General features: G+C 65.9%; 108 protein-coding genes, 1 tRNA gene, 3 rRNA genes and 1 pseudogene (2 of these 113 running past the window's edge). 76 read left to right on the top strand and 37 right to left on the bottom strand.

Annotated features, from left to right (window positions below; translation table 11 throughout):
* The 4 genes from ACQP2D_RS31005 to ACQP2D_RS30990 form a co-directional block, all read left to right on the top strand.
* A protein-coding gene (locus ACQP2D_RS31005; RefSeq protein WP_433679463.1) for an ABC transporter permease crosses the window boundary here: on the top strand, window positions 1-486 show its 3' portion. It extends 381 nt beyond the left edge of the window; the window shows 486 of its 867 coding nt (coding positions 382-867); its start codon lies beyond the left edge, outside the window; its stop codon occupies window positions 484-486.
* Window positions 462-1,208: an ABC transporter ATP-binding protein gene (locus ACQP2D_RS31000; protein ID WP_433679462.1), complete on the top strand. Its 747-nt coding sequence runs from the start codon at window positions 462-464 to the stop codon at window positions 1,206-1,208. Before ACQP2D_RS31005 ends, ACQP2D_RS31000 begins: the two co-directional genes overlap by 25 nt.
* On the top strand, window positions 1,205-2,548 hold the full coding sequence (locus tag ACQP2D_RS30995) for an LLM class flavin-dependent oxidoreductase (protein ID WP_433679461.1): 1,344 nt from the start codon (window positions 1,205-1,207) through the stop codon (window positions 2,546-2,548). The genes ACQP2D_RS31000 and ACQP2D_RS30995 overlap by 4 nt, the downstream gene beginning before the upstream one ends.
* Window positions 2,549-2,852: 304 nt before the next feature.
* Complete coding sequence (locus ACQP2D_RS30990) at window positions 2,853-4,040, top strand: MFS transporter (RefSeq protein ID WP_433685811.1); 1,188 nt, start codon at window positions 2,853-2,855, stop codon at window positions 4,038-4,040.
* Window positions 4,041-4,113: 73 nt separating this feature from the next.
* Here the strand turns inward: ACQP2D_RS30990 and ACQP2D_RS30985 are convergent, their stop codons facing one another.
* Complete coding sequence (locus tag ACQP2D_RS30985) at window positions 4,114-4,704, bottom strand: maleylpyruvate isomerase family mycothiol-dependent enzyme (RefSeq protein WP_433679460.1); 591 nt, start codon at window positions 4,702-4,704, stop codon at window positions 4,114-4,116.
* Window positions 4,701-5,678: a sigma-70 family RNA polymerase sigma factor gene (locus tag ACQP2D_RS30980; protein WP_433679459.1), complete on the bottom strand. Its 978-nt coding sequence runs from the start codon at window positions 5,676-5,678 to the stop codon at window positions 4,701-4,703. The genes ACQP2D_RS30985 and ACQP2D_RS30980 overlap by 4 nt, the downstream gene beginning before the upstream one ends.
* Before the next feature lie 177 nt (window positions 5,679-5,855).
* Here ACQP2D_RS30980 and ACQP2D_RS30975 point away from each other — a divergent pair, with 177 nt between their 5' ends.
* Window positions 5,856-7,277 carry a DHA2 family efflux MFS transporter permease subunit gene (locus tag ACQP2D_RS30975; protein ID WP_433679458.1) on the top strand — a complete coding sequence of 474 codons (1,422 nt, stop codon included), beginning with the start codon at window positions 5,856-5,858 and terminating at the stop codon, window positions 7,275-7,277.
* A 142-nt stretch (window positions 7,278-7,419) separates the two neighbouring features.
* Here the strand turns inward: ACQP2D_RS30975 and ACQP2D_RS30970 are convergent, their stop codons facing one another.
* A complete protein-coding gene (locus ACQP2D_RS30970; protein ID WP_433679457.1) occupies window positions 7,420-8,004 on the bottom strand; it encodes a TetR/AcrR family transcriptional regulator C-terminal domain-containing protein in 585 nt (194 codons plus the stop codon).
* Between the two features lie 155 nt (window positions 8,005-8,159).
* Between ACQP2D_RS30970 and bioB the strand changes: the two genes are divergently transcribed.
* From bioB to ACQP2D_RS30940, 6 genes are all read left to right on the top strand, one after another.
* Entirely contained in the window at window positions 8,160-9,173 is a 1,014-nt protein-coding gene (gene bioB, locus ACQP2D_RS30965) for a biotin synthase BioB (RefSeq protein ID WP_433679456.1), read from the top strand.
* A 62-nt stretch (window positions 9,174-9,235) separates the two neighbouring features.
* Window positions 9,236-9,451 carry a hypothetical protein gene (locus ACQP2D_RS30960; RefSeq protein ID WP_174415049.1) on the top strand — a complete coding sequence of 72 codons (216 nt, stop codon included), beginning with the start codon at window positions 9,236-9,238 and terminating at the stop codon, window positions 9,449-9,451.
* Between the two features lie 2 nt (window positions 9,452-9,453).
* Window positions 9,454-10,191 (top strand): DUF2567 domain-containing protein, encoded by a 738-nt coding sequence (locus ACQP2D_RS30955; RefSeq protein ID WP_433679455.1) that lies wholly within the window; start codon window positions 9,454-9,456, stop codon window positions 10,189-10,191.
* Window positions 10,192-10,285: 94 nt separating this feature from the next.
* Window positions 10,286-10,819 carry a DUF1353 domain-containing protein gene (locus ACQP2D_RS30950; RefSeq protein ID WP_433679453.1) on the top strand — a complete coding sequence of 178 codons (534 nt, stop codon included), beginning with the start codon at window positions 10,286-10,288 and terminating at the stop codon, window positions 10,817-10,819.
* A gap of 155 nt (window positions 10,820-10,974) precedes the next feature.
* Window positions 10,975-15,321: a WD40 repeat domain-containing protein gene (locus ACQP2D_RS30945; RefSeq protein ID WP_433679452.1), complete on the top strand. Its 4,347-nt coding sequence runs from the start codon at window positions 10,975-10,977 to the stop codon at window positions 15,319-15,321.
* Between the two features lie 109 nt (window positions 15,322-15,430).
* Window positions 15,431-15,616, top strand: coding sequence for a hypothetical protein (locus tag ACQP2D_RS30940; RefSeq protein ID WP_433679451.1), 186 nt, complete (start codon window positions 15,431-15,433; stop codon window positions 15,614-15,616).
* A 931-nt stretch (window positions 15,617-16,547) separates the two neighbouring features.
* Here the strand turns inward: ACQP2D_RS30940 and ACQP2D_RS30935 are convergent.
* Entirely contained in the window at window positions 16,548-17,306 is a 759-nt protein-coding gene (locus ACQP2D_RS30935) for an NUDIX hydrolase (RefSeq protein ID WP_433679450.1), read from the bottom strand.
* Window positions 17,307-17,399: 93 nt separating this feature from the next.
* On the opposite strand from ACQP2D_RS30935, the gene nadA reads away from it, so the two are divergent.
* From nadA to nadC, 3 genes are all read left to right on the top strand, one after another.
* On the top strand, window positions 17,400-18,443 hold the full coding sequence (gene nadA, locus ACQP2D_RS30930) for a quinolinate synthase NadA (RefSeq protein ID WP_433679449.1): 1,044 nt from the start codon (window positions 17,400-17,402) through the stop codon (window positions 18,441-18,443).
* 135 nt (window positions 18,444-18,578) lie between these two features.
* A complete protein-coding gene (locus tag ACQP2D_RS30925; protein ID WP_433679448.1) occupies window positions 18,579-20,330 on the top strand; it encodes an L-aspartate oxidase in 1,752 nt (583 codons plus the stop codon).
* 142 nt (window positions 20,331-20,472) lie between these two features.
* Entirely contained in the window at window positions 20,473-21,333 is an 861-nt protein-coding gene (nadC, locus tag ACQP2D_RS30920) for a carboxylating nicotinate-nucleotide diphosphorylase (RefSeq protein WP_433679447.1), read from the top strand.
* 65 nt (window positions 21,334-21,398) lie between these two features.
* Here the strand turns inward: nadC and ACQP2D_RS30915 are convergent, their stop codons facing one another.
* The 4 genes from ACQP2D_RS30915 to ACQP2D_RS30900 all read right to left on the bottom strand — a co-directional run bounded on the left by ACQP2D_RS30915 (window position 21,399) and on the right by ACQP2D_RS30900 (window position 23,539).
* Window positions 21,399-21,725: a hypothetical protein gene (locus ACQP2D_RS30915; RefSeq protein ID WP_433679446.1), complete on the bottom strand. Its 327-nt coding sequence runs from the start codon at window positions 21,723-21,725 to the stop codon at window positions 21,399-21,401.
* A 22-nt stretch (window positions 21,726-21,747) separates the two neighbouring features.
* Window positions 21,748-22,926 (bottom strand): winged helix DNA-binding domain-containing protein, encoded by a 1,179-nt coding sequence (locus ACQP2D_RS30910; RefSeq protein WP_433679445.1) that lies wholly within the window; start codon window positions 22,924-22,926, stop codon window positions 21,748-21,750.
* Complete coding sequence (locus ACQP2D_RS30905) at window positions 22,913-23,125, bottom strand: hypothetical protein (RefSeq protein WP_433679444.1); 213 nt, start codon at window positions 23,123-23,125, stop codon at window positions 22,913-22,915. The genes ACQP2D_RS30910 and ACQP2D_RS30905 overlap by 14 nt, the downstream gene beginning before the upstream one ends.
* 78 nt (window positions 23,126-23,203) lie before the next feature.
* Window positions 23,204-23,539, bottom strand: a complete 336-nt coding sequence (locus ACQP2D_RS30900; RefSeq protein WP_433679443.1) for an ArsR/SmtB family transcription factor — start codon at window positions 23,537-23,539, stop codon at window positions 23,204-23,206.
* A 111-nt stretch (window positions 23,540-23,650) separates the two neighbouring features.
* On the opposite strand from ACQP2D_RS30900, the gene ACQP2D_RS30895 reads away from it, so the two are divergent.
* The 5 genes from ACQP2D_RS30895 (at window position 23,651) to ACQP2D_RS30875 (ending at window position 30,508) form a co-directional block, all read left to right on the top strand.
* Entirely contained in the window at window positions 23,651-24,862 is a 1,212-nt protein-coding gene (locus ACQP2D_RS30895; RefSeq protein WP_433679442.1) for an MFS transporter, read from the top strand.
* Window positions 24,863-24,882: 20 nt separating this feature from the next.
* The gene (locus tag ACQP2D_RS30890; RefSeq protein WP_433679441.1) at window positions 24,883-25,884 is read left to right on the top strand and encodes an alpha/beta hydrolase family protein; all 1,002 of its coding nucleotides are present in this window, start codon (window positions 24,883-24,885) and stop codon (window positions 25,882-25,884) included.
* 123 nt (window positions 25,885-26,007) lie between these two features.
* Window positions 26,008-26,868 (top strand): arylamine N-acetyltransferase family protein, encoded by an 861-nt coding sequence (locus ACQP2D_RS30885; protein WP_433685810.1) that lies wholly within the window; start codon window positions 26,008-26,010, stop codon window positions 26,866-26,868.
* Between the two features lie 120 nt (window positions 26,869-26,988).
* The gene (locus ACQP2D_RS30880; protein WP_433679440.1) at window positions 26,989-28,740 is read left to right on the top strand and encodes a penicillin-binding transpeptidase domain-containing protein; all 1,752 of its coding nucleotides are present in this window, start codon (window positions 26,989-26,991) and stop codon (window positions 28,738-28,740) included.
* 103 nt (window positions 28,741-28,843) lie between these two features.
* Window positions 28,844-30,508, top strand: coding sequence for a serine/threonine-protein kinase (locus ACQP2D_RS30875; protein ID WP_433679439.1), 1,665 nt, complete (start codon window positions 28,844-28,846; stop codon window positions 30,506-30,508).
* Between the two features lie 7 nt (window positions 30,509-30,515).
* Here the strand turns inward: ACQP2D_RS30875 and ACQP2D_RS30870 are convergent, their stop codons facing one another.
* On the bottom strand, window positions 30,516-31,373 hold the full coding sequence (locus ACQP2D_RS30870) for a helix-turn-helix transcriptional regulator (protein ID WP_433679438.1): 858 nt from the start codon (window positions 31,371-31,373) through the stop codon (window positions 30,516-30,518).
* 140 nt (window positions 31,374-31,513) lie between these two features.
* Here ACQP2D_RS30870 and ACQP2D_RS30865 point away from each other — a divergent pair, with 140 nt between their 5' ends.
* A complete protein-coding gene (locus ACQP2D_RS30865; protein WP_433679437.1) occupies window positions 31,514-32,548 on the top strand; it encodes an aldo/keto reductase in 1,035 nt (344 codons plus the stop codon).
* 47 nt (window positions 32,549-32,595) lie between these two features.
* Entirely contained in the window at window positions 32,596-32,883 is a 288-nt protein-coding gene (locus tag ACQP2D_RS30860) for a putative quinol monooxygenase (protein ID WP_433679436.1), read from the top strand.
* Window positions 32,884-32,953: 70 nt separating this feature from the next.
* On the opposite strand, the gene ACQP2D_RS30855 is transcribed toward ACQP2D_RS30860, so the two are convergent.
* The gene (locus tag ACQP2D_RS30855) at window positions 32,954-33,607 is read right to left on the bottom strand and encodes a Uma2 family endonuclease (protein ID WP_433679435.1); all 654 of its coding nucleotides are present in this window, start codon (window positions 33,605-33,607) and stop codon (window positions 32,954-32,956) included.
* Window positions 33,608-33,793: 186 nt separating this feature from the next.
* Between ACQP2D_RS30855 and hisD the strand changes: the two genes are divergently transcribed.
* The 8 genes from hisD to ACQP2D_RS30815 all read left to right on the top strand — a co-directional run bounded on the left by hisD (window position 33,794) and on the right by ACQP2D_RS30815 (window position 43,881).
* Complete coding sequence (hisD, locus tag ACQP2D_RS30850) at window positions 33,794-35,131, top strand: histidinol dehydrogenase (RefSeq protein WP_433679434.1); 1,338 nt, start codon at window positions 33,794-33,796, stop codon at window positions 35,129-35,131.
* The gene (locus ACQP2D_RS30845) at window positions 35,128-36,261 is read left to right on the top strand and encodes a histidinol-phosphate transaminase (protein ID WP_433679433.1); all 1,134 of its coding nucleotides are present in this window, start codon (window positions 35,128-35,130) and stop codon (window positions 36,259-36,261) included. The genes hisD and ACQP2D_RS30845 overlap by 4 nt, the downstream gene beginning before the upstream one ends.
* Before the next feature lie 23 nt (window positions 36,262-36,284).
* Window positions 36,285-36,899, top strand: a complete 615-nt coding sequence (gene hisB / locus ACQP2D_RS30840; protein WP_433679432.1) for an imidazoleglycerol-phosphate dehydratase HisB — start codon at window positions 36,285-36,287, stop codon at window positions 36,897-36,899.
* Window positions 36,896-37,531, top strand: coding sequence for an imidazole glycerol phosphate synthase subunit HisH (gene hisH / locus ACQP2D_RS30835; RefSeq protein WP_433679431.1), 636 nt, complete (start codon window positions 36,896-36,898; stop codon window positions 37,529-37,531). The genes hisB and hisH overlap by 4 nt, the downstream gene beginning before the upstream one ends.
* Before the next feature lie 439 nt (window positions 37,532-37,970).
* A 16S ribosomal RNA gene (locus ACQP2D_RS30830) occupies window positions 37,971-39,487 on the top strand.
* Between the two features lie 332 nt (window positions 39,488-39,819).
* Window positions 39,820-42,952: ribosomal RNA gene (locus tag ACQP2D_RS30825) — 23S ribosomal RNA — on the top strand.
* A 119-nt stretch (window positions 42,953-43,071) separates the two neighbouring features.
* Window positions 43,072-43,188 (top strand): 5S ribosomal RNA (gene rrf, locus ACQP2D_RS30820).
* Together the 16S, 23S and 5S rRNA genes form the textbook arrangement of a ribosomal RNA operon.
* Window positions 43,189-43,353: 165 nt before the next feature.
* Complete coding sequence (locus ACQP2D_RS30815) at window positions 43,354-43,881, top strand: hypothetical protein (protein ID WP_433679430.1); 528 nt, start codon at window positions 43,354-43,356, stop codon at window positions 43,879-43,881.
* Here the strand turns inward: ACQP2D_RS30815 and ACQP2D_RS30810 are convergent.
* On the bottom strand, window positions 43,878-44,408 hold the full coding sequence (locus ACQP2D_RS30810; protein ID WP_433679429.1) for a nuclear transport factor 2 family protein: 531 nt from the start codon (window positions 44,406-44,408) through the stop codon (window positions 43,878-43,880). The genes ACQP2D_RS30815 and ACQP2D_RS30810 overlap by 4 nt on opposite strands.
* Before the next feature lie 99 nt (window positions 44,409-44,507).
* On the opposite strand from ACQP2D_RS30810, the gene ACQP2D_RS30805 reads away from it, so the two are divergent.
* The 6 genes from ACQP2D_RS30805 to hisI all read left to right on the top strand — a co-directional run bounded on the left by ACQP2D_RS30805 (window position 44,508) and on the right by hisI (window position 48,762).
* Entirely contained in the window at window positions 44,508-44,960 is a 453-nt protein-coding gene (locus ACQP2D_RS30805; protein WP_433679428.1) for a MarR family winged helix-turn-helix transcriptional regulator, read from the top strand.
* A gap of 62 nt (window positions 44,961-45,022) precedes the next feature.
* Window positions 45,023-45,754, top strand: coding sequence for a bifunctional 1-(5-phosphoribosyl)-5-((5-phosphoribosylamino)methylideneamino)imidazole-4-carboxamide isomerase/phosphoribosylanthranilate isomerase PriA (gene priA / locus ACQP2D_RS30800; protein WP_433679427.1), 732 nt, complete (start codon window positions 45,023-45,025; stop codon window positions 45,752-45,754).
* 8 nt (window positions 45,755-45,762) lie between these two features.
* Window positions 45,763-46,578, top strand: coding sequence for an inositol monophosphatase family protein (locus ACQP2D_RS30795; protein WP_433679426.1), 816 nt, complete (start codon window positions 45,763-45,765; stop codon window positions 46,576-46,578).
* A gap of 44 nt (window positions 46,579-46,622) precedes the next feature.
* Complete coding sequence (hisF, locus tag ACQP2D_RS30790; protein WP_433679425.1) at window positions 46,623-47,396, top strand: imidazole glycerol phosphate synthase subunit HisF; 774 nt, start codon at window positions 46,623-46,625, stop codon at window positions 47,394-47,396.
* A gap of 110 nt (window positions 47,397-47,506) precedes the next feature.
* The gene (locus tag ACQP2D_RS30785) at window positions 47,507-47,662 is read left to right on the top strand and encodes a hypothetical protein (protein WP_433679424.1); all 156 of its coding nucleotides are present in this window, start codon (window positions 47,507-47,509) and stop codon (window positions 47,660-47,662) included.
* A gap of 737 nt (window positions 47,663-48,399) precedes the next feature.
* A complete protein-coding gene (gene hisI, locus ACQP2D_RS30780; RefSeq protein ID WP_433679423.1) occupies window positions 48,400-48,762 on the top strand; it encodes a phosphoribosyl-AMP cyclohydrolase in 363 nt (120 codons plus the stop codon).
* A gap of 132 nt (window positions 48,763-48,894) precedes the next feature.
* Here the strand turns inward: hisI and ACQP2D_RS30775 are convergent, their stop codons facing one another.
* The 3 genes from ACQP2D_RS30775 to ACQP2D_RS30765 form a co-directional block, all read right to left on the bottom strand.
* Window positions 48,895-49,344, bottom strand: a complete 450-nt coding sequence (locus tag ACQP2D_RS30775; RefSeq protein ID WP_433685809.1) for a MarR family winged helix-turn-helix transcriptional regulator — start codon at window positions 49,342-49,344, stop codon at window positions 48,895-48,897.
* A 225-nt stretch (window positions 49,345-49,569) separates the two neighbouring features.
* Window positions 49,570-50,160, bottom strand: a complete 591-nt coding sequence (locus tag ACQP2D_RS30770; RefSeq protein WP_433679422.1) for a permease — start codon at window positions 50,158-50,160, stop codon at window positions 49,570-49,572.
* An 88-nt stretch (window positions 50,161-50,248) separates the two neighbouring features.
* Window positions 50,249-50,713, bottom strand: a complete 465-nt coding sequence (locus ACQP2D_RS30765) for a peroxiredoxin (RefSeq protein WP_433679421.1) — start codon at window positions 50,711-50,713, stop codon at window positions 50,249-50,251.
* 179 nt (window positions 50,714-50,892) lie between these two features.
* Between ACQP2D_RS30765 and ACQP2D_RS30760 the strand changes: the two genes are divergently transcribed.
* From ACQP2D_RS30760 to ACQP2D_RS30710, 11 genes are all read left to right on the top strand, one after another.
* Window positions 50,893-52,449, top strand: coding sequence for an anthranilate synthase component I (locus ACQP2D_RS30760; RefSeq protein ID WP_433685808.1), 1,557 nt, complete (start codon window positions 50,893-50,895; stop codon window positions 52,447-52,449).
* A complete protein-coding gene (locus tag ACQP2D_RS30755; protein ID WP_433679420.1) occupies window positions 52,446-53,198 on the top strand; it encodes a TIGR02234 family membrane protein in 753 nt (250 codons plus the stop codon). Before ACQP2D_RS30760 ends, ACQP2D_RS30755 begins: the two co-directional genes overlap by 4 nt.
* A 129-nt stretch (window positions 53,199-53,327) precedes the next feature.
* The gene (gene trpC / locus ACQP2D_RS30750) at window positions 53,328-54,146 is read left to right on the top strand and encodes an indole-3-glycerol phosphate synthase TrpC (protein ID WP_433679419.1); all 819 of its coding nucleotides are present in this window, start codon (window positions 53,328-53,330) and stop codon (window positions 54,144-54,146) included.
* On the top strand, window positions 54,143-55,417 hold the full coding sequence (gene trpB, locus ACQP2D_RS30745; RefSeq protein WP_433679418.1) for a tryptophan synthase subunit beta: 1,275 nt from the start codon (window positions 54,143-54,145) through the stop codon (window positions 55,415-55,417). The genes trpC and trpB overlap by 4 nt, the downstream gene beginning before the upstream one ends.
* Complete coding sequence (gene trpA, locus ACQP2D_RS30740; protein WP_433679417.1) at window positions 55,414-56,214, top strand: tryptophan synthase subunit alpha; 801 nt, start codon at window positions 55,414-55,416, stop codon at window positions 56,212-56,214. The genes trpB and trpA overlap by 4 nt, the downstream gene beginning before the upstream one ends.
* Before the next feature lie 75 nt (window positions 56,215-56,289).
* On the top strand, window positions 56,290-57,561 hold the full coding sequence (gene lgt, locus ACQP2D_RS30735; RefSeq protein ID WP_433679416.1) for a prolipoprotein diacylglyceryl transferase: 1,272 nt from the start codon (window positions 56,290-56,292) through the stop codon (window positions 57,559-57,561).
* Between the two features lie 150 nt (window positions 57,562-57,711).
* Entirely contained in the window at window positions 57,712-58,227 is a 516-nt protein-coding gene (locus ACQP2D_RS30730; RefSeq protein WP_433679415.1) for a TM2 domain-containing protein, read from the top strand.
* Between the two features lie 203 nt (window positions 58,228-58,430).
* Window positions 58,431-59,186: a transporter substrate-binding domain-containing protein gene (locus ACQP2D_RS30725; protein WP_433679414.1), complete on the top strand. Its 756-nt coding sequence runs from the start codon at window positions 58,431-58,433 to the stop codon at window positions 59,184-59,186.
* Window positions 59,187-59,192: 6 nt separating this feature from the next.
* Window positions 59,193-59,861, top strand: coding sequence for an amino acid ABC transporter permease (locus tag ACQP2D_RS30720; protein ID WP_433679413.1), 669 nt, complete (start codon window positions 59,193-59,195; stop codon window positions 59,859-59,861).
* Window positions 59,862-59,967: 106 nt separating this feature from the next.
* Window positions 59,968-61,386 carry a pyruvate kinase gene (pyk, locus tag ACQP2D_RS30715; protein WP_433679412.1) on the top strand — a complete coding sequence of 473 codons (1,419 nt, stop codon included), beginning with the start codon at window positions 59,968-59,970 and terminating at the stop codon, window positions 61,384-61,386.
* Window positions 61,387-61,388: 2 nt separating this feature from the next.
* A complete protein-coding gene (locus tag ACQP2D_RS30710; RefSeq protein WP_433679411.1) occupies window positions 61,389-62,297 on the top strand; it encodes an acyl-CoA thioesterase in 909 nt (302 codons plus the stop codon).
* Window positions 62,298-62,410: 113 nt separating this feature from the next.
* Here the strand turns inward: ACQP2D_RS30710 and ACQP2D_RS30705 are convergent, their stop codons facing one another.
* The 4 genes from ACQP2D_RS30705 to ACQP2D_RS30690 all read right to left on the bottom strand — a co-directional run bounded on the left by ACQP2D_RS30705 (window position 62,411) and on the right by ACQP2D_RS30690 (window position 64,584).
* Entirely contained in the window at window positions 62,411-62,836 is a 426-nt protein-coding gene (locus tag ACQP2D_RS30705) for a hypothetical protein (RefSeq protein WP_433679410.1), read from the bottom strand.
* A 118-nt stretch (window positions 62,837-62,954) separates the two neighbouring features.
* Entirely contained in the window at window positions 62,955-63,575 is a 621-nt protein-coding gene (locus ACQP2D_RS30700) for a low molecular weight phosphatase family protein (RefSeq protein ID WP_433679409.1), read from the bottom strand.
* 254 nt (window positions 63,576-63,829) lie between these two features.
* Window positions 63,830-64,342, bottom strand: coding sequence for a monooxygenase family protein (locus ACQP2D_RS30695; RefSeq protein WP_433679408.1), 513 nt, complete (start codon window positions 64,340-64,342; stop codon window positions 63,830-63,832).
* Between the two features lie 155 nt (window positions 64,343-64,497).
* Window positions 64,498-64,584, bottom strand: a tRNA-Leu gene (locus tag ACQP2D_RS30690).
* 220 nt (window positions 64,585-64,804) lie between these two features.
* Here ACQP2D_RS30690 and ACQP2D_RS30685 point away from each other — a divergent pair.
* The 8 genes and pseudogenes from ACQP2D_RS30685 (at window position 64,805) to ACQP2D_RS30650 (ending at window position 74,040) form a co-directional block, all read left to right on the top strand.
* The gene (locus ACQP2D_RS30685; RefSeq protein WP_354957663.1) at window positions 64,805-65,422 is read left to right on the top strand and encodes an ANTAR domain-containing response regulator; all 618 of its coding nucleotides are present in this window, start codon (window positions 64,805-64,807) and stop codon (window positions 65,420-65,422) included.
* 231 nt (window positions 65,423-65,653) lie between these two features.
* Window positions 65,654-66,868 (top strand): branched-chain amino acid ABC transporter substrate-binding protein, encoded by a 1,215-nt coding sequence (locus ACQP2D_RS30680; RefSeq protein ID WP_433679407.1) that lies wholly within the window; start codon window positions 65,654-65,656, stop codon window positions 66,866-66,868.
* Window positions 66,869-66,960: 92 nt separating this feature from the next.
* Window positions 66,961-67,998, top strand: a complete 1,038-nt coding sequence (locus tag ACQP2D_RS30675) for a branched-chain amino acid ABC transporter permease (RefSeq protein WP_433679406.1) — start codon at window positions 66,961-66,963, stop codon at window positions 67,996-67,998.
* Window positions 67,995-69,434 carry a branched-chain amino acid ABC transporter permease gene (locus ACQP2D_RS30670; protein ID WP_433679405.1) on the top strand — a complete coding sequence of 480 codons (1,440 nt, stop codon included), beginning with the start codon at window positions 67,995-67,997 and terminating at the stop codon, window positions 69,432-69,434. Before ACQP2D_RS30675 ends, ACQP2D_RS30670 begins: the two co-directional genes overlap by 4 nt.
* A pseudogene (locus tag ACQP2D_RS30665) lies at window positions 69,431-70,381 on the top strand (ABC transporter ATP-binding protein); the annotation flags it as partial. The gene ACQP2D_RS30670 and the pseudogene ACQP2D_RS30665, both read left to right, overlap by 4 nt.
* A 135-nt stretch (window positions 70,382-70,516) precedes the next feature.
* On the top strand, window positions 70,517-71,212 hold the full coding sequence (locus ACQP2D_RS30660; RefSeq protein WP_364391948.1) for an ABC transporter ATP-binding protein: 696 nt from the start codon (window positions 70,517-70,519) through the stop codon (window positions 71,210-71,212).
* 54 nt (window positions 71,213-71,266) lie between these two features.
* Window positions 71,267-72,943, top strand: a complete 1,677-nt coding sequence (locus ACQP2D_RS30655; RefSeq protein WP_433679404.1) for a DUF885 domain-containing protein — start codon at window positions 71,267-71,269, stop codon at window positions 72,941-72,943.
* Between the two features lie 83 nt (window positions 72,944-73,026).
* On the top strand, window positions 73,027-74,040 hold the full coding sequence (locus tag ACQP2D_RS30650) for a neutral zinc metallopeptidase (protein WP_433679403.1): 1,014 nt from the start codon (window positions 73,027-73,029) through the stop codon (window positions 74,038-74,040).
* A 24-nt stretch (window positions 74,041-74,064) separates the two neighbouring features.
* Here ACQP2D_RS30650 and ACQP2D_RS30645 read toward each other — a convergent pair whose 3' ends face one another.
* On the bottom strand, window positions 74,065-74,490 hold the full coding sequence (locus ACQP2D_RS30645; RefSeq protein WP_433679402.1) for a nuclear transport factor 2 family protein: 426 nt from the start codon (window positions 74,488-74,490) through the stop codon (window positions 74,065-74,067).
* Window positions 74,491-74,611: 121 nt separating this feature from the next.
* On the opposite strand from ACQP2D_RS30645, the gene polA reads away from it, so the two are divergent.
* Window positions 74,612-77,359: a DNA polymerase I gene (gene polA / locus ACQP2D_RS30640; RefSeq protein ID WP_433679401.1), complete on the top strand. Its 2,748-nt coding sequence runs from the start codon at window positions 74,612-74,614 to the stop codon at window positions 77,357-77,359.
* Between the two features lie 60 nt (window positions 77,360-77,419).
* Here polA and ACQP2D_RS30635 read toward each other — a convergent pair whose 3' ends face one another.
* The gene (locus ACQP2D_RS30635; RefSeq protein ID WP_433679400.1) at window positions 77,420-77,731 is read right to left on the bottom strand and encodes a DUF6191 domain-containing protein; all 312 of its coding nucleotides are present in this window, start codon (window positions 77,729-77,731) and stop codon (window positions 77,420-77,422) included.
* 370 nt (window positions 77,732-78,101) lie between these two features.
* Between ACQP2D_RS30635 and ACQP2D_RS30630 the strand changes: the two genes are divergently transcribed.
* Window positions 78,102-78,536, top strand: a complete 435-nt coding sequence (locus ACQP2D_RS30630) for a 2-keto-3-deoxygluconate kinase (RefSeq protein WP_433679399.1) — start codon at window positions 78,102-78,104, stop codon at window positions 78,534-78,536.
* An 88-nt stretch (window positions 78,537-78,624) separates the two neighbouring features.
* Here ACQP2D_RS30630 and trxA read toward each other — a convergent pair whose 3' ends face one another.
* Both trxA and ACQP2D_RS30620 read right to left on the bottom strand, forming a co-directional pair.
* A complete protein-coding gene (gene trxA, locus ACQP2D_RS30625) occupies window positions 78,625-78,993 on the bottom strand; it encodes a thioredoxin (RefSeq protein WP_433679398.1) in 369 nt (122 codons plus the stop codon).
* A gap of 49 nt (window positions 78,994-79,042) precedes the next feature.
* A complete protein-coding gene (locus ACQP2D_RS30620) occupies window positions 79,043-79,564 on the bottom strand; it encodes a 2'-5' RNA ligase family protein (protein ID WP_433679397.1) in 522 nt (173 codons plus the stop codon).
* 137 nt (window positions 79,565-79,701) lie between these two features.
* Between ACQP2D_RS30620 and ACQP2D_RS30615 the strand changes: the two genes are divergently transcribed.
* Window positions 79,702-80,760 (top strand): isocitrate/isopropylmalate dehydrogenase family protein, encoded by a 1,059-nt coding sequence (locus tag ACQP2D_RS30615; protein ID WP_433679395.1) that lies wholly within the window; start codon window positions 79,702-79,704, stop codon window positions 80,758-80,760.
* 216 nt (window positions 80,761-80,976) lie between these two features.
* Here the strand turns inward: ACQP2D_RS30615 and ACQP2D_RS30610 are convergent, their stop codons facing one another.
* Both ACQP2D_RS30610 and ACQP2D_RS30605 read right to left on the bottom strand, forming a co-directional pair.
* Window positions 80,977-81,465: a tautomerase family protein gene (locus ACQP2D_RS30610; RefSeq protein ID WP_433679394.1), complete on the bottom strand. Its 489-nt coding sequence runs from the start codon at window positions 81,463-81,465 to the stop codon at window positions 80,977-80,979.
* A 41-nt stretch (window positions 81,466-81,506) separates the two neighbouring features.
* Window positions 81,507-81,833: an IclR family transcriptional regulator domain-containing protein gene (locus ACQP2D_RS30605; protein WP_433679393.1), complete on the bottom strand. Its 327-nt coding sequence runs from the start codon at window positions 81,831-81,833 to the stop codon at window positions 81,507-81,509.
* Between the two features lie 423 nt (window positions 81,834-82,256).
* On the opposite strand from ACQP2D_RS30605, the gene ACQP2D_RS30600 reads away from it, so the two are divergent.
* The 3 genes from ACQP2D_RS30600 to ACQP2D_RS30590 are packed head-to-tail and all read left to right on the top strand — an operon-like array spanning window position 82,257 to window position 84,871.
* Window positions 82,257-83,120, top strand: coding sequence for an ABC transporter substrate-binding protein (locus ACQP2D_RS30600; protein WP_433685807.1), 864 nt, complete (start codon window positions 82,257-82,259; stop codon window positions 83,118-83,120).
* Window positions 83,121-83,123: 3 nt separating this feature from the next.
* A complete protein-coding gene (locus ACQP2D_RS30595) occupies window positions 83,124-84,086 on the top strand; it encodes an amino acid ABC transporter permease (RefSeq protein ID WP_433679392.1) in 963 nt (320 codons plus the stop codon).
* A 32-nt stretch (window positions 84,087-84,118) separates the two neighbouring features.
* Entirely contained in the window at window positions 84,119-84,871 is a 753-nt protein-coding gene (locus tag ACQP2D_RS30590; protein WP_433685806.1) for an amino acid ABC transporter ATP-binding protein, read from the top strand.
* A gap of 1 nt (window position 84,872) precedes the next feature.
* Here ACQP2D_RS30590 and ACQP2D_RS30585 read toward each other — a convergent pair whose 3' ends face one another.
* The gene (locus ACQP2D_RS30585; RefSeq protein WP_433679391.1) at window positions 84,873-85,778 is read right to left on the bottom strand and encodes a LysR family transcriptional regulator; all 906 of its coding nucleotides are present in this window, start codon (window positions 85,776-85,778) and stop codon (window positions 84,873-84,875) included.
* Between the two features lie 71 nt (window positions 85,779-85,849).
* Between ACQP2D_RS30585 and ACQP2D_RS30580 the strand changes: the two genes are divergently transcribed.
* From ACQP2D_RS30580 to ACQP2D_RS30570, 3 genes are all read left to right on the top strand, one after another.
* Window positions 85,850-87,223, top strand: coding sequence for an FAD-binding oxidoreductase (locus ACQP2D_RS30580; RefSeq protein ID WP_433679390.1), 1,374 nt, complete (start codon window positions 85,850-85,852; stop codon window positions 87,221-87,223).
* 156 nt (window positions 87,224-87,379) lie between these two features.
* Window positions 87,380-88,264 (top strand): SPFH domain-containing protein, encoded by an 885-nt coding sequence (locus ACQP2D_RS30575; RefSeq protein ID WP_433679389.1) that lies wholly within the window; start codon window positions 87,380-87,382, stop codon window positions 88,262-88,264.
* A 7-nt stretch (window positions 88,265-88,271) separates the two neighbouring features.
* Window positions 88,272-88,442, top strand: a complete 171-nt coding sequence (locus tag ACQP2D_RS30570) for a toxin-antitoxin system HicB family antitoxin (RefSeq protein WP_433679388.1) — start codon at window positions 88,272-88,274, stop codon at window positions 88,440-88,442.
* A gap of 83 nt (window positions 88,443-88,525) precedes the next feature.
* Here the strand turns inward: ACQP2D_RS30570 and ACQP2D_RS30565 are convergent, their stop codons facing one another.
* Window positions 88,526-89,422, bottom strand: a complete 897-nt coding sequence (locus ACQP2D_RS30565) for an SDR family NAD(P)-dependent oxidoreductase (protein ID WP_433679387.1) — start codon at window positions 89,420-89,422, stop codon at window positions 88,526-88,528.
* Between the two features lie 43 nt (window positions 89,423-89,465).
* On the opposite strand from ACQP2D_RS30565, the gene ACQP2D_RS30560 reads away from it, so the two are divergent.
* Both ACQP2D_RS30560 and ACQP2D_RS30555 read left to right on the top strand, forming a co-directional pair.
* Window positions 89,466-90,053, top strand: a complete 588-nt coding sequence (locus tag ACQP2D_RS30560) for a TetR/AcrR family transcriptional regulator (protein WP_433679386.1) — start codon at window positions 89,466-89,468, stop codon at window positions 90,051-90,053.
* 120 nt (window positions 90,054-90,173) lie between these two features.
* Window positions 90,174-90,761, top strand: a complete 588-nt coding sequence (locus ACQP2D_RS30555; RefSeq protein WP_433679384.1) for a hypothetical protein — start codon at window positions 90,174-90,176, stop codon at window positions 90,759-90,761.
* A 3-nt stretch (window positions 90,762-90,764) separates the two neighbouring features.
* Here the strand turns inward: ACQP2D_RS30555 and ACQP2D_RS30550 are convergent, their stop codons facing one another.
* The gene (locus tag ACQP2D_RS30550; RefSeq protein ID WP_433679383.1) at window positions 90,765-91,619 is read right to left on the bottom strand and encodes a class I SAM-dependent methyltransferase; all 855 of its coding nucleotides are present in this window, start codon (window positions 91,617-91,619) and stop codon (window positions 90,765-90,767) included.
* Between the two features lie 289 nt (window positions 91,620-91,908).
* On the opposite strand from ACQP2D_RS30550, the gene rpsA reads away from it, so the two are divergent.
* The 5 genes from rpsA to ACQP2D_RS30525 all read left to right on the top strand — a co-directional run bounded on the left by rpsA (window position 91,909) and on the right by ACQP2D_RS30525 (window position 97,446).
* Complete coding sequence (gene rpsA, locus ACQP2D_RS30545) at window positions 91,909-93,378, top strand: 30S ribosomal protein S1 (RefSeq protein ID WP_354957690.1); 1,470 nt, start codon at window positions 91,909-91,911, stop codon at window positions 93,376-93,378.
* A 178-nt stretch (window positions 93,379-93,556) separates the two neighbouring features.
* Window positions 93,557-94,867: an SPFH domain-containing protein gene (locus ACQP2D_RS30540; RefSeq protein ID WP_433679382.1), complete on the top strand. Its 1,311-nt coding sequence runs from the start codon at window positions 93,557-93,559 to the stop codon at window positions 94,865-94,867.
* Window positions 94,846-94,995: a hypothetical protein gene (locus ACQP2D_RS30535; RefSeq protein ID WP_433679381.1), complete on the top strand. Its 150-nt coding sequence runs from the start codon at window positions 94,846-94,848 to the stop codon at window positions 94,993-94,995. The genes ACQP2D_RS30540 and ACQP2D_RS30535 overlap by 22 nt, the downstream gene beginning before the upstream one ends.
* 252 nt (window positions 94,996-95,247) lie before the next feature.
* Complete coding sequence (locus ACQP2D_RS30530) at window positions 95,248-96,792, top strand: phospholipase C (RefSeq protein ID WP_433679380.1); 1,545 nt, start codon at window positions 95,248-95,250, stop codon at window positions 96,790-96,792.
* A 21-nt stretch (window positions 96,793-96,813) separates the two neighbouring features.
* A complete protein-coding gene (locus ACQP2D_RS30525) occupies window positions 96,814-97,446 on the top strand; it encodes a TetR/AcrR family transcriptional regulator (protein WP_433679379.1) in 633 nt (210 codons plus the stop codon).
* On the opposite strand, the gene ACQP2D_RS30520 is transcribed toward ACQP2D_RS30525, so the two are convergent.
* Window positions 97,443-99,596, bottom strand: coding sequence for an MMPL family transporter (locus ACQP2D_RS30520; protein ID WP_433679378.1), 2,154 nt, complete (start codon window positions 99,594-99,596; stop codon window positions 97,443-97,445). The genes ACQP2D_RS30525 and ACQP2D_RS30520 overlap by 4 nt on opposite strands.
* A 779-nt stretch (window positions 99,597-100,375) precedes the next feature.
* On the opposite strand from ACQP2D_RS30520, the gene coaE reads away from it, so the two are divergent.
* Complete coding sequence (gene coaE, locus ACQP2D_RS30515) at window positions 100,376-101,587, top strand: dephospho-CoA kinase (protein ID WP_433679377.1); 1,212 nt, start codon at window positions 100,376-100,378, stop codon at window positions 101,585-101,587.
* A 24-nt stretch (window positions 101,588-101,611) separates the two neighbouring features.
* Here the strand turns inward: coaE and ACQP2D_RS30510 are convergent, their stop codons facing one another.
* The 5 genes from ACQP2D_RS30510 to ACQP2D_RS30490 all read right to left on the bottom strand — a co-directional run bounded on the left by ACQP2D_RS30510 (window position 101,612) and on the right by ACQP2D_RS30490 (window position 104,327).
* Complete coding sequence (locus ACQP2D_RS30510; RefSeq protein WP_433679376.1) at window positions 101,612-102,076, bottom strand: SRPBCC family protein; 465 nt, start codon at window positions 102,074-102,076, stop codon at window positions 101,612-101,614.
* Complete coding sequence (locus tag ACQP2D_RS30505) at window positions 102,073-102,621, bottom strand: pyridoxamine 5'-phosphate oxidase family protein (RefSeq protein WP_433679375.1); 549 nt, start codon at window positions 102,619-102,621, stop codon at window positions 102,073-102,075. The genes ACQP2D_RS30510 and ACQP2D_RS30505 overlap by 4 nt, the downstream gene beginning before the upstream one ends.
* Entirely contained in the window at window positions 102,618-102,983 is a 366-nt protein-coding gene (locus ACQP2D_RS30500; RefSeq protein ID WP_433679374.1) for an ArsR/SmtB family transcription factor, read from the bottom strand. The genes ACQP2D_RS30505 and ACQP2D_RS30500 overlap by 4 nt, the downstream gene beginning before the upstream one ends.
* Before the next feature lie 113 nt (window positions 102,984-103,096).
* On the bottom strand, window positions 103,097-103,621 hold the full coding sequence (locus tag ACQP2D_RS30495; protein ID WP_433679373.1) for a DUF402 domain-containing protein: 525 nt from the start codon (window positions 103,619-103,621) through the stop codon (window positions 103,097-103,099).
* A 67-nt stretch (window positions 103,622-103,688) separates the two neighbouring features.
* Complete coding sequence (locus ACQP2D_RS30490) at window positions 103,689-104,327, bottom strand: DUF402 domain-containing protein (protein WP_433679372.1); 639 nt, start codon at window positions 104,325-104,327, stop codon at window positions 103,689-103,691.
* A gap of 360 nt (window positions 104,328-104,687) precedes the next feature.
* Between ACQP2D_RS30490 and ACQP2D_RS30485 the strand changes: the two genes are divergently transcribed.
* Together ACQP2D_RS30485 and uvrB are read left to right on the top strand one after the other, a co-directional pair.
* Window positions 104,688-105,098, top strand: a complete 411-nt coding sequence (locus tag ACQP2D_RS30485) for a hypothetical protein (protein ID WP_433679371.1) — start codon at window positions 104,688-104,690, stop codon at window positions 105,096-105,098.
* 86 nt (window positions 105,099-105,184) lie between these two features.
* Window positions 105,185-107,368 carry an excinuclease ABC subunit UvrB gene (uvrB, locus tag ACQP2D_RS30480; protein ID WP_433679370.1) on the top strand — a complete coding sequence of 728 codons (2,184 nt, stop codon included), beginning with the start codon at window positions 105,185-105,187 and terminating at the stop codon, window positions 107,366-107,368.
* 38 nt (window positions 107,369-107,406) lie between these two features.
* Here the strand turns inward: uvrB and ACQP2D_RS30475 are convergent, their stop codons facing one another.
* Window positions 107,407-107,892, bottom strand: a complete 486-nt coding sequence (locus ACQP2D_RS30475) for a VOC family protein (RefSeq protein ID WP_433679369.1) — start codon at window positions 107,890-107,892, stop codon at window positions 107,407-107,409.
* A gap of 53 nt (window positions 107,893-107,945) precedes the next feature.
* Between ACQP2D_RS30475 and ACQP2D_RS30470 the strand changes: the two genes are divergently transcribed.
* The 3 genes from ACQP2D_RS30470 to ACQP2D_RS30460 all read left to right on the top strand — a co-directional run bounded on the left by ACQP2D_RS30470 (window position 107,946) and on the right by ACQP2D_RS30460 (window position 110,245).
* Complete coding sequence (locus tag ACQP2D_RS30470) at window positions 107,946-108,827, top strand: helix-turn-helix domain-containing protein (RefSeq protein ID WP_433679368.1); 882 nt, start codon at window positions 107,946-107,948, stop codon at window positions 108,825-108,827.
* Window positions 108,828-108,905: 78 nt separating this feature from the next.
* The gene (locus tag ACQP2D_RS30465) at window positions 108,906-109,322 is read left to right on the top strand and encodes a DoxX family protein (RefSeq protein WP_433679367.1); all 417 of its coding nucleotides are present in this window, start codon (window positions 108,906-108,908) and stop codon (window positions 109,320-109,322) included.
* A gap of 470 nt (window positions 109,323-109,792) precedes the next feature.
* On the top strand, window positions 109,793-110,245 hold the full coding sequence (locus tag ACQP2D_RS30460) for a universal stress protein (RefSeq protein ID WP_354957706.1): 453 nt from the start codon (window positions 109,793-109,795) through the stop codon (window positions 110,243-110,245).
* A 74-nt stretch (window positions 110,246-110,319) separates the two neighbouring features.
* On the opposite strand, the gene ACQP2D_RS30455 is transcribed toward ACQP2D_RS30460, so the two are convergent.
* From ACQP2D_RS30455 to ACQP2D_RS30445, 3 genes are all read right to left on the bottom strand, one after another.
* Complete coding sequence (locus ACQP2D_RS30455) at window positions 110,320-112,623, bottom strand: HelD family protein (RefSeq protein WP_433679366.1); 2,304 nt, start codon at window positions 112,621-112,623, stop codon at window positions 110,320-110,322.
* A gap of 84 nt (window positions 112,624-112,707) precedes the next feature.
* Window positions 112,708-113,055, bottom strand: a complete 348-nt coding sequence (locus ACQP2D_RS30450) for an antibiotic biosynthesis monooxygenase family protein (protein ID WP_433679365.1) — start codon at window positions 113,053-113,055, stop codon at window positions 112,708-112,710.
* A 9-nt stretch (window positions 113,056-113,064) separates the two neighbouring features.
* Window positions 113,065-113,817: the 3' portion of a diguanylate cyclase domain-containing protein gene (locus ACQP2D_RS30445; protein ID WP_433679364.1), read on the bottom strand. The gene runs 591 nt beyond the window's last position; the window shows 753 of its 1,344 coding nt (coding positions 592-1,344); its start codon lies off the right edge, out of view; its stop codon occupies window positions 113,065-113,067.

Here is a 113,817-nt window from a genome sequence, read left to right as displayed (position 1 = left end):
GACGGCCCGATCCAGATCAAACGCTCGATTCCGACGCTGGCGCTGATTCCGCTGTTCATCGTGTGGTTCGGCATCGGCGAGGAGATGAAACTCATCGTCATCACGACCAGCGTCGCGATTCCGATCTACATCAATACCCACGCGCAACTGCGTGGCGTCGACAGCAGATATGTGGAACTGGCCGCGACGGTGGGGCTTTCGCGCTGGGGCTTCATCCGCCGGATCGCGCTGCCCGGTTCATTGCCCGGATTCTTCACCGGTCTGCGGCTGGCGGTCACCATTTCGTGGCTGGCGCTGGTGGTGGTCGAACAGGTCAATGCCACCAGCGGCATCGGCTATCTCATGACGCAGGCGCGCACCTACGGCCAGATCGACGTCATCGTCGTCGGCCTGGTGATCTACGGCCTGCTCGGACTGTTCGGCGATATCGCCGTGCGGGCGACGGAACGGAGGGCGCTGTCATGGCGGCAGACGATCGCGGACTGAGCGTGGTCCGGACCCGCGCACTGCGCAGGGGTTTCGGCGATCGGGTGGTGCTGCACGGTATCGACCTCGATATCGCGCGCGGTGAATTCGTCGCCCTGCTCGGGCGCAGCGGTTCGGGAAAGAGCACCCTGTTGCGCGCGCTGGCCGAACTGGATCGTGACGTGCCGGGCTCCGGTGAGCTGCGGGTGCCCGCGGAACGTGCGGTGGTGTTCCAGGATTCGCGGCTGCTGCCGTGGCACCGGGTGCTGGACAATGTGACTCTCGGGTTGAAGGGTGCCGACGCCGCCGAGCGCGGCCGCACCGCCCTGGCCGAGGTCGGCCTGGCCGGACGGGAAAAGGCCTGGCCCAAGGAACTTTCCGGTGGTGAGCAGCAGCGCGTCGCCTTGGCGCGCTCGCTGGTTCGGGAGCCGGAGCTGCTACTGGCCGACGAACCCTTCGGCGCGCTGGACGCACTGACCCGCATCAGAATGCATGTGCTGCTGCAGGATCTGTGCGCCCGACACAAGCCCGCCGTCCTGTTGGTGACCCATGATGTCGACGAGGCGGTGCTGCTCGCCGACCGCGTGCTCGTCCTCGACGAGGGGCGCATCGCCGTCGACCAGCGCATCGACCTGGAACGTCCGCGCAGCCACGTCGATCCGGATTTCCACCGCCTGCGCGAACTGCTGCTGGCCAGCCTCGGCGTCGATGTCGCGGCCCTGCACGCGAAGAAAGCCTCATGACCCGCCAACTCAGCCTCAATGCGTTCATCTACCCCTCCGGACACCATGAGGCGGCCTGGCGGCATCCGCAGAGCCGACCCGACCGGATCTACGATGTCGCCTACTACCAGGAGATCGGTCGCACCGCCGAGGCCGCCAAATTCGATGCGGTGTTCTTCGCCGACGGACCCGCGCTGCGCACCAACGTCGAGCACAACGCGGCATCCGGCTTGGAACCGATCACGCTGCTCACCGCGATCGCCACGGCCACAACGCATCTCGGGCTCATCGCTACTGCGTCCACCACCTACTACGAGCCCTACAACCTGGCCAGACTGTTCTCCACACTGGATCACATCTCCGGCGGCCGGGCGGGCTGGAATATCGTCACCACCGGAACCGACCTCGCCGCGGCCAATTTCGGGCTCGACAAACATCCCGATCACCCGACGCGGTACGCGCGGGCCAGGGAGTTCGTCGACGCGGTCGTCGCGCTGTGGGACAGCTGGGAAGACGATGCGATCGTGCTGGACCAGCAGGCGGGCGTCTACGCCGATCCGGATAAGATCCACCCGATCGACTTCGTCGGCGAATACCTCAGTGTGCGTGGGCCGTTCAACGCACCGCGCACTCCGCAGGGGCATCCGGTGCTCGTGCAGGCGGGGGCGTCCAATGACGGCCGGGCATTCGCGGGCAAGTACGCCGAGGCCATCTTCACCGCGCATCAGCGGCTCGAGGACGCACAGGCGTTCTACGCCGATATCAAGGCCAAGGCGGCCGCATTCGGCCGCGACGCCGATCAGGTCAAGATCCTGCCCGGTATCAGTCCGTTCATCGGCGATACCGAGGCGGCTGCCAAGCGACTCGAGCGGGAGTTCAACGAGCTCACCGTGCCCGAGTACGGCCTGAAGCAGTTGGAGGGCATCGCGGGTCAGCGTCTGGGGCACCTGCCGCTGGACGCACCCGTACCGCTCGAATTGTTCAGTGACGCGGGCGATGTCACCGATAACGACCGCAGCCGTCGGCAGGTGGTGGCCGGGATCGTGCAGCGGGAGCGGCCCACCGTGCGCGGGCTGCTGCACCGCCTTGCCGGTGCGCGTGGGCATCGGGTCTTCGCCGGTACTCCGGAACAGGTCGCCGACACGATCGAGGAGTGGTTCCGCAATGGCGCTGCCGACGGTTTCAACGTGATGCCGCCGTACTACCCGGGCGGGCTGGAGGTTTTCGCCGAAACCGTGGTGCCGATCCTGCAGGAGCGCGGATTGTTCCGCACCGAATACACCGGGACCACCCTGCGCGACCACTTCGGCCTCACACGCCCCGAGAGTCGGTTCGCCCGCCGACCGGCCCTCGCCCAGTGAGCGCGGCGGTCGCCGAGCCGGACTGTCATCGCGCTGCGAGCTGTCGGTCGGCACGGTATTCGATGGCCCCGCTGCCCGATCGTCCATCGCGGCGAACTGTGGTCGCCGAACGCGTTCGGGCAGATCGCGCAGCAACAGATCGTCGAGAATCCACGCCCCTACGCAGTGGAAGTTCGTGGCCGAAGCCGAAGGACGAACTGGCCGCCCGCCGCTCGGCGCTCGCGTTGTGAGTGAGCAGCTTTTCGACATCGACCGTGCCGCAACACCATCGGTTCGCCTGCGGGCGCTGGTGTGGACGGTGTTCATGCCGGTGGTGCTGTACGGCATCGGGTCCGGCGCTGCGGCACCGATGTATGCACTGCGGGCGCTGGATCTGGGGGCGTCCGCCGGGGTGGCGGGGATTGTCGTCGCGCTGAATGGATTGGGCATGGTGCTGGCCGATCTGCCTGCCGGGCGGATCATCGCGCGGATAGGGGAGCGCGGGGCGATCGCGCTGGGCTCGGGCATCGGGCTCGCCGGGGTGCTGTGCGCGATCTTCGCGCCGAATCCCGGGGTGCTGGCGGTGGGCATGCTGCTCAATGGAACCGCCAGTGCGGTATGGGGTTTGGCGCGGCAGTCCTACATCGTGGCGGTGGTGTCGCCGGCCGAGCGTGGGCGCGCGTTCTCGACGTTGGCGGGTGCATCGCGGCTCGGATCCTTTTGCGGGCCGTTCGTCGGTGCCGGATTGGTCTACGCGATGGGGCCGAGTGGCGCGTTGTGGCTGCAGTTCGCCACGACCGTGCTCGCGGGCGGGGCGATGCTCGCCATCCGATCGGCCGACGGCGATGACGCGGACGTCGGTGACCACACGCTGCGCTCGGTGATCGTCGAAAACCGCGGGGTGCTGGGCACACTCGGGCTGGCGGCACTGCTGATGGGCGGCGCGCGGGCATCGCGGACCGCACTGCTCCCGCTGTGGGCCGCGCATATCGGCGTGAGTGCCGCCACGACGAGCCTGATTTTCGGCATCACCGGTGCGGTGGACGTACTGCTGTCCTATCCGGGCGGCATCCTGCTCGATCGCTACGGCGGCCGCGCCACCGGCATCCCGTCGATGCTGCTGTTCGCCGTAGGTTTCGCGGCCCTGCCACTCACCACCTCGACAGTCGAACTCGCGGGTGTCGCAGTGCTGCTCGGCCTCGCCAATGGCGTCAGCAACGGCATTATCATGACCGTCGGTGCCGATATCGCACCCCCTGGCCAACGCGCCGAATTCCTGGGCGCGTGGCGCCTGACCCACGACGTGGGTATGTTCACCGGCCCCATCGCAATTGGCTTGATCAGCGCCGCAACCGTTCTCGGCGCCGCGGCGCTCATCCTGGCCGCAGCCGCTTCGGCGGGCGCGGCCGCTATGTACCGCTGGTTCCCCGGGGGCCAACCAGGCTCGGCGCGGAGACGACCACGCTCACGAGATGGCCTGAGCACCCGCACTCGGTCGCCCGATGTCAGCTGACATCGGTTCGTGATTTGCCTCTGCCGCATACCTAATGAGCGCGTCGCACAGGTTTGCCTCTTGTGTGAGGTGCTCACTGAGTGTGCGAGATTCCGTAGTGCTGGGGCTGGGAGTGCCGGTGGGACGGTTGGGTGCGGCCCAGGTAGGCGAGTAGGCGGTCGCTGGGTGCGGCGGTCGGTGGTTCGATGGGGGGAGCGAAGAGGGGCCAGCGGTCCGCGACCGGGACCAGTTTCGGTGCCACGTTGAGTAATTCGCGGGCGAGGCGATCCGGGATCGTCGGGGCGGCCGGGGCGGCGGCGGTGAGGTCCCATGCGTGGATGGTGAGTTCGAGAGCGCCGACCGTGCCGAGGACCCGGGCCGATACCGGTTTGCCGAAGACCACGACCGGTTCCGGATGCTCGTTCGCCCAGTCGCCGAGCAGGGCTTCGGCGCGACTGCGAATATGCAGGGTACCGGCACAATTCCGCATCGGCGCGCCAGGTGTCAGTCGAACCTGCCCGCCCGCGAGGCCTTCGCGCAATGCGGCTATCGACTCGTCCACGTGCGCGAGCAGCATGCGGGTATTCCACCCATGACAAGATGTCGGTGCCGACAGGTCCGGGACGATATCGGGCAGTACCGCGAGCAGATAGGCGACCGCCCGCTCGAGCAGGTCATCGGTCATGGCAGAACCGGCTCGCGCCGCGCGGTCTCGACCAGGGACGTGGGCAGGCCGAACACCTCGAACAGCGCGGCATCGTGGTAGGAGACGACGTGCGAGATCCCCTCCGGGGTGGCGGTGAGCACATGCAGCGATTGCGCGTGTCCACGCAGATAGAACGCGAATCCGGGCTGGCCGTTCGCCGCGATCGGCACCATGCGGACCTCGCCCGGCGCATACGGACACTTCGCTGCGATCAGTTCGACGATCGTGCGGTCGCCACGGAACCATTCGGCAATCGGCGGCATCTCCCAGACCGCATCCGACCGCAACAGTGTGATGAGCGTATCCATGTCGGCGGCCTCGAACGCCGCGGCGTATCGGTCCAACAGCGCACGAATTTCGGGATCGTCGGGCTCGGCCACCGGCTTGTCCGGACCCAGTTCATCGAGGGTGGTGTGGGCGCGTTGCAGCATGCTGTTGACCGCCGCCACGCTGGTCCCGATCAGGTCCGCGACCTCGGCGGCCTTCCAGTGCAGCACATCTCGCAGAATCAGCACCGCGCGCTGGCGCGGCGGCAAATACTGCCACGCGGCGATGAGCGCCAGCCGCATATCGTCACGGGCCGCGACAATGGCGGCCGGGTCCGCCGCCTCGGGTGCGATGCGCGCGTCCGGCATCGGTTGCAGCCAGGGGATTTCGGGTGCAAAGCGCACGTCCTGCGTCGGATCGGCCGTCGACCCGGACAATCCCGCGGGTAGCACACGTCGACTGCTGTGCTCGAGTGCGTTGAGGCAGGCATTCGTGGCGATCCGATAGAGCCAGGTCCGCATCGAGGCACGGCCTTCGAAGTCGCCGTAGGCGCGCCAGGCCCGCAACATCGTCTCCTGCACCAGATCCTCGGCGTCGTCGACCGAACCGAGCATCCGGTAGCAGTGGGCGAGCAATTCGCGCCGATACGGCGTCGTGCGGGCGGCGAATTCATCGCTATCGGTCATCTGCTGTCCTTCCGGGTGCCCCGAAACATGTCCCTGTGAATACCGACCGCCGTACCACCCGGAACTCATCGGCCCGCGGCGAATCAATGCCGTCGATGAGTTTCGGTCCTGGGCCGGTCGGTATCTGTGCGGGTCCGAAACCACCGGACCTGCCGAAATCCATAGGAAGGGACCATCGTGAGCACACCGATTGTTTCGGCGGTGACCCAGCGCTGGGTGCTCGCACTCGGCGCGGTCGCCTCGCTGATGGCGGCACTGGACACCCTGGTCGTCAGCACGGCGCTCAGCACCATTCACCACGACCTCGCAGCGTCGCTCGAGACGCTCGAATGGACCGTCAACGGATACAACCTCAGCTTCGCCGTCCTCTTGATGACCGCGGCCGTGCTCGGCGACCGCTTCGGACGCAAGCGGATGTTCACGGTCGGGCTCGGCATTTTCGTCGCCGCCTCGGCCGCGTGCGCGGTATCGACCTCCGTCACGACCCTGATCGCCGCGCGGGTGGCGCAGGGCGTCGGCGCGGCATTGATCATGAGTCTGGCGCTGGCGCTGGTCAGCGCGGCATTTCCGCCGGAGCGGCGGGGTATGGCGATGGGTCTGCTGCAGGGCATAACCGGCCTCGCGGTCGCATGCGGTCCGCTGGTCGGCGGTGCCGTCGCGGAGGGGTTGTCCTGGCAGTGGATCTTCTGGCTGAACGTGCCGATCGGACTGGTCGCGATTCCGCTGGTGGCGATCCGGGTCCCGGAGGGGTTCGGCCCCGACAACGCGGTGGACGGCATCGGATTGGCGCTGGTCACCGGTGGTGCGTTCGGTGTGGTGTGGGGCCTGGTGCGCGGCAATATCGTGAGCTGGTCCAGTTCGGAGGTGCTGGTCGCGCTGGTCGGCGGGATCGTCCTGCTGATCGCCTTCGCGGTGTGGGAGGCACGGGCGCGCGAGCCGATGTTTCCGATGCGGCTGTTCGTGAATCGCGGCTTCGCGGCGGGCAACACCGCGATCTTCCTGACCTTCGCCGCTCTGTTCGGCGAGGTGTTCTTCTACGCGCAGTTCCTGCAGGCGGTGCTGCACTACGGTCCGCTCGGCGCCGGATTGCGGCTGCTGCCGTGGACTCTCACGCTGTTCTTCTGCGCCCCGCTCGCCGGTGTGCTGGCCGACCGGATCGGGGAGCGGCCGCTCATGGTGACCGGGCTGGGATTGATGGCGGGCGGCATGTTCTGGATCGCGACGGTCGCCGATCCGGCAATGGCCTACGGCTCCTTGGTGATTCCGTTCATTGTCTCCGGCGTCGGCACCTCGATGGTGCTGCCGTCGGCGCAGAGTTCGGTTGTCGGCGCGGTGGAACACGCGATGCTCGGCAAGGCGGCCGGTGCCAACAGCATGATGCGCGAGCTGGGTGGAGTCTTCGGGATCGCCATCGCGGTAGCGGTCTTCGCCGGATCCGGCGGCTACGGCTCGGTGGACGAATTCAGCGCCGGATTCGGCCCGGCGATCGCAGTCGGTGCGGCACTTGCGCTCCTGGGCGCGGTGGTGGCACTCGCGCTGCCCGGGCGTCGGGCGAGCGTTGCGGCTTCTGATCTGGAGGCGACGGCGGTGTCCGTCTGAGTCCGGATCTGTCGCCTACCGACCGCGGCCGCGGACGTGACGCTGCGCACCCCTCATATCAGCTCAGCTGCACCTGATATGAGGGGCATAGGCCTGTCGGGCGAAGGGCTGTCGTTTCGGACTTGCGCGCCGAACGCCGGACTCAGCGCACGCGGGAGCCGAGCAGATGACGCACGCCGCCGACGAACAGCTGCAACCCGAAGTCGAAGCGTGCGGTCGCGTCCGGGGTGTCGTTGAGCGGTGACGCGTCGTCGGTCAGCGCCCCGGCCGAATCCATTTGCATCCTGGACTGCTCGTCCACCGTCTGCCCGAGCACGTAGTACAGCAGCGTGTACGCCGCGAGTTCGGCCTCCGGCCGCGGCATTCCGGCGCGGATCGCGGCCACCACGAGTCGTTCCCGCCCCTTGCTCGTGGTGAGCCGGGAGGCATATGTCGCCGAGACCAATTCGGCCCCGTCGCGATATGCGAGCAGGCAGCTGCGCAGCCGATGCGCCAATTCGGTGATCTGGCCGGACCAATCCTCGGCCTCGATGGGATCCTCCATCGGCGCGAGTATCCGGTCGGCAACCGCGCCGAGCAGTGCCTGTTTATTGGGAAAGTGCCAGTACAGTGCGCCCGGCTGGACCTGAAGTGACCCGGCGAGCCTGCGCATGGTCAGGTCGGCGAGACCATACTGGTCGAGAATGGCGATGGCGCCGTCGACCACGTCCGCCCGGTGCAGTTGCACGAGGTTCTCCTCTGCTGTATTCGATCGCGGCGTTCCCGCTGTCCTCCGGGCCCGTCGCTCATGCCGCGCGTGTTTTGACTCACTGTTACCGCTACCCTAGCCTGAACACCGTTCAAGTTGCACGGCCACCTCGGCCGGACGAAGGGATTCGTGCAGTGACCCAGGCACCCGTCCACACCGATATTCTGGCGACCGCCCGCGAGCAGGTGCTCGAGCGCGGCGAAGGCCTGACCCAGGAGCAGACCCTCGAGGTGCTGCGGCTCGGCGACGACCGGCTAGAGGAGCTGCTGGCCCTGGCGCACGAGGTGCGCATGAAGTGGTGCGGTCCCGAGGTCGAGGTCGAGGGCATCATCAGCCTCAAGACCGGCGGCTGCCCCGAGGACTGCCACTTCTGCTCGCAGTCGGGCCTGTTCCAGTCGCCCGTGCGCGCCGCCTGGCTCGATATCCCCAGCCTGGTCGAGGCCGCCAAGCAGACCGCCAAGACGGGTGCCACCGAATTCTGCATCGTCGCCGCCGTGCGCGGTCCGGACGAGCGGCTGATGGCGCAGGTCGCCGCCGGTGTCGAGGCCATCCGCAATGAGGTCGACATCCAGGTCGCGTGTTCGCTCGGCATGCTCACCCAGGAACAGGTCGACCAGCTCGCCGCGATGGGCGTGCACCGCTACAACCACAACCTGGAGACCTCCCGTTCGCACTTCCCGAATGTCGTCACCACGCACACCTGGGAAGAGCGCTGGGACACCCTGCGCATGGTCCGCGAAGCGGGCATGGAGGTCTGCTGCGGCGGCATCCTCGGCATGGGCGAAACCCTGGAGCAGCGCGCGGAATTCGCGGCGAATCTGGCCGAGCTCGAACCGGACGAGGTGCCGTTGAACTTCCTCAACCCACGTCCCGGTACCCCCTTCGGTGACCTCGAGGTGCTGCCCGCCGCCGACGCGCTGCGCGCCGTCGCCGCGTTCCGGCTCGCACTGCCGCGCACCATGCTGCGCTTCGCGGGCGGTCGCGAGATCACCCTCGGCGACCTCGGGGCCAAGCAGGGCATTCTCGGCGGCATCAATGCCGTCATCGTCGGCAACTACCTGACCACCCTCGGTCGGCCCGCCGAAGCCGATCTGGATCTGCTCGGCGAGCTGAAGATGCCGATCAAGGCCCTCAACGAAACGCTCTGATCCGCTGCCGAAATACTGAGTACGCAAGCATCACGAAAGAGGCTGGTGCCGTGAGTACTGTCATGGATATGGACGAGCGCTACAACCCGTTCACCGGCAAACGCATTGTGCCGGGGCTCGATGATCCGGTCCCCGCCGCTGCGGCGCTCGGACTGGAACCGCCGCGCTTCTGCGAGCAGTGCGGCCGCCGGATGATCGTGCAGGTCAGCCCCGATGGCTGGTGGGCGAAGTGCTCGCGGCACGGTGTGCTGGACTCGAAGAATCTGGAACACCGCTAGTGGTGGCCGAATACGGCGATATCCAGATCGCGCCGCCCAGATCGGCCCGGCGGCTCGGTGTGCGCCGCGAATTGCGGGCCGCGGCGCTGATCGCGGTCGGTGCGTTGCTGCTCAGCGCGCTCGGCGGTGTGGTGTGGGCCTTTGTGGCGCCCACCCAGCAGTATCTGGTGGTCAAGGCGCGCGCCGGTGCGGTACCGGCCAAGGGCGCGAGCCTGACCGGAGAGAGCGTGCACCAATTCGACGCACTAGCGATCTTCGTCTGCATCGGCGCGGTGCTCGGGGTGCTCACCGCGGTCGGCGCGTGGCGCTGGCGTCGCGCGCGCGGGCCGCTGCTGCAGATCGGTCTGCTGATCGGCGCGGTGGCGGGCGCCTATGTGATGTCGAAGGTCGGCGAGCAGATCATGCGGTGGCAGCATCCGATGCCGTACGACCCGCCGGTCGGACAGATCGTGCGGTTGCCGGTGGAGGTCGGCAGCTGGCTGGCATTGATCGTGCAGCCGCTGCTCGCCTCGCTGATCGTGCTGTTCCTCGCGGCCCTCAGCCCGTCGGAGGATCTCGGCACCGGCTCCAGCGGGCCGTTCGGCAATCGACGGCGATCCTCCTTCGCGGCAAGCACATTCGAGTCGGTCAACGGTGCCGATCCCTATCGCGGCGCTGCGAACGGCGGGCCGATGCCCTACGGTGTGCCCTACAACGGCTTCGGACCGCCCGGCGAGGCCGGTTCGGGTCGCGCTCGCTGAACTATTGTCCGAACCGTTGCCCGCGCGACGGCACAGTCGTATCGGAAAACCCTAGAATTATGGGATACGCTGTGCGTTCAGAGAGGAACGGATCGTGGCGTTCGTCGGTAGCGGGCCGGTCGTCGAGGAGCTCGACGCACAGTTCTGGCGGGTGGTCGAACCGCTCGTCTATCACGGTGCCGCAGAGGAATTCGTCATCCCCGCGGGCTTCCGCACCGACTTCGCATCGGTGCCGCGGGCTCTGGTCTGGCTGGTGCCCCGTTACGGCATCTACACCCGGGCCGCCATCCTGCACGACTACCTGCGCAGTTCGCATGCGGTGAGTACGGCCGACGCCGACGGCATCTTCCGGCGCTGTCTGCGCGAGTTCCGTGTCTCGATACCACGCCGCTACATGATGTGGGCCGCAGTGCGTTTGGGCAGTCAGCTGCGCGGCGCGAACCTCGGCGATATCGCACTGGTCGTGCTCATCGCCACCCCATCGCTGGTGTTCCTCGCGATCCCGGTGACCGTGGTGACGGTATTCCTACTGTTGTTCTGGTTGGTGGAATTGGTGTTCTGGGGGTTCGGGCGGCTGGCCCGCCGAACGGCCGCGCCGCCGCCCAAGCCGCAGATGAAGACGGCCTGAGCGCGGCGGCCCCTTCGAAAGTTCCGGTCCGGATGCTCTTTTCAGCTTGCTAGCTGCATGTTCGCATGCGGTCGGCACTCGGTGCCGCAGGCCCGTCCTAATCTCGTTGCACGCCGGGGGTGTCGCTCCCGCCATCGGAAAGTGCAGGAGGACAGATGGATTCGGGTCACCGGGAACCGCGGCTGCGACCGTCGCCGCGAACCATCTTCTCGCAACAGTTCGCCGCGCTCTTCGAGGCCGCGGGCAAGCCCACATTGCGCCGGGTGGCGGCCGCCGCAGAGGCGCGGATGCGGGCGGCGCGGTCGCCCGGGCAGAAGGGCGGTGCATCGGTTCAGCGCATCAGCGACTGGAAGTCCGGGCGCAATGTGCCGGCACGGTTCGAATCCTTGCTGCCCGTACTGCTCACGCTGGTCGAGGAGGCGCGCAAGTCGAGTGCGCCGGTGCCGCCCGCACTGCTGGATGTGCAAGAGTGGCAACGGTTGTGGGCCGCGTCCAATGCCTGGGATCCGGTCTCCGATTCGACCGAGTGCCCGTATCTCGGGCTGACCTCCTATGGCCGTGACGACGCCGAGTTGTTCTTCGGCAGGAGCAGGCCGACCGCTGAGCTGGCCGAATTGGTCCGCACCACAGTGGGTCCCGCGGGGCATGGCGGCATTGTGATGCTGGTCGGTGCCTCCGGTGCGGGCAAATCCTCGCTGCTGGCCGCGGGGTTGCTTCCGGCGCTGGCGGATCCGGTCGAGGAATGGGCGGTCGCGGCGATGACTCCGGGCAGCGCGCCCGTCGAGGCATTGCTGGCCACTGTCCGCGCGGAATCCGATACGAAGCCTGCTGAATCCGGATCGGTGGCGACGGATGTAGCCGGGCCTGTGGGCGAGGTATTGCTGGGCGCCGTCTGTGCCGGATCCGGTATGGAGCCTGCTGAATCCGGATCAGTGTCGACGGATGTAATCGAGCCTGCGGACGAAGCATCGCTGGCCGCCGTCCGAGCGGAATTCGATGCGAAGCCCGCTGGACCCGGATCGCTATCGACGGATGCAACGGGGCCTGCGAACGAGGCATTGCTGGCCGCCGTCTGTGCCGGATCCGATACGAGGCCCGCTGAATCCGGATCGCTATCGACGGAAGCTACGGACCGCAGCGGTGCGGCGCTGGGAGACAGCGCTGGATCCGGGGCAGGGCTCAGTCGCGAATCCAGATCCGAGAAGACCAGCGCCGCCGCGGAATCCATCGCCGCGGCGGTCGCGGCATGGGGTGCGGGCAAGCGTCGACTCCTGATCATCGACCAGCTCGAGGAGCTGTTCACGCTGTGCCGCAGCGAAGACGAGCGCGCGCTCTTCCTCGCCACCCTCGAACACCTCGCCATCCGCGGTGAGCGCGAACCGACCGCCGTCGTCATCGCTGTCCGCGCCGATTTCTACGCCCGCTGCCTCGACATCCCCGTCCTGGAGGACGCCCTCAAACACCGCAGCTACCTCCTGGGCCCGATGCGCCTGGACGAACTCGCCGAAGCCATGAACCGCCCCGCCGAATTGGCAGGCTACAAACTGGAATCCGGGCTCGAAGAGCTCGTCATCACTGAGCTGTGCGGACTCGGCGGCGACCGCCGCGCCTACGACCCCGGCGCACTGCCCCTGGTATCGCATGTGATGGCGGCCGTATGGCAACGCCGCGACGGCACCCGCCTGACCATCGATGGCTACCGAGCCGCGGGTGGCGTCATCGGCTCGGTAGCCGCGACCGCCGAAAAGGCCTGGGGCGAACTGACCGACTTCCAACAGAGCATCGGCAAACAGGTCCTGCTCGGCCTGGTAGCCGTCGGCGACGACTCCCGCGACACCCGCCGCAAAGTCACCCGCACCGAACTCATCCAACAAACCGTCGACGCCGCCGAGACCGCCCTGGAAGTCCTGGCCCGCACCCGATTGATCACCCTCGACGCCGAATCCGCCTACCTCACCCACGAAATCGTCCTCGACGCCTGGCCCCGCCTGCGCACCTGGATCGACGAGGACCGCGTCGGGTATTTGGAACGCCAACGGCTGCAAGCGGACGCGTCGGATTGGGCGACCCAGGGCCGCGACCCCGGTCTGCTCTACCGCGGCGCGCGATTGATCACCATGCAGGAGCATGCGGACAAAGGCGCGATCGGCGCGGTGGCCGAGGAATTCCTCGCCGCGTCGGCGGCAGGGCGGCGACGAACGCAGCGGCGATCGTCCGCGAGAATGGCGGCCTTGGCGCTGCTCGGGGTGATCGCGCTGGTGTTGGCAGGTGTCGCCTTCGTACAAAGCGGTACCGCGAAAACCGAACGGGACAACGCGGTCTTCGCGGCAGTCCTCGCCGAATCGGACCGGCTGGAGACAACCGACCCGTCGCTCTCGGCGCAACTGGTGCTGGCGGCGGACAAGCTGCGACCCGGTGATCCCGAAGTGCGTGCACGCCTGCTGAATACGCAGAACATGGCGTTGGCGAGTACGTTGCCGGGGCACGAAGGGTTCGTCCACGCGATGGCCGTCCGGCCGGACGGGCGGTTCATCGCCTCGGGCGGCTCCGACAAAACCGTTCGGCTATGGGACATTTCCGATCGTCGTCACCCGAGGGGAGTCGGTCGACCACTGACCGGGAGCACCGGCTTGGTCGACGCCGTGGCGTTCAGCCCGGATGGCTCGCTGCTCGCCTCGGCATCTGGCTACGAAACGGTGCAGCTGTGGGATGTGCGCGATCCGGACCATCCCACCATGATCGGAACGCCGCTGCCCAGCGGTTATCCCTACATGCTCGTCTTCGGCGCGGATGGCAAGACGTTGGTGACTGCGAGCAAGGACCTACCGATCATGTTCTGGGACATAGGTGATCCCACCCGCCCCACTCCGATCGGCACGCCGATCCCGAAACTTTCGTCGGATCCGCCGGCCTTTGTCACGGTCGGCCCGGATCTGCGAACCGCGGTCACGGTTGGTCTGAACGGGGAGACCCTTCTGTGGCGTATTTCGGATCCGCATTCCGCCGCCGTGTCCGTCAGACTGACAAGTGATGCCCTGTCGGCCGCGTCAAGTCGCGAGTCCGCGTTCACTCCGGATGCTGTGTCGGCCGCAATCAGTCCAGACGGAGCGGTGGTCGCGGTCGCGGGTCGAGAAGCCATCCATCTTTGGGATATTCGTGACCCGGTGGCACCACGGGCGATCGGGCAGCCTCTGAAAATCGGCCCGCCGCCCTCGGTGGGTACGCCGATCGCCTTCAGCCCGGATGGTCGGACGGTGGTTGCAGTATCCGATCGCGGAACGGCCACCGCATGGAATATCGCCGATCCGGATCACCCGGCAACGGTAGGAGGACGGCTGGCGGGCACCAAAGGGTCGGTGACCGCAATATGCTTCGCCCCCGACGGACAGACGGTGGTGACCGGCGGACAAGACGGTGCAGTTCGGGTGTGGTCGATGCCACGGATCGGTTCGGGCGATAGCCTGACCCGCGCATACGAACCGATCATCGATGCGAGCGGGACGAGGATGGTGGTCCGTTCGGGTGACGGCGCGGTCGAGGTGTGGCAGATCAGTGACCCGAAAACGCCGCGCCGTCTCGGCAGGCTCGAGCTGCCGCTCTCGAGTGCCACCAACATGGCGATGACTTCGGACGGCCGTCTGCTGGTAGTCGGTGGTGAGCGGTACCTTGGCGTGCTGATTGATATTTCCGATCCCGCCGCCATGCGCGTGCTAACCGAATTGCCAGCCGAGACAGGGCAACTCAGTGCTGTCGGGTTCAGTCCGGATTCACGGCTACTCGCGACGGCCGGGCTCACCGGGGCGTCTGGAACAACAAACGATGTCATTCGAGTCTGGGACGTGTCTGATCCGGCACGACCGAGGGCAGTGGGCGAGCCGATATCCACCGCCCACGACTATCCCTTCGATGTACGGTTCAGCCCGGACGGTCGTCGATTGGCCGTGGCGCGCATGGAGGAATCGGTCACCATGTGGGATATCGCGAACCCGGCCGCCCCGAAGAGGCTTGGGCACATTGCGGCCGGACAGGCACAGTCGGGGATTACCCTTGCATTCACTTCGGACGGACGCACTCTGGTGACCTCTGGTGATGATCTGCGAATACGCGTGTGGGACATCCAGAATCCGAGCGAACCGGTCGCGATCGACGCTCCACTGATCGGTCACACCTCCTTGATCGGCTCGATGTCCTTCAGCCCCGACGGCCGCCTGCTGGCATCGGGTGGACTCGACGGGATTCAACTGTGGGACTTTACGAACCCCCGCAAACCCGAGCCGATCAAGCACCCTGTCACGGCGGCCGCATCATCGACCTTCTGGATCGCCGCATTCCACCCAGGCGGGGCGTACCTGGTCGGTGCAGGCTCGGACGGAGTCCGGTTCTGGGATCTGGATCCACAGCACAGCATTGCGCGCATCTGCGGTGCCACGACGCCGAGGTTGAGTGCCGAGGTCTGGCAGGACCATCTGCCAGGGCTCCCGTATCGGCAGCCGTGCGAATAAATCCAGGCTTTGGAGGCGTTTCTTCTCGCGGAAAATTCAGTGGCCGCATAGGCGGTGGCGTGGCTACCGTTGACGCGCATATCGAGCCGCGAATGGGAAGGAGGTGGCGATGAGCGAGGATATGTTGACCAGGCATGGGCAGGCAGTGCTGGTGCCGGAAGCATCCGGGGAGCGGCCGGATCTGGTGGCGTGGCGGCGGCGGAATGCGCTGCGGCGGTCCAGTGCCGCGCAGCCGATTCCCAGTAAGCGGCGGTACCGGCGGAATGTGAAACATAAGGGTCGGGTGGGGGATTGAGGCCGATCCGGTAGGGCTGTGGGGTGACCCCGTTTTCGCATGTGGAGTATGCGGAGGCGGGGTTTTTCTATTGGTCCGGTCGGACAAGCACAGTGGCGCAGAGCCCAGAATCGCTCGGCGAACTATCATCACTCCCCTTGGGCAGCGCATCCGCGCCGCACGCTCGCATCACCGGCGCTCGGCCGCTCCTTCGGCCCGGATCATTCGGTCGGGCGGATCACAACCAGGTCCGTAAGACTCCAACTTCCGATGCCGCCATCGGAGCACCCGCCCTCCTCACTTGGTTGTCGGAACGGCACCCACACTCGTGGTGATTGCCCCGGCCTCCGCAGCCGTTGGGCAAACGACATGTAGCCGGCTTCCCAACGATGCCGGATAGCGTTCTGCCACAAAGTGATCGATAGCGCGCGCAGGCTGCATCTCTGTCCGGTCCGGAACGTCGGACAGGCGGTCGAGCGCATTGCCGCTTCCGGTCCGGATAACTCGTATCCGACTGTGACCAGCCATATTCGGCAACTCGGCGCACTCGGCCGTTCCGCCGCAGCGCACCGATCCCTAATGTCGAAGTCGTTCGAGCGATCGAACAGCGGAGGCGGACAGTCGATTCCGCCGATGCGCAACGCCGAGGGAGCGGCAGCCGAATAGGGAGGGACGGCAAATGTTCTGGAAATCGGTAATAGCGGGGGCGGCTCTGGTGGAGACGCGCTTCCCGTCCAACTGGGTCGTCTGGATCCTGTGCTCCGGGCATCTGGGTGTGCCCGGCGGGCTGTCCGAGTAAAAGGGGAGTGCCCCGGTCACCGACGATCGGGGCACGCTCGGATGCCGTGGTCCCTATGGCAGTGGCCGCGGCACAGTCCGTTTCGTACTGGGCGACCGGCTCGGGGTTCCGGTCGCCGGATGGGGGACGATCGCGGGGAGGCGATCGAGTGGGTCAGGTGGGTGGGCGGAATGCGGCGAATTCGTCGGTGACTCGGAGTTCGGAGTCGGTGAACCGATAGACCGCCGCAGGCCGTCCACCCGCCCGGCCGGGGGAAGCGGTCGCGCCGGTCGGTGTGATCACCTTGCGGCGCGTGAGGACTCGCTGCAGGTTTGTCGTATCGACCTCATACCCCAGTGCGGCGCAGTAGATTTCGCGCAGCGTCGACATGGTGAACCGCTCCGGTGCCAGGGCGAAGGCGATATTCGTGTAGGACAGCTTCGCCGCGAGTCGGGTGCGCGCGTGCTCGACAACGGTGCCGTGATCGAACGACATCAACGGCAACATCGACACCGGATGCCACGCGGTGTCGGTCGGTAGCCGCGGGTCGGCGGTCAGCGGCACCAGGCCGAGATAGGCCGAGGCGATTCGGCGCGGCGCGGGCACCCGGTCCGGATTGCTGAATACCGACAGCTGCTCAAGATGTGCCAACTCGCGCACGTCGACCTTCTCGGCGAGCTGACGGCGGGCCGAGACATTGAGGTCCTCGTCGTCGCGCAGGCGGCCACCGGGCAGTGACCAGGTGCCCGTCTGTGGGTCGAGGGCGCGCTCCCACAGCAGCACCGCGAGTTCGGTCCGCTGACCGGGCGGACAGGGGCGAATCAGCTCGTCGGTCACCCGCGCAGGGCTGCTACCTGCGCTGATGTCTTCGGGGAAGCGCCGAACCTGGAACACCGCGGTAAGCGATTCGTGGATGGTGTTACTATGGGGCACGTTTTCGATTATAAGTCGAAAACCTGGTTTGGGTGTGAATCGGCTGCCATGTGAACAGGCACAAGCTCCGATCGCACGAGGAGAGGAGCCATCATGGCGACGATGGGTGCGAAGCTGGCGCCCCCGCTGATGGGGCAGGTATTCGACGGTCCGACCGGATTCGCCGGTGTCGAGGCCACGCCGGAGTGGGCGGCCGAGATCAAGCGACTCGCCAGGGAGCGCAACGCGACGATTCTCGCGCACAACTATCAGTTGCCCGAGATCCAGGATGTCGCCGACCACGTCGGTGATTCGCTGGCGCTGTCCCGCATCGCGGCCGAGGCCCCCGAGGACACCATCGTGTTCTGTGGCGTGCACTTCATGGCCGAGACGGCCAAGATCCTCAGCCCCGAGAAGACGGTGCTCATCCCGGATCAGCGCGCCGGTTGTTCGCTGGCCGATTCCATTACCGCCGACGAATTGCGCGCCTGGAAGGCCGAGTTCCCGAATGCCGTCGTCGTCTCGTATGTGAACACCACGGCCGCGGTGAAGGCGCTCACCGATATCTGCTGCACCTCCTCGAACGCCGTCGATGTCGTCGCCTCCATCGACCCCGACCGTGAGGTGCTGTTCCTGCCGGACCAGTTCCTCGGCGCGCACGTCAAGCGCGTCACCGGCCGCGAGAACATGCACATCTGGGCGGGCGAATGCCACGTGCACGCCGGAATCAACGGCGATGAGCTGACCGAGCAGGCCCGCACCCATCCGGATGCCGAACTGTTCGTGCACCCCGAATGCGGTTGCGCCACTTCGGCGTTGTACCTCGCGGGCGAGGGCTCGTTCCCGGCCGACCGGGTGCACATTCTGTCCACCGGCGGCATGATCGATGCCGCGCGGGCCGCTAAATCGAATCAGGTTCTGGTCGCCACCGAGGTCGGCATGCTGCACCAGCTGCGAAAGGCCGCGCCCGGCATCGACTTCCAGGCCGTCAACGACCGCGCGTCCTGCAAGTACATGAAGATGATCACCCCGGCGGCGCTGCTCCGCTCGCTCGTCGAGAACACCGATGAGGTGCACGTCGACCTGGAAACGGCTGCGCTGGCCCGCAATTCGGTGCAGCGGATGATCGAAATCGGCAATCCGGGCGGTGGCGAATGAGCGCGCCCGGGTGTGAACGGAGTGCGGTATGCGCGCTCGTCCGGAGTGGCGGTGCGGAATGACCGCCGGGGCGCCCGGTAGCGCCGCCTTCGGTGTCGACCGGACGCCGTTGCTCGTTGAGAAGGGCAGGGGCGCATGAGCACCGCGCCGCGGATCGACTGGGAAGCCGAGGCCGATCTGGTGGTGGTCGGCGGCGGCGTCGCCGGGTTGACCGCGGCACGCACAGCGTCGCTGCGCGGGTTGCGGGTGCTGATCCTCAGCAAGGGCGGGCCGACCGATACCGCGACCCAGTACGCCCAGGGCGGTATCGCCGTCGTTGCGCCACACGAGGATTCGGTGGAATCGCATGTGCGCGACACCGTCGAGGCCGGTGCGGGGCTGTGCGATGAGCCGGCGGTGCGATCGATCGTGGCCGGCGGTCAAGCCGCCGTGGCCGCGCTGACCGATCTCGGCGCGGTCTTCGATCTCGGTCGGGACGGCCAGATTTCGCGCACCCGTGAGGGCGGACACAGCACACGGCGGATCATCCACGCCGGAGGTGATGCCACCGGCGCCGAGGTGCAGCGCGCGCTGAACGCGGCCGGACTGCCGGTCCTGTTCGGTGCCGCCGCATTGGAGATCGTCACCGGCCGGACCGGGGTGCAGGGCGTGATCGCGGTGTCGGAGAACGGATTCGGGGTTGTGCACGCACCGGCGGTGCTGCTGGCCTCCGGCGGGCTCGGCCAGTTGTACGCGCTGAGCACGAATCCGCCGGGTGCGACCGCCGATGGCATCGCGCTGGCGCTGTGGGCCGGGGCGACGGTGGCCGATCTGGAATTCGTGCAATTCCATCCCACCGTCCTCTACACCCCGGGTGGGCTCGGCCGCAGGCCGTTGATCAGCGAGGCGGTGCGCGGCGAGGGCGCGACGCTGGTGGATTCCGAAGGGAATTCGGTGACGGTGGGTGTGCACCCCCGTGGCGATCTGGCACCCCGCGACGTGGTGTCGCGCGCCATCGCCGCGCGGATGCGTGCACTCGGCACCGATCACGTCTACCTCGATGTCCGTGCGATCGACGGTTTTCCGCAACGTTTTCCGACGATCACCGCGTCCTGCCTGGCCGCGGGGATCGATCCGCGCACCGATCTCATCCCGGTCGCGCCCGCCGCGCACTATCAGTGCGGCGGGATCGTCACCGATACCCACGGCCGGACCGCGGTTCCCGGTCTGTACGCCGCGGGCGAGGTGGCGCGCACCGGCCTGCACGGCGCCAACCGGCTGGCCTCGAACAGTCTGCTCGAGGGTCTGGTGGTCGGCGAACGGGCCGGGGTGGCCGCGGCCGAACGGCTCGGCGAGGACGCGCATGTGACGGAGGTGTCCTTCCACACCGTACCGCGCGCCGCGCGCGCCCTGGTGCAGCAGTCGATGACATCGCACGCCTCGGTGGTTCGCGATGCCGCCGGGCTCGCGGAGGCGGCGGTGCGATTGCGAGACGCGGTTTCGCACAGTGCCGCGACCAGGCTGCGTGCCGAGTTGACCGGTGCCGCTCATCGAATCGCCGGAACGACGGGCACGGCGCCGAGCGATATCGCCGCGCTACACGGCGCTGAAGCACCGAATGGGATCGGAGCCGAGTACAGCGGGGATTTGAACAGTACGGCTGCGGCACAGCGCATCACCGCGTTCGAGGACGCCGCGCTCACCCTCACCGCACAGGTGCTCCTGCTCTCCGCCGCGGCCCGCACCGAAAGCCGCGGCTGCCATACCCGCTCCGATCACCCGACCTCCGACGAACACCAACGCCACAGCCGCGCAGTGCGGCTGGGCCCCGAAGGTCATCCCGTCCCGGCACCCGATGGCCTCGATCTCGGCGACTGGACCCAAGACGCCATCCCGAGCGCCTCATGACGCTCGAATTGGCGGGTGAGACATGGTTGCGGCACCGCAGGAGACGAGCTTTCGCCGGGCGGCGAGGCCCAGCCGACACGAAGGCCCGGCGATTTGAGATCTGCTCGCCAACGAAGCGGGCAGCAGGACGAGGAGTGCACTGATGGGTCTGGATACCGGCCTGGATCGTGACGAGGTGCTGGCGCTGATCCGCACCGCACTGGATGAAGATCTGCGCTACGGCCCCGATATCACCACGGCCGCAACGGTTCCCGCCGATGCGGCGGTCAAGGCATCGGTGGTCTCGCGCCAGCCGGGCACCGTCGCCGGACTCGACGTCGGACTGCTCGTTCTCGATGAGGTGATCGGCGCGGGCAACTACGAAATCACCGATCGAGTGGCCGACGGCACCCGGGTCGTGCCGGGACAGAGCGTGCTCGGGCTGGTCGCGCCGACCCGCGGCCTGCTCACCGCCGAACGCACCATGCTCAACCTGGTCTGCCACCTGTCCGGCATCGCCACCGCCACCGCGTCCTGGGTCGACGCGGTGGCGGGCACCAACTGCCGCATCCGCGACAGCCGCAAAACCCTGCCCGGCCTGCGCGCTCTGCAGAAGTACGCGGTCCGCGTCGGCGGCGGCGTCAACCACCGCATGGGCCTCGGCGACGCCGCCTTGATCAAGGACAACCACGTCGTCGCCGCCGGTTCGGTCGTCGCCGCACTGCGGGCCGTCCGCGACCTGGCTCCCGATATCGCGTGCGAGGTCGAGGTCGACAGTCTCGAACAACTCGACGCCGTCCTGGCCGAGAACGTCGAACTCGTCCTGCTGGACAACTTCCCCCTCTGGCAAACCCAGGCCGCCGTCCAACGCCGCGACGCCAAGGCGCCCAACACCAAACTGGAATCCTCCGGCGGCCTGACTCTCGACGCCGCCGCCGACTATGCCCGAACTGGCGTCGACTACCTGGCCGTCGGCGCCCTGACCCACTCCGTCCGCGTCCTCGACCTCGGCCTCGACATGTAGGACACAACATCAGCGCCCCCTCGGCGATCACCAGCATGGACCGCAACCCCGCCGGTCGGCATCTTCTAGCGGCGCGGCGCAGCGGCGAGAGTGTCGGTGACTGTGCTGTCTTCCGGCCGGAAGACATGCAGCTTCCGGCGGTCGTGGAGGTCGTCGAGGTACAGCCTGCCGCACTCGGCGCACTGCCAGATCGGCCGCTGCACGCGAAACAACTCGCGAGCCCGGTTATGGGCCTGCTCGCGGTCCATCGTCTGATCGGCCACCGCGTCGATCAGGGCATCCAACTGGTCCCACAGGTCGAACTTGTTCGCGTCTGGGATCAGGTGTGCTTTAGTCGGCAGGCCGTCGCCACCGTCGTGAATCGTTGCGCCGCATCGGCAGTGGATCTTCATCTCGTCAGCTGTCCTGCGCCGATCAGGCGGTGAGTTCGCGTTCCAGGGGCGTGCGGAAGCGGGGGATGGCGCGGACTTCGCCGAACCATTCGGAGGTGCGGGCGGCTTCGGCGGCGATCATGGTTTCGGCATCCGAACCGACGTCTTCCAGTAGCCGGTAGACGATTTCGCCGTCTTTGCGCTGGGCCCAGCCGCCGACGATGCGGCCGTTCCACCAGATGGTGGGGCCGACATTTCCGTTGCGGTCGAACAAGGTCGGCGCGTGCGGACCCAGGTACCAGTCGCGGGATTGCCAGCCCATCGGGGTGGGATCGAGCGCGGGGAGGAGGGCGGCCCAGGGATCGGGCTCGGGGGTCGGGTCCTGGTCATCGGCGAGCAGCAGGCCGGTGCCGCCGTCCAGATCGACCTCGACCACATCGAGTTGGGCGATGGCCTTGCGGACCTCGCCGAGGGTCCACCCCGTCCACCACTTGATATCGGCAATGGGGGCAGGGCCGAAGGCGTGGAGCCATTGCCGGACGAGTTCGGCGCGGGCTTCGTCGGTGGGAAAGGTCGGAACACCCTGCGGCAGCCACGATTCCATGGGCGCCCAGGTGTATTGGCTACTGGTCCAGCCGCCGTTGGGACGGCCGCGCACGATGCGACCCTCGACGCCGAGGATCACCAGCACCCATGTTGTGATGGAGGTCGGACGCGAATAGGCCTTATCCGGAGCGGGATTCACCTGGGTGCGCAGCAGCGGCACATCCTTGCTCAGCTGTGCGCCGGTGGCCGCACCCCTGGCCAGCAGCGCCTTATGCGTCGCGTCCTCGACCTCGGCGAGCCAGGCGCGCACATCGCCGTCCACCACACCCGCCTGCTCGATGAATCGGCCGTAGGTGCGACGTTGTTTGTGCGCCAACGCATCCGCGCACGATGCCTGCAATACCGGGACCAGTTCGACCGGCGCGACGAACATGGTGCGCCGCATCGCCAGCATGCGCAGCAGCGTCCGATCGTCGTACAGCGCCTTCTCGACATGCGCGGGCTCGGCGGCATGACTGCGGGCGCCGACGGAGAGGTACACCGTCGCCGGATCGGTCGCATGCAGCACTACCAGCGACCGCACGATCTCGGCCACATCATCGGTGCGACTCGATGACGCCAGCCGATGCCGCAACCCCAGTCGTGCTCGCCGCTCCGCCACATCAATCGAACGCATAGGCGAATACTAGCGTTCGCCCGGCGATCCGCCCGGAACGATGCAGAGCTCGAACTGCTGCGGATCCAGTCGCGGCACCTGGCGCGCCTTCCGCGCTCCGCGATCTCGGCCTGATCGAAATTCCCGTCCGCTTCCCGATCATGATGCCGATCTGGATGACCGCATTCGCCTCGGCCGCCTTGCCGATCTGCAGCAGCACATGCGCCCGCCCGAATGCGGGATCGCTGGCCAGCCGGTCGCGCTGGGACACGCGTGGCCCCCCGAAACGCTCGCAGAATTATGCCGGTTGCCAGGCGCGCACCAGATCGAGCAGGCCGGGGAAGCGCGCTTCCAGGTCTTCGATCCGGACCCGGCTGCGGCGCTCGAGTCCGTACTGCCGCTGGCGGGTGACACCGGCCTCGCGCAGCACCCGGAAGTGGTGCGTCAGTGTCGATTTCGGCCGATCGATCTCGAACCAGCCGCAGGAGCGATCGGTGTCGGGGGATTCGAGCAGCAGCTTCTGCACCATGCTCAGCCGCAGCGGATCACTGAGCACGCCGAGCACCGCTTCCAGCCGCAACTCCGCGCGCGTGGGCTCGGGCAGCGTGGTCGCGACGGTGTCGGTGGCGGGCATCGGGGTCTCCTGTGGGTCTCGAATTCTTTAGTTCGACTTCTATCGTACTGGGTGTTAAGTTCGACTCTCGTCGTACCAGTACGAGAAATTTCGAACTTCTGGAGGTTGGGAATGTCGACACTCGTGGCGTCCGAGGTCGAGATCGCCGAGCGCAATGGCACGGTATGGCTGGCGGCCTGGCCCGTGCTCGCGGTCTTCGTGCTCTCGAACGCGCCGACGCCGCTGTATGTGGTGTGGCAGCACCAGCTCGGCTTCTCCTCTGGCGTGCTGACCGCCGTATTCGCCTGCTACATAGCCGGTTTGCTCGGTGCGCTGCTGGTCGCGGGCGTGGTCTCGGATCGCATCGGGCGCAAACCGGTGCTGCTGCCCGCGGTGATACTCGCGATGCTCGCCTGCGTCCTGTTCGCCACCGCGAATTCGGTTGCGGTGCTGGCGATCGCGCGCCTGCTCACCGGGATCGCGGTCGGTGCCGCCGTATCGGCGGGTATGGCGGCGGTGACCGATATCGGCGGCCCGCATCGCAAACGCCTTGCCGCACTGGCGGCGTCATCGGCCATGGTGCTCGGCGCGGGCTTCGGTCCGCTGCTGGCGGGTGTGCTGTCGCAGACCGTTCCCGGCCCGACCGTAACCATCTTCGTGGTCGAGATCGTCCTGCTCGCCTCGGCTTTCGTGGTGGTGGCACGGCTGGACCTGCCCAAGGGCACGGGCGGGCGCGGCCCGTGGATTCGTATCCCGGCAGTCGCGCCGGGTAGCCGGACCGCGGTACTGCTCGGCATCGCGGTCTTCGCACCGGGCATCACCGCCACGTCGTTCGTGCTCTCGCTCGGACCCTCGCTGCTGTCGAACCTGTTGGGCGCCACCAACCGAGTGCTCGCGGGCGGCCTGGCGTTCGTAATGTTCCTCGGCGCCACCGGTATTCAATTCGCCGTGCGGCGGCTGCGGCTGCGGGCAATCCTGCTCGGCAGCGCCGCGGCCACCCTGCTCGGCATGGTCGCCCTGGCCTCGGCGCTGCGACTGTCATCGATCGCGCTGTTCGCCGCGGCCGCGATACTCGCCGGAATCGGCCAGGGCCTGGGTCAGTTCGGCGGTCTCACCGCCATCAGCGCGAATGTGTCCGCCGATCGGCTCGCCGAGGCCAATGCCGCCCAGAATGTCGGCGGCTATCTGCCCGCCGCCGTGCTCCCGCTGTCGGCCGGATTCCTCAGTGACGCAATCGGTTTACCTGCTGGCGCGACCACCTTCGCGGGTGCGGTCGGCGCCGCCGCGGTGGCCGGTGCGATATTCGTCGCGACGCGCGCCGCCGCTGCCGCCGGAGGGCGATAGCCACATGCCATCATTCCAGCATGAGGCGCGGATACCTACTGCTGATGGCCTGCTGTGCGCTGCTCACCGTGGTGTCGACGACAAGCCTCGTCGCACCGGCCGTTTCGGCCGAGCCGGAGTGCGCGGTCCAGGTGGATATCAGGCCGGTGACCCTGACAGTGGACGGTGAGGAGGCCACCGGCCGGGTATACGAGCCGTACCGCTGTGCGGCGGGTGACCTGCCACCGCACGATCTGGTCGTCGCGGTGCACGGCCACGGCGGCAGCTCCGCCGACTTCGCCGGATATATGACCGCGATCGCCAGCCGCACCGCGACCCCGATCCTGTTGATGGACGCACGCAGCGCGACCAGCGTGTGGCGGACCGGCGACTGGAATCTGTGGGCGGGCTGGCGCGATATCGTCACCGCCACGCAGTGGTACAAGAACGAACATCCCGCGATCGGCCGCACCGTGCTGTGGGGCTGGAGTCAGGGCGGCACCATGAGCGGCCTCGCGGCGGCATACGGCCCACAGGGACTATTCGACTACTGGGTCGACAACTTCGGTCCCGCGGACGATTTCATGATTTGGTATACCTCGGCAGGTATCGATCCCGCGCTACCGGCTCAGGTCGAACGCGACGCGGGCGGCTGTGCCCCGGCGGTGTGCCCAGAGGCCTATGCCGAACGGTCACCAGCCCTGCTGGCCGCCCGGATGGGCACGAAACGCGCCTTCCTCATCCACGGCACCAGCGACGATGTGGTGCCGTATTCGTCGACCCTGGAAATGCGCGCCGGACTGCTCGCCGCGGGCAAACCCACCTCGATGTACACCATCGTCAGCGGCCGCGACCTGTACGGCGCGGTGGTCCCCGGTGATCACGGCATCGGGCCCGCGTACTTCGAGGGTGGCTGCGTCGTCGAGCGGCTGCTCATCGGCACCGAACCCGTCGACGGACCCGATCGCGACTATCTCGTCGATATCGCTCGCGGCGTGAACACCGCCCCCGCGGCCCCGCCGAACGCCAAATGCGCCGCCTGAATCAGGCCGTGGGAACACTCGCCGAGCAGGTGTGGTTCATTCGAGCAGACCGAGACGAGGAGAGGTGCGATGGATACGGGATCGCGAAGCGATTCGATGGGGAACAGTGGCCTAGCGAAGGGGCTGCACAAGCCGGACGACCCCGCCTACCACTGGAACGGCGCGGAATTGGACCTCGACGCCTACCTGGCCCGCATCGGCTACGACGGTCACCGCACGCCGACGCTGGACACACTGCGTGCCCTGGTCTACGCGCACACCACGACGATCCCGTTCGAGAACCTGGAGACCATCCTCGGCCGCCCGGTGCTGCTCGACGTGGAAGCATTGCAGAACAAGATGATCCGGCAGCGTCGCGGCGGCTACTGCTATGAGAACGTCGGCCTGTTCGCCGCCGCACTGGAACGGCTCGGTTTCGGCGTCACCGGTCTGAGCGGCCGGGTCACCCTGGGCGCGCCCGGCGGCCTGCGTCCCGCGACGCACGCCCTGCTGCGCGTCACCACCAGCGATGACGACCGGGTCTGGCTCTGCGACGTAGGTTTCGGCTCCGGCCCGCTCGCACCCTACGAACTGGTCGAGGACGGTGAATTCGCGCTCGGCGAGTGGCGATTCCGGCTCGAACACACCACCGGCGAACTCGACAGCGATCTGTGGGTGCTGCACGAATTCGGTCGCGAGGGCTGGATCGACCGCTACACCTTCACGCTGAACCCGCAGTACCGCATGGATTTCGCCGTCGGCAACCACTTCGTGTCGACATCGCCGCGCTCGCCGTTCACCACGCGCCCGTTCGTCCAGCGTTTCCTCCCGGACGTCCACTACGTCCTGGACGGTCTCACCCTCATTACCGAACGCCCCGACGGCTCCAGCGAGACCCGCGAACTCGAACCCGCGGAACTGCCCAAGCTCCTCGCTGAAGTCTTCGATATCGACCTCGCCGAATCCGACACCGCCGTGCTCGCCGAGGCCCCCTGGCTCTCCTGATCGCACCTTTTCGGCCTTCGCGCGCCTGGCCCCGGTGCGAAGGCCGACAAGGGACGCCAGTCGGAAGCACTCCGTGTTGGTTACCCAGGCTGGTCGCCATCGGCGGTTAGAGTCGGCCAGGTGCGCGCATACCGGAATCTCCTCGTCCTGTTCGCGGCCCCCGCCCTGGCCTTGACCTGCTGCAGTTCCGCACCGGACCAGCCCGACACCGTCGCGGGGCAGTTCGCCGATGCGCTCAACCGCGACGATGTCGCCGCTGCCGCCGCACTCACCGACGATCCGGCCAAGGCCTCCGATGCACTGAGCAAGCTCTACGACGGACTGGGCAAGGAGGTGAAATTCGAGGTCCGCAGCGCCGATAAGAACTCCTTCACCTTCGCCGCCACCTGGAAACTCGGCGAGGGTGGCAAGAACGAGTGGAGCTACACCACCAACGTCGCCGCCAGCGATTCCGGCGACGGCTGGAAGGTCAAATGGGATCCCGACGCCATCGCGCCCGGCCTCGCCAAGGGACCGCTGACCTACAGCACCACCTACCCGAAGCCCGCCCGCATCCTCGAGTCATCGGGCGGTGAGTTGATGACCGAGCAGGTGGTAACCCTGGTGAACGTCGCCCCCGGCGCGGACACTGCCGCGCTGGCTGACGTGCTCGGCCCCGTCGCAGCGGGCATCACCGCGCCGTCGCTGCAATCGGATCTGGCCGCGGCACAGGGCAAGTCGATCACCGCGGTGACGCTGCGCGACGCCGATATCGCCCCGATCCAGCCCGCGCTGGCCGCGATTCCCGGCGTCACCCTCGCGCCGCAGACCCGCCTGCTCGCCACCGACAAATCCCTCGCCTCACCGGTACTGTCCGGCCTGGCCGACCTGTGGCAGAGCGCGGACGACACGGCCGCTGGCTGGGCGATCCGGGCGCAGACCGCCGACGGCACCGAACGCGTCGCCGGCCAAGATCCCAAACCCACCGCGGACATCGTGACCACCCTCGACACCGATCTGCTGCGCGCCGCGGAGAGCGCGCTGACGCCGCTCACCCAGCCCGCAGCGATCGTCGCATTGCAGCCCTCCACCGGAAAGGTGCTCGCCATCGCACAGAGCGCGGCCGCCGACGCCCAGGGCCCGATCGCACTCACCGGCCTGTATCCGCCCGGTTCGACCTTCAAGACGGTCACCGTCTCCGCCGCACTGCAATCCGGCGCGGTGACCCCGGACACCGTATTGCCGTGTCCGGCCACCGCGAATATCGAGGACCGCCGCATCCCCAACGACAACAACTTCGATCTGGGCAATGTGCCGCTGCACACCGCCTTCGCCCAGTCCTGCAACACGACCATGGCCCAACTCGCGGCGAACCTCCCACCCAACGGCCTGACCGATGCCGCGGCACAACTCGGCCTCGGCGTCGACTTCGTCACACCCGGTCTGACCACCGTCACCGGCAAGGTGCCGACCGCCGACACCCCGGCGCTGCGGGTGGAGTCCGGCATCGGCCAGGGCAAGGTGACCGCATCGCCGTTCGGCATGGCACTGCTCGCCGCCTCCATCGCGCGCGGATCGATGCCGCTGCCGATGGTGGTCAACGGACAGCCCGGCGTCGCCGACCGCACCCCGGCGCCATTGCCGCCGACGATCGATGAGCAGCTGAAAACGATGATGCGCGAGACCATCACCGGCGGCACCGCGACCGCGCTGCGGGATATCCCCGGCCTGATCGGCAAGACCGGCACCGCCGAGTACATCGATGACCAACATGCGCACGGTTGGTTCGTCGGAATCGACGGTGACCTGGCCTTCGCCGTGTTCGTCAGCGATGCGAACAGCTCGGCTCCGGCCGTGCAGGCCGCCGGTCGTATGCTGCGGGCGCGGCCTTGAACTAGCATGGCAGCCGCGCACGGCGCGATGTGGGCGGCGAATATACCCCCGCAGCCGCGTGTGAAGGATTGCGCACCGCTACACTCGTCGACGGAACGCGTTGATGGTCAATACGCGTGATGTCACGATTTCGAGAAGGTTCGGAGTAGGCGCCATCGATACCGGTCAATTGATCGCGGAGCACTACCGCCTGGTCGAGCGGATTGGTAGCGGCGGCACAGGTGTGGTTTGGCGTGCCATCGACGAACGCCTGCAGCGCTCGGTCGCGGTGAAGCAGATCCACATCAAGCCCAGCCTGCCGGAAGCCGAGCGCGATGTGGTGCGTCAGCGCGCCTTCCGCGAGGCCCGCAATGCGGCACGCTTCCAGCATCCGAATGCGATCGTGGTCTTCGATATCACCGAGCACAACGGCGACCCGTGCCTGGTGATGGAGTATCTGAAGTCGAAGAGTCTGGCCGGGGTGATCTCGGCGCAGGGCATGCTGCCGCTGACCCAGGTCGCGCGGATCGGCGAGCAGGTCGCCTCGGCATTGATCGCCGCGCACCACGCCGGGATCGTGCACCGCGACGTCAAGCCCGGCAATATCCTGCTCGACGACACCGGCACCGTGAAGATCACCGACTTCGGCATCTCCCGCGCCACCGGTGACGTCACCCTCACCGAAACGGGTCTGATCTGCGGTACCGCCGCCTATCTCGCGCCGGAGGTCGCACGCGGCGCCGACCCGACGCCCGCCGCCGACGTATTCGCCTTGGGAGCAACGCTTTTCCACGCACTGGAGGGCGAACCGCCGTACGGTTCCAGCGCCAATCCGCTGGCCGTGCTGTACGCCGCGGCGAACGGTCAGGTGAGCGAACCGCGGCATGCGGGTCCCGCCACCGACTTCCTGCTCGATCTGCTCAGCCCCGACCCCGGCGACCGGCCGACCATGCGTGCGGCCCGCGAACACCTGTCCGCGCTCGCCGACTCGGGTTCGGCATCGGTGCACGCCGGATTCGTCCCCGCCAGTGAGGCTTTCGCCCGCCACGGCGAATCCGCCACCCGAACTCTGCGGCCGCCCGCGAACCCGACGCCGGAGTATCAGCCCACAGCGCGGCAGCCGCGTCCGGCACCGCCGCCGCGAAATACGGTTCGCCCCAACAACTCCGACAACGGCTCGACGCATCCGCGCACCGCGGCACATCCGCGCACGACCGCGCAGCCGCGGCCGGTGCCACGTCAGTCCGGCGGTAAGCGCAAGGCGGTGCTGATCGGCGCGAGCGTCGGTGCGGTGGTGGCCGTCGTGGCCATTCTTATCGGCGCGCTGAATCAGTCGGGCAGCAATACACCATCGGTGCAGGCGAGTCCGCCGTCGTCGTCGGTCTCGAAGGGCACGACTTCCACGGCTGCGGCTGGCACGCCGGGGCAGACGAAGAGCGTCGGCCAGGCGGACTCGCGGCAATCCATCGATCAAGTGGTGGACTTCTACAACAACCTCATCTATCTGAGGTTCGCGGATGCATGGAAACAGTTGACTCCCGCTGCTCAGCGGGTCTACGGCAGTCAGTCGGCCTTCCAGGATTACTGGACCCAGAATCGGGTCACCGGCTTCAACACTGTTGATGCGGCCGGTGGTGGTACAGGCACCAGCCCGGACGGTTCAGTGGAAATCAATGTGGCCAGCGTGACCTATGCGGGCCAGAGCAGGTCGGTGACGTTGCGGTTGATCAACTCCGGCAGCGGCGCCCCACTCATCGACAGCGATACGCGCAGCGGCGACGCCCGCTAGTCATTGCCTAGCGGGAGCCGGACCGCACCGTCGAGTGCGCCCAATTCGCCAGCAGCGCAAGGGCGGTCGCGCTCGGCGAATCCGGTTCGGTGGTGTGCATGATCAGCGCCTGATCCGGATCGTCGGGCAGGCGCAGGGTTTCGTAACCCAGGTCGAGCCTGCCGACCACCGGATGCAGGTAGACGTACTGCCCATGCGTCTTGTCCTTGAGCTCGTGCCGCTCCCAGGTATCGCGGAAGTCGGCGGAGGTCGCGCTCAATTCCTCGATGAGTGACGCGATTCCGGCATCACCTGGATTGCGGGCCATGTCCAGACGCAGGTATGCCACGACATCGGCGGCCTTGGCCGGCCAATCCTCGTAGAGCTCGCGCATGCCCTCGTCGAGAAAGACCAGCCTGGCCAGATTGCGTTCGCGAGGCGGTAGCGCGCCGAAGTCGGTGATGAGCGCGGCGGCCAGCGGATTCCACGCGAGCACATTGGTGCCTCGGCCCACGATGTAGGCGGGCACATCGGCGGCGGCGTCCAGCAGTCGGCGCAGTCCGGGCCGGACCTGCTGTTCCGATTGCGGCTCATCACCGGACCAGGGCCGGGCCAGTCGATACAGGTGTTCGCGCTCCACCTGGTTCAGCCGCAGCGCCTGCGCGACAGCATCCAGCACCGATTCCGAAAAGTGCAGCGTGCGCCCCTGTTCCAGGCGCACATAGTGGTCCACGCTGACTCCGGCCAGCATGGCCAGTTCTTCGCGGCGCAGGCCGGGAACCCGGCGGCGGCTGCCGTAATCGGGCAGGCCGACCTGCTCGGGGCTCAGCCGAGCCCGTCGGGAACGCAGGAATTCGCCGAGTTCAGCGCGTCGATCCAGACTCACACGATCAAGTATCCCGGTGGTTGCCGCCGCGCAGCCTGGTCATCTCGTGCCCAGGCTCGCGCGGCGCTGTTTACCGCGCTCGCACACGCCGAAAGTGGTGATCACGCCGGAACGGATCCGGCAGAGATACGGAGAACGCAATGAGCAACACCCGCCCCTTCGGCGACACCGGCATGAACATCACCCCGCTCGGCTTCGGCACCTGGGTGATCGCCGGATCCGGTTGGCAGTACTCCTGGGGCGCCACCGACGACGCCGATTCGATCGCCGCCATCCGGCACGCCATCGACTCCGGACTCAACTGGCTCGACACCGCGCCCGCCTACGGTCTGGGCCATGCCGAGGAGCTGGTCGGCCGGGCACTGGCGGATATGCCAGAATCCGACCGGCCGTACCTGTTCACCAAGACCGGCCTGGTCTGGAACGAGGGCGATGACCGCACCGGACCGCCGCGCCGCATCGTGCGTGCCGACGTCGTGCGCCGCGAACTCGAGCAATCGCTGCGCCGTCTGCGCGTCGACCACATCGACCTCTACCAGGTGCACTGGCCCGACACCGGCGAGATCTTCGTCTACGGCGCCGACGGCGTCGCCTCCGGCGCGGCCACTCCGCTCGAGGAGTACTGGCAGGTGATGGCGGATCTGAAGAAGGAGGGCAAGGTGCGCGCCATCGGCCTGTCCAACCACGATGTCGCCCAGCTCACCGTCGCCGAGCAGGTCGCGCACGTCGACGCCATCCAGCCGCCGTTCTCGGCGATCAACCGCGCCGCGGCACCGGAGATCGCCTGGGCCAAGGACAACGGCACCGGCGTCATCGCCTACTCGCCACTGCAGTCCGGACTGCTGACCGGCGCGTTCACCGCCGACCGCGCGCTCGGCGCCGACGACTGGCGCTCCGGCCACCCGGACTTCACCACCAACCTGTCCGCCAACCTGGCCCTGGTCGACGCACTGCGCCCGATCGCGGCCCGCCACGGCGTCACCGTCGCCGAGGTCGCCCTGGCCTGGGCGACCGCATGGCCCGGCGTAACCGGCGCGATCGTCGGTGCCCGCAATGTCGCGCAGATCGACGGCTGGATCGGTGCCAGCGTCCTGCGGCTGACCGCCGCCGACCTCGCCGAGATCACCACCGCCATCACCGAAACCGGCGCGGGCAACGGCCCGGCCCACGTCTGATCCCCATCACCCTCGGCCTGCGCCGAAACTCTTGACAGGACACCGAAATGACACTGCACGTGGTCGCCGAATTCCGAGCCTCCAGCGGACAGGAGGACCGCCTCCGCACCGCCCTCGAAGCGATGATCGAACCCTCACTCGCCGAGCCCGGCTGTCTCACCTACCAGCCCTACACCGACCCCAACGACCCGTCCCGCATGGTCCTGGTCGAGGAGTGGACCGGGCCCGATGCCCTCGACGAGCACTTCGCGACCCCACACTTCTTCCATGTCCGCGACGTGCTCGCTCAAATCCTCGCCGAGCCCATGGTGATCAAACGCCTCGTCGCCGCTTGACCGGCCCGCCTGCCCCGATCACCCGGGGCAGGCAACGGTTTGGCGATCTCCGCCGTACCTGACTCGGCGATCAGTATTCGAGTTCGGTCCAGGGGATCTGAATCGGGAAGGGGAAGTCGATCTCGATGTCGTCGGTGTTGTCAGGGGTCCATTCTCCCGCAAGCAGGTAGTTGGCCGAATGCAGCGGGTGAACTCCGTCCGGCAGCTCGCCAGGCCTGGTCTCGAGGGCATAGGCGCGCACGATGGCAATCGCACTTGCTTCGCGAGCCAGGTGCACTTCCCAGTACCAGGGAATTCCAGCGCTCGCGTAGCGCCCCTTCTTTGCCTCGATATCGGTCTGGGTGTTGGACGGGGACAGGACCTCACCGACGAGCAGCACGTCGCCGCCGCGGACATCCTGATACGGCGATTCGAGGCAGCGGTGCACGAGGAAGTCGGGAGTCAAGAAGTCGGATTTTCCGGTGCGGCCCAGGAAGACATTGGTTTCCAAACCGACGCGCCAACAGTGCTCTGCGTGATCGGACATATCTTTACGTCCGCAGCGCTCGAGCGCTGCGAACAGGCGTGCCGTGAACACCTGGTGCTCAGAAGGCCCACGCCGAACCCACACCACCCGTCCATTCCATAGCTCGATCTGCTCGGCGATCTCCTCGGGAAGTCGCTCCAACTCCTCCCAGGTCATGTATTCGGGGAGGTCGGGCCGCTGAACGTGCGGAATGGACATGCCGCCATCGTAGTCAGGCTCGCTGCACGGCAGCGAAGTTTCCGAATCCGGCGTCGTGACGACCGCAGCGGATAACCGGTGGCATGCGACCGATAGGCTGGTAGCTGGAGCGGAGCGGAGGAAACCGACCGCTCGGCGTCGGGGGACCGGCGTCCAAGGATCAGGACAGACAGGATCGCAGACCTCATGACATCCCGCATCGAGCTCGCCCGCGTTGATCTACGCGGCCGTACTCCCTCCGCTGCCGAGCTGCGCACCGCGCTGCCGCGCGGGGGAGTCGACGTGGACTCGGTGCTGCATCAGGTGCGCCCGGTGGTGGAGGCGATCCGGGATCGTGGGGTCGCGGCGGCGCTCGAGTTCGGTGAGAAGTTCGACGGGGTGATTCCGCCGAGCGTGCGGGTGCCCGCGGCCGAGCTGGACGCCGCGTTGGAGACCTTGGATCCGGCCGTGCGCACCGCGCTGGAGGTCGCGATCGAGCGGACCCGCAAGGTGCACGCCGATCAGCGGCGTACCGACACCACCACCGAGGTGGTGCCCGGCGGTACCGTCACCGAGCGCTGGGTGCCGGTCGAGCGGGTCGGGCTCTATGTGCCGGGCGGCAATGCCGTCTACCCCTCGAGTGTCGTGATGAATGTGGTGCCCGCGCAGGCGGCGGGCGTCGACTCGCTGGTGGTGGCCTCGCCGCCGCAGGCGCAGTTCGGCGGGCTACCGCATCCGACCATCCTGGCGGCCGCGAAACTGCTCGGCGTCGAGGAGGTGTGGGCCGTCGGCGGTGCGCAGGCGGTCGCGCTGCTCTCCTACGGTGGCACCGATACCGATGGCACCCAGCTCGAGCCGGTCGACCTGATCACCGGTCCCGGCAATATCTACGTCACCGCCGCCAAGCGCCTGTGCCGCGGCCTGGTCGGCATCGACGCCGAGGCGGGCCCCACCGAAATCGCCATCCTGGCCGATGCCGCCGCCGATCCGCTGCACGTGGCCGCCGATCTGATCAGCCAGGCCGAACACGATGTGCTCGCGGCCAGCGTGCTGGTCACCGACAGCGTCGACCTGGCCGATGCGGTCGATGCCGCGCTCACCACCCAGATGACCGTGGTCAAACACGCACACCGGGTGCGAGAGGCATTGTCCGGCAAGCAGTCCGGCATCGTCCTCGTCGACGACATCGAGCAGGGCCTGCGCGTCGTCAACGCCTACGCCGCCGAACACCTGGAGATCCAGACCGCCGACGCCCCGGCCGTCGCGGCCCGAGTGCGCAGTGCCGGAGCAATTTTCGTCGGCGCGTACGCCCCGGTCAGCCTGGGCGACTACTGCGCGGGCTCCAATCACGTACTGCCGACCGCGGGTTGTGCGCGGCACTCGTCGGGCCTGAGCGTGCAGACCTTCCTGCGCGGCATCCACGTGGTCGAGTACACCGAGGCCGCACTGAAAGACGTCGCCGGTCACGTGGTCGCCTTGGCCAATGCCGAGGACCTGCCCGCACACGGTCAGGCCGTGCAGGCGCGATTCGAGGCACTGGCATGACCCCCGAGATCACCGTGCCCGGTGCCGACGTCAGCCTGGACCAGCTACCGCTGCGCGACAACCTGCGTGGCAAAAAGCCTTACGGCGCACCACAATTGACGGTTCCGGTGCAGCTGAACACCAATGAGAACCCGCACCCGCCCAGCAAGGCCCTCATCGACGACATCGCCGAATCGATCCGCGCCGCCGCCACCGATCTGCACCGCTACCCGGACCGCGACGCCGTCGCCCTGCGCACCGATCTGGCCGAATATCTGACCCGCCAGACCGGCGTCGCGGTGAGCACGGCCAACGTGTGGGCGGCCAATGGCTCCAACGAGATCCTGCAGCAACTGCTGCAGGCCTTCGGCGGACCGGGCCGCAGCGCCTTGGGTTTCGTCCCGTCCTATTCGATGCACCCGATCATCTCCGAGGGCATCGATACCGAATGGGTCGAGGCCGAGCGCAATGCCGACTTCTCCCTCGATATCGACTATGCGCTCACCGCCATCGCCGAGCGCCGCCCCGACGTGGTCTTCGTGACCAGCCCGAACAACCCGACCGGACACAGCATTCCGCAGGCCGATCTGGCCCGGATCCTGGCCGCCGCGCCGGGCATCGTGGTCGTCGACGAGGCCTACGGCGAATTCTCCGCCGAGCCGAGCGCGATCGCCCTGATCGATCGGTATCCGACGAAACTCGTGGTCACCCGGACCATGAGCAAGGCATTCGCCTTCGCGGGAGGCCGCCTCGGCTATCTGGTCGCCGCCCCGGCGGTGATCGACGCCATGCTGCTCGTGCGGCTGCCGTACCACCTGTCGGTGGTCACTCAGGCCGCCGCCCGCGCGGCCCTGCGGCACGCCGACGAAACCCTTGCCAGCGTCGCGGAACTGGCAGCGCAGCGCGACCGCGTCGCGGAAGCGTTGCGCACCATGGGGTTCGATGTGATCCCCAGCGATGCGAACTTCCTGCTCTTCGGCCGCTTCGCCGACGCACCCCGCGCCTGGCAGCACTATCTGGACCGCGGCGTGCTGATCCGCGATGTCGGCCTCCCCGGTTATCTGCGCGCCACCATCGGTCTCGCCGCCGAGAACGACGAATTCCTGCGCGTCAGCGGCACACTCGCCGACACCGACCTCACCATTCGATGAATCCGCCTGTGGAGGAACCAGCAATGAATCGCACCGCGCGGGTGGAGCGCGTCACCAAGGAATCCAATATCGTCGTCGAACTGAACCTGGACGGCACCGGAAAGACCGATATCGCCACCGGCGTCCCGTTCTACGACCACATGCTGACCGCGCTCGGCGCGCACGCCAGCTTCGATCTGACGGTGCGCGCCGAGGGCGATATCGAGATCGAGGCGCACCACACCGTCGAGGACACCGCCATTGTGTTCGGGCAGGCGCTGGGCCAGGCGCTGGGCGATAAGTCCGGCATTCGCCGCTTCGGCGACGCGTTCATTCCGATGGACGAGACCATGGCGCACGCCGCCGTGGACGTCTCCGGCCGTCCGTACTGCGTGCACACCGGCGAACCCGACCACCTGCTGCACGCGGTGATCCCGGGTTCCGGACCGGGTGCACCGTATTCCACCGTCCTCAATCGCCACGTTTTCGAATCGATCGCGCTCAACGCCCGCATCGCCCTGCACGTGCGTGTTCTCTACGGCCGTGACCAGCACCACATCACCGAGGCCGAATTCAAGGCGGTGGCACGGGCTTTGCGTGCCGCTGTCGAACTGGACCCGCGGGTGAGCGGTGTGCCTTCGACGAAGGGGACGCTGTGAGCACCAAATCTGTCGCGCTGCTCGACTACGGTTCCGGCAACCTGCACTCGGCGCAGCGCGCGCTGATCCGTGCGGGTGCGAGTGTCGAGGTGACCGCCGATGCCGGTATCGCGCTCGCCGCCGATGGACTGGTCGTCCCCGGCGTCGGCGCATTCGCCGCGTGCATGGCGGGACTGCGTGCGGTGAAGGGTGACCGCATCATCGGCCAGCGGCTGGCCGGTGCTCGGCCGGTGCTCGGTATCTGCGTCGGTATGCAGATACTGTTCGAGCGCGGCGTCGAGTTCGGTGTCGAAACCGATGGGTGTGCGGAATGGCCCGGTGTGGTCGAGCGCCTTTCTGCTCCGGTGCTGCCGCACATGGGATGGAACACGGTGTCGGCCCCGTCGGACAGTGTCTTGTTCGCGGGGATGGACAGGGATACGCGTTTCTATTTCGTGCACTCCTATGCCGCCCAGACTTGGGACCTGCCGCCGAGCGAGCACTTCGCCGCGCCGAAGCTCACTTGGGCAGAACACGGTGTTCCATTCCTGGCGGCTGTCGAGAACGGACCGCTGTCGGCGACGCAGTTTCATCCCGAAAAGTCCGGTGATGCGGGCGCGCAGCTGCTCCGCAATTGGATCAACTCGCTGTAAACACCCGCTGGCCAGGCGATTTGACATCGTGCACGCCGGTAAGTAACTTTATTCAAGTCAGAGCGACACGGACACCGACCCGGAGCCGAAAGGCCTGGGAAACGAGGTAGGACGAGGAGCGCCTGACGATCACACTGGTTCGGACGAACCCTGATTTTGTGTCGGGGATCGGCTGGGCTAAGCTTCACCAAGTTGCCTCACGGAAGCCCCGGATTTATTCCGGAGTGAAAGTGTGTGCGTGTGTTCTTTGAGAACTCAATAGTGTGTCGATGAATGTCAGTGCCAAATATTATTTTGGTTCCGGCTCCTCATACCCCCGTGTGGTGGGGCTGGACATTTAAGTCAGCAAATACTTTTGCTGGCGTTTGATTTTGCCATGGTTTTCGGACTCTGGTTAATTCTTCTGATTCGCCCCTTTTTGGGGTTGTTTCAAGAGTCTTCAACGGAGAGTTTGATCCTGGCTCAGGACGAACGCTGGCGGCGTGCTTAACACATGCAAGTCGAGCGGTAAGGCCCTTCGGGGTACACGAGCGGCGAACGGGTGAGTAACACGTGGGTGATCTGCCCTGTACTTCGGGATAAGCCTGGGAAACTGGGTCTAATACCGGATATGACCATGGGATGCATGTCTTGTGGTGGAAAGATTTATCGGTACAGGATGGGCCCGCGGCCTATCAGCTTGTTGGTGGGGTAATGGCCTACCAAGGCGACGACGGGTAGCCGACCTGAGAGGGTGACCGGCCACACTGGGACTGAGACACGGCCCAGACTCCTACGGGAGGCAGCAGTGGGGAATATTGCACAATGGGCGGAAGCCTGATGCAGCGACGCCGCGTGAGGGATGACGGCCTTCGGGTTGTAAACCTCTTTCGACAGGGACGAAGCGTAAGTGACGGTACCTGTAGAAGAAGCACCGGCCAACTACGTGCCAGCAGCCGCGGTAATACGTAGGGTGCGAGCGTTGTCCGGAATTACTGGGCGTAAAGAGCTTGTAGGCGGTTCGTCGCGTCGATCGTGAAAACCTACCGCTCAACGGTGGGCTTGCGGTCGATACGGGCGGACTAGAGTACTTCAGGGGAGACTGGAATTCCTGGTGTAGCGGTGAAATGCGCAGATATCAGGAGGAACACCGGTGGCGAAGGCGGGTCTCTGGGAAGTAACTGACGCTGAGAAGCGAAAGCGTGGGTAGCGAACAGGATTAGATACCCTGGTAGTCCACGCCGTAAACGGTGGGTACTAGGTGTGGGTTTCCTTCCACGGGATCCGTGCCGTAGCTAACGCATTAAGTACCCCGCCTGGGGAGTACGGCCGCAAGGCTAAAACTCAAAGGAATTGACGGGGGCCCGCACAAGCGGCGGAGCATGTGGATTAATTCGATGCAACGCGAAGAACCTTACCTGGGTTTGACATACACCGGAAACCTGCAGAGATGTAGGCCCCCTTGTGGTCGGTGTACAGGTGGTGCATGGCTGTCGTCAGCTCGTGTCGTGAGATGTTGGGTTAAGTCCCGCAACGAGCGCAACCCTTATCTTATGTTGCCAGCGCGTAATGGCGGGGACTCGTGAGAGACTGCCGGGGTCAACTCGGAGGAAGGTGGGGACGACGTCAAGTCATCATGCCCCTTATGTCCAGGGCTTCACACATGCTACAATGGCCGGTACAGAGGGCTGCGATACCGTGAGGTGGAGCGAATCCCTTAAAGCCGGTCTCAGTTCGGATCGGGGTCTGCAACTCGACCCCGTGAAGTTGGAGTCGCTAGTAATCGCAGATCAGCAACGCTGCGGTGAATACGTTCCCGGGCCTTGTACACACCGCCCGTCACGTCATGAAAGTCGGTAACACCCGAAGCCGGTGGCCTAACCCTTGTGGAGGGAGCCGTCGAAGGTGGGATTGGCGATTGGGACGAAGTCGTAACAAGGTAGCCGTACCGGAAGGTGCGGCTGGATCACCTCCTTTCTAAGGAGCACTTCTACATGGTCGGCTCGAAGAGTCGGGTACGACTGTGTCAGAGACCGTTTCGGAAGCATTCGTTTTCCGGCGGAAGCTCATGGGTGGAACGCTGACAACCTCTCCCGCGCATGATCGAAGCTCTGTCTTCGGTCGCGGTGGATATATCGACACACTGTTGGGTCCTGAAAGAACAGGCGTTCTTTCCAGGCAAGATAACGATCCGATCGGGTTTCCGGTCATACCGACTCCAGTTTTTTTGGGCTGGGGTGCTGGTGTCGGAGTTGGATTCTTTCGGGTGTGTTGTTTGAGAACTGCACAGTGGACGCGAGCATCTTTGTTAGTAAGTGTTTAAGAGCGTACGGTGGATGCCTTGGCACCAGGAGCCGATGAAGGACGTAGGAGGCTGCGATAAGCCTCGGGGAGCTGTCAACCGAGCTGAGATCCGAGGATTTCCGAATGGGGAAACCCAGCACGAGTGATGTCGTGTTACCCGCATCTGAATATATAGGGTGTGTGGAGGGAACGTGGGGAAGTGAAACATCTCAGTACCCACAGGAAGAGAAAACAATTGTGATTCCGTGAGTAGTGGCGAGCGAAAGCGGATGAGGCTAAACCATGCACGTGTGATACCCGGCAGGGGTTGCGTGTGTGGGGTAGTGGGGTCATTCTTCTCAGATCTGCCGGTCTGAGCGACAGTCAGAAACCGTTGGGTTAGTTGAAGTGGTCTGGAACGGCCTGCCGTAGACGGTGATAGCCCGGTAAGTGAAAACTCAACGGCTGTTGTGGATGATGCCCGAGTAGCAGCGGGCCCGTGAAATCTGCTGTGAATCTGCCGGGACCACCCGGTAAGCCTGAATACTCCCTGGTGACCGATAGCGGACTAGTACCGTGAGGGAAAGGTGAAAAGTACCCCGGGAGGGGAGTGAAATAGTACCTGAAACCGTGCGCTTACAATCCGTCAGGGCCTGCGCCTAGTTTACTAGGGTGGGTGATGGCGTGCCTTTTGAAGAATGAGCCTGCGAGTTAGTGGCATGTGGCGAGGTTAACCCGTGTGGGGTAGCCGTAGCGAAAGCGAGTCCGAATAGGGCGTTTTGAGTCGCGTGTTCTAGACCCGAAGCGGAGTGATCTACCCATGGCCAGGGTGAAGCGACGGTAAGACGTCGTGGAGGCCCGAACCCACTTAGGTTGAAAACTGAGGGGATGAGCTGTGGGTAGGGGTGAAAGGCCAATCAAACTCCGTGATAGCTGGTTCTCCCCGAAATGCATTTAGGTGCAGCGTCACGTGTTTCACGCCGGAGGTAGAGCTACTGGATGGTCTAGGGGGCCTACAAGCTTACCGAAATCAGCCAAACTCCGAATGCCGGTGTGTGAGAGCGTGGCAGTGAGACTGCGGGGGATAAGCTTCGTAGTCGAGAGGGAAACAGCCCAGATCGCCGGCTAAGGCCCCTAAGCGTGTACTAAGTGGAAAAGGATGTGGAGTCGCGAAGACAACCAGGAGGTTGGCTTAGAAGCAGCCATCCTTGAAAGAGTGCGTAATAGCTCACTGGTCAAGTGATTCTGCGCCGACAATGTAGCGGGGCTCAAGTACACCGCCGAAGCCGCGGCATTCACACAATACATCCGCACATCTCTACGGGGGTGTGTGCAGTGGTGTGGATGGGTAGGGGAGCGTCCTACAGCCTTGGAAGCAGCAGCGTGAGCTAGTTGTGGAGGCTGTGGGAGTGAGAATGCAGGCATGAGTAGCGAAAGACGAGTGAGAAACTCGTCCGCCGAATGACCAAGGGTTCCTGGGCCAGGTTAATCCGCCCAGGGTGAGTCGGGACCTAAGGCGAGGCCGACAGGCGTAGTCGATGGACAACGGGTTGATATTCCCGTACCCGTGTATCCGCGCCCAATGGCGAATCATCTGTGCTAACCATCCAAATGTGGAGGGATCTCCTTCGGGAGACCTGAAGCGGCTGCATGGGATCCTGGGTGTAGTAGTCAAGCGATGGGGTGACGCAGGAAGGTAGCTGGGCCAGTCAGTGGTTGTACTGGTGTAAGCCTGTAGGGAGAGCGGTAGGCAAATCCGCCGTTCATATATCCTGAGAGGTGATGCGTAGCCGATTGAGGTGAATTCAGTGATCCTATGCTGCCGAGAAAAGCCTCTAGTGAGTTGGTACACGGCCCGTACCCCAAACCGACACAGGTGGTCAGGTAGAGAATACTGAGGCGATCGAGAGAACTGTGGTTAAGGAACTCGGCAAAATGCCCCCGTAACTTCGGGAGAAGGGGGACCCGGTCTGGTGATGAGATTTACTCTCGGAGCTGGGTTGGGTCGCAGAGACCAGAGAGAAGCGACTGTTTACTAAAAACACAGGTCCGTGCGAAGTCGTAAGACGATGTATACGGACTGACGCCTGCCCGGTGCCGGAAGGTTAAGAGGACCGGTTAGCGCTTCGGCGCGAAGCTGAGAATTTAAGCCCCGGTAAACGGCGGTGGTAACTATAACCATCCTAAGGTAGCGAAATTCCTTGTCGGGTAAGTTCCGACCTGCACGAATGGCGTAACGACTTCTCTGCTGTCTCAACCACAGACTCGGCGAAATTGCATTACGAGTAAAGATGCTCGTTACGCGCGGCAGGACGAAAAGACCCCGGGACCTTCACTATAGCTTGGTATTGGTGTTCGGTACGGTTTGTGTAGGATAGGTGGGAGACTGTGAAGCAGGCACGCCAGTGTTTGTGGAGTCGTCGTTGAAATACCACTCTGGTCGTATTGGACTTCTAACCTCGGACCATGATCTGGTTCAGGGACAGTGCCTGGTGGGTAGTTTAACTGGGGCGGTTGCCTCCTAAAATGTAACGGAGGCGCCCAAAGGTTCCCTCAGCCTGGTTGGCAATCAGGTGTCGAGTGCAAGTGCACAAGGGAGCTTGACTGTGAGAGTGACAGCTCGAGCAGGGACGAAAGTCGGGACTAGTGATCCGGCACCGGCAAGTGGAAGCGGTGTCGCTCAACGGATAAAAGGTACCCCGGGGATAACAGGCTGATCTTCCCCAAGAGTCCATATCGACGGGATGGTTTGGCACCTCGATGTCGGCTCGTCGCATCCTGGGGCTGGAGTAGGTCCCAAGGGTTGGGCTGTTCGCCCATTAAAGCGGCACGCGAGCTGGGTTTAGAACGTCGTGAGACAGTTCGGTCTCTATCCGCCGCGCGCGTCAGAAACTTGAGGAAGGCTGTCCCTAGTACGAGAGGACCGGGACGGACGAACCTCTGGTGTGCCAGTTGTCCTGCCAAGGGCACTGCTGGTTAGCTACGTTCGGAAGGGATAACCGCTGAAAGCATCTAAGCGGGAAGCCTGTTCCAAGATGAGGTTTCTCACCACCCTCGAGTGGTTAAGGCCCCCCACAGACCATGGGGTTGATAGGCCAGAACTGGAAGCCCGGTAACGGGTGTAGGTGACTGGTACTAATCGGCCGAGGACTTACCAACAAAGAAGCTACGCGTCCACTGTGCGGTATCTGAAACAACACACAGACACCTGCTGTTCGATGAACAAAGAGATTGTTTCTTTGTTTGTCGTGGTGGGTGTGTGGATAGTTTCATAGAGTTACGGCGGCTATAGCGGTGGGGAAACGCCCGGTCCCATTCCGAACCCGGAAGCTAAGGCCACCAGCGCCGATGGTACTGCACTCGACAGGGTGTGGGAGAGTAGGACACCGCCGGAACATCCTTGCGAAAGGCCCCCAACACAGTTGGGGGCCTTTTTGCGTTATCACGCAGATAGTGGTGATCTTCCGGGTAGACCCTGACTCCGGATGCCCGGATATGGGGGTTGCTTCCGGATCCGCCACGCCGAGGCCCGGGCCTACGGTCGTGGTGAGGAGGTCACCATGAGGTCCGTCACGGTTGCGCTGACCGTCATCGGGGTCTACGCCGCGGTCGCGAGTTTCGCGTTCGCGGCCTCCCTCACCGAGACGATCATGCTGTACCCCAATATCTTTCGCGATGTGCCTGATTCGCTGGCACAGACCGAGCAGTTCATGAGCGAGGTCGCGGTCGGCGATGTCATGCGCCCGCTCGGCGGGGTGCTGACGGTGTGTGCGTTGATCGCCTGTGCGGTGGCGGTCCGGTACCGCCTCGCGCGGAGATGGGTCGTCGCATCAATGATTTCGCTCATCGGCGGGCAGTTCCTGCTATCGATCCTCTATCTGTGGCCGCGCGCGACGATCCTGTTCGACGAGCGTTCCCGGCACAGTCTCGCCGAAATCGAGAGCGCGGCAACCGAATTCCAGGTGGGCGAGTGGGTTCGGATAGCAGTGGCCCTGGCGACCGCGGTATTCGCAGTCGCCGCCACGCTGAGTTGTTATCGCACACGGATTCTCGCCGAGGCCGACGAGCGGTTCGAAGAACTGGCCTAGGGCCGGGTGCCCGTGGACCACACCGGCGTCGTCTCCACTCGGGACAGTCGCCAGCCCTCGGCGGTACGGACGGCATCGAAGCGGTAGACCTCGCCGAGGGTGAATTGCGGCTCCGGCGCGATCCGCGGTTCGGCGGTCGCGGCGGGGGTGAAGGTGGCGATGAGATTCGCCCGCAGCTCGGCGATATCGCTACCCAGATCGATGACCACGTTGCTGATGAAGTGCTGGACGCGCTTGTCGTCGGAGTGATTCCGGCTGGCCTGTGCGATCAGCGCATCGACGCCGTCGGCCCGACCGCCCGGGGTTTTGGCGGTCGCATCGGCGGTGTAGATCGCGCGGAGGTCGTCGAAGCGTCCCTCGTCCAAGACGCGGCCCAAGCGGTCGACCAATGCGGTGATCTCATTGCGGTCCATCAGCTCTCGGAGTTGGCGCTGGGTGGTGTCGTCCTTGGCGGTGGCGCTCGCGCAGGCGGCGACCAGGGCCAGCGGCAGCGCGGCGAGGGGGAGGAGGCGGCGGATCTTGTTCATCGGTGGAACCTTTCGCATTAAATGTTGGCCACGCCAACGTTGGTGAAGCCAACGTAACAGATTGTGGGTGGCACCAACAAGTGTTGCTACATTTGACGCATGGAGATCGCGCACGAGGACACCCCGGGCAGGCTGCGCGCCCTGCCCACCCGACTGGTGAACCAGGTGGCCATCCTGGCCAACCGGGCGACCGAGCGCGCCTTCGACGCGACCGGATCACGCCGCTATCACTACGCCCTGCTCACCACGCTCCACGAATTCGGGCCCGCCAGCCAGGCTGATCTGGGCCGACGCACCCGCATCGATCGCAGCGATATCGTCGCCGCGCTGAATGATCTGGCCGAGCGGGGTCTCATCGAACGCAGTCCGGACCCGGGCGACCGCCGCCGCAATATCGTCACCATCACCAAGACCGGCACCCGCCACCTGGCCGAACTGGACCACCGCATCGAAGGCGCCCAGGACGAGTTGCTGGCCGCCCTCTCGGCGGCCGAGCGCCGAGAACTCGTCCGGCTGCTCACCCGCATCCTCGATGATCATGCCCGCGACTGATCGCACCGGTATTTCCGCAGGCCGAGGGTAGGGCGCACGGAGCGAGCAACTAAACTGCATCCGTGAGTCTTGTGCTGCTACCTGCTGTCGATGTCGCCAATGGAGAGGCCGTGCGCCTGGTTCAGGGAGAGGCGGGCAGCGAAACCAACTACGGCTCCCCGCGCGACGCGGCGCTCGCCTGGCAGGAGGCCGGTGCGGAATGGGTGCATCTGGTCGATCTCGACGCGGCATTCGGGCGCGGCTCCAACCGGGAACTGCTGGCCGACGTCGTCGGTGAACTCGACGTGCGGGTGGAGCTGTCCGGTGGCATTCGCGATGACGAATCCCTGGAGGCCGCGCTGGCCACCGGCTGTGCCCGGGTCAACCTCGGCACCGCCGCGCTGGAGGATCCGCAGTGGTGCGCCCGCGCCATCGCCAAGCACGGTGAGCGCATCGCCGTCGGCCTCGACGTGCGGATCATCGACGGTGAACACCGGCTGCGCGGTCGCGGCTGGGTCAGCGACGGCGGCGATCTGTGGGAGGTGCTCGAGCGCCTCGAACGCGACGGCTGCTCGCGCTATGTGGTCACCGATGTGACCAAGGACGGCACCCTCACCGGCCCCAACCTGGACCTGCTGCGCGAAGTGTGCGCCGCGACCGACGCGCCGGTCATCGCCTCCGGCGGCGTCTCCACCATCGAGGATCTGATCGCCATCGCCGAACTGGTCCCCGAGGGCGTCGAGGGTTCGATCGTCGGCAAGGCGCTGTACGCGGGTCGCTTCACGCTGCCCGAGGCGCTGGCCGCGGTGCGCTGATCGATTCGATGACCGCCAACCGCCTCGACACCGAACTACCGGCGCTGCTCGACGTCGCCAGCGATATTCTCGACGCGGCCAGCCCTCGTTTCGTCGAGGGGGTCGGTGCGCCGAGTGCGGTGGCCAAGGGCCGCAACGACTTCGCGACCGAACTCGATCTCGAGCTGGAGCGCACCATTTCCGCCCAGCTCGAACAGCGCACCGGAATCGAGGTGCACGGTGAGGAATTCGGCGGACCGCAGCTCACCTCCGGCACCGCGTGGGTGCTCGACCCGATCGACGGCACCTTCAATTACTCATCGGGACATCCTCTCTCGGGCATGCTGCTCGCGCTGGTGCACGACGGGGAGCCGCTGCTCGGGCTGACCTGGCTGCCCTTGCTCGGCCAGCGTTATGCGGCGGCCGCCACCGGTCCGGTGCTGCTCAACGGCGAACCGCTGCCGCGGCTGCCGCACAGCAAGCTGGGCGAGGCGATGATCGGCTTCGGCGCGTTCAATGTGGATTCCGCGGGGCGCATTCCCGGCCGATTCCGCTTCGACCTGCTCGGTCCGTTGAGCCGGTTGTCCTCGCGGGTGCGCATGCACGGTTCCACTGGTATCGACCTCGCGTTCACCGCATCCGGTGTGCTCGGCGGCGCGATCGTCTTCGGGCACCATCCGTGGGACAACGCGGCGGGTGTGGCGCTGGTCCGCGCGGCGGGGGGTGTGGTGACCGATCTGGCGGGTGCGCCGTGGACCATCACCTCGGGGTCGGTGCTGGCCGGCGCGCCCGGGGTGCACGAGGAACTGCTGGAAATGATTTGCACGGTCGCCGACGATGCGTGAGGCTGCGCGACGGGACACGGCAAGATTCGAGGAAGGATGAGCCGATGACATTGGCCGTACGCGTAATTCCGTGCCTGGATGTCGATGCGGGCCGGGTGGTCAAGGGCGTCAACTTCGAAAACCTGCGCGATGCGGGCGATCCCGTCGAACTCGCGGCCGCCTACGATCTGCAGGGTGCCGACGAGCTGACCTTCCTCGACGTCACCGCCTCCACCGGCGACCGCGGCACCATGATCGATGTCGTGACCCGAACAGCCGAGCAGATTTTCATCCCGCTCACTGTCGGCGGCGGTGTGCGCACGGTGGACGATGTGGACCGGCTGCTGCGCGCGGGCGCGGACAAGGTGTCGGTGAACACCGCGGCCATCGCGCGTCCCGAGGTATTGCGCGAAATGTCCGAACGCTTCGGCTCTCAGTGCATCGTGCTGTCGGTGGACGCGCGCACCGTTCCCGAGGGCCAGCCCGACACTCCCTCTGGCTGGGAGGTCACCACGCACGGCGGCAAGCGCGGCACCGGCATCGACGCCGTCGAATGGGCGGTGCGCGGAGCCGAACTCGGCGTCGGTGAGATCCTGCTCAACTCGATGGATGCGGATGGCACGAAGGCCGGTTTCGATCTGCCGATGATCAAGGCCGTGCGCGAGGCGGTATCGGTACCGGTGATCGCCAGTGGTGGAGCGGGTGCGATCGAACACTTCGCGCCCGCCGTGCACGCCGGAGCGGATGCGGTTCTGGCCGCCAGCGTCTTCCACTTCGGCGACCTGACCATCCCCCAGGTCAAGGCCGCCATGCGCGCTGAACATATAGTGGTGCGTTAACATTTCGGCCGCCACGCCGGGGCGGTGATTGCTATCTGCTCGATACTTCCCCAGGCTTGGCGACCATGTCCGCCATGTGTCCCTCATGCTCTTGGCCCTCGCCGATGCTGGTGTCGACGCATGGCTCGGTTCGCTATCTGCGCTGTGTCTGCGGCAAGTGGCTGGTCGCCCACCGTGGCGGGGTGAACCTGGTGACCGGTCGGACCACCTGCACCAAAAAGGCTGCGGCCGAACATTTCGAATTGATTCCGCTGCCCGAGGAATGATCGCTGGAGCCAGCTGCGATCTTCGGGGATCCAGCGGTTGAGTCAGCGTGCGGTAGGACGAGCTGGTCGAGCCGGTGCGGAACCTGCTTCTGCGCAACCTCATTCGTACCGTTCTCGGTCAGGCCGCGACTGGCTCGCCCTAAGGTAGGCCATCGTGCGTCGAATTCAGTTTGCACAGAGCATCTTTGGCGGATTCGACACTGATCGTGGTAAGCGGCGCGCCCACTACGCGGGTGCGCCCCGAATTCGGCGGCTTGGGTCTCGGCGCGATGGTCCAGGTTCGGTGGACAGCTGGGCTGGCTGTTGGGAGCTGGTCACGGTCGTGAGGAACTGCTCGCGAAGGGGTCACATCAGTAGCCTGCGTGTTCGTGATGGGGCCCGGCGTGCGTCTGAGCCTGGGCCAGGGTCGGCAACCCGGTTGGCGGGAACGGCGACAGAGGCCAAACCAGGTGCCGAATAGGGGAGTGGTATTACCGCGCGCGTGGTATCCCAGCGACGCGCGGACGATGGCGGGCGGGGTGCGGGCAGCCAACAGGTGTGCTCGCTCCTGCGGGGTCAGGTACCGGCGCGCTCAGAACCTGCGAGCGCTATGTCGGCATCCCGACAGCAACGCCGCGGTGGCGTCCGAGGGGTACCTGCGATGGGTATGAATCCGCGACATGGGTAACTCCTGGAATGTGGGAGTCGCCACCCGATGCCGTCAGAATTGAATGGCCGCGGCCCTGTATAACGGTGATATGACTCTCGACCCCGCCATCGCCGCCCGGCTCAAGCGCAATGACGCCGGACTTGTCGCCGCGGTCGCGCAGGAGCGCGGCACCGGTGATGTGCTGATGGTTGCCTGGATGGACGACGAGGCGCTGGCCCGCACGCTGGAAACCCGTAAGGCGACCTACTATTCGCGGTCTCGCCAGCAGTACTGGGTCAAGGGTGAGACCTCCGGCCACACCCAGTACGTGCACGAGGTCCGCCTCGACTGCGACGGTGACACCGTTCTCCTGGTCGTCGACCAGGAGGGCGCGGCCTGCCACACGGGTACCCACACCTGCTTCGATTCCGATCTGCTGCTCGCCGACAACCTGCTGCTCGCCGACGACTGAGCTCGAGTACCCTCAGCGAGCGGGGACGCTCCAGTGATGAACTCGCGCACCGCGATTCGGTCGGCACCGCCACGTTCATCGCGGTCGCATTCTCGTGCCCGGTGCGCATACTGCCCGAATCTCGCGTGGCTCCTAGGGATTCGGCTGATCGGGCTCCTCGACCGCCGTCGACCGTCCGCTGGACTGGTTCAGGGTGTCGGTGAGCTGCGTGGCGAGTAGCTCGCTCAGATCGGCGAGTTGCGCTGTTTGTCCGGCTTCGAGACCGTCGAATACCAACTGGCGCACCGCATCCAGATAACCGGGCGCCGCTTCGACGACCTTCGAGTAGCCGTCGTCGGTGAGTACCGCGTGCACACCGCGGCGTCCGGTGGTTGCTGACCGTTGCGCCCAGCCCATTCGCTCCAGCTTCGACACCACATGGGACAGTCGCGATAGCGATGCATTTGCCTTGTGGGCAAGCTCACTCATCTGCAGCCGGTGGCCCGGCTCTTCCGATAATAGTGTTAGCACCCAGTATTCGAAATGCGTCACCCCGGATTCGCGCTGCAGCTGGGTATCCAAAGCACCTGGTAGACGTGTCATCAGCGCAACGATCGCGCGCCAAGCTCGTTGTTCGTCCGGGTCGAGCCATTTCGTCACTGGGTGCCTTCTTTCGAGCCAAGTGACGTGTTCTTGTTAGTGAGCCTAGCGATTAATGAAAAGCATATTCACAGCCACTCGCGTAAATGAGTTTGCCACGACTTCGCTCGACCGTCATGAACTTGGTGCGCGACGTGAGGTCACTCACAAAGCCCGATTGGGGGTCGGCTAGGTGTCGTGGGTGACCGTCGGCGTTTGCGGGGCCACGGCGGGCGGCGTTGGCTTGGGCGGCACCGCCTGCTTGCCGGGGTGCCTGCGCCGCCATCGACGCCAGTAGATCAGGTACACCGAGGCGAGGAAGATGACCGCCGCCGTGATCGCGCCGACCAGCGACGCGCCGCGGAAGGCAGGGGCGTCGACATCGAGGATCCGCTGACCGGCGTGCGCGGCGTTGTTGTTGCCGAGCACGATCGATAGGATCATCAGATTCGGAATCGCGAGGATCACCGCGAGCAATGCGGCCGCGCCCGCGATGAACTTCCCGGCCCGGCGCTTCCAGATCATTGCGGCGAACAGCATCAGGAACAACGGGAGCGCGGTGCCGAGCGAGCCGTAGACCAGACCCCAACCGATGCCCTTGCTGAAACTGCCGTTCACCAACTCGGCGATGCGCTGCGCCCACCAGCGCGGAATGAACGCCGCCAGAATGAAGTAGGCGACGATCAGAACGGCGATGACCACCACTGTGGCGATGATCCGAGTGCGCCACGTGGCCAGCGTGGATTTCTGACCGCCCGGCCGAACCTCGCTCGAAGTCATGAATTCAGCGTATGCCCGGCAACCAGCAGATCGATGGCGATGGACCTGGTGTTTTTCGCGGCGGCACCCGCGAAATAGTGATTACCGGCTACTGCAGCGCACGCTCACGCAGGAACTTCAGCGCCTCGTCCGCGTGCACATTGGCGCGTAGTTCGCCGGTGATCACCGTGGCGATCTTGCGATCCCGGTCGATCACGAACGTCTGCCGCTTGACCGGAGCGAGTTTGCCCAGCAATCCGCGCTTCACGCCGAAGGCCGCGGCGACCTTGCCGTCGGCGTCGGAGAGCAGGGGATATCCGAGATTCTGCTTGGCGGCGAATCCGGCCTGGGTGTCGACACCGTCGGTGCTGATGCCGACACACGACGCGCCGAGCGCGGCGAATTCGGCGGACAGATCACGGAAGTGGCAGGCCTCCGCCGTGCAGACCGGCGTATTCGCGGCGGGGTAGAAGAACAGCACGAGCGGGCCGTTCGCGAGCAGGGCATCGAGCGAACGCGGTGTGCCGGATTGATCGGGAAGCTCGAACTCGGGGGCGAGCTGACCAGTCTTCATACTGGGGACAGTACCGGGCGTGCGGTCGGTATGCCGCCTGGAAACCGCGTGTGAGATCGAACGGGGCGAGTGTAGTGACGCCGGTCACCAGCCCATACGACGCATGAGAACCGGACAGTCGGTAAGGAGGGATGGGACGCGCCGACAAGGGTGTCGGACCCGCCTGGGATGATGGATCCATGCCTGGCGCGTCCACTCCCACCACCACGACCCGCGAACAGTTCCACCTACTGGCCGCGGAGCACCGAGTGGTTCCGGTGACCCGAAAGGTGCTGGCGGACTCGGAAACTCCGCTGTCGGCCTACCGAAAGCTGGCCGCGGACCGGGCCGGCACCTTCCTGTTCGAGTCCGCGGAGACCGGGCGGTCCTGGTCGCGCTGGTCGTTCATCGGCGCCGGCAGTCCGTCCGCGCTCACCGTCGTGGACGGCGAAGCGGCCTGGCTCGGCAACACCCCGGTGGACGCACCCTCCGGCGGCGATCCGCTGGTCGCGCTGCGCGAAACCCTGCAATTGCTGCAGACCGAGCGACTGCCCGGCCTGCCCCCGCTGACCGGCGGCATGGTCGGCTACCTCGGCTACGACGCGGTGCGTCGAATCGAGCGGCTGCCCACCCTCGCCGTCGACGATCTGCGGCTGCCGGAGATGGTGCTGCTGCTGGCCACCGATCTCGCGGCCTTCGACCATCACGAGGGCGCGATCACGCTTATCGCCAACGCGGTCAACTGGAACGGCACCGCCGAACGCGTCGACGAGGCCTATGACGATGCGGTGGCCCGGCTGGACCGGATGACCGCGGCGCTGGCCGCCCCCTCGGAGTCCACCGTATCGGTCTTCGATCAGCCCGACCCGGAGTACATCCGCCGCCGCACCACCGATGAATTCGGTGCCGGGGTGCGCCGCCTGGTCAAGGAGATCGAGGCGGGCGAGGCATTTCAGGTGGTGCTCTCCCAGCGCTTCGAAATGGACTACAACGGCGCGCCGGTGGACCTCTACCGGATGCTGCGCGCGTCCAACCCGAGTCCGTACATGTACCTGATCCACATCCCGGACAGCGACGGCGGCACCGCCTTCTCCATCGTCGGCTCCAGCCCGGAATCGCTGGTCACCGTGAAAGAGGGGGTGGCAACCACACATCCGATCGCGGGCACCAGGTGGCGCGGTGCCACCGAGGAGGACGATCTGCTGCTGGAGAAGGGGTTGCTGGCCGATGAGAAGGAAAACGCCGAGCATTTGATGCTCGTCGATCTCGGCCGCAACGATCTGGGGCGGGTCTGCCAGCCGGGTACGGTGCGGGTCACCGAGTACCGGCATATCGAGCGCTACAGCCATGTCATGCATCTGGTCTCGACGGTCTCGGGCCGCCTCGCGCCGGGCAAGATCGCGCTGGACGCGGTGCGTGCCTGCTTCCCCGCGGGCACACTGTCGGGCGCGCCCAAGGTGCGCGCGATGGAGCTCATCGAGGAACTCGAGCCCACCCGCCGCGGTGTGTACGGCGGCGTCGTCGGCTACCTCGACTTCGCGGGTGACGCGGATACCGCGATCGCCATTCGCACCGCATTGCTGAAGGACGGCACGGCCTATGTGCAGGCGGGTGCGGGCATCGTCGCGGATTCGGATCCGGACTATGAGGATGTCGAATCCCGCAATAAGGCGATGGCCGTGCTGCGCGCGGTCGCGGCCGCGAAAACCGTGCGGGCCTACGGCGCACCGACCTCCGCGGATGGCAGCGCGCAATGACCCGCTCGGAATCCGGCGATACCGATTCGGCGGCCCCGGCGGGTGTCGAAACCCAAAAGCGCAAGTATCCGGTCGGCGCGATCGTCCTGCTCGCCCCAGCGGCGGCGGCGCTCTGGGGCTCGTCACGGATGACTTGGGTAACCGTCTCGTCCACCGATGGCCTCACCGAACCGCGCACCGACAAGCTCAACGGCGGGGTCTGGTTCGGCGCGCTCACGCCGCTGGCCCTGGTGCTGCTCGCCGCCATCGCCGCGGTGCTGGCCACCCGCGGCTGGTTGCGGCGCATGGTCGGCGTACTGATCGGTTTGGCGGCGGCGGTGACCGCCGTGCCCGCCTTCGCCCTGTTGACCAGATCCGGTGCGACCGCGGCGCGTGCGGCCACCCTGGCAGAGCTACCCGGCCGCGCGACCGTCACCGAGGTGGTCACCTCCCAGTTTCCGGCCGTGCTTTCGCTGGTGGGAGCGCTGGCCGCCTTTACGGCCGGAGTCCTGCTGGCCCGCATGCCGCAGGACACCGCCCGCCTCTCCGGCAAATACGACAATCCGGTGTTCCGCCGCGCCGCGGCCACCGAGCAGGTGACGCGCCAGCGCACCGATGACGCGGACGCGACGTCGGGACAGCTCTCCGAGCGAGTGCTCTGGGACGCATTGGACGCGGGCACCGACCCGACCGAGGAAGCGCCCGGGCCCGACGCGGCCGTCGACACGCCCGATCATGATCAGGGCAAAACCGGGAGTGGGGGTGCCTGAGCAGATGACTACAAGCCCCGGCGCAGTTGCGCCACAAGTAGCCAATTATTCTTTGTCAGCATCGGTGAGACAGCGCCTGGGGGGATTCTCAGGCAGCAAGTCCGTCTCCCCAGAAAGGATTCGAGCCAGATGACGGTACTCGACTCGATTCTCGACGGGGTCCGCGCGGATGTGGCCGCTCGGGAAGCCCTCTTGGACTTCCAGGCGATCAAGGCGGCCGCGTCCGCAGCGCCCGCGCCGCTGGACGCCCGCGCCGCGCTCCTCGAAGACGGCATCGGCGTTATCGCCGAGGTCAAGCGGGCCAGCCCGTCCAAGGGGGAACTCGCGGACATCCCGGACCCGGCGAGTCTGGCCAAGGCCTATGAGGACGGTGGCGCGCGCATCATCAGCGTGCTGACCGAGGGCCGTCGCTTCCACGGATCGCTCGACGACCTGGACGCGGTCCGCGCCTGCGTGAGCATCCCGATCCTGCGCAAGGATTTCGTCGTCGGTCCCTACCAGATCCACGAGGCCCGCGCGCACGGCGCCGACGTCATCCTGCTCATCGTGGCTGCCTTGGAGCAGGACGTGCTGAGCTCGCTGATCGATCGCACCGAATCGCTCGGTATGACCGCCCTGGTCGAGGTGCACACCGAGGAAGAGGCAGATCGCGCGCTCGAGGCGGGCGCCTCCGTGATCGGCGTGAACGCGCGCAATCTCAAGACCCTCGAGGTCGACCGCGACGTGTTCGCGCGCATCGCGCCCGGCCTGCCCACCGAGGTCATCCGCATCGCCGAATCCGGTATTCGCGGCACCGCCGATCTGCTGGCCTACGCCGGTGCGGGCGCCGATGCCGTACTCGTCGGCGAGGGCTTGGTCACCAGTGGTGACCCACGCGCCGCCGTCTCCGAACTGGTGACGGCGGGCACCCACCCGTCCTGCCCGAAGCCCGCGCGGCGGGGCCGGTGACGGAAGTGACGGCACTCCCCAAGGCCTCGGATGGTGTCCACGAGCGCAGCGGCCATGAGCCGGACGCGGGCGGCCACTTCGGCGTATACGGCGGCAGGCATGTTCCCGAGGCGCTGATGGCGGTGATCGAGGAGGTCACCGCAGAATACGAGAAGTGTCGCCTCGATCCCGCATTCCTCGATGAGCTGGACCGGCTGCAGCGTGACTACACCGGCCGCCCGTCGCCGATCTTCGAATGCCGTCGCCTCGCCGAGCACGCCGGTGGCGCGCGCATCATCCTCAAGCGCGAGGACCTGAACCACACCGGTTCGCACAAGATCAACAACGTGCTCGGTCAGGCACTGCTCGCCAAGCGCATGGGCAAGACCCGGGTGATCGCGGAGACCGGCGCTGGTCAGCACGGCGTCGCCACCGCGACCGCGTGCGCACTGCTCGGTCTCGACTGTGTGATCTACATGGGCGCGGTCGACACCGCCCGCCAGGCGTTGAACGTGGCGCGGATGCGGCTGCTCGGCGCCGAGGTGATCTCGGTGACCACCGGTTCGCAGACCCTCAAGGACGCGATCAACGAGGCGCTGCGCGACTGGGTCACCAATGCCGAGGTCACCTACTACTGCTTCGGCACCGCGGCGGGTCCGCACCCGTTCCCGCTGATGGTGCGCGACCTTCAGCGCGTGGTCGGCCTGGAGGCCCGCGCCCAGGTGCAGGCACTCACCGGTCGGCTGCCCGACGCGGTCACCGCCTGCGTCGGCGGCGGCTCCAATGCCATCGGCATCTTCCACCCCTTCCTCGATGATGCGGGCGTGCGGCTGGTCGGCTACGAGGCGGCCGGTGACGGCGTCGAAACCGGAAGGCACGCGGCCACTTTCTCCGGTGGCACGCCCGGTGCGTTCCAGGGCGCGTACTCGTACCTGCTGCAGGACGAGGACGGGCAGACCATCGAATCGCATTCGATCTCGGCCGGTCTGGACTATCCGGGCGTCGGGCCCGAACACGCCTATCTCAAGGACATCGGCCGCGCCGAATACCACCCGATCACCGATACCGAGGCGATGGACGCGCTGCTGCTGCTGAGCCGCGCCGAGGGCATCATCCCCGCGATCGAATCCGCGCACGCGGTGGCCGGTGCGCTGAAGCTCGGCAGGGAATTGGGCAAGGGCGCGATCATCCTGGTGAACCTGTCCGGGCGCGGCGATAAGGATATGGACACGGCGGCACGATGGTTCGGGCTGTTCGACGACCACGCCGCCGATAAGGAGACCCAGCAGTGAGTCCGCAGTCCCGCCTCGCCAATACCTTCGCCGCCTCTCGCGCGGAGGGCCGGGCCGCGCTGATCGGCTACCTGCCCGCGGGCTATCCGGATCTGGCCGGTTCGATCGAGGTGTGCCGCGCCATGGTCGAATCCGGTTGCGACATTATCGAAGTCGGCGTGGCCTACTCCGATCCGGTCATGGACGGGCCGACCATCCAGGCCGCCGCCGAACAGGCGCTGCGCGGGGGCGTCCGGGTGCGCGATGTGTTCTCGGTGGTCGAGGCGATCACCGGAGCGGGCGGCCAGGCCGTTGTGATGAGTTACTGGAATCCGGTGCTGCAATACGGCATCGACCGTTTCGCGCGGGATCTGGCCGCCGCGGGCGGGTCGGGCATCATCACCCCGAACCTGATTCCGGAGGAGGCCGACGACTGGTTCGTCGCCTCGGCGGCGCACGATCTGGACCGCATCTTCCTGGTCGCACCGTCCTCCACCGAGGAGCGTCTGGTCAAGACCATCGAGGCCAGCCGCGGCTTCGTCTACGCGGCCTCGACCATGGGCGTCACCGGCGCCCGCGATGCGGTTTCCTCCGCGGCCCCCGCGCTGTGCGCGCGCATCCGCGCCCACTCCGATATACCGATCGGCGTCGGACTCGGCGTGCGCTCGGGTGCGCAGGCGGCCGAAATCGCTTCCTACGCAGACGGTGTCATCGTGGGCTCGGCATTGGTGACCGCCGCCGCGCATGGACTCGACGCGGTCCGCACGCTGACGGCCGAACTGGCCGAGGGCGTCCGCTCCGCGACCGTCGCCTCCTAGCCGGATCCGCCCGCCGAGCGGGGCGCACCGACCGCGAATCTCGCTGGGCGGCTGTGCTCCGCTACGGTTGGGGCCGTGACCTTACGAGTCCTCGCAGACAGCGTCCTGAGCAACGGTGCCGTCACCGCTGATGTGTTGGCCTACATCCCCAGCCCCTCCCAGGGCGTCTGGCATATCGGCGCATTCCCGCTACGGGCCTATGCCCTGTGCATCATCATCGGCATCATCGTCGCCATCTGGTGGGGTGAGCGGCGCTGGCAGCAGCGCGGCGGACAGCCGGGCGCGATCCTCGATGTCGCGATGTTCGCGGTGCCGTTCGGTCTGGTCGGCGGGCGGCTCTATCACGTGGCCACCGACTGGCAGAAGTACTTCGGCGCCGACGGCCATCCGATCGACGCGCTGAAGATCTATCAGGGCGGCCTCGGCATCTGGGGCGCGGTCTTCCTCGGCGGTGTCGGTGCCTGGATCGGCTGCCGGATCTACCGAATCCCGTTGCCCGCGTTGGGCGATGCGATCGCGCCGCCGATTCTGTTGGCCCAGGCCATCGGCCGCCTCGGCAATTACTTCAACCAGGAACTCTACGGCCGCAAGACCGATCTGCCCTGGGGCCTGGAGATCTACCTGCGCTTCGATGATCAGGGCAAACTCGACATGATGAACGGCGTCTCCACCGGCGTCGTCGATAAGGTCGTGCAGCCGACGTTCCTGTACGAGATGATCTGGAACCTGCTGATCGTGGTGCTGCTGGTGCAGATCGATAGGCGCTACCGCATCGGCCACGGCCGCCTGTTCGCGCTCTACGTCGCCGGGTACTGCCTGGGCCGCTTCGTCGTGGAGTTGCTGCGCGACGATGAGGCGACCAAGATCGCGGGGATCCGGATCAACTCGTTCACCTCCGCGATCGTATTCCTCGCCGCCGTCGCCTATTTCGTCTTCGCGACGAAGGGTAGGGAGACCGCGGATCAGTTGCAACCGTCGACGGTCGCGCGCCCGTGGCCATGGCAGATCGGCGCGCTGCGCGCGGCGGGCGCGGAATCCGAGGCCGCGTCGAAGGCCGCCGCGGCGGCGGAGGCCGTGGCTGCGAAGCACACTGCGGCGACGAAGGACGAAATATCGGGCGCGGCAGCCGAATCGGAGACGAGTGCGGCCGAGTCCGCGTCCGAAAAGGATGACGACGGATCCGGGAAATCCCAGGTGGCCGAAGCGAATACCGCGGCCGACGAACCGGATCTGACAAAATCCGTGAACTCCGGCAACGAACCGGATACCACCGGCGATAACTCAACGGAGTCCGAGACCTCGGATACCCAGCAGGGCAAGGTCGCAACCTCGAAGAAGGACGACTGACCCCACAACCATTTGGGTAACTCGTTGGGGGCACCGAGTAGACATGCGACCGCGTGTCCGCGACGATACCCTCGGGTGCCCAATTGCCCGGTTAGAACGCGGGGAGGCGGGTGAGCACCCGCCGAAATGCACGAATGATGGAGGACATTAGTGACCGACCCCTACCAGAACCAGCCAGGCTTCGGCGGCCCGCAGTACGGTCCGCCCGGGACGGGGCCGGACCTGAACAAGCAGCCCGAGGTGCCGGGCCAGCCGCAGTACCCGTCGGATCCGTACAACCAGCAGCCGCAGTACGGCCAGCAGCCCCAATACGGCCAGCAGCCGCAGTACGGTCAGCCCGACCCCTATGGCCAGCAGCCGGGCGGTTACCCTGCCGCACCCTACCCGGGCGGCTACAACCCGAACGATCCGGAAGCACCCTATGGTCGTGACCCGTTCGGTGTCCCGTTCTCGGATAAGCAGAAGCTGACCGCGGGCCTGCTGCAGATCTTCCTGGGCGGCTTCGGTATCGGCCGTTTCTACACCGGCCACACCGGCATCGCCATCGCGCAGATCGCGGTCACCTGGCTGACCTGTGGTTTCGGCGGTATCTGGCCGCTGATCGACGGCATCATGATGCTGACCGGCAAGGTGCCCGACAGCCTCGGACGGCCACTGCGCGACTGATCGCCGCGAACTGCTGACCGACGGGCCCCGTCGCATCGGATGACGATGCGACGGGGCCCGTCGAATTTCGGGACGCGGTAGGTGGATTCGGCGCACGATGATCGCAATACTGTCGATCGGCAGCCACCTGGCGTAGCCTGAGCCGGGTTTTTGTGTCGTGTGTGGATGCGGTACCGGTCCGCACACCGAAGAGAGGGACATCCGTGCGCCGCAAGCTGTTCGCCGCCGCCGTGCTAGCCATCATCGCCGCTACCGGGCTCACCGCCTGCGGCAGCAGCAGCGATCCGAACGTGCTGAAGGTCGGTACCGAAGGCACCTACTCGCCCTTCAGCTACCAGGGCTCGGACGGCAAGCTCACCGGCTACGACATCGAGGTGATCCAGGCGGTCGGCGACAAGATCGGCAAGAAGATCGAGTTCGTGCAGACGCCGTGGGACGCGATCTTCGCCGGCCTCGAGTCCAAGCGCTTCGATCTGGTCGCCAACCAGGTCTCGATCACCGACGAGCGCAAGGCCAAGTACGCCCTTTCGCAGTCCTACACGACCTCCGAGGGCGTGATCCTCACCCGTGCGGACAGCACCGGTGTCAACGCGCTCACCGACCTCAACGGCAAGACCACCGCGCAGTCGGCGACCAGCAACTGGGCCAAGGTCGCCCAGGGGGCGGGCGCCAAGGTCGAAGCGGTGGAAGGCTTCGTGCAGGCCGTGCAGTTGCTGAAGACCGGCCGGGTGGACGCTACCGTCAACGACAGCCTCGTCGCTCTCGACTACATCAAGAAGAACGGCGACACCAGCGTCAAGATCGCCGCCAAGGCCGGCGAGGTGAGCCATCAGGCCTTCGCCGCCCGCAAGGACGACGCGCTGATCGGCCAGGTGAACACCGCGCTGGATCAATTGCGCGCCGACGGCACCCTGACCAAGATCGCCGAGAAGTACTTCGGCACCGACGTCAGCAAATAGCCGTCCGTGGATCCCGCGACCAGGGAACTGATCTGGCACAACCTGTGGCCGATGCTGCAGGCCACGATCAATAAGACCATTCCGCTGACCGCGATCAGCTTCGTCATCGGTCTGGTCATCGCATTGTTCGTGGCCTTGGCGCGGATGTCACAGCTGTGGTTCGTCTCGGCGCCCGCAAGGTTCTACATCTCGATCATTCGCGGCACGCCACTGCTGGTGCAGCTGTTCATCGTGTTCTATGCGCTGCCGCAGTTCGATATCGTCATCGATCCGTTTCCGGCGGCGGTGATCGCGTTCAGCCTGAATGTCGGCGGCTATGCGGCCGAAGTCGTGCGCGCCGCCATTCTCAGCGTCGCGCAGGGCCAGTGGGAAGCGGCCAAGGCACTCGGTATGTCGTATGCGCAGGAGTTGCGGCTGATCATCCTGCCGCAGGCCGCGCGGATCGCGGTGCCGCCGCTTTCAAATACGCTCATTTCACTGGTGAAGGACACCTCGCTGGCCTCGACCATTCTGGTGACCGAACTGCTGCGTACCGCACAGCTGGCGGCGGCCCCGACCTTCGACTTCTTCGCCCTGTACGGCGTCGCGGCGCTCTACTACTGGGTGATCTGTCTGGTGCTCGGTTTCGGGCAGACCCGCCTGGAATCCCGGCTTTCCCGCCATGTCGCACGCTGACCGGACCCCGTTTGTAGCTTCCGCTAATGCTTCGTACATATTTTTCACCTACCTTTCACCGAGGCCACAGCGGGCTCCGGGTACCGCACGGGACTAGGCTCTACCCGTGATGCGACGGACGAAGATTGTGTGCACTCTCGGCCCAGCGACCGCTACCGAGGAACGTATTCGGGAACTCGTCGAGAGCGGCATGGATGTGGCGCGGCTGAATTTCAGCCATGGCGAACACTCCGACCATGCCGAGAACTACAAGAAGGTGCGGCAGGCCTCGGACCATCTCGGCCGGGCGGTCGGCATTCTCGCCGACCTGCAGGGACCGAAGATCCGGCTGGGTCGCTTCATCGAGGGCAGGACCGTATGGGCCAACGGTGAAGAGGTCCGCATAACTGTCGACGAGATCGATGGCACCCACGATCGCGTCTCCACTACCTACAAGGAGCTGGCCAAGGACGCCAAGCCGGGCGACCGCCTGCTCATCGACGACGGCAAGGTCGGCGTCACGGTCATCCGGGTCGAGGGCAACGACGTCGTCTGCCGGGTGACCGAGGGCGGTCCGGTCAGCAACAACAAGGGCGTCTCGCTGCCCGGCATGGACGTCTCCGTGCCCGCGCTGTCCGAGAAGGACATCGAGGACCTCGAATTCGCGCTCAAGCTCGGCGTCGACTTCATCGCGCTGTCCTTCGTGCGCTCGCCGTCCGATGTCGAGCTGGTGCACGACGTGATGGACCGCGTCGGGCGCCGCGTCCCGGTGATCGGCAAGTTGGAGAAGCCCGAGGCCATCGACAACCTCGAGGCCATCGTGCTCGCCTTCGACGCGGTCATGGTGGCCCGCGGTGACCTCGGTGTCGAGCTGCCGCTCGAGCAGGTGCCGCTCGTGCAGAAGCGCGCCATCCAGATGGCTCGCGAGAACGCCAAGCCGGTCATCGTCGCCACCCAGATGCTGGAGTCGATGATCGAGAACTCCCGCCCGACCCGCGCCGAGGCCTCCGATGTGGCGAATGCGGTGCTCGACGGTGCGGATGCGGTGATGCTCTCCGGTGAGACTTCGGTCGGCGCGTACCCGATCGAGACGGTGCGCACCATGGCCCGGATCGTGCACGCCGTGGAGACCGAATCCACCCGGGTACCACCGCTGACCCATGTGCCGCGCACCAAGCGCGGTGTCATCTCCTACGCCGCCCGCGATATCGGCGAGCGGCTCAATGCCAAGGCGCTGGTCGCCTTCACCCAGTCCGGCGATACGGTTCGCCGCCTGGCCCGTTTGCACACCCCGCTGCCATTGCTGGCGTTTACCCCCCTTCCCGAGGTACGCAGCCAGCTGTCGCTCACCTGGGGCACCGAAACCTTCATCGTCCCGACGGTGGACAGCACCGATGCGATGATCCACCAGGTGGATGTAGCACTACTGTCCATGGAGCGATACCAAAAAGGTGATCTGGTGGTAATCGTGGCGGGCTCCCCGCCCGGTACTGTCGGGTCCACCAATCTGATCCATGTGCACCGTATCGGTGAGGAGGACCATTAGCCGTGACCACTTCGCTAGGCGGCGCTGTCGGCCTCGGGGCCGCAGCGGAGGTTTCCGACCTCGACGTGCTGCTCGGACTGCTCGATCTGGAACAGGTCGACGAGGATGTCTTCGTCGGCCAGCATCCGGAGAAGGTCTGGAGCCGCACGTTCGGCGGTCAGCTGGTTTCGCAGGCGATCATGGCGGCGGGGCGGACGGTCGACGGCGACCGCCCGCTGCATGCCGTCAACGCACATTTCGTGCGGGGTGGCGATGTGAAGAAGCCGATCGAATACCGGGTCGACCGCCACCGCGACGGGCGCTCTCTGGCCAACCGCACGGTCACCGCAACCCAGGACGATCAGGAGCTGTTCGTCATGCTGGCCGCGTTCCAGGATTGGGGCAAGGGGCTCGAGCATGCCCACGCCCAGCCGGAGGTGCCGGATCCGGAGACGCTGCCGCGCGTCGAGGAGAGCTTCGAAGGCCTGGAAGACAAGCTGGAGATGTTCGTCAAGGCGCCGCGTCCGATCGATATGCGCTACACCAACGACCCGGCCTGGATCCTGAAGGGCACGGGGGAGCGGCTCAACCACAACCGCGTATGGATGCGCACCGACGGCAGGCTGCCCGATGATCCGCTGATTCATGTTGCGGCGCTCGGCTATTCGTCCGACACCACGGTGCTGGATTCGATTATCACCACCCACGGCCTGTCCTGGGGCCTGGACCGCATCGTGGCCGCGACGATCAACCATTCGATCTGGTTCCACCGCCCGTTCCGCTTCGACGACTGGGCGCTCTACGCCACCGAATCCCCGGTGGCCGCCGGTTCACGTGGCCTGGCGACCGGCCGATTCTTCTCGCGCAGTGGCGAATTGCTCGCCACCACCGTGCAGGAAGGCATCATCCGCCACTTCCCGTCCCGCAGATGAGTCTGGTGCCCATGTGTATCGCGGCCAGTGACAACTGATTTCGCGAGCACATGGGTAACCCATCGGGTACGCCCCCAAACGTGTGGCGTAGACCCGAATGCAACTGCGCGCCGTTAAGGCCCGGGTAGGCGGAAGCGTTCGCGCTCGTTTTCGAAATCGAAGCTGTCGCGGCGCTGCATCCGGATGGTTCGTGGGATCTCCAGATCCGTTGGGCAGCTTGCGGTTTCCAGCATCAGTCGCTTTTCCAGCGCGGCTAGGCTCGGTGCGGTCAGATCGCGCGGGGCGCCGACCAGGCTGAGAGCGATCTCATAGGTGTGCCGGGTACCGGGCTCCTGGCCGGGATGATCTACCCGCCACTGGGTTTCGAGCAGGATGTGCTCGGGCGCATCGGACTCGACGGGGAGGGTGAAGCGCCATGCGAAGACATCGCGGTCCTGGAGGTGGTCGTCCACCACCTCGCGTACCGAAGCGACGACGCGATCGAGGGTTTCCGGTGTGACATAAACATGGAGCGAAACATCCGAAATTCGTTTCGGCATGTCTGATTCCTGTCGTGTGTCGAACCATCAACGGCGGAAGCTATCCGTGAAAGCGGGCGCGTGCGCGCAGGGGGAGTGTAATCCCTCTCGGTATCAGTTGGACACTGCGCCCTGCGTGTCACCTGATCCGCTGGGCGGCAAGGAAGGCTGCCAGCGGTGCGGGCGCCGACCCGGGTTGTACGACGAGGCCGCCGCGCTCGTCTTCGACCGGCCTGGCCTGCTCGTGCGGCGCCAACGCCAGCAGCAGCGGCACCAGCGCCTCGGCGATCTGGTCACCCACTTGGCAGAACGCGGCTTCCGATAGGCCGACCGGATCGGCGATGTTCTCCCGGCCGACCAGTGCGAGATCGTGGCGGGCCTGGTGCATATCCGCGATCGTCTCCGCCCCGGTCACCTTGGCGATGCGATGCGCCTCCAGCAGCGTGAAGGTCCGTGACCCCGCGCCGAAGCCCATTCCCGCCGCCTGATCCCGGATCTGTTCGGTCATGGCGAGTACCAGGTCCGCGCGGTCGATCAGCTCCGGCTTGAGCTTGCGCGCCCGGAAATTGTCGGCGTTGGCCCCCAGGCCCTCGATGGCGCGCGCCGCGAGCGGTTCCACCGGAAATCCCACCAGCGCACGGGTTCCCGCGCTCTCGGCGGTGAGCCCGGGCAGATCGTATTCGACCGCTACGGCGCGGGTGAGCCGCTCGGCGATCACCGAACGACAGACATTGCCGTTGCAGACGAACAGGACGTGCATGCCGATACGGTAAGCCGCTCGAGCGCCGGCCAGAAGGCCGTCGACATCGAATCACACCTCGACGAGGACATATTCATCTGCTGGTCAATTGCCGTACACGAATTACGCCCCGGTATTCAGAGAGACGCTCGATACGCGTTGCCGGTAGTCGGCCGATCGGTAATCGAGGTCTGGGCGTCCTGCTGAAGTTACCCCGGCACAACCGATTTCAACCATCACGGTATCGCCACGTTTGGGAACCGATTCGACCCGACTCAGTCGGACTCGTCGGAGTAGTAAGTGGATTCGGTGACCACCGGCGCCACCTTGGCGTCTTCATTGTTCACCCGCCCGCGGGTCGAGAACATCCGTCCGCGCGAGGCCACGACGGGGGCGAATCGCGGCAGCCCCGAGGTTCCCGTCATATCGTCGTACATCGCATCGATGCCGCCGCGCATGAAGTAGGCCTCGTGCCAGAACCCGGTCCCGCCCGAGTCGCGCAGGAACTTCTGCCACCAATCCCGGTGCGGCGCAGAGCGCGTCCAGCGTTCCAGTGAATCCAGGTCCCGCCAATACTGCCGCGCCCCCCAATGCGGCGGGAACAGCGACCAGATCACGTCCTCGTGCGATAAGAGCCCGTCCGGGCGATCCTGGTGGGACCGATAGAGTTTCGGGCCGAGGCCGAGCAAGCGCAGCATCCCGCGCGGTTTGCGCACCCGCATCCCGAGATAGATGACGACCAGATCCGGATACCCGGACAGGTCGACGGTGGTCCTGTTCACCCGCATGTCGCAACCTCCGCAACCAGGGTGCCCGCCGGCAAACCCTATGCAGGAACAACGACCGAGGCGAACGTTCGGTTCGACGACCACACCCGACTAGCGACTGACCGCCGCCGAAGAGAACGACCCATGCTCCTGATGAGCATGGGTCGTTCGCGAGTTGGTGCCGATTGTGGGACTCGAACCCACACGTCCTTTCGGACAACGGTTTTTGAGACCGTCGCGTCTGCCAGTTCCGCCAAATCGGCGCACGGTGGAAAAGCATAGCGGGTGACTGTCGAAAATCACGAATGGGCTGGCCCGAGAGTGATCGTCGCCCCGTTTGCGCAGGGTATATGGGTTGTATGTGGAACTGAAAGGTAGTCTTTACAGCACTCGATAGCAACGGTGGGTCGATGGACCGGTAGTGGACCACGGCCACCTTTTCGCGTGTCGGGGACACGGCATCGGAACCAGAGGGGTCTACCTATGAGCAACACAGCAGGGGGCGCCGGCACGAAGCGGGACGCCGGGGCGAAGCGGGTCGTCGTCGCGGAGGACGAGGCGCTGATCCGTATGGATCTGGTGGAGATGCTGACCGAAGAGGGCTATCAGGTTGTCGGTGAGGCGGGCGACGGCCAGCAGGCGGTCGATCTGGCGGTGGAGCACCGGCCGGATCTGGTCATCATGGATGTCAAGATGCCGCGCCGCGACGGCATCGACGCGGCGGCCGAGATCGCGTCGAAACGTGTTGCGCCGGTGGTGATTCTGACCGCGTTCAGTCAGCGCGACCTGGTCGAGCGGGCGCGCGACGCCGGTGCGATGGCCTATCTGGTCAAGCCGTTCACGAAGTCGGATCTGGTGCCCGCCATCGAACTGGCGGCCAGTCGCTTCCACGAGATCACCGCGCTGGAGAGCGAGGTCGCCAATCTGGCCGAACGCCTCGAGACACGCAAGCTGGTCGAGCGGGCCAAGGGCGTGCTCATGCAGACCCAGGGACTGTCAGAGCCGCAGGCGTTCAAGTGGATTCAGCGCACGGCGATGGATCGCCGCACTACCATGAAGGCGGTAGCCGAGGTGGTGCTGGAAAATCTGGCACCGAAGTAGGCCGGTCTGTGCGCCCCGGCCGATGAAGGCCGGAAATTTTACTTTCCGGAAACCGGATCGCGATGAAAAATTCGAAACGATGTCAATCGGATGATCCGAATGTGATGCGCAGCTAACGTACCAACGCTATGTTCTGACCGGGCTGACGTGGTCGGCCTCCTCGGAGAGAGCCCGGGGGAGCACAGGACGTAGAGGTGAAACGTGCTTAGTTCGACATGGCGCAGTCGTTCGATGCGGGGTGCATTGGCCATCGGAGCCGCCGCCGCGCTCGTGCTGACGGGGTGCAGCGATAAATCGACCGACAGCGGCTCGGGCGGCACCTCCGGTGCTGGTGGCGCCGGTGGTCTGAAGATTCAGCCGGTCATGCAGATCGACGCCAACGGCAAGCAGGTGCCCAAGTCGGACAGCTCCGCTGCCGTCGACCCGGCCGGTGATGGCAAGGCCACCTGCCCGGCGGGCACTTCGATCGCCATGGCGGGCGCGCTGACCGGTCCGGACGCGGCCCTCGGCATCAACATTGTCGACGGCGTCAAGCTCGCGCTGGACAAGCACAACAAGGCCAACCCGGGCTGCAAGATCGAACTCAAGCAGTTCGACACCGAGGGTGACCCGCAGAAGGCCACTCAGGTCATCCCGCAGATCACCGACGACAAGTCGATCATTGGTCTGGTCGGACCGGCGTTCTCTGGTGAGACCAAGGCGACCGGCGGGAAGCTCAGCCAGGCCGGCCTGGTCTCGGTGACCGCATCGGCCACCAACGAGACGCTGACCCAGAACGGCTGGACCAGCTTCTTCCGCGGTCTGGCCAATGACGGCGTGCAGGGTCCGTCGGTCGGCAAGTACCTGGTCAACACCGCGGGCTACAAGAAGGTCTGCGTCATCCAGGACAACACCGACTACGGCACCGGTCTGGCCAAGTCGATCATCGAGGGCCTCGGCTCCGCGAACGACGCGTCCTGCAACGCCAGCATCAAGAAGGGCGATAAGGACTTCTCCGCCACGGTCACCAAGATCGCGAGCGCGGCGCCCGACGCCGTCTTCTACTCCGGCTACTACTCCGAGGGCGCGCCCCTGGCCCAGCAGCTGAAGTCCGGTGGCGTCAAGGCGGTCTTCGTCTCCGCCGACGGCACCAATGACCCGCAGTTCGTCGCGCAGGCCGGTAGCTCGGCCAAGGGCGCGGTGCTGTCGTGCCCGTGTGGTCCGGCGCCGGACAAGTTCACCGCGGACTACAAGGCCCTCAACGGTGCGGAGCCGGGTGTGTACTCGGTCGAGGGCTACGACCTGACCACGATCCTGGCCAAGGGCATCGACGGCGGTAAGCTCACCCGTCCCGACCTGCTGGAATACGTGCGGTCCTACGACGGCAACGGTCTGGCGCGCCAGTACAAGTGGAATCCGACCGGCGAATTGTCCAACGCGCTGATCTGGATCTACGAGGTCAAGTAGCCCCACAACCTGGACAGCGGCACGTGCGGGGGTCGTGAGCCCCGCACGTGCCGCTGTCCGGTGGGCGAATGAAGTGTGAGGGCACAAGACGAATGAAATCAACGGCATTGGCTGGCGCTGTACAACTCGCCAGCGGATCGATCGACTTCAACTACCACGGGGTGATCGATAACTTCTGGCGACTGACCGTCGACGGGGTGACCTACGGCTCTATCTATGCCTTGGTCGCCGTGGGCTATACCTTGGTCTACGGTGTATTGCGGCTGATCAATTTCGCCCATTCGGAAATATTCATGCTCGGCATGTTCGGTCAATTGATCGGGCTCATGCTGTTCGGTTTCGTGGCGAATCCCGACGTGTACACCCAGGGCATCGTCCTGACCGTCACCTATCTCGCGCTCGCGATGATCATCGGCATGCTGGTATCCGGTGGTGCCGCCGTCGGATTGGAGCGCGTGGCCTATCGGCCGTTGCGCAAACGCGGGGCCAAACCGCTCAGCTTCCTGATCACCGCGATCGGCATGTCCTTCGTGATCCAGGAATTCGTGCACTTCATCCTGCCGAAGATCAATCCCAAACTCGGCGGCACCAATGCACAGCAGCCGATCAAACTGGTCGAGCCGAGCGTGCAGTTCAGCTTCTTCGGCGCCGACATCGACAACATCAAGGTACTCATCGTGCTGGCCGCGATCGCGCTGGCGATCGTGACCGAGGTGTTGATCAACCGGACCAAATTCGGGCGCGGTATTCGCGCCGTCGCACAGGACCCCGATACCGCGACGCTGATGGGCGTTTCGCGGGAGCGGGTCATCATGCTGACGTTCTTCATCGGCGGCGTGCTCGCGGGTGCGGCCGCGCTGCTGTACGCGATCAAGATTCCGCAGGGCATCATCTACTCCGGCGGATTCATCCTCGGCATCAAGGCATTCAGCGCCGCGGTGCTAGGCGGCATCGGCAATCTGCGCGGCGCGCTGCTCGGCGGCATTCTGCTCGGTGTGGTGGAACAGTACGGCCAATCGCTGCTCGGCTCGGAATGGCGCGATGTCGTCGCCTTCGTCGTGCTGGTGCTGGTGCTGATGGTGCGCCCGACCGGCATCCTCGGTGAGAGCCTCGGGAGGGCCCGCGCATGACCGACCTGACCAAGACACCCGATGCGTCGTCGCCCGAGACGCCGCAGGCGGCAGCTCCGAGACATGGTGTCGGCGATGCGATTCGGACCTGGTGGGACGGCCTGAGCCGCCCCGCGCAATGGGGCGTCGGCGTGCCGATCCTCATTCTGCTCGCACTGCTTCCGCTGTTCCCGCCGCCGCTGCTGGATACGCCCGGCTATAACTTCGGCCTGGTCATGGCGCAGGTCGCGATGTACGCGCTGATCGCCATCGGCCTGAATGTCGTTGTCGGACAGGCGGGCCTGCTCGACCTCGGCTACGTCGGCTTCTACGCCATCGGCGCCTATACCGTCGGCCTGCTCACCAGTCCCAACAGTCCGTGGAATCAGACCGATGGCGGCTGGCTGAATCCGACCTGGGCCTGGATGGCCTGTCTGCCGATCGCGGTCGCGGTGACGGCCATCTCCGGCATCATCCTCGGCACCCCGACGCTGCGGCTGCGCGGTGACTATCTGGCGATCGTCACCCTCGGCTTCGGTGAGATCGTCCGACTGCTCGCCGACAATCTCTCCGACATCACCAACGGCAGCCTTGGTCTGTCCGGTGTCGCCTTCCCGCGCGTCGGCGAATCCGACAGCAAGCCGGAGGGTATTTTCTCCGGCGGTAACGGTGGCAACGCCGACAGCGCGAATCTGCTGGACCGGGCCAGCTATGGCACCTGGTGGTACTGGTTCGCCATGGTGCTGGTGATCATCGTGCTGCTGATCGTCGGCAATCTGGAACGCAGCCGGGTCGGCCGCGCCTGGGTGGCCATCCGCGAGGACGAGGACGCCGCCGAGATCATGGGCGTGCCGACCTTCAAGTTCAAGTTGTGGGCCTTTTTGATCGGCGCCGCCGTCGGCGGCATGTCCGGTGCGATCTACGCCGGTCAGGTCCAGTTCATCAATCCGACCGGGTTCAACATCATCAACTCGATGCTGTTCCTGTGCGCCGTCGTCATCGGTGGTCAGGGCAATAAGCTCGGCGTCATCTTCGGCGCGTTCATCATTGCCTATCTGCCCGCGCGGCTGCAGTCGGTGAAATTGGTGAGCAATGAGTCCACCGGGTACATCCTGTTGGCGATCGATGTGCTGGTCTTCGTCGGGTTGGTCGTCGTGTGGAAGTACAAGAGCGACGCTATGAGCCCATGGCCGCGGCGCGGCTGTATCGCGGGCATGGTGGTCACCGGCGTCATGGGTGCGCTGCTGCTCGGCAGCGTATTGCTGTTCCGCGTCGGCGGTGCCCAGTCCCTCGGTGACCTCAAGTACATGTACTTCGGAATTACCTTGGTGGTCATGATGATTCTGCGGCCACAGGGTCTGTTCCCGGTGCGGCAGAAGCTGCTCACCTTCGGTAGGCAGGTGTATCAGGCCGTGCGCAAACCGGCCGAGCGTGAATTGATCGGAGCGCGACAATGACCGGGCCCGGCGCGGGTGACGCCCTGTTCGACAATGAGGATATGGCGGCCGGCTATGCGGCTCCGCCGGAGGTCGAGAGCGCGGGCGAGGTCGATGTCACCGCCGTGATCCCGGTGCTCGCCGATGCCGAGGTCGTCGCGGATGTGGTTGCGCCACACCGCGAAATCGAAACCGCGGTGGGTGCGCCGCTGCTGCGCACCGATGAGCTCACGGTGCAGTTCGGCGGTCTGACCGCATTGGACAAGGTCAGCTTCGAGATCCGCCGCGGCGAAATCCTCGGACTGATCGGACCCAACGGCGCGGGCAAGACGACCTGCTTCAACGCCATTACCGGTGTCTACAAACCGGCCTCGGGTCTGGTGTATTTCGACGGCAAACCGCTGACGAAGACCAAGCGCAACGAGATCACCCGGCTCGGTATCGCCCGCACCTTCCAGAATGTGCGGCTGTTCGGCGAGATGACCGCGCTGGAGAACGTGGTGGTCGGCACCGACGCCAGGCACAAGACCTCGGTGCCCGGTGCCATCTTCCGCACTCCGCGGCATCGCAGCGAGGAGAAGGACGCGATCGAGCGCGGCATGGCCCTGCTCGAATTCGTCGGTATCGCACCGCGTGCGGTGGAGAAGGCGCGCAATCTCTCCTATGGCGATCAGCGCCGACTGGAGATCGCCCGCGCGCTGGCCACCGAACCGAAACTGCTCTGCCTGGACGAACCCGCCGCCGGGTTCAATCCGAGCGAGAAGTCGGCGCTCATGGATCTGATCCGCAAGATCCGTGACGACGGGTTCACCGTGCTGCTGATCGAGCACGATATGCGCCTGGTCATGGGTGTCACGGATCGAATCGTGGTGCTGGAGTTCGGTCGCAAGATCGCCGATGGGCTGCCCGCGGAGATCCGCGACAACCCGGATGTGATCGCGGCGTATCTCGGCGTCCCCGACACCGAGGCCACGGCGGCCGAAAAGGTCACCGCCACAACCGAAGTGGTCGAACCCGAACCGCCCGCCGCCGAACCGGCCGCGCCCGTCGCGCCCGCGACCCGTGACTTCAGCCAGGCACCGCCGCTGCTCGAGGTCGACGATATGGTGGTCAACTACGGCAGAATCCAAGCGCTGCACGGGGTTTCGCTGCGGGTGGCGGAGGGTGAACTGGTCACGCTGCTCGGTGCGAACGGTGCGGGCAAGACCACCACCATGCGTGCGCTGTCGGGCCTGCTGCCGCTCACCCGCGGCAAGATCAAGTTCGAGGGCCGCGATATCACCCAGATGAAGGCGCACGAGCGGGTCACCCACGGGTTGATCCAGGCACCGGAGGGCCGGGGTGTCTTCCCCGGTATGACGGTCCAGGAGAACCTCGATATGGGTTGCTACGGACGGGCTTTCAAGCAGAAGGCGGAGTACGGTCAAACGCTGGAATGGGTCTTCGAACTGTTCCCGCGGCTGTCGGAGCGGCGCAAGCAGGTCGGCGGCACGCTCTCCGGCGGCGAGCAGCAGATGCTGGCCATCGGCCGCTCGCTCATGGCCCGCCCGCGCCTGCTGCTGCTCGATGAGCCGTCGATGGGCCTGGCGCCCATGGTGATTCAGCAGATCTTCCGGATCATCAGCGAGATCAACCAGCAGGGCACCACGGTACTGCTGGTGGAGCAGAACGCCCAGCAGGCGCTGACCCGTAGCGATCGCGCCTACATTCTGGAGACCGGTGAGGTCACCAAGAGCGGAATCGGCGGGGATCTGCTCACCGATCCCGCGGTGAAGTCGGCCTACCTGGGCGTGGGATAAGAGTCGGCGACAAGTCGGGCCCGTCCATGGGCGCCTCGAGGCATGATGGCGAGCATGGACGGGCACGACGAACTCACGAATCTGGCCGACCGATACTGGGACAGCGTGCTGGCGGCCGCGCCGAGCACGGCTACCCTGCTCGGCGACCACCGCTTCGATGACCGCATCGAGGACCTGTCGCCCGAGGCCGAGCAGCGGCTGCTGGCGACGTTGCGCGAGCTGCGCGATCAGGTCGTCGGTCTCGATGCCGAAGAGCTGAGCGGTGACGACCGGGTCACCCGCAGTCTGCTGCGCACCGAATTGGATACGGCCATCGACAATTTGGCGTGGCGGCCGACCGAGTTGGCCTCGGACCAGATGGACGGCGTACACGCCGGAATGCTGATGATGGCCACCCAGACCAAGGCGCCGCAGCCGGAAAACGCACTCGCCCTGGTGCAGCGGTATCGCCAATTCGGCGCGCTGTTCGACCAGGCGGTCCAGCAGTTCCGCAACGGCCTGGCCGCGGGCCGCGCACCCGCGCGCATCACCATCGAGCGCGCACTCAACCAGCTCGACGGCTACCTCGCCTCCGATCTCGCCACCGATCCGTTCACCACTTTCGCCGGACCGGCGGATTGGGACTGGGAGGCGGCCTGGCGCGCCGAACTCACCGAGGTCGCCCGCGATGTGATTCGCCCTGCCTTCCAACACTGTCGGGATGTACTGGCCGACGAACTGCGTCCGGCCGCCCGTCCCGACGACAAATGCGGCCTGTGCTGGCTCGGCGCCGACGGCGAGGATATCTACCGGCGGCAGTTGCGCCGCCACACCACCCTGCCCGACCTCGGTGCGGAGGAGATCCACGAGCTCGGCTTATCCGAATTGGCGGCGCTGCGTGAGGAATACGCCGCCGTGGGCGCCCGGCTGTTCGCCACCACCGATACCACCGAGATCTTCACCCGGCTGCGCCAGGATCCGGAACTGCGTTACGTCAGTGGCGAGGAGATCATGGCCGATGCGCGGCGCGCGCTCGGTGCGGCGGTCGCGGAGATGGGCAACTGGTTCGGCCGCCTGCCCAAGGAAACCTGCGATATCGTCGCGGTGCCGGACTTCCTGGCCGCGGATGCGCCCGCGGCGTACTACTTTCCGCCCGCGGCGGACGGCTCCCGGCCCGGCACCTACTTCGTCAACCAGCACGAACCCACCGGTCGCAGCCGCTACGAGACGGCCGCGGTGGCCTACCACGAGGCGATTCCGGGACATCACCTGCAGCTCACCATCGCCAATGAGCTGGATCACCTGCCGCGCTTCCAACGCCAGTCCTTCGCCAATACCGCTTTCGTCGAAGGCTGGGCGCTCTACACCGAACGCCTGGCCGACGAAATGGGCTTGTACGCCGACGATTTGGATCGCGTCGGGATGCTCGCGGCGGACTCGTGGCGCTCGTGCCGACTCGTCGTCGACACCGGCATCCACGCCAAAGGCTGGAGCCGTCAGCAGGCCATCGACTTCATGGTCGCCAACGCGCCGGTCGGGCTGGCCGAGATCGAGGTCGAGGTCGACCGGTACATCGCCATTCCGGGGCAGGCCGTCGCGTACAAGGTCGGCCAGCTCGAGATTCGCGGTCAGCGCCGCCGGGCCGCGGAGCGGCTCGGTGCAGCCTTCGATATCAAGGCATTCCACGATGTGGTGCTCGGCGCCGGGTCGGTGAGCCTGCCGGTGCTGCGTGAACTTGTGGCCACACTGTGACCCGCTGACCCCATCTCCGAGTTGCGGGTGGGGTCGGGCGGGGTTCCAATGAATGTGCGGTGATCGAGCTTCACAGGGGAATCATGAACAGCACGTTCAGCTCTCGGCCCGGTCTGTTGCGCGGTCGGCGGCTGGTGCTCGCCTGGGTGGCGTTCGGCGTGGTCGGCGCGCTCGCGGCGGTGACGCTGTTCGTGGTGAACGGACAGTCCGCCGATGCTCGTGGAATGCGTACGGCGCGGGTGATCTCCGACAATTCGACGATGCCGGGATTCGCCGGTGCACTGCCCGAGTCGGCGAATCCGGTCGGGAACGCTGCGCCGCCGGTCGCCGCCGCGCCCTTGGCCGGGGTGGCACCGGCCGGGATGCCGGTGGTGTCGAACCGCCCGGTGCAGGCGCTGGCCGACCATCCGCTCTTCGCACAGCATGCGGGCCTCGGCAGGGTCGATTGCAAATTGCCCGCCTGGCGCGACGATCCGGAGGCGGCACGGGCGTTCTATCGGGCCGCGATCGCCTGCCTCGACGCATCCTGGGAACCGACACTGCGCGGCGCCGGACTGCCGTTCCATCCGCCGCGGCTACTCGCCCCCACGGAGTCCCGTGAGGTCACCAGTCAGTGTGTGCAGCGGCTGCGCAATGGCCCGACGACCTTCTACTGCGCCCTCGACGAAACGCTGGTGCTGCCGTACGACGCGATGCGCCCGCTGGCCAGCGGCTCCCGCCGCGGCGCCCAATTGGCCGTACTCAGCACCGAATACGGACACCACGTGCAGAACCTGATCGGCGTCATGCAGGCCTACACCGAAAAGCGTTCGACCCTCGGCAAGGACAGCTCCGCGGGCCAGGAACAGAGCCGTCGCATGGAACTGCAGGCGCGCTGCTTCTCCGGCATGTTCCTCGGCACCAACTTCGGCCGCGCCGATATCGACGAACAAACCTGGAACGAGGCATCCCATACCGTCCGCAGCACCGGCGAGACCGGCAATCCGCGCATGCAGGGCACCGAGGAAAACGTGTGGGGCTGGTGGAAATGGGGCTCCGACAAGGGCGACACCTGGGAGTGCAACACCTGGTACAGCTCCCCGGCCCACGTCGAATAGCCGCGCTGCCGAGCGGCGGAGAAGCTACTGCGCTACGTGGCGATCCTCGGTCAGTACCTCGAGCACGGCCGCGGTATCCAGATAGAACGGCCGGATCTCGGTGATCAGGCCGTCTCGGAAGGTCATCAGCTGCATGACCGAGGTCTCCAGTGTCCGGCCGGTGGCGCGGGCCAGCAGTCGGCCGCGGTTGTAGATGACCACCGTCTCGCCGTCGACCACGAACCGCTGCTCGATGAATTCCAACGAGCCCCAGGTCCGGCTCATGGCCGCCATGAATTTCTCGATGCCATCGGGGCCGTGCCATTCGCCGCCATAGGGCAGGTGCTCGGCCTGGTACATGACGACATCGGGATCCAGGCAGGCGGCCATGGCAGCGAAGTTCGCGCCCTCGGTGATGTAGGCGGCTTCGGCGGCGAAGAACTGCCGCAGTGCGGCAAGGGTTGTGGTCACCGGCAAATCATGGCCGCCGGGCGCGAGCTCTTCTGGCGGAAATCGGACGGCTCGGTGGACTCGCATATCTTGGGGGTGCCGCGGCTGTGGATTGTCGGTGGGGCTCCCTAGACTCTTGCACGTGACCCCCGCGACTACTGATCAGCGTTCCAGTGCCCCAAAGGCGACGGGTACAGCCGTGCCAGTCGGTGAGCAGCCGACGTTGTTGCTGTTGGATGGGCATTCGGTTGCCTATCGCGCATTCTTCGCATTGCCCGCGGAGAACTTCAAGACGGTCACCGGGCAGACCACGAATGCGGTGTACGGATTCACCGCCATGCTGATCAACCTGTTGCGGGACGAGAAGCCGACGCATATCGCGGCGGCTTTCGATGTCAGTCGCAAGACTTTTCGTACCGAGGCGTATCCGGAGTACAAGGCGGGGCGCAATGCCACGCCCGATGAGTTCCGCGGTCAGGTCGAACTCACCAAGGATGTGCTCGGGGCCATGGGCATCCCGGTGATGGCGATCGACGGCTTCGAGGCCGACGATCTGATCGCCACCATCGCGACCCAGGCCGTGACCGAGGGGTTCCGTGTCTTGATCGTCTCCGGTGACCGCGATGCCATCCAGCTGGTCAGCGATGAGGTGACCCTGCTCTACCCGCGCAAGGGCGTCTCCGATCTCACCCGGTTCACTCCCGATGAGGTGATGGCCAAATATCAGCTCACCCCGGCTCAGTACCCGGACTACGCGGCCCTGCGCGGCGACCCCAGCGATAACCTGCCCGGCATTCCGGGCGTCGGAGAGAAGACCGCCGCCAAGTGGATTCGCGAATACGGCGATCTCGCCACCCTCGTCGACAAGGTGGACGAGGTGAAGGGCAAGGTCGGCGACGCACTGCGCGCCAATCTCAGCAGCGTGGTGCTCAACCGCCAGCTCACCGAGATGGTCCGCGACGTCCCGCTGCCCTACACCCCCGAACAACTGGCCCAGCAGCCGTGGGATCGCAATAAGATCCACCAGCTCTTCGACGATCTGGAGTTCCGGGTACTGCGCGACCGGCTCTTCGAAACCCTCGCCCCGCCGGAGCCCGAGGCCGAATCCGGCTTCGAGATCAGCGGCGGCGCGCTCGAAGTCGGCGCGGTCGCCGCCTGGCTGGTCGAGCATGCGAAAGCCGGTGTCCGCCATGGCATTTCGGTCGTCGGCAGCAGTACGCCGGGCAATGGTGACGCGCGCGCGCTCGCCATCGCCGCCGCGGACGGTGAAAGTGGCTATATCGATGTCGCCGTGCTGACGCCGGAAGACGAAGCCGCGCTCGGCAGTTGGCTCGCCGATGCCGCCGTGCCGAAGGCGCTGCACGAGGCCAAGGCCGCGATGCACGCGCTGCGCGGACGCGGCTGGACCCTGGCCGGCCTCACCAGCGATACCGCGCTGGCCGCCTACCTGGTCCGCCCGGGCCAGCGCAGCTTCAATCTCGACGATCTGTCACTGCGCTACCTGCACCGCGAGCTGCGCGCCGAGACCGATGAAACCCCGCAGCTGTCCCTGCTCGACGATGCCGACACCGTCGACGCCGAGGCGGCGCAGACCGAAATGCTGCGCGCCAGGGCGGTGCTCGACCTCGCCGACGCGCTCGACGGCGAACTGCGCCAGATCGAATCCAGCGCGCTGCTCGACGATATGGAACTGCCACTGCTCGGTGTCCTCGCCGAACTCGAGAATGCGGGTATCGCGGTCGATATCGACCAGCTCGAGACTTTGCAGCGGCAATTCGCCGATAAGGTCAGCGATGCGGCCAACGCCGCCTATGGGGTGATCGGCAAGCAGATCAACCTCGGCTCGCCCAAGCAACTGCAGGTGGTGCTCTTCGACGAGCTCGATATGCCGAAGACCAAGCGCACCAAGACCGGCTACACCACCGACGCCGACGCGCTGGAATCGCTGTTCGAGAAGACCGAGCATCCATTCCTGCGGCATCTGCTCGAACACCGCGATGCCACCCGGCTCAAGGTCACTGTCGACGGTCTGCTCAAATCCATCGCCGACGACGGTCGCATCCACACCACCTTCAACCAGACCATCGCCGCGACGGGACGACTGTCCTCGACCGAGCCGAATCTGCAGAACATCCCGATCCGCACCGACACCGGCCGCCAGATCCGCGACACCTTCGTCGTCGGCTCCGGCTACCAGTCGCTGATGACCGCGGACTACAGCCAGATCGAAATGCGCATCATGGCCCACCTCTCCGGCGACGAGGGCCTGATCGAGGCGTTCAATTCCGGTGAGGATCTGCACACCTTTGTCGCGTCCAAGGCGTTCGACATTCCGCTGTCCGAGGTCAATCCCGAGATGCGCCGGCGCATCAAGGCGATGTCCTACGGTCTGGCCTATGGTCTGAGCTCCTACGGCCTGTCCACCCAGCTGAAGATCAGCACGCAGGAGGCCAAGGAGCAGATGGACGTCTACTTCGACCGCTTCGGCGGCATCCGCGACTACCTCTACGAGGTCGTCGAACAGGCCCGCAAGGTCGGCTACACCGAAACCCTCTTCGGCCGCCGCCGCTACCTGCCCGATCTGGATTCCAGCAACCGCCAGCGCCGTGAGGCCGCCGAACGCATGGCCCTCAACGCGCCCATCCAGGGCACCGCCGCCGACATCATCAAGGTGGCGATGATCAACGTGCACAAAGCGATTCGGGAGGCGGGCCTGCGCTCGCGGATGCTGCTGCAGATCCACGACGAGTTGGTCTTCGAGGTCGCCGAGGGGGAGAAGGATACCCTGGAGGCACTGGCCCGCGAACAGATGTCCTCGGCGATCACGCTGTCGGTCCCATTGGACGTGTCCGTCGGTACCGGCCGCAGCTGGGACGCCGCCGCCCACTGAGTGCGGTTGTGCGGCACACCGGGCATGCGGGTGTGCCGCACCCGTTTCACCATCGAACGGTCATCGCTCCCGTCGCACCAGCTTCGCCGAGCCCGCACCGAGGTCGATCTGGTCGCGCGGCGGCGCACCATCGGACTTGTCCTCTTTGTGCATCAGTGTCGTCTGCCGCTGCTCGAACTCGTAGTGCTTGGAGCCCTGGAAGACCGCTGTCACTTGCTCGAATCCGGTCGCGGCGACCGGCGTGTGCTTGCGGTGGCGGAACCACGGCAGGATCCGGCTTCCGGTGAGCCGATTCCACAGCACCTCGACGAAGGCGAGGCCGATCAGCAGGATTGCCAAGCCCGGGATGGTCATGGCGACAAGGGCACCCATGTGACCGAAGGTACCTTCGCTGCGGCGGACTGCCATTCTTCCGTCCGACGATGCCTCTGAGCTGCGCGAACGATACTGGCGAGTAGGCACGATGGGGTACCAAATGTGGTTGCTATTGCGTCAATATGGACATATTCTGGTCCGCGTGCCGAATCCCGCCGACCGCCACAGCGCAGCGCTGAATGTCGCAGACCGCGACAGCGTCGTGCTAATTCCGCTTACCGCGATGGTGGCAGCCCGGCGACTTCTCGTAGTAACCCGCCGTAGCGGGGTCTGATTCGGACCGGCCCCCTCGCTGCGGGCTACTGATTACTTACTGCTGGTCCCCTCTGTCAATTGAGAAGACAATCCTCGGGAAGACCTACGCGCAATGACCATGCTGACTCTCGACACCGACACGTTCATCGCCGCCGCGCCCAAGGCGCTGCGCGCCGAATGCGCCGATCTGACGCCGGCGCAGTTCCACGACCGCTATTGCGAACTCACCGGCCCGATCCGGGTCGGTGACTGGTCGCCCGCGGGCAAGCGGAGCGCCGAGTTCACCGCGACCCTCGAATTCGCCGACCACCTGCGCACGGTGATCGCCACCGGTAGTCCGGTCGCGGCGATGACCTCGGCCCTCTACGACGAGGGCTATCCGGTCGAAATCCTGCAATTCCACCAGCGCCGCACGGAGTCGGGCACCGCGACCTTCGTGCAGTGCGAATGCAACGGCAGGCGGGGCTGGGGCGCGGCCCTGGCCGACGACGGCGCCGAATCCACCGTCCGCGCCATGATTGCGGGCGTGAACCAGCTGGGCGCCTGAGAGCGGACACGGAGCCCAAAACACAACGGGCCGTTCACATTCCACAAGAATGTGAACGGCCCGTCGGCTCGGTTGTCCGAGCCGGAAGTTATTTCTCGGCCTGCTGCTCCGCGAGCTGCTTGCGCACCTCGTCCATATCCAGCGCCTTCACCTGGGTGACCAGATCCTCCAACGCGGCGGGCGGCAATGCGCCCGGCTGCGCGAAGACCAGCACGCCCTCACGGAACGCCATGATGGTCGGGATGGACTGGATATTGGCGGCGGCGGCCAGCCCCTGCTCGGCCTCGGTGTCGACCTTGCCGTGCACGACATCCGGATGCTTGTCCGAGGAGGCCTCGAACGTCGGTGCGAAGCTCTTGCACGGACCGCACCAGTCGGCCCAGAAATCGACCAGTACCACGTCGTTTCCGGTGACTATCTCATCGAAATTCTGCTGGTTCAGCGTCTGGGTGGCCATGACGTCCTCTCGTGTCGTATGTCGCCAGCTGTAACGCCCGGCGCTGTGCTTATCTTCCCCGGGCGACCGGCCACTCACGCCGCTGATCGCCATCCCAACGGCGTATACCCACCACGGTCGCCTTGAAATCACGGTCCCTGGCGACCGCGTGGATCGCCTCGCCGAGATGGTGCGTCGGCACCCGCCTGGCCAGTGTGACATGGGGCGTCCACTCGTCTGGCTGCAGATTCGCCGGAACCCCTGGACACGGCGACACCGCGTTGAAAATGCGTCGCTGCAGTGCGAGCAGCGGCTCCGAGGGCACCACCAGCCGCACCAGGATCGGATGGCGCGCACCGAAGACGAGCAGCCCGCCCAGTCGCACCGGAATCGGCCGGAAGGTCAGCTGCTCGAGCGCGTGATCGATACGCGGCCAGATCTGCCTGGCCACCGCGACGGTGATGTGCGGCCGGTTGGTCTCGGTTTGCTTCCCGGCCAAACTCGGGATGCCGGCATCCGCGAGCAACTGCCACTGCCGCCGGATCTCCGCATCGGCCGCGTCGTCCAACAGCAATTCGACCGACTGCACCATGTTCACGAGAGGTTAGCCGTCCTCGCGGCGCTGTGCGCGGCGAAACGCGCACAGCCTCGGCCCCAGATGTCGGTGTATGGACCAGGTCGCGGGAAGATGACCCGGTGAACGCTGCGAGGGAATGTGACACGTCGCCCATGCGACTCGGCCTCATCGAAGGCGATGGCATCGGCCCCGAGGTGGTCGAGGCGACTCGCGTCGTGGTCGACGAAGCGCTCACCGCGGCGGGCGCGGCCGCCGTCGAATGGGTTCCCCTGCTGATGGGGCACCGTGCCATCGAGGAATTCGGTGAGCCGCTGCCGGAGCAGACTCTCGCGGCTCTCGACGAACTCGATGCCTGGATTATCGGCCCGCACGACAATGCCTCCTACCCGGCCGAGCACCGGATCGCTCCCGGTGGGGTCATCCGCAAACGCTTCGGTCTCTACGCCAATATCCGCCCCGCCCGCGCCTTCGCTGGAATCAAGGCGAGCGCCCCTGATATCGACCTGGTGATCGTCCGCGAGAACAGCGAGGGCTTCTACGCCGACCGCAATATGTTCGCCGGATCCGGTGAGTTCCGGCCGACCTCCGATATCGCGATGGCGGTCGGCGTGATCACTCGGCAGGCCTGCGAGCGGATCGCGCACGAGGCCTTCCGGCTCGCGGCGGGGCGGCGCAAGCGGGTGACCATCGTGCACAAGGCCAATGTGCTGCCCATGACCATGGGTCTGTTCCGCGACGTCTGCTATGACGTCGCACACGCCTATCCCGCCGTCGAGGTCGACGACGAGCATGTCGACGCGACCGCAGCGCATCTGGTCCGGGCCGCCCGCGACTACGACGTGCTGGTGACCGAGAACCTCTTCGGCGATATCCTTTCCGATCTGGCGGGGGAGTTGAGCGGATCGCTCGGCACGGCCGCATCGCTGAACTGCTCGGCGACCAAGGCGATGGCCCAGGCGGTACACGGCGCCGCACCGACCCTGGCCGGACACAACCGCGCAAATCCCGCAGCGCTACAACTCTCGGCCGCAATGTTGTTGCACTGGCTGGGAATTCGCGATAGCAACCGCGCACTGGTGGGCGCCGGTGAACGCATCGAGCGCGCCGTCGCGGCCAGCTTCGCCGCCGGAATCGCCACCGCCGACCTGGGCGGTCTCGCCTCGACCAGCGAATTCACCGAGCAGGTCCGCGCCCGCGTGCATCGCCGCTGACACCGGTCACGCGGCCGGCTCCCGCCGGGGCTTCAGGAGCCGTTGCGGCCGAGGACTTCTCGGAGGATGACGGTTGCGATCACCGAGAGCACTGCCACGACGCCGAGTTCGATGCACCACGGTCAGTCCGCCGGAGACGTCGGTCGAGAACAGGAAGGCGGCGATGGACGCGGTGTGCCCGAGCCCCTGACTCGGCCGCCGCGGTCGAGGCGGCTCTCAGGCGCTGGTGACCGCGGCGATATGGGCCCGGATGCCGGCGGCCTTGTCCTCGGTGAAGACGCCGCTGCCGAGTAGATCGAGAATGGACAGCACGCCGCCGCGCGAACCCCAGCTGCCCTCCTCGATGACTCGGAAGTTGATCCACCAAGTGGGGGACGGGGTTCGGACCCCGGTCGCTTCCGTGAGCGCGGCGAGGATGCGTTCGATCACGTCCTTGCGGACCTCTCGGGTCCAGTCGCCGTCCATGACGGCGATATCGATCACCATCACGTCCGGACGCGGATCCTGGTCGGCGAGCAGCACGCCACCGATGGCCATGCTGTCGATGTCGCGCTCGGTGAAGTGGACTTGGAATCCGATACGAGCGGCGGGCGCGAACCGGCCGACTTCGGGCACGAGCACGGCATCGGTGAGCGTCTCGGCAAGCTGTCGGCGCTGGTCCTGGGTAAAGCGGCCCCTCGCGCTGTGCACGGTGATGACGGTCATTGATAGCTCCTCTATAACGATCGTTATAGAGAGACGATACGTCACCCTATAACAACTGTCATAGGGTGCTGTCGGTGCGGTTTCAGGACTGCGGCGTCATGCGCTGCGAGGCAGTTGCGTGCGATGGTCTGCGACGCCGAGGCGAAGCACCGTCTCGAGGCGCGACGGCGGTGCGGCGCGGCGATGGATGTTGCGGCGATGGCGCGGCTGCGATGGTCGAACTTGGATGCTGCGATACAGGAGAGGTCGAGTCGGCTCTCCTGGTTGTCGTCGTCGATGCCGTCGCGGCGGATCGTATTCGGTTCGGTCGCAAGATGATCGGCATCAGCGACCGTGGCGGTCGTGAGGCAACCCAGCGATTCCGACACGGCGGCATCAGTGACGCGTCTTTCGGCACCGGCGGCGTCGACCGCATGCAGGGGCGGGTTCGCCGGAGGTTCGCCTTCCCGGGCCAATCGCGGCGCTGCGGCGAGCGGTAGTTCACGCGGGGAACCTGTCTGGAATGCTCGGCGGCATCAGCGTGCGCACTGTGTTGGAAGACACTGCTGTCGCCACCCGGGCCGAGCAATCGGCTAGCGAACGAGAGGGTAGGGTGTTCCGGCGGCGAATCGGCACTTGGGCGGCAGTGAGTTCGCAACGACTTCGTGTCGCACTTTCACTACTGTCCAGCACGAAACGGCTCGATCGCTTAGATTGCCAAACGGGTGGTGACACCCGGGTTTCTCGAATCCGAAATGTGGAGGGCTGCTGTGTCTGTTCGATCGGTTCTTGGCAGGCGCGCCCTGCAAGCAATGTGTGTGCTCGCCGGTGGTGCCCTGGTACTGACGGGCTGTAGTAACTCCGAAGACAACTCGCCCGCGGTCGCGAAGGTTTCCGGTATCGAGAAGGTCGATACGGCCGCCGCCCTGCTCCCGGACAAGATCAAGCAGTCGGGCAAGCTCGTCGTCGGAGTCAATATCCCCTATCAGCCCAATGAGTACAAGGACCCGAGCGGCAAAATCGTCGGCTTCGATGTCGATCTGATGGACGCCGTCGCCGCCACCCTCGGCCTCAAGGCCGAATACCTCGAATCCTCCTTCGAGAAGATCATTCCCGCGATCCAGGCGGGCACCTACGACGTCGGCATGTCTTCCATCACCGACTCCAAGGAACGCGAACAGAGCGTCGACTTCACCACCTACTTCAACGCGGGCAGCCAGTGGGCGCAGCAGGCGGGTAAGCCGGTCGACCCGGACAACGCCTGCGGTAAGCGGGTCGCGGTACAGGCCACCACGGTTCAGGACACCGATGAGATCCCGGCCCGCAGCAAGAAGTGCGAGGCGGAGGGCAAGCCCGCCATCGATAAGAAGCCGTTCGACGAGCAGAGCGCGGCAACCAATGCCCTGGTGCTCGGCCAGGTCGACGCGATGTCGGCGGATTCGCCGGTGACCGCGTACGCCATCAAGAAGAGCGACGGCAAGATCGAGGCGGCCGGTAAGGTCTTCGACTCCGCGCCCTACGGCTGGGCCATCCCCAAGGGTTCGGCGCTCGGCAAGGCGCTGCAGGCCGCCGTCCAGCACCTGATCGACAACGGTAAGTACCTGGAGATCACCAAGAACTGGGGTGTGCAGGAAGGCGCGATCACCAAGTCGGTCATCAACGGCGCCGAGAGCTGATCGATGTCCACACCCGAGACCACGTCGGCGCCCGGCGACAACACCGGGCCCGGCGGGCCGATCGACTCGGCAGAACCGGAGCCGATCAAGGCCGTTCCACTGCGCAGGCCGGGCCGATGGATCGCCGCGGCGATCATCCTCGCCCTGCTCGGGCTCTTCATCTATGGCGCGGCCACCAACCCCGCGTACGGATGGGGGACCTATCGAAAGTACTTGTTCGACAGCCGGATCGCCTCCGGCGCGGTCGTCACCCTGGAGCTGACCGTGCTGGCGATGGCGATCGCCGTCGTGCTGGGGACACTGCTCGCGGTGATGCGCCTGTCCCCGAATCCGGTGCTGCGCTCGGTGGCCTGGGTATATCTCTGGATCTTCCGCGGCACACCGGTTTTCGTGCAGTTGGTGTTCTGGGGTCTGTTCCCGTCGCTGTACAAATCGATCCAGCTCGGTGTGCCGTTCGGGCCCGAGTTCGTGCGGATCGATGTGCAGGGATTGCAGGCCGCGTTCACCTTCGCGGTGATCGGCCTCGGTCTGAACGAGGCCGCGTACATGGCCGAAATCGTCCGTGCCGGAATCAATTCCGTCGGGGAGGGGCAACGTGAGGCCTCGACGGCGCTGGGCATGTCGTGGTCGCAGACCATGCGCAGGACCGTCTTACCGCAGGCGATGCGGGTGATCATCCCGCCGACCGGCAATGAGCTCATCGGCATGCTGAAGACCACCTCGCTGGTGACCGCGATTCCATTGAGCACCGACCTGTACGGCCGCGCCCGCGATATCTACGGCGTGAACTTCCAGCCGATTCCGCTGCTCTTGGTCACCGCCACTTGGTATCTCGCGGTCACCAGTGTGCTGATGATCGGGCAGTACTACCTGGAGCGCTATTACTCGCGGGGCGCCTCTCGGCAGCTGACCGCCAAGCAGCTGCAGGAACTTGCCGATGCGCAGACGATTGTGAAGGCGAAATGAGCGCGAGTCCGGATAAGAACGATGCGACTCCGATGATCGTCGCGGATCGGGTGTGCAAGAACTTCGGCGCGCTGCAGGTGCTCAAGGGTATTTCGCTCGAGGTGGGGCGCGGCGAAGTGCTGTGCCTGATCGGACCGTCGGGTTCGGGTAAATCGACCTTCCTGCGCTGCATCAACCACCTCGAGCAGGTGAACGCTGGTCGGCTCTACGTCGACGGCGATCTCATCGGCTATCGCGAAAAGGGCGGCAAGCTCTACGAAATGCACCCGCGCGACGCGGCCAAGCAGCGTCGCGATATCGGCATGGTGTTCCAGCACTTCAACCTGTTCCCGCACCGGACGGCGCTGGAGAACATCATCGAGGCGCCGATGCAGGTGAAGGGCATTCCCAAGGTGGACGCCGTGGCCCGCGCACATGAACTGTTGGACCGAGTCGGCATGGGGGACAAGGCGAATGCCTTTCCGGCCCAGCTCTCCGGCGGCCAGCAGCAGCGCGTCGCCATCGCCCGCGCGCTGGCCATGGATCCGAAGCTGATGCTCTTCGACGAGCCGACCTCGGCGCTGGATCCGGAGTTGGTCGGTGAGGTGCTCGGGGTCATGCGCGAACTCGCCGCCGACGGTATGACGATGGTGGTCGTCACCCACGAGATGGGTTTCGCCCGGGAGGTCGCCGACCAGCTGGTGTTCATGGACGGCGGTGTCGTCGTGGAGGCGGGCGATCCGCGTGCGGTCCTGGCCGAGCCGAAACATGAACGCACCAAGGCGTTCTTGTCGCGGCTGCTCTGATTCAGCGGCTGCCCAAACCGATACGGAGCTGTCCGAGTAGGACTTTCGCGGCCGGGCTGCCGGGGCGATCCCGCCGCCACGCCAGCGCGAGCTGTCCGTGCAGCTCCGGCTCGATGATCGGCCGTACCCGCACCCCGAATGCGTCGGCCTCCGCTGCCGTCAGCGCGGGCACCACCGCGATGCCGAGGCCGCGGGCGGCCAGCCGTAGCAGCAGCGGGGGAGCGGCGGCTTCGAAGGCGATATCGGGCTCGAATCCTGCTGCGGCACAGGCGCGATCGAATACACCCCGGATTCCGGTGCCGCGCGGCAGACAGATCAGTGGGTGATCGCGGAGTTCGGTGAGCGCGATCACGGCGTGGCCCTTCCCATCCGCTGCGCTACTCGGCCCGTCCGCCGCGACCACCGGTGTATCGAGCACCACGTCGACACCGATATCGGCACCGAGCTCCGCGCCGGACAACCCGATCAAGGCGATATCCAGCTCACCACTGCGCACCGCGGCCAGCATGCGTTCAGAGGTGTCCTCGGTCAGGCTGATGCCGACCTGCGGATGGTCGTCATGAAAATCCGCCAGCACCGCGGCGATATCGAAATCCGCACTCGCGGCGCCGGAGATGCAGCCGACGCGGACGTGCCCGCGCAGCAGTCCGGTGAATTCGTCGACCGTCGCGGTGATCCGCTCGGACGCCGCGAGGGCGGCCCTGGCATGTGTCAGCACCGCCGCGCCCACCTCGGTCGGCGTTACCGCACGGCTGCCGCGATCCAGAAGCTGTTGTCCCAGTTCACGTTCCAGTTGACGGATCTGTGCGCTGAGCCCGGGCTGGGCCAGGTGCAGCCGAGCCGCGGCGCGGGTGAAGTTGGCCTCCTCGACCACGGTGACGAAGTAGCGGAGCTGGCGCAGTTCCATAACTGCTGATTATAGATGTGAGCACAACTATCTGTTGTACTTCTGATCAGAAGGCGGGCATCGTCTAGGGCATGGGAAACACCGCAGATCAGATCATCGATATCGACACCTTCACCGGCCCGCTCTTCCGCCCCGGTGACACCGGATACGACGCGGAGATCGCTGGCTTCCAGGCCGCGTACACCCATCGCCCCGCGCTGGTGGTCGGCGCGGTGCACGCCGAGGATGTGCGCAGCGCGGTGGAATACGCGGCGCGCAACGGACTTCCGGTGGCGGTCCAGGCCACCGGGCACGGACTCTCGGTCGCGGCCGACGGCGGCGTACTGATCAGCACCCGCAGAATGACCGATATCCGGATCGACCCGCAGACCCGGACCGCCCGAATCGGCGCGGGAGTGCGTGCCGGTGCGCTGGTCGAGGCGGCCGCGCAGTACGGGCTGGCGCCGCTGAACGGGTCCTCGCCATCGGTCGGCGTGGTCGGCTACAGCCTGGGCGGCGGATTGGGCCTGCTGGCAAGGCAATTCGGTTACGCCGCCGAACATGTGCGCGTCATCGAACTCGTCACCGCGGACGGTCGGGTGCGTACGCTGACACCCGGCGACGAACTCTTCGGCGCGGTGCTCGGCAGCGGCGGCAACTTCGGTGTGGTGACCGCGCTGGATCTGGCGCTCGTGCCGGTCACCACCGTGTACGGCGGCCAGTTGGCCTTCGACACTCCGTTGGTCGAACACGCCCTGGCAGTGTGGAAGGACTGGACCACAACGCTTCCCGATGAACTGACCTCGACGGTCACCGTCATGACCTTCCCGCCCATCCCGCAGATTCCGGAACCGCTGCGCGGGCGCTACGTCGCCTCGATCCGAATCGCCTACAACGGATCCGCCGAGGATGGGGAGCGACTGGTGGCCCCGCTGCGTGCGGTCGGGGAGCGGCTGAAGGACGACCTGCGGGTCATGCCGTACACCGAATCGCACACCATCCACAGCGATCCCGATCATCCGCACGCCTACGCCGCCACCAATGCGCTGCTGGGTCAGTTGACCGGAGAAACGTTGTCGGCCTTGCTCGCGGCCACCGGACCCGAATCGCCGATCCAGGCGGTCGTCGATATCCGGCACCTCGGCGGAGCGCTACGCCGCAGCGGCCCCACGGGCATCGCCGTGGACAATCGCGACGCCCAGTACATCGTCCGCGTCATCACGATGCCCGGACCGGATGCGGGCGACGAGGCGCCGGAGGATCACGCGGTGGTTCGCGCGGCGCTCGCGCCGTGGACAATCGGCCACAGTCTGAACTTCCTCTACGGCGCGGGTGCCGCCGCCGACGACGCGCAGACTCGGGGTGGCTATGCGCCGGATACCTATGCGCGACTGTCCGCGCTGAAGGCGAAGTACGACCCGCGCAACATGTTCCGCTACAACCGCAACATCAAGCCCGCGAATTGACGCGCGAGCCGTTTCGGCGGCTGCGCCAACCGAAGCCCCGCACGGGTCGAATCCGTGCGGGGCTTCGTCATTGCCGTGAACGCACGAAAGCGGGAGTGTGCGACATCAGCTTCGGGTGCTATCTTCGTGATATCACTTTGATACTCGGAGGATGTCATGAAGCTTCGGTCGGCATTCCACGTCAACGGCTTTCTCGTGCTGGTGTCCTGGTTTGTGCTCACGCTGTTGATCGGTGGCGGTGCCATCGTCGGCTATGCCGCGGCGGCGAACCATGACAATGTGCCCGCCCTGGTCGGCGCGATCGTCGCGACCGTCATCGCGGTGGTGCTCCTGCTGCTGGCGACCGGGCTCACCGTAGTGAATCCCAACGAGGCCAAGGTCGTTCAGTTCTTCGGCCGCTATATCGGCTCGCTCAGCGAACCTGGCTTCTTCTCCGTGGTGCCGCTGACGGACCGCCGCAGCATCTCGCTGAAGGTGCGCAACTTCGAGACGCAGAAGCTCAAGGTCAACGATGCCGACGGCAACCCGGTGGAGATCGCCGCCGTCGTGGTCTACCGGGTGGTCGACAGCTTCAAGGCCGCGTTCTCGGTCGACGACTACACGGAGTACGTGGAGACCCAGTCCGAGGCGGCGGTGCGGCATCTGGCGACCACCCACCCCTACGACGCGCACGACAAGGACACCACCAGCCTGCGTGACGGCACCGAAGTGGCCGAGGAATTGACCATCGAACTGCGCGAGCGCACCGATTTGGCGGGCATCGAGGTCATCGAGGCCAGGATCACCCACCTCGCCTACGCGCCGGAGATCGCCCAGGCCATGCTCGTGCGTCAGCAGGCGGCGCAGGTGGTCGCCGCGCGCACCCGCATTGTCGAGGGTGCGGTCGGCATGGTCGGTCTGGCGCTGGACCGGCTCGCCGAACAGGGCGTGGTCGAACTCGACGAGGAACGCAAGGCCGCCATGGTCTCCAACCTGCTGGTCGTCCTGTGCGGTGACCGAGCCACCCAGCCCGTCGTCAATACCGGCTCGCTCTACGCCTGAGTCGCCCATGGCCGAGCGCAAGAAGATCCTGCTACGCCTCGACCCGTCGATTCACGAGGCCATCGCCCAGTGGGCCGCCGACGACCTGCGCAGTATCAACGCCCAAATCGAATACGCGTTGCGCCTGGCCTTGAAACAGGCGGGTCGCGGCCCGAGAACGAAGCCGGTCGAGGACTAGCCGGGGTCGCGAAATGTGCTCTGCCGCAACGGTGCCGAATACCGACGGGTGTTCGGCACCGTCGGTATTCGCATCCGGCGATCTCAGTGCGTGAGCTCGCCGAGCAGTTCCAGGCTGTCGGCGTACAGCGCATGTTGCGCAGCGCGGTCATAGGACGCCTTCGATGACTGCTTTGCGGTGCGGCCGGCGAAGTACTGACCGGTCACCTCGGCGAGTGTCGGATCGGTGACGAGTCGGGCCAGATCGGCGCCCGAGCGGCGCGGCGTATTCACACCGGGCAGTAGCAGCAGACCCCGGGCGACCGTGCGCCACAACAGTTGTGCGGCCGCCCCGGCATCCCTGGCGAGTCCGGTGCCCGGCATCAGTCCCGGATCGAACGCATTCACCGTGATACCGCGCCCCGCGAGCTGCCTGGCCAATTCGTAGGTGGTCTGCAGGTTGGCCAATTTCGAGGTGCTGTAGCGGCGGCGGCCGTCGCGCTGCGCGGATTCGGTCGGTTCGGGCGGATAGGCGAGTCGGCGAGCGTTGGTTTCCAGTGGATGCGGCATGCCGGTGAACTGATCCGGATCATGCGTGCCCGAGGTGACGAAAACGATGCGGGCGGGGGCGAGCAGGTCGTCCAACAGCGCTTGGACCAGTGCGAGGTGTCCGAGATGGTTGACGCCGAAGGTCGCTTCGACGCCGTCCGTGGTGTAGCTGCGCCGGGTGAACTGGAGTCCGGCATTGCACACCAGAGCGCGCAACGGCGGCAGCCCGTCCCCGCGTAATTCGTCGGCGAAATGTGCCACGGAGGTGAGTTCGCCGAGGTCGAGCGCCATTCCGCGCGCGCCGATGGTGACGGCTTCGGCGCGCGCCCGGTCGGTGTCGCGCCCGGTGACGACGACTGTCCACCGCGGATCGGCGGCGAGCGCCCTGGCGCATTCGCGGCCGAGCCCGCTTGTGCCGCCGGTGATCACGACAGTTCTGTCACTTGTTGTCATATGGCAGAGTCTGCCACATGGCAGCCTGTGCGACAATACTTGAATGTCACTGCGGGATCGGAAGAAGGAGCGGACCAGGCGGGCGATCGCCGATGCCGCGCTGCGGTTGTTCGTCGAACACGGCTACGACGCCGTGACGGTGGCGGATATCGCCGCCGAGGCCGACGTCGGGACGCGCACCCTGCACCGCTACTACCCGAGCAAAGACGAACTGCTCTTCGCCGAGGACGACGAGCATCGCGCCGAGCTGGCGCGGCTGCTGGCCGACCGCCCCGCCGATGAATCTCCGGAGCAGACCATGGCCGCGGTCATCGGTCCGCTGGTCGAACGCTTCGTCGATCGCCTCGCCGACGCCCGGGCACGCGATGCGCTGATCGCGGCCACCCCGGCTCTGCAGGCGCGCGAACTCGCCAAGCGAAACGCGGTGGAATCCCTGCTCGCCGAACACCTCGCGCGCCGGATGGGCGTCCAGGTAGGCACCGATGTGCGGCCGCTGCTGTGGGCCAAGGTCGGCATGGCCTGTTTCTTCGCGGGCTACGAAATCTGGCTGCACACCGGCGGTGACCTGGGATCGCACATCAGCGACGCCCGTGCCGCACTGCTCGCCGAATTCCGTTCGACCACCATCTGATTCGGGCGCTTCCGAACCGTGGAAATCGCCGGCGGGCGCCGCACGCCGCCCCGGTGCCCGATCCGCGTCCGGGTCGGCATGCCGAAGACCGCGGCATGCCGACCCGGGTAGCGTGATCGGGTGCCAATATCGTTCGACACCCGCGGATTACAGCAGCTCGATACCAGTGCGTGGCGCGATCCCGCGACCGGGGACATCGTCCAGCTGTCCTACTTCGATCTGGTGCCCGACCTGCCCGCGCCGCTGACGGATCTAGCGACGTTGCGCCGCAGACTTGCTGAGATACACGCCGAAAGCGGTTGTCTCATAGAGGCTTTCATCGTTGGAGTCGATTCGCAGCCGGCTCTGCTGCGGCTGCAGAAGATGCGGCTGCCCGATCAGCCGACCGGGCTGGTCTTCGCTGCATCGCTCACCGTGCCGAAGGCGAACTGCAGCGCGGTCCTGCAGATGCTGTGCCCGGAGACCGGCACCACCGGAATCCGCGAGGCGGTGCTCGCGCTGGAGATCGGCTTCGACAATATGTATCCGCCGCATCCGTACGCCCCCGGTCTCCAAGGTGCGCTGCCCTATAACGCGGCCGATGACCACCGCTGGGACGACCGGTTCCCGGAGCACCCGCTCTCGCGCGTCCGCCGCTGGGTCGCGCGGACCTGCCCTGCCGCCCGGATCGATCCGAACTTCGCGGCCCTGCCCGCGTTCTTGGGGTGAGTCTCAGTCGTGAGCCGGTTTGTGGGTGACGAAGATGGCGGTTCCGGGGAACAGTTCGCCGCGTAGCGGACTCCACTGCCCCCACTCGCGCTCGAGCCATTCCGGCCAGTCCGGTTCCACGATGTCATCCAGCACCAGCCCGGCGGCCACGATCTCGCGCACCCGGTCACCGATCGTGCGGTGGTGTTCGACGTAGGTCGGCGTGCCGTCGTCGTCGACCTCTACATAGGGGGTGCGGTCGAAATACGGAATCGAGGCGGTCAGCCCCGCGGGCCCGGGATCGTCCGGAAAAATCCATCGCATCGGATGGTTCACCGAGAACACCCACCGGCCGCCGGGCCGTAACACCCGTGCCACCTCACGCATCACCAGTTCGGAATCCGCGACGAACGGAACCGCGCCGAATGCCGAACAGGCGATATCGAACGATGCGTCGGCAAAGGGCAATGCCTCCGCCCCTGCCTGCACCAGCGGCACCTGCGGCCCGCCGCGCGTCATCGCCGCCAGCCCGCGCTCGAGCATCCCCATCGATAGGTCCAGCCCGATCGCCTGCGCTCCCTGCCCGGCCAACCAGCGCGAACACGGGGCGGATCCGCACCCGATCTCCAGGATCCGTTTGCCCGCGATCTCGCCGAGGAAGTGGTGATCCCCCTCGTGCAGGCCCTCCGGGCACCAGATGAATTCGCCGCCGGGGGAGTCCACGCCGAGGAAATCGGCGTGCGTTTCGTGATAATCGGTGGCATCGGCGTCCCACCAGCGGCGGCTGGCCTGCTGACTGGCTGCCGAGCCGATCCGGGTCCGCGCGGTTCCGGTGGTCCCGAGCAGTGCGTTTGCTTGTGCATGGCGATCTTCCGACACGCCGATAGCCTAGTGCGGCGTGGCGTGTGGACCGGTTTGCCCGGCTGGACCAAGGTCGCGTACGCTGAACCAGCGAGTGTCCAGGGTACTGCCGTACCGGTGTCGTTGCAGTAACAGTCTGCGACGGCAACTGTACTGAAGTAACAGAGCGCTCGTGCTGAGTTTCACAAGCGTTTGCGTGCGGTACGTTCAGTATGTCCGTCACGTCGCGTCATCGCGGTGAGTTCGCAGCGTACCGAAAGTTCCAATGTCCGCAACCGACCACAATCCGTCCGGAGCAAACCGACATATGCCCACCACCGTCACCTCGCCGCAGGTAGCCGTCAACGACATCGGCTCCGCCGAGGACTTCCTCGCCGCCATCGACGCTACGATCAAGTACTTCAACGACGGCGACATCGTCGAAGGAACCATCGTCAAGGTCGATCGTGACGAGGTCCTGCTCGACATCGGTTACAAGACCGAAGGCGTCATCCCCTCTCGCGAACTCTCCATCAAGCACGATGTCGACCCCAACGAGGTCGTTTCCGTGGGCGATGAGGTCGAGGCTCTTGTTCTCACCAAGGAGGACAAGGAAGGCCGCCTGATCCTGTCGAAGAAGCGGGCGCAGTACGAGCGTGCGTGGGGCACCATCGAGGAGCTCAAGGAGAAGGACGAGGCCGTCAAGGGCACCGTCATCGAGGTCGTCAAGGGCGGCCTGATCCTCGATATCGGTCTCCGTGGCTTCCTGCCCGCCTCGCTGGTCGAGATGCGTCGTGTCCGCGACCTTCAGCCGTACGTCGGCAAGGAGATCGAGGCCAAGATCATCGAGCTGGACAAGAACCGCAACAATGTGGTCCTGTCCCGCCGCGCCTGGCTCGAGCAGACCCAGTCCGAGGTCCGCAGCGAGTTCCTGCACCAGCTGCAGAAGGGCCAGGTCCGCAAGGGTGTGGTCTCCTCGATCGTCAACTTCGGTGCCTTCGTGGACCTGGGCGGCGTCGACGGTCTGGTGCACGTCTCCGAGCTGTCCTGGAAGCACATCGACCACCCGTCCGAGGTTGTCGAGGTCGGCAACGAGGTCACCGTCGAGGTGCTCGACGTCGATCTGGACCGCGAGCGGGTTTCGCTGTCGCTCAAGGCGACCCAGGAAGACCCGTGGCGTCAGTTCGCCCGCACTCACGCGATCGGCCAGATCGTGCCGGGCAAGGTCACCAAGCTGGTTCCGTTCGGTGCGTTCGTGCGCGTCGAAGAGGGCATCGAGGGCCTGGTGCACATCTCCGAGCTGGCCGAGCGCCACGTGGAGGTCCCGGACCAGGTCGTCGCGGTCGGCGACGACGCGATGGTCAAGGTCATCGACATCGACCTGGAGCGTCGCCGGATCTCGCTGTCGCTGAAGCAGGCGAACGAGGACTACCACGCCGAGTTCGACCCGTCGAAGTACGGCATGGCCGACAGCTACGACGACCAGGGCAACTACATCTTCCCCGAGGGCTTCGACCCCGACACCAACGAGTGGCTCGAGGGCTTCGACAAGCAGCGCGAAGAGTGGGAAGGCCGCTACGCCGAGGCGGAGCGTCGCCACAAGATGCACACCGCGCAGATGGAGAAGATGGCGGCCGACGCCGCGGCCGAGGCCGCGAACGGTGGCGGTGCGTCGAACTACTCCTCCGAGAGCGGTGCGCAGTCCTCCTCGTCGAGCCAGGCCGAGCCTGCTGGCGGTTCGCTGGCCAGCGACGCCCAGCTCGCGGCCCTGCGGGAGAAGCTCTCCGGCAACGCCTGATTCGGGTAGAGCACTAACAAAGGCCCCGGTCCGATCGGACCGGGGCCTTTGCCATTCGGTGCGCAGCGACTCTCAGTGCTGGCTGGTTGGCGTGCGGTAGGGCCGGTCCTGCGCATTGGTTGTGCGTCAACTGAATTCGCCAGGTAGCTCACCGGATTCGCCGGTAATGTGCCCGGTCATGGGGAGCAATCCGGGCAAGAATGACTATCTCGACCAAGTGGTGGCGCAGCAGGCGGCGCTGGAGGGGGATCTGCGTACCCGCAAGCCCGCGTCCGCACCGGCGCCGCTGGCCGCCCCGGGGGCACCGGGTGGTCCGGTGCGACGCGGTGCGATGGCGAAACGGGCCGATCGGGTCGGGCCCACGCCGCAGGGTATGCAGGGCGGCGGCCCCGGGCCGGTGGAGGTCCGGGTCACCGGATTCTGGCGCTGGCAAACGGTTTTGGTGCCGCCCAATGCCTTTGTCGTGCACACCCGGCGCGGTCGCGCCGAACCGCTGCATATCGGGCTCGGGGTATCGTTCCGCTGCAACCCAGCGACCGACTCGTATCTCGTTGTGCCGGGCGCGATGCAGACGATTCTCATCAATGCCTACTGCATCTGCAGCGAACTACAGGGCGTGCTCGTGCAGGGGTATGTGCAGTGGATCATCGAGGATTTCGCCACGGCCTACCGCAAGCTCGACTTCTCCGATGACGAAGATCCCATGCGGCTGGTCAATATTCAGCTGCGCGAGCAGGCCGAGGCGGCGATCAAGGACAAGGTCTCCACAATGGGCGTGCGCGATGTGCTCAGCGATAAGCAGCCCATCATCGAGGAGTTGACCGCACGCCTGCGCGCGGTCGCCGAGGGCAGCGCCGATCGAAATGCCAAGGCGGACAGCGATCGTGGACTCGGCTTGCGCATCGTCACGGTGCAGATCAAGGAGGCGGTGGTGAGCTCGTCGACGCTGTGGGAGAACCTGCAGAGGCCCTACCGCAGTGCGCAGAACCAGATCGCCCGGCTAGCGGAACTCGCTGCGCAAGAGGTGCTTTCGGCTCGCGAAGCCGAAGCGAATCGGGTTGCCGAAGAGCGCAGGATCGAGAACGAACGCGAACTGGCCGAACTGCGGGCACGCAACGAGGCCGCGCGATTCGACCGGGAGACCGCGGAACGGTTGCGGCGCACCACCCGTGAGCACGACGACGAACGCGCGGTCGCCGATCTCGCACAGGAGACCGCGCTGCACGCATTGCGGTTGGAGCGCGAACAGCATGCCGAGCGGGCCGAAAATCTACGCAGGACGGCGGATTGCGACAGCTCGAGCTCGACGGTGAGATCGCCGTCGCGGCCAGGCGTTCGCGGGCGGCCCATGATGACGCGCTGCTGGATTTGGAACGCGATCGAATTCGGATCGAGAACACCAATCAGCGCTCCGCCTCGGCCACCCAAGCGCAGCTGGTTGATTCGCTGCCGCAGATCGTCGCGCAGTTGCCGACGCCCGCCGAGCTGAAGACCTATCAGCTGGGCGGTGACCTGTCCGGGCTGTCCACGCTCATCGGCCAGTTGACGCACGTGCTCGAAGCGTGGTCGTCGGGACGGGCCGCCCCCGAGTCCGGCAGGCCCCAGCTCGACGAGTAGGGCTGCGCCGCATATCGTCTCGAAGGTCCGCGCGGTCCGGCCGACGGCGTGCGCTACACCGACTGGAATCGCCTTTCGTGCTGCATCGGCTCGCGTAGGCTTCGCCGCGCGAAAACGGCGTCATAGCGATGAGTCGGACAATTGACCAACTTCACCGGAAAGTGCAATCGCCTTCACGGTAGGGTGCAGGCGAATAGTCGGCGCCTGGTTCGATCGAGCCTGTCCTGGCCACGAGGGAAGGGAACAGCACGCATGTGCGCAGCGAGTCCGTTCAGCGGTCTCAACCGGAGGCAGTTCCTGGCGAAGGCCGCCGCGGCCGGAGCGGTCGGCGCATTGGCGTCCTGGGCCAATCCGATCATCGAACGGGCCTATGCCTCGGATCCGGCGGGCACCGGCGGGCTCGGCGATATCGAGCACTTCGTCCTGCTCATGCAGGAAAACCGTTCCTTCGACCACTATTTCGGCACCATGTCCGGTGTCCGCGGCTTCGGCGAGGCGTCGAAGGCCTGGCAGCAGTACGGCTGGACGCCCGGCGTCGGCCCCAGCGCGGACGGTTTCGTCAACCCGTTCCGCCTCGACACCACGCGCGGCGCGACCCTCGACGGCGAATGCATCAATGATCCCGACCACACCTGGGCTGGTATGCATCGGGCCTGGAACGGCGGCGCCAATGACCAGTGGATGCCGATGTCCATCGCCAGCGTCGGCCCGGCCAATGCCCCCGCGGCCATGGGCTACTACCTGGCCGAGGATATTCCGATCCATCACGAACTCGCGGACGCGTTCACCATCTGCGACAACTACCACTGTTCGGTTCTCGGCCCCACCGACCCGAACCGCCTGTACTGGATCAGCGCCACCATCGACCCGGACGGGGTGGCGGGCGGACCGCTGCTGGAAACGCCCACCCTGATCCCGCAGCACGTGTACAGCTGGCGGACCTACCCGGAAAATCTTTCCGAGGCGGGTGTCAGCTGGAAGATCTACAACAACCGCGATGTCGGCCCGCTGTCCACGGTGATCCTGGACGGCATGCTCGGCTGCTTCACCCAATCGGCGGATCCGAATTCCGAACTGGCCCGGCGGGGTCTGGTACCGGTGTACCCCAACGACTTCCAGGCCGACGTCGCCAACGACACCCTGCCCGCCGTCTCCTGGGTGATCCCGTCGCTGATCAACTGCGAACATCCCGCCCTGCCCGCGGCCTTCGGCGCATACGGCATCGTGCAGTTGCTCGATATCCTCACCTCCAATCCGAAGGTGTGGGAGAAGACCGCGCTGATCATCAGCTACGACGAGAACGGCGGCTTCTTCGACCACGTCACCCCGCCGACCGCACCGGCGGGTACGCCGGGCGAATTCGTCACCGTGCCATTGGACCGGGTGAAGTCGTCCTATGGCATCGCGGGTCCGATCGGTTTGGGCTATCGCGTTCCCGGCCTGGTGATTTCGCCCTACAGCCGGGGTGGGCTCGTTGCCTCGGAGACCTTCGACCACACCTCCCAGCTGCGGCTGCTGGAAACCCGATTCGGCGTCCAAGTGCCGAACCTGACGCCGTGGCGGCGCAGTGTCACCGGCGATATGACCTCGACCTTCGACTTCGGCTCGACGCCCAATGCGGCCAAACCGGTGCTGAGCGATCCGAAGCCGAAGATGGATGCCGCCGTCGCCCAATGCGGGCCGAATGTGGCGCTGGGCACCGCGACCGCGGGCGTCCCGTATCCGGTGCCGCCCAACCAGATGCCGGCCCAGCGCCCCGGTACGCGACGCAAGCCGAGCGGCATCGTGCGGGGGTAAGCCGGAGGTATTCTTGCCCTGATGTCGGAGTCCGCCGTGGGGTTTCCCTCGACTGCCTGGGAGCGCAGGAAGATCGAGGCGATGAGTCGTATCCAGCAGGTGGCGCTGGATCTGTTCGACGAGCACGGGTACCGCAATGTGACGGTGGAGCGGGTCGCGGCGGCGGCCGGTGTGTCGCCCAGTTCGGTCTACCGGTACTTCGGCACCAAGGAAATGCTGGTCCTCTACGACGAGGCCGATCCGCGGGTGCTGGACGTGATGCGGACCGCTGGCGGTGGCGAAATCGTCGAGCCCGCCGAGTTGGTGCGCGTCGCACGGCTGATCGTGCCGGTGCTGATCGAGTCATTACTGACCACGGACTCCGAACGTCGGATCCGCAGGCGCCTGCAGTATGTGGTCTCGATTCCGGAGATCAGAGACGGCCAAACCCGCCGGATGCGGGAGATGGCCGACGAATTCCGACTGCTGTTCGCCGAGCGGACCGGTCGCAGTCCGGACGATCTGGCCATCGGCATCGCGGCGGCGGCCGGGGTGTGGGGCTGCGTTGCAGCCCTCGACCACTGGGCCGCAACAGGTTTCACCGAACGTCTCAAGGATGTCTATACCAAGGCGATCGGATCGATCGTCGATTCGATCGAGGTCATATTCCGCTAGTCGCTCGCTGCCATCGCGCGGGGGACCGGACCCTTGCCGAACCGCGGCAGCCACCAGTTCCACCGGCCGAACAGCTGCATGAACGCGGGCACCAATACCAGCCGGACCAGCACCGCATCGATCGTAATAGCCACAGCGAGCGCGAACCCGATCTGCTTCAGCTCCAGCACATTCGCGGTCAGGAAGCTGGCGAAGACGGCGACCATGATGGCCGCGGCCGCGGTGATCGGTCGCGCGGTGCGCTGTAGCCCATCGGTGACCGCGGCGGTATTGTCGCCGGATTCGTCCCAGTGTTCCTTCATCCGCCGGATCAGGAATACCTCGTAATCCATGGACAGGCCGAACAGCACCGCGAAGACCAGCATCGGCAGATACACCTGCAGGAATCCGGTGCTGTGGAAGTCGAGCGCGGATTCGCCGATACCGTGCTGGAATACCGCGACGGTGAGGCCGAGCGCGGCGCCGGTGGCGAGCAGGTTCAGCAGAATCGCCTTGAGCGCCAAGACGATACTGCGGAACGCGACGATCAGGAATGCCAGCGACACCGTCAGCACAAGTGCGATCACCCACGGGAAGCGGGCGGTGATCCGGTGCGACACATCGGCGAACGAGGCGGAAGTGCCGCCGACCCGGACCTCGACACCCTCGAGAGCCGTTGCACGAGAACGGATATCGGCGACCACATCGGTGGCCGCGGTCGAGTCGAATGCTGCCTTGGGGACCACAACGGCGAGCGCTCTGCCATCCGCCTGCTGCGGCAGTGCCGTGGCGATGCGCGGATCGCGGGTCAGCTCGGTGACGAATCGGTTGGTGTCGGAACGGGTTTCGTCGCTGAGCGGCCCGCCGTCCGGTCCGGTGAAAACCACCTCGATCGGCGCGAGCAGACCGGGTCCGAAGTTCTGCTGGACGAGTTCGGTGGCCTGCCCGGTCGGTCGATCCGCCAGCGAGCTGAGCCCCATATCGACGCCGTAGCGGATGCTGGTGATCGGGGCCGCGGCGGCCAGCAGCAGCCCGACACCGATCGCGCCGAAGAGCACGGGGCGTCCCATTACGGTATGCGCCCACCGGGCCCATGCACTCGATGCCGCCGCGGATCGGACCTCGGCCGGTCGCAGACCGACCGGCAGGGCGCCGCGATTCACTGCCGGACCCAGTGTCGCCAGCAGCGCGGGCAGCAGGGTGAAGGCCGCGATCAGGGTGGCGATGACTGCGACCACCACGCCGATCGCGACGCCGTTCAGCATCGCCAGCCCGACCACCGACAGCGCGCACAGCGAGATCATCACAATGAAGCCCGACGCCAGGATGGTGCGGCCGGTCGTATCGATGGCGGTGGCGACCGCCGCGGCGATGGCCTCGGTGGATCTTCGGTCGCGCACGCCGCGACGGGTCAGCTCCTCGTTGAATCGACTGACGATGAACATCGCGTAGTCGATCGCGGTGCCGGTGGCGATCATGGTGGCCACCGAGAGCACCAGCGAATCGAAGGTGAGGAAGGTGGTGAGGCCGAATAGCGCGCCGACGGCGACGGCGATGCCCGCCGCGGTGACCGTAATGGGCAGGGTGGCCGCGACCACCGCGCCGAGGGCAAGCACCAGCACCGCGGTCGCCACCGGCAGGCCGATGGCTTCGGCGCGTTGCATATCGGCGGTCTCGATCTCGATGAGATCGTCCTGTGCTGGCGCGAATCCGGTGATCATGGCCTGGACGCCGGAACCCGATGCGGCCGCCAGCTCGGTTTGCAGTTCTCTGGCGATCTCGACGCGTTCGGATTTCTCGCCGTTCACGCCGACAATGCCGAAGGCGGTGTGCCGGTCGGCCGAGATCTGGGCCGCCGCATTGCCTTCGAACGGGCCGATCGCCCCCGCCACCCCCGCGGTGGCACGGGTCGTGCCGAGTGCCCGATCCATCACCGCGCGGAATTCCGGTGTGTCGACCGTGCGCTGGGCGGAATGGAAGACGATGAGGTCCTGTTCGGTGCCGAAGCGCGCGAAGTGTTCGGCCACAAGGTGATCGACGGCAACCGATTCGGAGCCGGGGACCGAGTAGTCGGGAGTGCTGAGGCGGTCGTGCAGGGCCGGGTAGGCCGACGCGCAGGCGATGACGACCAACAGCCACGCGCCCAGCACGATGTGGCGATGGCGGGCCATCAGGATGCCCCACCGGCCGACTAACCCCGGTTTCCCCGGGCTATCGGACTCCGCTGAGCCAGGCCTGGTTGCGGTCAGCTGAGCCATCGCCCCTCCAGAAGGTAGCAACCTGAGAGTCACTCTCAGATATTTTCAGCCATCCTAAGGAGGGGTGCGGAGAAATTGCAAGTGACTATCAGGATGGGGCGGCTGGTGACGGCAGCACAAAGCGACCCAGCTCCGATTGGGCTGGGTCACGGGAAGTCTTTGGCCGGATGGGCGGCTGGGCTCAGCTGGCAGTCGCAGGTGCCCAGTACGCCGTCGCCGCAGCGGAGCGTTTTCGCATGGCGGCGAAGCTGTGCCGCGCGGGGCTGATCAGCGCGGTGAACCATGAACGGCGGTGCTCAGCGAGCGCAGCCGCGACGGCGGGGTGCTTGATGCAGTGCATGCCCCCCGCTCTTCCCAGACGGTGGCGACCCGCCTGGTTGATTTTGGTGCCCAATGGTGTTCCTTTGCTTTGCTGGTACTGGCCTGGAATCGCCACGGCGAAGATTAGCCGAACGAAAGTGCTCGGCAGAGTATTTTGCGCAAGTAATTGCCTTGGCGTGTCGGAAAGTTGTTGCTCGCGTCCCCGATTCGATCGGAAATGTTGCGAAATGGTCTCGACGGAGTCACGGATCGGGCAAATGGTGTTTCAGATGGTGGAATGTGCGATGCGGGTGGGTAATCAGGCCGATTGGGTGCGGCTCGCGTGCCAGGGCGTTCGTTCGGTGGGTGATCGCGGATGCGAGACTGGTCGAATGTTGCGGATCGGCCTCACCGGAGGCATGGGAGCGGGCAAGTCGACGGTGGCGCGGATTCTCGCCGAGCTCGGCGCGGTGATCGTCGACTCCGACGTGATCGCCAGGGAGGTCGTCGAACCGGGTACCGAGGGCCTTGCGGCGTTGGTCGAGGCGTTCGGGCCCGATATCCTGGCCGCCGACGGCACCCTGGACCGCCCCGCGCTGGCGGCCAAGGCTTTCGGGAACGACGATGCGCGCGCGACGCTGAATTCCATTGTCCATCCGTTGGTCGGTAAACGAACCGCGGAATTAATTTCCGCCGCACCCTCGGATGCGATTCTTGTTCAAGATATTCCGCTGTTGGTCGAGAACGGCCTTGCGCCGCTGATGAATCTCGTATTGATTGTCGACGTGCCCGCGGAAATTCGGATACAGCGCCTGGTGGAATTCCGCGGTGTTTCCGAATCGGATGCGCGGGCGCGTATTTCGGCGCAGGCCACCGATGAACAGCGACGCGCCGCCGCGGATGTGCTGTTGGACAATAGCGGCGCGCCGGGGGAAATCGAACCGGTGGTCCGGCAATTGTGGGCGGAACGGCTGGTGCCGTTCGAGGCCGATCTGCGCACCGGGACACCGGCGCGGCGGAAAGAGCTGCGCGTGGTCCCCGCGAATCCGGAGTGGGCGGCCCAGGCACAGCGGCTGATCGCCCGGCTGTGGGTGGCTTGTGGTTCGGTGGCGTCGCGGATCGATCACATCGGTTCGACCGCGGTGCCCGAATTGCCCGCAAAGGATGTGATCGATCTGCAGATCACCGTCGCGGATCTGGCGGCCGCCGACGGACTGCGGGATGCGTTGGGTGCGGCAGGTTTTCCGGTACGTCCGGATATCACCGGCGACAATCCGAAACCGACCGCGGCAGATCCGGCTGGTACCGATACGGCGTTGTGGGCCAAGCGATTTCACCAGAATGCCGATCCGGGACGGCTGGCCAATGTGCATATTCGAGTCGCGGGCTCACCCGGTCAGGAGTTCGCATTGCTTTTTCGGGACTGGTTGCGCGCCGACGCGGCGGTGCGCGCGGAATATCTGGAGATCGAGCGCGAGGGCGAGGCCAAGGCCGCCGGGCTGACGAGGGAGGCGGCCACGCTGGCCTACCTGGATGTCAAGGAGCCATGGTTCGACGCTGCCTACACCCGGGCCGCGGCGTGGCGGGACAGCGTCGAACACTGAACTGCGCGAAGGCTTTTCGGCCGTTCAGAACAGCGCGGCCAAGCGGTCCAGGCTCTGCCCCCAGCCCCGCTTCGCGTCGTCCTCGGGACTCAGCGGTCCGGGGGCCAGCAGATGGAAGGTCATGGTGGTCTTGGCGTCAGCGGTTTCGTCGAAGGTCACCGTGATCACCGATTCGCGCTCGGCGCTGCCGTCGCCGGTCGGATCGCCCCAGGTGAAGACCAGGCGCTCGGGTTCGGTGATCTCCCGGAACACACCCGCGCTCGGGAAGCTGGTGCCATCGGCGTCGGCGACCATGACCGACTCGTAGCGGCCGCCGACCCTCGGCTCCGCCACGATGCTCTCCCGTGGTGTCGAAAAGCCTTCCGGTCCAGCCCATTCGACCAGCTGATCGGGATCGAGCCAGGCCCGGAAGACGAGCTCGCGCGGGGCGTCGAAGACCCGGACGATGGTGAATTCGCGCTCGGCTGTGTTGATCGATCGCTCGCTCATGACAGTGTCGTCTCCTCGTGTTCGGGGTGGGGTGCGCGGCTGTCGGCACCGGTCATCCAATCGGGGGCACCCTCGGGGAATCTGGTGCGGAAGTCCATCAGGCCGACCCAATTGGGCCGCACCACGATTCGCTCCATCCGCGGCGCCAGTTCGGTCAGGAAGCGGAGGTAGTCGGCGACCGTATCCGCGCCGCCCTTACGCATTGCGGCCGCGTATTCCGGTGCGAGCCCGTCCATTTCGGATACCTCCGCGCGTCCCCTGATCAGTAATGTCTCGGGCGGTGCGGAATTGGTGTCGATGGTGATGGCGACATCGGGTCTGGCCCGCAGCATCTTCGCCTTCTTCGACGGTGCGAAACCGGCCATGACCACTTCGGTGCCGTTCCACCAGAAATTGATCGGCAGCACTCGCGGTGTGCCGTCGGCCGCGGTGAAGGCCAGCCGTGCCGGAATATTCGCCGCGAGCAGCCGCTGGGCCACTTCGGTGTCGAGCAGGCGGATATCGCCCTGGGGCAGCGTTGCGAGATCGGGTGGCTTGGAAGTCATGGAGTGTCCTTTTGCTGTATTCGTCGCAGATGTTGGTCGAGCCGATCGAAACGGTCGTCCCAGAATTTCCGGTACCGGTCCAGCCAGTCGGTCGCCGCGCCGAGCGGCGCCGCCTCCAGTCGGCACGGGCGCCATTGCGCGTGCTGGCCGCGGGTGATGAGTCCGGCGCGTTCGAGCACCTTCAGGTGTTTCGAGATGGCGGGCAGGCTCATGGCGAACGGTTCCGCGAGTTCGGTGACGCTCGCTTCGCCCTCGGCGAGCCGGGCGAGGATGGCCCGCCTGGTCGGGTCCGCGAGTGCGGCGAAGGTTCGGCTGAGGTCGTCGGTCTTGGAGCTGTCCGTCATGGTCCGGTCGTCCGTCATGGATATATTAAACCAGTTGGCTAATTAACTGACTGGTTAAATGGTGCGTCGACGGACGCTGGCCTGTCAAGGGGCTGGCGAAAAATTCGGCTAGCGCCGGTGCGACGGTCCGGTTACAGCCAGGTCAGGGTGATGTCGAGCGTGTCGAGCCAGCGCTCGAGTGAGTAGCCATGGGCGGCGATGCCGTCGATGGCGATCGATGCGTGGTCGATCGCGGCCGTGGCCTCGGCGAGGGTGATCAGGCCCGCGGCGTGCGCGGCCAGCAGTTCGTCGATATCGAGCAGTTCGGTCTCGCGCTCGGAGCGCACCACGATATCGAGATAGTGGTCCACCGCCTTCCACTTCTTCGGCTCGACCCGGGTGAATTGACCGATATCGAGGTAGTAGTCCTGATCGCGGCGGTGTGCCGGGTGGTAGTGGAAGACCGTTACCCGGATGGAAAGTCCGGGCAGCAGCCACGATTCGATGTAGTGGAACTGTGGATGGTCCGAGGTGCGCGCCATGTACAGGCCCCAGGGTTCGGCGCGGTAGCGCTCAACCGGCCGGACGAAGCCCTTCGGGTCCGTGTTGGTCAGTTCCGCGAGGTTGAAGTACTCGACCTTGGGCCTGTGCACGTCCACTGATGGTGCCTGTGTCATGCACACAGAATCTACCGCCGTTGCGGCCACGTCGAGTGGTATGGCGGCGGCTTGCTCGGCTGCTGGGCTACATCCAGGTCAGTATGATCTCCTGAGTGGCGAGCCAGGGCTCCACCTCGTGGCCATGCGCGGCCACCCCCGCCATTGCCTTGGCCGCCCGGTCGAGGGCGTGGTGCGCGTGGGTCGTATCGATCAGACCGGCCGCATGTGCGGTCAGCAATTCGTCGACGCCACGCAGTTGGGCCGCGCGGCCGTGCCGCACCGCGATCTCGAGGTACTGGTCCATGGACTTCCAGCGCTTGGGCTCGATCCGGGTGTACTCGCCGATATGCAGGCAGTAGTCCAGGTCGCGGTGATGCCCCGGCTGGTAGTGCGCGATCGTCACGCGCAACCAGAGTTCGGGCAGCAGCCAGGTCTCCAGGTACTGGATCCGCGGACCGTTGACGGTGCGCGCCACATACAGCCCCCACGGCTCGACGTGCACCCGGTCTATCGGCCGCACATAACCCTTGGGGTCGGTCATGGTCAGTTCGGCGATATTGAAGTGTTCTATCTGCGGTCTTAGTTGGGTTGTCATCGGTGATCCCGGTGCGGCGGTGGAAGTTGTGTGGTTCGCGGGAGCCAGCCCGCGGAAATCTCGCGCGACATAACCGGCGATTCCGGTCATAGCGGGCGCGGCGGCAAGCAATGGAATCAGAGCGCTCATGGCCTCATCCTCAGTTCCGACAACCAAACTAGGCTACACCCGGAACCAGCGGTGCGCGCCCACCGAATTTCGTTGCGGCAACGGACATTTAGGACAGGTAACGGCCTGCGCATCGGCGCTGGTCCGGGGCGGTGCGATAGATCGCGAAACGGCTATTCGATCGTGATCCGGACGCGTCTCGGCAACCTCGGTCGGCCACGGATGGGAATGGTTTCCGTGGGGTATAGCCACTGGTTTTCGGGGCGTTGCGGTCGATCGGAGACGCGCGATATCAGGGGTGGAGTGTCCGGCACCGTGCTCGGCCCTTGGGGGCGCTGGGCTCCGCACCGATCCGGAGTTCTTGAAGGGGGACCCGAAAACATGATGACAACGTTCACCGGTCATGGCCGCCGTCTGGCGGTGCGGCTGTTCGCGGCGGCTGGGCTCGCCACCGCGCTCGCCTTCTGTGCCGAACCGTCGGCCGGGGCTGCGGCACAACCGTTTTTGTTCAATTACGAGTTCGATCACCACTTGAAGGTCGCGGGTGGGAACTTCACCGTGGGCGGCCAGGTGTATCTCACGCTGAACTTCAACAATGACGCCCGGTACTTCTCGACCAAGGTGACCGCGCAGACCCATCCGATCACGCCGGGCGGCGCGATCTACGTGGAGACACCGTCGGCCGCACCGTGCGGGGGCGGCGGGAACAACGGCTACGCACAGGCCTACGACTACACCACCCGTACCTGGTCGCCACGGCTGCCGATCGAGATCTGCACGCGGATCGACTGAGCGGGATCGGGGCCGATTCCGCACAGTTCGACTGGTGGATCCGCCGGGCCGCGAATCTGTCGGTGCCTGGGCCTAGGCTGGGGACCATGGCATTCGCAACCGAAATCCCGGCGGAAGGCTACGAGGACCGGGGCACTCCGCTGGCACATTCGGAGTTCCGGCCGGTCGGGGAGATCGAGCGGGCCGATGGACAGTTCCAGGTCGTCAGCGAACATCGGCCCGCGGGCGATCAGCCCACGGCCATCGATGAACTCGAGCGCCGCGTCAAGGCGGGCGAGCGCGATGTGGTGCTGCTCGGCGCCACCGGTACCGGTAAGTCGGCGACCACCGCGTGGCTCATCGAGCGGTTGCAGCGGCCGACGCTGGTGATGGCGCCGAATAAGACCCTCGCCGCGCAGCTGGCCAATGAGTTGCGAGAGATGTTGCCCAACAATGCCGTCGAGTACTTCGTCTCGTACTACGACTACTACCAACCCGAGGCCTACATCGCCCAGACCGATACCTATATCGAGAAGGACAGCTCGATCAACGACGATGTCGAGCGGCTGCGGCATTCGGCCACCTCGAGTCTGCTCTCACGTCGCGATGTCGTGGTGGTCGCGTCGGTGTCGTGCATCTACGGCCTCGGTACGCCGCAGTCGTATCTGGATCGGTCTGTGCAGTTGGAGGTCGGCACCGAGATCGATCGGGACGCGTTCCTGCGGCTGCTCGTCGACGTGCAGTACACCCGCAATGACATGTCCTTCACCCGCGGTTCGTTCCGGGTCCGCGGCGATACCGTCGAGATCATCCCGTCCTACGAGGAACTCGCGGTCCGCATCGAATTCTTCGGTGACGAGATCGAGGCGCTGTACTACCTGCATCCGCTCACCGGCGATGTGGTGCGGCAGGTCGATACCGTGCGAATCTTCCCGGCGACGCACTATGTGGCGGGTCCGGACCGAATGGAACGCGCCGTCCGCGACATCGAGACCGAACTCGAGCAGCGGCTGGCGGAGCTGGAACGCCAGGGCAAGCTATTGGAGGCGCAGCGATTGCGGATGCGCACGCAGTACGACCTCGAGATGATCCGGCAGGTCGGGTTCTGCTCGGGCATCGAGAACTACTCGCGTCATATCGACGGGCGTCCGGCGGGTTCCGCGCCCGCGACATTGCTGGACTATTTCCCGGAGGACTTCCTGCTCGTCATCGACGAGTCGCATGTCACGGTCCCGCAGATCGGCGGCATGTACGAGGGCGATATGTCGCGCAAGCGCAATCTGGTCGAGTACGGGTTCCGGCTGCCATCGGCCATCGACAATCGACCGCTCACCTGGGAGGAGTTCGCGGAGCGGATCGGGCAGGCGGTCTATCTGTCGGCCACACCGGGTCCGTACGAACTCGGCCAGGCCGGTGGTGAGGTCGTCGAGCAGGTGATCCGGCCGACGGGTCTGGTCGATCCACAGGTGGTGGTCAAGCCGACCAAGGGGCAGATCGATGATCTGGTCCACGAGATCCGGCTGCGGACCGAACGTGACGAGCGGGTGCTCGTCACCACGCTGACCAAGAAGATGGCCGAGGACCTCACCGACTACCTGCTCGGTCTCGGCGTCCGGGTGCGGTATCTGCACTCGGAAATCGATACGCTGCGCCGGGTCGAGCTGCTGCGACAGTTGCGGCTCGGTGAGTACGACGTGCTCGTCGGCATCAATCTGCTCCGCGAGGGCCTCGACCTGCCCGAGGTGTCGTTGGTCGCGATTCTGGACGCGGATAAGGAGGGCTTCCTGCGCAGCAGTACCAGCCTCATCCAGACCATCGGCCGCGCGGCGCGCAATGTCTCCGGTGAAGTGCACATGTACGCGGACAAGGTCACCGACTCGATGCGGCACGCCATCGACGAGACCGAACGCCGTCGGGCCAAGCAGGTCGCCTACAACGAGTCGATGGGCATCGACCCGCAGCCGCTGCGCAAGAAGATCGCCGACATTCTGGACCAGGTGTATCAGGAAGCCGACGACAGCGAGGTGGCCGTCGGCGGATCGGGCCGCAATGTCAGCCGCGGCCGCCGCGCCCAGGGCGAGCCGGGCCGGGCGGTGAGCGCGGGGGTGTACGAGGGGCGCGATGTCAAGTCGATGCCGCGGGCCGAATTGGCCGATCTGGTCAAGGAACTCACCGCACAGATGATGAATGCGGCGCGGGAGTTGCAGTTCGAGTTGGCCGGGCGGCTACGCGATGAGATCGCGGATCTGAAGAAGGAGCTGCGCGGAATGGATGCCGCGGGGTTGAGTTGAGCGGCGGCGTCTTTCGACGCCGCCTGGCTCGGGGTTGCTCAGCTCTGGGTGGCCATCCACTCGTTGACACGGCGCTCGGCCTCTTCACGGGAGACGTTCTCGACCTTGGTCAGCACCGCCCAGCGGTGGCCGAAGGGGTCGATCACCACGCCGAAGCGGTCGCCGGTGACGAAGGTCTGCGGCTCCTCCGCACTGCGGGCGCCGTTGTCGATGGCGCGCTTGATGACCGCGTCGACATCGGGGCAGTAGTGCACGATCGAGGTGTGCACCCATTCGCCATTGGGGGCCAGGACATTGTTGTCCGGAATGGGCATACCCAGTTGCAGGATCGAGTCGCCGATCTTCAGTTCGGCGTGGGCGGGCTGACCGTCGGGAAGATCGTTGCGGCTGATCACCTCGGCCTCGAAGACGTTGGTGTAGAACTCGATTGCCTTGTTTCCGTCCGGAACCGCCAGGAAGCAGGTGATGGAGTGATAGCCATCGGCAATGGGGTTCACGGTCTCGGTGTTCACGGTTTCGCTCATGCCGATAAGCCTGGTCGATCGCGACCGCATGGTCTTGTAAGAAAGCGACAGCCGTGACCGGGATCCACGACGAGCCGGTTTCGGTGCCCGCGCCCGACAGTGTGAAGGGCATTCTGCATCCGGACGAACAGGCCAGGCATCGGTCGCTGGTGCGCCTGTCCGCTGGGCCCGAGGTCGGCCGATTCGTCGAGTGGTACTGGTCGGTGCACTGGGATCTGACCGGCAGGCCACCGTATTACGCCGAGGTGCTGCCGTTCCCGTGCGTGAACGTCACCTTCGAACGCACCGAAACTCGAACCGGCGGTTTCGTCAACGGCGTCTGCACAACGAAGTACGTCCGCGAGCTCAGCGGTATGGGGGAGACCTTCGGCGCACGGTTCCGCGCGGGTGGTTTCGGCGCGTTCACCGGCCTGGACGTCGGTGCCTTCCGGGACACCGCGGTGCCGCTCACCGAGGTGCTGCCCGATGCCGAGGACCTGACCGGGCGCGTGCTCGCCGAACCTTCGGATCCCCAGCGCCGCACCATCATCGAGGACTTTCTGATCGGCCGACAGGCCGCGGCGGATCCCAACTATCGGCTGGTACTGCGCATCGTCGCGGCGATGGAACAGGATCTAGAACTGACCCGGGTCGATCAGGTCACCGACCGGTTCGATATCCCGATCCGCACATTGCAGCGGATGTTCCGGCGGTATATCGGGGCCGGACCGAAATGGGTGTTGCGCCGATATCGGCTGCAGGACGGCGCCGATCTGCTGGCGCGCGGTCGCACTCGAGATCTGGCCGCGCTGGCCACCGAGTTGGGCTATTTCGATCAGGCACATTTCTCGCGGGAGTTCACCGCCGAGGTCGGAATGGCTCCGCTGGAATATGCCAAGAATTCGCTACGCTCCCGTAATGAGGTGACATCGAAGGTCATCCCGAACAGAATGTAGTGGCAGGACCGATCGCATTCGACCAGTCGAATGCGAGGTCGGGAATCGGCCGCCGCATCAGCGAATGAGGAGTTGGCCATGGATGTCTTGGTCTTGATCGGGCGGGTGCTCTTCTCGGTGTTGTTCCTGAGTTCGGCGGTAGGGCATTTCACACAGACGGAGGCGATGACGGACTACGCCAAGAACCGGGGTCTGCCGCTGCCGCGGATGTCGGTACTGGCCGCGGGCGTGGTGTTCGCGCTCGGTGGCCTCAGTGTGCTGCTCGGCGTATGGGCCGACCTGGGGTCGCTGCTGCTGGCGGTCACGCTGCTGTCGACGACGTTGCTGATGCACCAGTTCTGGAAGGAGTCCGATCCGCAGGCGAAACAGGGCGAGATGATCCATTTCAATAAGGATCTCGCCCTCACCGGCGCTTCGCTGATGCTGTTCGCATTCTTCGCACATGTCGACGAACTCGGATTGACCATCACCGGCCCGCTTTTCACCTGTCTGTAGATTCGGCGCGGCCGGATCGGTGTCGAGCGCGCCTATATTGTGCGCGCATTCGGCTCGATTGCATTTATCGCGCGAACCGAGCCCAGCGCGGTAACTGTGGAACCGGATGGACGGTGTGTGGCCGGATGAGTGCGTTCCGCACGGTCCCCGGTCGGCCCACGTTTCCGCCGGATAGCGGCCATGTCCGGGATATGTGATGAATATCCCAGGGGTACAAGAACGTTCGCCGCGGGTTGTGATGGATCACAGCCCGCGGACCCGGAAATTAGATCCGCCCAGGTCGCAAAGGTCCCCCCGCATTCGCTGGCTCAACCTGTGTCGGTAAAGCCGGAACATCCGGGAGTGTGATGTGTTGCGATTTCTGCTATTTCCGGCCGATTTGCCGCTATGGTCGACCCCAGTCGCCGCGCTGGTGCCACGACTCCAGAGTGGCACCGTGGCAGGCACCCGACACCACAGTTGGAGGAAAGATGACCGCCTACCGGACCATTGTCGTCGGTACCGATGGCTCGGACTCGTCGTATGTCGCCGTCGATAAGGCCGCGGCCCTGGCCGGGGCCGCGGGTGCGACCCTGGTCGTGGCCTGCGCGTACTACCCGACCGACGATCGCGACGTCGCCGCGGCCGCTGATGTGCTCAAGGATGAGGCCTACCAGGTGCGCGGCTCCGCGCCAACCAACGAGATCCTGCGCACCGCCCGGGACCGGGCGGTCGCGGCGGGGGCCGAGGAGATCGTCGAGCGGGCGATCGTCGGTGAGCCCGTCGAGTCGCTGCTCGGGCTCGTCAAGGAGGTCGAGGCCGATCTGCTGGTCGTCGGCAACCGGGGGCTGAACACCCTGGCCGGACGGCTGCTGGGATCGGTGCCCTCGGATGTGGCGCGCAAGTCGCGTTCGGATGTGCTGATCGTGCACACCGTCAGGTAAGTGAGACCCGCTACGACAGCCGCACATTCCCGAGTGGTCGGGAATGTGCGGCTGTTGTTTTCGCGGTCGGGAACTCAGTCCAGTGCGCCGAGCACCGGCGGCAGCTCCGCGGTGTGCACCACGGCGAGTCGCTGGGTCGCTCGGGTCAGTGCCACATAGAGGTCGTTGAGCCCGCGCGGTGATTCGTCGAGAATGCCTTGGGGTTCGATCAGATAGACGGCGTCGAATTCCAGACCCTTGACCTCGTGCACCGTCAGCACCCGGACGGATTCGGCGGCCAGCTCGGTGAAATCCGCGGCCAACGCGTGCGGTGTGATGACCGCGGTGGTGCCGGGGCCGGTCTCGGCCGCGACCAAATCCGCTACCGTGCTTCGCAATTCGCTCGGTTCGACGCCGTGTGCGCGCGGTTTCACACCTGTTTCGCGCACCGACCGCGGCACCGCCGCGGTCGGATCGATCGCGGCGAGCACGTCGGCGGCGACCGCCATGATCTCCGCGGGGGTGCGGTAGTTCACGGTCAACTCGGTGCGCTTCCACCGTTGCGCGACATAGGGTTCCAGCATTGCCCGCCAGGACGACGCGCCCGCCGGATCGCCGGTCTGGGCGACATCGCCGACCACCGTGACCCACCGGTTCGGAATCCGGCGCATCACCATCCGCCATGCCATCTCCGAAAGCTCTTGCGCCTCGTCGACGATCACGTGGCCGTAGGTCCAATTACGGTCGCCCGCAGCGCGTTCCGCGGTGGTCTGCCGGTTGCGCACATCCTGACGTTCGGCCAGCTGGCTGGCGTCGATCAGGTCGTAGGCCATCAAGATCTCCGGATCGAGTTCGTCCTCGAGATCCTGTGGGGCCGAACCGGTCAGGATGTCGAGCGCGTCCTGGGCCTCGGCCAGCTGCGCCCGCCAGCGGCGGCGGGCGCGTTCGCGTTCCTCGGTATCGTCGATGCCGAGCAGTTCGGCGAGTTCGTCGAGCAGCGGTGCGTCGGGTGCGCTGAATTCGCCGTTGTCCGAGCGCTCCAGCTCGGCCCGGTCCGCCGGATCCAGACTGCTCGCGGCGCGGTCGAGTCGCTTCGGATCGGCCAGCAGTTCGGCGAGCACGTCCTGCGGTGACAGGATCGGCCACAGTTTGCCGATGGTCGTCTGAATCTCCGGGTCGGCGCGCATTTCGTCCCGGATCTCGGCGAGATCGGTCCGGCTGAGCAGACTTTGGCCCCCGGATAGATCCGCGCCCATGGTCTGGGCCAGCTGTTCGGTGAGCGCGTCGATGACCGAGGAGGCGAAGATCGGGCGGGCCAGATTGTGCGGGCGCCGCGATGAGCGCGCCCGGCCGCGGGCCTTGGTGGCGATCTTGCGGTCGAGGGTCACCGGGTAGCCGTCGAAGCTCAGCCGGATCGGTTCGGCAGGCACCTCCTGACGGTCGCGCACCGCCTGTTTGAGTACCTCCAGCATGGCCAGCGAGCCCTTGATCTCCCCGGCGCGCAGCGAATCCTCGCGGGTCGCCTTAACCCCCGGATACAGATCGCCGATGGTGGACAGCAGCACGCCGGTCTCACCGAGTGAGGGCAGCACCTGGCCGATGTAGTCGAGGAAGGTGGCGTTCGGACCGATGATGAGCACGCCGCTCTTGGCCAGCTGCTGGCGGTAGGTGTAAAGCAGGTAGGCCGCGCGGTGCAGCGCGACGGCGGTCTTGCCGGTGCCGGGACCGCCCTGAACCACCAGCACGCTCTTGTGCTCGGAGCGAATGATCGCGTCCTGCTCGCTCTGGATGGTCTCGACAATGTCGTTCATATGGCCGGTGCGGGCGGCATTGAGCGCCGAGAGCAGCGCGCTCTCGCTGCCGACTCCGCCCTCGCCATCGCTCACCCCCGCGGTGCGGGCGGCCTCGAGGTCCAGGTATTCGTCGTTGATGGCCGTGACCCGCCGATTGCGGGATCGGATATGCCGACGCCGGATCACTCCGTCCGGGGCGGCGGTCGTCGCGAGATAGAACGGACGGGCAAGGGGCGCACGCCAATCCAGCAGCAGCGTCTCGTAGTCGTCCTTCTCGTCGAGGATGCCGAGGCGGCCGATATAGCGGTACTCGGCATCGGAGTCGCCGTCGAGGTCGATGCGGCCGAAACACAGGCCGTGTTCGGCGGCATCGTATTTGGCCAGATCCTCGGAGTAGAGCTGACTGAACGATTCGCGTTCGGTGCGGGCCTGCGGGGTGCCACCGGTTTCCAGCAGGACGGTGCGCAGCCGATTCGTGGCGTATTCGCGCATACCGTCGAGTCGTTCATAGAGCACGGACAGGTATGTCTGCTCCTGGTCGATCTCGCGGTTCCGCTCGGGTGCGCCGTCGGGTACGGCACGGTCCTGAGTGAGACGGTCGGGCAAACTGAACTCCTTGTCACCGCGATGAGCCGGGTGCACACGCAGACTACGTTGCCCGCGAACGCTCGGAAAACAGAGTTGTCGAGTCTACTGCTGGTTCGGCGTGCTCGCTGTAACCGCAGGTAGAGGGTCCGTGAGTGTGTTGTCGCAGACCGGAGTGAAGTGTTGGACGACGGGAAACGGATCGTAGAAGTGGTGCAGCAACTGCTTCCAGCGCTGGTATCCCGCGGACCCGCGGAAGCCATCGACATGATCGGCCAGCCGCTCCCACCCCACCAGCAGTAGATAGGTGTCGGGCGCCTCGACGCACCGCGACAGCGATAGCGACCGGAAGCCCGGCATACTCGCGATGATCGGCCTGGCCTCGGCGAATGCCGCCTCGAAGGCCGCCGACTGTTCGGGGCGCACGGGGAGCAGGGCGTGTTCGATGATCATGCAAAACCTTCAGGAAGCGTGGGTGTTATTGGGTCTGCGGCCCAGTGGATCGGTGCCTTCCCGGCGTCCGGTCGGCTTGGCCCGGTACATGGCCAGATCGGCGTCGTGCAGTACCGCCTCGGGTGTGCGGTTATCGCCCTCCTCGAGTTCGGTGACGCCGATCGAGGCGTTCACCTCGATCCGGTGCCCGCGGGCGATGATCGGTTCGGCCATGGTCGAGCGCAGGCGCCGCACCAGGGAGTCGATATCGACGCGCCGGGTCCGTCCGGCGAGCAGCACCAGGAACTCATCGCCGCCGAGCCGGCCGACCAGATCGGTGCTGCGCAACGCCCGCTGCAGCCGCTGCGCCACGATCTGCAATACGGTGTCGCCGATGGCGTGGCCGAGGGTGTCGTTGATCGCCTTGAAACCGTCCAGGTCGATGAACAGCACCGTCGATACCGGCAGATCCTCGCTGGTGGCCAGCGCATTGGCGAGCTGGGACAGGATCAGCGACCGGTTGGCCAGTCCGGTCAGCGAGTCGTGGGTGGCCTGGTACTCCAGTTGCCTTCGGCTGGCCCGGAATTCGGTGATATCGGCGAATGACGACACCGCCGGCGAATCCGGGTCGCCCGGATTGAGCAGGCGTGAGCTGCCCGAGAGCCAGCGGCGCTGTCCGTCCTGGCGGTCGACGCCGAAGATATATCCGGTGATCGTCTCACCGGTCGCCAGGGTCCGCGCGACGGGATGCCTGCTCGGCGGCAGTGGCTGGGCATTGGCGTC

The organism is Nocardia sp. CA-119907, from assembly GCF_050955995.1.
In the GTDB taxonomy this organism is placed as follows: domain Bacteria; phylum Actinomycetota; class Actinomycetes; order Mycobacteriales; family Mycobacteriaceae; genus Nocardia.
The sequence above is the reverse complement of the archived record's forward strand: the minus strand, read 5'-3'. Positions and strand labels throughout refer to the sequence as shown.

Coding starts and splice junctions, on each gene's coding strand:
- ACQP2D_RS31000 (WP_433679462.1), top strand. CDS start 462: ATGGCGGCAGACGATCGCGGACTGAGCGTGGTCCGGACCCGCGCACTG.
- ACQP2D_RS30995 (WP_433679461.1), top strand. CDS start 1,205: ATGACCCGCCAACTCAGCCTCAATGCGTTCATCTACCCCTCCGGACAC.
- ACQP2D_RS30990 (WP_433685811.1), top strand. CDS start 2,853: ATGCCGGTGGTGCTGTACGGCATCGGGTCCGGCGCTGCGGCACCGATG.
- ACQP2D_RS30985 (WP_433679460.1), bottom strand. CDS start 4,704: ATGACCGATGACCTGCTCGAGCGGGCGGTCGCCTATCTGCTCGCGGTA.
- ACQP2D_RS30980 (WP_433679459.1), bottom strand. CDS start 5,678: ATGACCGATAGCGATGAATTCGCCGCCCGCACGACGCCGTATCGGCGC.
- ACQP2D_RS30960 (WP_174415049.1), top strand. CDS start 9,236: ATGGATATGGACGAGCGCTACAACCCGTTCACCGGCAAACGCATTGTG.
- ACQP2D_RS30945 (WP_433679452.1), top strand. CDS start 10,975: ATGGATTCGGGTCACCGGGAACCGCGGCTGCGACCGTCGCCGCGAACC.
- ACQP2D_RS30940 (WP_433679451.1), top strand. CDS start 15,431: ATGAGCGAGGATATGTTGACCAGGCATGGGCAGGCAGTGCTGGTGCCG.
- nadA (WP_433679449.1), top strand. CDS start 17,400: ATGGCGACGATGGGTGCGAAGCTGGCGCCCCCGCTGATGGGGCAGGTA.
- ACQP2D_RS30925 (WP_433679448.1), top strand. CDS start 18,579: ATGAGCACCGCGCCGCGGATCGACTGGGAAGCCGAGGCCGATCTGGTG.
- nadC (WP_433679447.1), top strand. CDS start 20,473: ATGGGTCTGGATACCGGCCTGGATCGTGACGAGGTGCTGGCGCTGATC.
- ACQP2D_RS30915 (WP_433679446.1), bottom strand. CDS start 21,725: ATGAAGATCCACTGCCGATGCGGCGCAACGATTCACGACGGTGGCGAC.
- ACQP2D_RS30910 (WP_433679445.1), bottom strand. CDS start 22,926: ATGCGTTCGATTGATGTGGCGGAGCGGCGAGCACGACTGGGGTTGCGG.
- ACQP2D_RS30900 (WP_433679443.1), bottom strand. CDS start 23,539: ATGCCCGCCACCGACACCGTCGCGACCACGCTGCCCGAGCCCACGCGC.
- ACQP2D_RS30895 (WP_433679442.1), top strand. CDS start 23,651: ATGTCGACACTCGTGGCGTCCGAGGTCGAGATCGCCGAGCGCAATGGC.
- ACQP2D_RS30890 (WP_433679441.1), top strand. CDS start 24,883: ATGAGGCGCGGATACCTACTGCTGATGGCCTGCTGTGCGCTGCTCACC.
- ACQP2D_RS30875 (WP_433679439.1), top strand. CDS start 28,844: ATGGTCAATACGCGTGATGTCACGATTTCGAGAAGGTTCGGAGTAGGC.
- ACQP2D_RS30865 (WP_433679437.1), top strand. CDS start 31,514: ATGAGCAACACCCGCCCCTTCGGCGACACCGGCATGAACATCACCCCG.
- ACQP2D_RS30860 (WP_433679436.1), top strand. CDS start 32,596: ATGACACTGCACGTGGTCGCCGAATTCCGAGCCTCCAGCGGACAGGAG.
- ACQP2D_RS30855 (WP_433679435.1), bottom strand. CDS start 33,607: ATGTCCATTCCGCACGTTCAGCGGCCCGACCTCCCCGAATACATGACC.
- hisD (WP_433679434.1), top strand. CDS start 33,794: ATGACATCCCGCATCGAGCTCGCCCGCGTTGATCTACGCGGCCGTACT.
- ACQP2D_RS30845 (WP_433679433.1), top strand. CDS start 35,128: ATGACCCCCGAGATCACCGTGCCCGGTGCCGACGTCAGCCTGGACCAG.
- hisB (WP_433679432.1), top strand. CDS start 36,285: ATGAATCGCACCGCGCGGGTGGAGCGCGTCACCAAGGAATCCAATATC.
- ACQP2D_RS30815 (WP_433679430.1), top strand. CDS start 43,354: ATGAGGTCCGTCACGGTTGCGCTGACCGTCATCGGGGTCTACGCCGCG.
- ACQP2D_RS30810 (WP_433679429.1), bottom strand. CDS start 44,408: ATGAACAAGATCCGCCGCCTCCTCCCCCTCGCCGCGCTGCCGCTGGCC.
- ACQP2D_RS30805 (WP_433679428.1), top strand. CDS start 44,508: ATGGAGATCGCGCACGAGGACACCCCGGGCAGGCTGCGCGCCCTGCCC.
- ACQP2D_RS30795 (WP_433679426.1), top strand. CDS start 45,763: ATGACCGCCAACCGCCTCGACACCGAACTACCGGCGCTGCTCGACGTC.
- hisF (WP_433679425.1), top strand. CDS start 46,623: ATGACATTGGCCGTACGCGTAATTCCGTGCCTGGATGTCGATGCGGGC.
- hisI (WP_433679423.1), top strand. CDS start 48,400: ATGACTCTCGACCCCGCCATCGCCGCCCGGCTCAAGCGCAATGACGCC.
- ACQP2D_RS30775 (WP_433685809.1), bottom strand. CDS start 49,344: ATGACACGTCTACCAGGTGCTTTGGATACCCAGCTGCAGCGCGAATCC.
- ACQP2D_RS30770 (WP_433679422.1), bottom strand. CDS start 50,160: ATGACTTCGAGCGAGGTTCGGCCGGGCGGTCAGAAATCCACGCTGGCC.
- ACQP2D_RS30765 (WP_433679421.1), bottom strand. CDS start 50,713: ATGAAGACTGGTCAGCTCGCCCCCGAGTTCGAGCTTCCCGATCAATCC.
- ACQP2D_RS30760 (WP_433685808.1), top strand. CDS start 50,893: ATGCCTGGCGCGTCCACTCCCACCACCACGACCCGCGAACAGTTCCAC.
- ACQP2D_RS30755 (WP_433679420.1), top strand. CDS start 52,446: ATGACCCGCTCGGAATCCGGCGATACCGATTCGGCGGCCCCGGCGGGT.
- trpC (WP_433679419.1), top strand. CDS start 53,328: ATGACGGTACTCGACTCGATTCTCGACGGGGTCCGCGCGGATGTGGCC.
- ACQP2D_RS30705 (WP_433679410.1), bottom strand. CDS start 62,836: ATGCCGAAACGAATTTCGGATGTTTCGCTCCATGTTTATGTCACACCG.
- ACQP2D_RS30700 (WP_433679409.1), bottom strand. CDS start 63,575: ATGCACGTCCTGTTCGTCTGCAACGGCAATGTCTGTCGTTCGGTGATC.
- ACQP2D_RS30695 (WP_433679408.1), bottom strand. CDS start 64,342: ATGCGGGTGAACAGGACCACCGTCGACCTGTCCGGGTATCCGGATCTG.
- ACQP2D_RS30685 (WP_354957663.1), top strand. CDS start 64,805: ATGAGCAACACAGCAGGGGGCGCCGGCACGAAGCGGGACGCCGGGGCG.
- ACQP2D_RS30680 (WP_433679407.1), top strand. CDS start 65,654: ATGCGGGGTGCATTGGCCATCGGAGCCGCCGCCGCGCTCGTGCTGACG.
- ACQP2D_RS30675 (WP_433679406.1), top strand. CDS start 66,961: ATGAAATCAACGGCATTGGCTGGCGCTGTACAACTCGCCAGCGGATCG.
- ACQP2D_RS30670 (WP_433679405.1), top strand. CDS start 67,995: ATGACCGACCTGACCAAGACACCCGATGCGTCGTCGCCCGAGACGCCG.
- ACQP2D_RS30660 (WP_364391948.1), top strand. CDS start 70,517: ATGGTGGTCAACTACGGCAGAATCCAAGCGCTGCACGGGGTTTCGCTG.
- ACQP2D_RS30655 (WP_433679404.1), top strand. CDS start 71,267: ATGGACGGGCACGACGAACTCACGAATCTGGCCGACCGATACTGGGAC.
- ACQP2D_RS30650 (WP_433679403.1), top strand. CDS start 73,027: ATGAACAGCACGTTCAGCTCTCGGCCCGGTCTGTTGCGCGGTCGGCGG.
- ACQP2D_RS30635 (WP_433679400.1), bottom strand. CDS start 77,731: ATGGGTGCCCTTGTCGCCATGACCATCCCGGGCTTGGCAATCCTGCTG.
- ACQP2D_RS30630 (WP_433679399.1), top strand. CDS start 78,102: ATGACCATGCTGACTCTCGACACCGACACGTTCATCGCCGCCGCGCCC.
- trxA (WP_433679398.1), bottom strand. CDS start 78,993: ATGGCCACCCAGACGCTGAACCAGCAGAATTTCGATGAGATAGTCACC.
- ACQP2D_RS30620 (WP_433679397.1), bottom strand. CDS start 79,564: ATGGTGCAGTCGGTCGAATTGCTGTTGGACGACGCGGCCGATGCGGAG.
- ACQP2D_RS30615 (WP_433679395.1), top strand. CDS start 79,702: ATGCGACTCGGCCTCATCGAAGGCGATGGCATCGGCCCCGAGGTGGTC.
- ACQP2D_RS30610 (WP_433679394.1), bottom strand. CDS start 81,465: ATGACCGTCATCACCGTGCACAGCGCGAGGGGCCGCTTTACCCAGGAC.
- ACQP2D_RS30600 (WP_433685807.1), top strand. CDS start 82,257: ATGTGTGTGCTCGCCGGTGGTGCCCTGGTACTGACGGGCTGTAGTAAC.
- ACQP2D_RS30595 (WP_433679392.1), top strand. CDS start 83,124: ATGTCCACACCCGAGACCACGTCGGCGCCCGGCGACAACACCGGGCCC.
- ACQP2D_RS30590 (WP_433685806.1), top strand. CDS start 84,119: ATGATCGTCGCGGATCGGGTGTGCAAGAACTTCGGCGCGCTGCAGGTG.
- ACQP2D_RS30585 (WP_433679391.1), bottom strand. CDS start 85,778: ATGGAACTGCGCCAGCTCCGCTACTTCGTCACCGTGGTCGAGGAGGCC.
- ACQP2D_RS30580 (WP_433679390.1), top strand. CDS start 85,850: ATGGGAAACACCGCAGATCAGATCATCGATATCGACACCTTCACCGGC.
- ACQP2D_RS30575 (WP_433679389.1), top strand. CDS start 87,380: ATGAAGCTTCGGTCGGCATTCCACGTCAACGGCTTTCTCGTGCTGGTG.
- ACQP2D_RS30570 (WP_433679388.1), top strand. CDS start 88,272: ATGGCCGAGCGCAAGAAGATCCTGCTACGCCTCGACCCGTCGATTCAC.
- ACQP2D_RS30565 (WP_433679387.1), bottom strand. CDS start 89,422: ATGACAACAAGTGACAGAACTGTCGTGATCACCGGCGGCACAAGCGGG.
- ACQP2D_RS30560 (WP_433679386.1), top strand. CDS start 89,466: ATGTCACTGCGGGATCGGAAGAAGGAGCGGACCAGGCGGGCGATCGCC.
- rpsA (WP_354957690.1), top strand. CDS start 91,909: ATGCCCACCACCGTCACCTCGCCGCAGGTAGCCGTCAACGACATCGGC.
- ACQP2D_RS30540 (WP_433679382.1), top strand. CDS start 93,557: ATGGGGAGCAATCCGGGCAAGAATGACTATCTCGACCAAGTGGTGGCG.
- ACQP2D_RS30530 (WP_433679380.1), top strand. CDS start 95,248: ATGTGCGCAGCGAGTCCGTTCAGCGGTCTCAACCGGAGGCAGTTCCTG.
- ACQP2D_RS30525 (WP_433679379.1), top strand. CDS start 96,814: ATGTCGGAGTCCGCCGTGGGGTTTCCCTCGACTGCCTGGGAGCGCAGG.
- ACQP2D_RS30520 (WP_433679378.1), bottom strand. CDS start 99,596: ATGGCCCGCCATCGCCACATCGTGCTGGGCGCGTGGCTGTTGGTCGTC.
- coaE (WP_433679377.1), top strand. CDS start 100,376: ATGTTGCGGATCGGCCTCACCGGAGGCATGGGAGCGGGCAAGTCGACG.
- ACQP2D_RS30510 (WP_433679376.1), bottom strand. CDS start 102,076: ATGAGCGAGCGATCGATCAACACAGCCGAGCGCGAATTCACCATCGTC.
- ACQP2D_RS30505 (WP_433679375.1), bottom strand. CDS start 102,621: ATGACTTCCAAGCCACCCGATCTCGCAACGCTGCCCCAGGGCGATATC.
- ACQP2D_RS30500 (WP_433679374.1), bottom strand. CDS start 102,983: ATGACGGACGACCGGACCATGACGGACAGCTCCAAGACCGACGACCTC.
- ACQP2D_RS30495 (WP_433679373.1), bottom strand. CDS start 103,621: ATGACACAGGCACCATCAGTGGACGTGCACAGGCCCAAGGTCGAGTAC.
- ACQP2D_RS30490 (WP_433679372.1), bottom strand. CDS start 104,327: ATGAGCGCTCTGATTCCATTGCTTGCCGCCGCGCCCGCTATGACCGGA.
- ACQP2D_RS30485 (WP_433679371.1), top strand. CDS start 104,688: ATGATGACAACGTTCACCGGTCATGGCCGCCGTCTGGCGGTGCGGCTG.
- uvrB (WP_433679370.1), top strand. CDS start 105,185: ATGGCATTCGCAACCGAAATCCCGGCGGAAGGCTACGAGGACCGGGGC.
- ACQP2D_RS30475 (WP_433679369.1), bottom strand. CDS start 107,892: ATGAGCGAAACCGTGAACACCGAGACCGTGAACCCCATTGCCGATGGC.
- ACQP2D_RS30465 (WP_433679367.1), top strand. CDS start 108,906: ATGGATGTCTTGGTCTTGATCGGGCGGGTGCTCTTCTCGGTGTTGTTC.
- ACQP2D_RS30460 (WP_354957706.1), top strand. CDS start 109,793: ATGACCGCCTACCGGACCATTGTCGTCGGTACCGATGGCTCGGACTCG.
- ACQP2D_RS30450 (WP_433679365.1), bottom strand. CDS start 113,055: ATGATCATCGAACACGCCCTGCTCCCCGTGCGCCCCGAACAGTCGGCG.